Raw genomic sequence first — 115,343 nt, 5'->3', positions numbered from 1 at the left:
GCTGAACACGATCCACGGCCTGATCCTGGTCTACATCGCCTACTCGCTGCCGTTCACGGTCTTCTTCCTCACGGCGTTCTTCCGCACCCTGCCCACCTCGGTGGCGGAAGCGGCCTTCGTCGACGGAGCCTCGCACGCGCGGACGTTCTTCCAGATCATGCTGCCCATGGCGAAGCCGGGTCTGATCAGCGTCGGCATCTTCAACTTCCTGGGCCAGTGGAACCAGTACATGCTGCCCACGGTGCTCAACACCGACCCCGACAAGAAGGTCCTCACCCAGGGACTGGTCCAGCTGGCGGCCAGCCAGGGCTACAAGGGTGACTGGTCGGGGCTCTTCGCGGGCCTGGTCATGGCGATGCTGCCGGTGCTCGCGGCGTACATCGTCTTCCAGCGCCAGGTGGTGCAGGGACTGACCGCAGGGGCGCTCAAATAGGGGCTCCGGCCCGGCGGGGCAGTCCCGCTGCCGTCCCGAGACGCACACCGTCCCGTCGCCGGGAGGGTGTGCGTCATCGTGTCCATGTACCCGGAAACGGTTCAACCTCTTGACGGGAGTCACCCTGAACGGCTCAGCTTAGAGTTCACTAGTTGGACATACACGGGGCCTCGCCGAAGCGGCCCCGCGCTCAGGAGGTCGTCGTGGAGACTCCAGGGTCGCAGTCGTCACTGCACCGGGCCAACCTGGAGCGGGTGGTCCGGGCCGTACGCCTGGCCGGGTCCCTCACGCAGGCGGAGATCGCGCGGACGACCGGGCTGTCCGCCGCGACCGTCTCGAACATCGTGCGGGAGCTGAAGGACGGCGGAACCGTCGAGGTCACGCCCACGTCGGCAGGCGGGCGGCGGGCCCGCAGCGTCAGCCTGAGCGGAGACGCCGGCATCGTGATCGGCGTCGACTTCGGGCACACCCACCTCCGGGTGGCGGTCGGGAACCTCGCCCATCAGGTGCTGGCCGAGGAGGCCGAGCCGCTGGACGTCGACGCCTCCGCCGACCAGGGGTTCGACCGGGCGGAACAGCTGGTCAACCGGCTGATCGCGGCCACGGGCGTGGACCGGGCCAAGGTGGCCGGCGTGGGGCTCGGCGTGCCGGGTCCGATCGACGTCGAGTCGGGCACGCTCGGCTCGACCGCGATCCTGCCCGGCTGGGGCGGCACCAAGCCCGCCGAGGAGCTGCGCGAACGCCTCGGCGTGCCGGTGCACGTGGACAACGACGCCAACCTCGGCGCCCTGGGCGAGCTGGTCTGGGGCAGCGGCAAGGGCGTCCGGGACCTGGCGTACATCAAGGTCGCGAGCGGTGTCGGCGCCGGTCTGGTGATCGACGGGAAGATCTACCGCGGCCCGGGCGGCACGGCGGGAGAAATCGGGCACATCACACTCGACGAATCCGGCCCGGTCTGCCGCTGCGGAAACCGCGGCTGCCTGGAGACGTTCGCGGCGGCCCGCTACGTGCTCCCGCTGCTCCAGCCCAGTCACGGCTCCAGCCTCACGATGGAAGGCGTCGTACGCCTGGCCAGGGACGGTGACCCGGGCTGCCGTCGGGTGATCGCCGACGTCGGCCGTCACATCGGAAGCGGGGTGGCCAATCTCTGCAATCTGCTGAACCCGAGCCGGGTGGTGCTCGGCGGTGATCTCGCCGAGGCCGGCGAGCTGGTGCTCGGGCCGATCAGGGAGTCCGTCGGCCGCTACGCCATTCCCAGCGCGGCGCGCCAACTGTCCGTTCTCCCCGGGGCACTTGGTGGCCGTGCGGAGGTGCTCGGGGCGCTCGCCCTCGCTCTCAGCGAGATGGGCGATTCGACCCTTTTGGAAGGCGCACTGCCCGTGGCCGCCCCTGCATTCACTTAGAGAACGGATGGCACCGTTGCCATCTCGTTAAGGATTTACTTCTTGACGTCGCACGTGCGGCCGAGTTGACTTCCAGCCACCTCGGCCGCAACGACGCGGCCTCGTCAGGGAGGTTTGAAGAGTGAACAAGCGCATGCGTCGTGCTGCCTTTGCTTTCTGTGCCACCGCAATGACCGTCTCGCTCGCCGCCTGCGGCAGCGCGAAGGAGTCCGGCGGCAACGGCGACAGCGGGAAGACGACCACCCACAAGGGTGACGACATCACCGTCGGTCTGCTCCTGCCGGAGAACCAGACCGCCCGCTACGAGAAGTTCGACAAGCCCATCATCGAGAAGCAGATCAAGGATCTGACGAACGGCAAGGGCAAGGTCGACTACCTCAACGCCAAGCAGGACGCGACCCTGCAGTCGCAGCAGATCGACACGATGATCACCAAGAAGGTCGACGTGCTGATCCTCGACGCGGTCGACTACAAGGCGGTCGCCCAGGGCGTGAAGAAGGCCAAGGACGCGGGCATCCCGGTCGTCGCCTACGACCGCCTCGCCGAGGGCCCCATCTCCGCCTACACCTCGTTCGACAACGTCGAGGTCGGCAAGACGCAGGGTGAGGCCCTGCTGAAGGCCCTGGGCAGCAAGGCCAAGTCCGGCAAGATCGTCATGATGAACGGCTCCGTGACCGACCCGAACGCCGCGCAGTTCAAGAAGGGCGCCCACGAGGTGCTCGACGGCAAGGTGAACGTCGGCAAGGAGTACGACACCAAGGAGTGGAAGCCGGAGAACGCCAACGCCAACATGGAGGGCGCCATCTCCGCCCTCGGCAAGGACAAGATCGTCGGCGTCTACTCCGCCAACGACGGCATGGCGGGCGGCATCATCACCGCGCTCAAGGGCGCGGGCCTCAAGACGCTTCCCCCGGTCACCGGCCAGGACGCCGAGCTCGCGGGCGTGCAGCGCATCGTGGCGAACGAGCAGTACATGAGCGTCTTCAAGTCCTACCCGCAGGAGGCCGAGACCGTCGCCAAGATGGCCGTCTCGATCGCCAAGACCGGCAAGGTCGACAGCTCGCTCGGCGCCAGCACCGTCGACAGCGGCACCGAGAAGGGCATCCCGTCCGTCATCGTCCCGGTGGTCTCGCTGACGAAGGACAACATCAAGGACACGGTCATCAAGCAGGGTTACTACACGGTCGACCAGATCTGCACGGCCAAGTACAAGGCCGCCTGCGACAAGATCGGCCTGAAGTAACACCCCAGGGGGCCGCCCAGGCGGCGGTCCCACCGGCCTGCACGGCAGGCGCGCGCCCACTGTCCGCGCGCCCCGTGCCGGCACGTCCGGCGCCCCGCCGCCGACAGCCCCGCAGCACAACGGCGGGGCGCCGGACGGAACGCCCCTCACTCTTCATGTTCAACCTCCCGCCGGGGTAAGGCTCGGGCGGCGAAGGAGATGGTTCACGTGTCCGCTACGCCCGTGCTGGCGTTGCGCGGGGTCTCCAAGCGATTCGGTGCCGTTCAGGCGCTCACCGACGTAGAGCTTGAGGTCCACGCCGGAGAGGTGGTTGCCCTCGTCGGCGACAACGGCGCCGGCAAGTCCACCCTTGTCAAGACGATCGCGGGTGTGCACCCCATCGATGACGGTGTCATCGAGTGGGAGGGCCGCCCCGTCACGGTCAGCCGCCCGCACGACGCCCAGAACCTGGGCATCGCGACGGTCTACCAGGACCTCGCCCTGTGCGACAACATCGACGTCGTCGGCAACCTGTTCCTCGGCCGTGAGATCAAGCGCCGCGGTGTCCTGGACGAGGTCGAGATGGAGCGCCGCTCGCGCGAGCTGCTCCAGACGCTCTCCATCCGCATCCCCAGCGTGCGCATCCCGATCGCCTCGCTCTCCGGCGGTCAGCGCCAGGTCGTGGCCATCGCCCGCTCCATGCTCGGCGAGCCCAAGCTGGTGATCCTCGACGAGCCGACCGCCGCCCTCGGCGTCGAGCAGACCGCCCAGGTCCTCGACCTCGTCGAGCGGCTGCGCGAGCGCGGCCTCGCGGTCATCCTGATCAGCCACAACATGGCCGACGTGAAGGCCGTCGCCGACAAGGTCGCCGTCCTGCGGCTCGGTCGCAACAACGGCGTGTTCGAGGTCAAGACCACCTCGCAGGAAGAGATCATCTCCGCCATCACCGGCGCCACGGACAACGCCGTGACCCGTCGTGCGGCGCGCACCACCGCGGAGGCTCAGAAGTGAGCATCGACAAGACCCAGGCCGAGCCCGTCGACGCGCCCGCCGTCGCGGCCGACGCCGCCCCCGCCGTCGACCCCCGCCTGCTCGTGCGCGAGCAGGGCTTCGCCGGCTACGTCACCGAGTTCAAGCGGAAGATGCGCGCCGGCGACCTCGGCGCCCTGCCCGTCGTGGTCGGCCTCATCGCCATCTGCGCGATCTTCCAGAGCCTGAACTCCGCCTTCCTCGGCGCGGAGAACCTCAACAACATCTTCGTCGCCATGGTGGCCACCGGCATGATGTCGGTCGGCATCATCTTCGTGCTGCTGCTCGGCGAGATCGACCTCTCCGTCGGCTCCGTCTCCGGCGTCTCCTCGGCGATCACCGCCGTGATGAGCGTCACGCACGGCGTCAACGAGTGGCTCGCCGTCCTCGCCGCCCTCGCGGCCGGCGCGGTCATCGGCGCCCTGCACGGCTTCTTCTTCGCCCGGATCGGCGCGCCCGCGTTCGCGGTGACCCTGGCCGGCCTGCTGTTCTGGAACGGCTTCATGCTCCAGATCCTGGGCTCGAACGGCACGATCAACATCGACGGCGACGGCGTGGTCGGCAAGCTCACCACGTACTACTTCTCGGACGTGGCCGCCGCCTACCTGCTGGCCCTCGTCGCGGTCGCCGGATACTTCCTGTCGGCCTTCCTCGGCAACCGCCGCCGCGCGCTCGCGGGCATCCCCTCCCGCCCGCTCAGCGACATCGTGCTGCGCACCGTGCTGCTCGCGGTCGCCGCGTTCGGCGTCGCGGTCATGTTCAACCAGTACAAGGGCCTGCCGCTCGCGGTGCTGCTCTTCGCGATCGTCCTGGTCGGCACCGACTTCCTGCTGCGCCGCACCGCGTACGGCCGCAAGGTCTTCGCCCTCGGCGGCAGCGTGGAGGCGTCCCGCCGCGCCGGCATCAACGTCACCCTGGTGCGCGTCTCGGTCTTCGCCATCGCGGGCCTCTTCGCCTCGGTCGGCGGTCTGTTCTGGGCCTCGAAGATCGCTGCCGCCAACCAGAGCGCCGGCTCCGGCGACCTGCTGATGAACGTCATCGCCGCGGCCGTCATCGGCGGCACCAGCCTCTTCGGCGGCCGGGGCCGCACCTGGAACGCGCTGCTCGGTGTCCTCGTGATCACGTCGATCCAGTACGGCCTCGCCCTCCAGGGCATCGCCACCCCGATCCAGTACATGATCACCGGTGGCGTGCTCCTCGCCACGGTCGTCATCGACTCGATCACCCGCAAGACCCAGAAGTCGGCCGGCCGCGCCTGAGCGCGCCCGACGCACCACGCCCTTGCCCGGCACCGTCCCACGGTGCCGGGCAAGGGCGTGTCGGGGCCGCCCGCACGGGTACAGCCGTTCGCGTGAGTCATGACCCCCCGCCCGGCCATCGGGCGTGAGATCGGAACATTAGACTCGTCCCAGCCCGGCAACAGCTCGATCAGCTCTACTGCAAGGAGGCACGGGTGCCGCTGCTGACCCGCATCAGGGGACCGCGCGATCTGGACCGGCTCAGCCTGGAGGAGCTGGACCAGCTGGCGGAGGAGATCCGGACCTTCCTCGTCCAGGAGGTCTCCAAGACCGGCGGGCACCTGGGCCCCAACCTCGGTGTCGTGGAGCTGACCATCGCCCTGCACCGGGTGTTCGAGTCCCCGAAGGACAAGGTGCTGTGGGACACCGGCCACCAGTCCTACGTGCACAAGCTGCTCACCGGCCGGCAGGACTTCTCCCGGCTGAAGATGAAGGGCGGCCTCTCGGGCTACCCCTCGCAGGCCGAGTCCGAGCACGACGTCATCGAGAACAGCCACGCCTCCACCGTGCTCGGCTGGGCCGACGGCATCGCCAAGGCCAACCAGCTGCGCCGGAGCGACAGCCACGTCGTCGCCGTCATCGGTGACGGGGCCCTGACAGGCGGCATGGCCTGGGAGGCGCTCAACAACATCGCCGAGGCCAAGGACCGGCCGCTGGTCATCGTCGTCAACGACAACGAGCGGTCGTACGCCCCCACCATCGGCGGACTCGCCAACCACCTGGCGACGCTGCGCACCACCGACGGCTACGAGCGCTTCCTGGCGCGGACGAAGGACATCCTCGACCGCACCCCGGTCGTCGGCAAACCGCTGTACGAGACGCTGCACGGCGCCAAGAAGGGGCTGAAGGACTTCATCGCCCCGCAGGGCATGTTCGAGGACCTCGGCCTGAAGTACGTCGGTCCGATCGACGGCCACGACATCGAGGCCCTGGAGTCGGCGCTGGCCCGGGCCAAGCGCTTCGGCGGGCCGGTGATCGTGCACTGCCTGACCGAGAAGGGCCGCGGCTACCAGCCCGCCCTCCAGGACGAGGCCGACCGGTTCCACGCCGTCGGCAAGATCCACCCCGACACCGGACTGCCGATCGCCACCTCCGGCGCCGACTGGACCTCCGTCTTCGGCGAGGAGATGGTCAGGCTCGGCGAGGAGCGCGAGGACGTCGTCGCCATCACGGCGGCCATGCTCCAGCCCGTGGGCCTCGACAAGTTCGCCAAGCGCTTCCCCGAGCGGGTGTACGACGTCGGGATCGCCGAGCAGCACGGCGCCGTCTCCGCCGCCGGCCTCGCGTACGCCGGCCTCCACCCGGTCTTCGCCGTGTACGCCACCTTCCTCAACCGCGCCTTCGACCAGGTCCTCATGGACGTGGCCCTGCACAAGTGCGGGGTCACCTTCGTGCTCGACCGGGCCGGCGTCACCGGCACCGACGGCGCCTCGCACAACGGCATGTGGGACATGTCGATCCTCCAGGTGGTGCCGGGGCTGCGGCTCGCCGCGCCGCGCGACGCCGACCAGGTGCGCGCCCAGCTGCGCGAGGCCGTCGCCGTCGAGGACGCGCCGACCGTGGTGCGCTTCTCCAAGGGCGCCGTCGGCCCGGCCGTCCCCGCCGTGGGCCGGATCGGGGGCATGGACGTGCTCCGGGAGCCGGGCACCGACCGGCCCGACGTGCTGCTGGTCTCCGTCGGCGCGCTCGCCCCGATGTGCCTGGAGATCGCGGAGCTGCTGAACAAGCAGGGCATCTCCACCACCGTGGTCGACCCCCGCTGGGTCAAGCCCGTCGACGAGGCCATGGCCCCGCTGGCCGAACGGCACCGGGTCGTCGTCACCGTCGAGGACAACAGCCGTGTCGGCGGTGTCGGCTCCGCCGTCGCCCAGGCCCTCAGGGACGCGGGCGTGGACGTGCCGCTGCGCGACTTCGGCATCCCGCCGCGCTTCCTCGACCACGCCTCCCGCGCCGAGGTCATGGCCGAGATCGGGCTGACCGCGCCCGACATCGCCCGCCAGGTCACCGGGCTCGTCTCCAAGCTGGACGGGCGGTTCGACCGTACGGCGGGTGCCGTGGACTCCGTGGAGCCCGCGCGCGACTAGGAGACGCCCGCCACAGGCCGGTTCCGCCCCTTCTCCCGGTGGCGGAACCGGCCCGTTTGCGTGAACCTGCCTGTGCCGGGGAATACGCTCCCCGGCCCTCTCGATCATGTTGAGCCATATCGAGGTCTCACAAGCGTGGGAGGTAGGTACGTGAGCAACGCGCTGTTCCGGACGAAGAACGTCGAGCAGTCCATCCAGGACACCGAGGAACCCGAACACTCGCTCAGGAAGTCGCTGACCGCCCTCGACCTGACCGTGTTCGGCGTCGGTGTCATCATCGGCACCGGAATCTTCGTCCTCACCGGCACAGCGGCGAGGAACACCGCCGGCCCCGCCGTGTCGCTGTCCTTCGTCGTGGCCGGTGTCGTCTGCGCGCTCGCCGCCCTCTGCTACGCCGAGTTCGCCTCCACCGTCCCCGTGGCGGGCTCCGCCTACACCTTCTCCTACGCCTCGCTCGGCGAACTCCCCGCCTGGATCATCGGCTGGGACCTCGTCCTCGAACTGGCGCTCGGCACGGCCGTGGTCGCGGTCGGCTGGTCAGGGTACATAGCCTCGCTGCTCGACAACGCGGGCTGGCACCTGCCCGAGGCCCTGTCCGGCCGGGACGGTGCCACCGGCTTCGGCTTCGACATCCTCGCCGCGGCCCTGGTCCTGGTGCTCACCGCCATCCTCGTCATCGGGATGAAGCTGTCCGCGCGGGTCACCTCCGTGGTCGTCGCCGTCAAGGTGGCCGTCGTCCTCGTCGTGATCATCGCGGGCGCCTTCTTCGTGAAGGCCGGCAACTACGACCCCTTCATCCCGAAGGCGCAGTCGGCCGAGGCGGGCGGGAACCTCAAGGCCCCCCTGATCCAGCTGATGATCGGCTGGGCACCCTCGCACTTCGGCGTGATGGGCATCTTCACCGCGGCCTCCGTGGTCTTCTTCGCGTTCATCGGCTTCGACGTCGTCGCCACCGCCGCCGAGGAGACCCGCAACCCGCAGCGCGACGTCCCGCGCGGCATCCTGGGCTCCCTGATCATCTGCACCGCCCTGTACGTCGCCGTGTCGATCGTCGTCACCGGCATGCAGAAGTACAGCGCGCTGTCGATCAAGGCGCCCCTCGCCGACGCGTTCAAGGCCACCGGGCACCCCTGGTACGCGGGCCTGATCAGCTTCGGCGCCGCCGTCGGCCTGACCACGGTGTGCATGATCCTGCTGCTCGGCCAGTCCCGGGTCTTCTTCGCCATGAGCCGCGACGGGCTGCTGCCCCGCTTCTTCGCGCACACCCACCCGCGGTTCCGCACCCCGTACCGGTCCACCATCCTGCTCGGCGGCGTCATCGCGATCGTCGCGGGCTTCACCAGCCTCAGCGAACTCGCCGAACTGGTGAACATCGGCACGCTGTTCGCGTTCATCGTCGTCGCCCTGAGCGTCATCATCCTGCGCAGGTCCCGCCCGGACCTGGACCGCGCCTTCCGCACCCCGTGGGTCCCGGTCGTGCCGGTCCTGTCCGTGTGCGCCTCGCTGTGGCTGATGCTCAACCTGCCCGCCGAGACCTGGATCCGGTTCGCCATCTGGATGGTCATCGGCTTCTTCGTCTACTTCTTCTACGGCCGTACGCACAGCCGCCTCGCGCGGCGCGAGCAGGCCACGGCCGGTGAGACCGCGCGCCCGCCGAAGGCGACGGGGTGACCCGCACACTCAAGGCCCGGCCCCGTATGTCCCGCTTCGGCTGGGACGGCGGGGCCGGATAGCGTGCGACCATGCTCGTCGCCCCGCTCGCCCCCGCACGGACCACGGTCAGCCGGACGGCGTACTGGGCGCGGCTGCTGCCCCTCCTCGCGACCCTGGCCTGCGTCACCCGGATCCCCTCCTTCCGCCGGCCGCTGTGGAACCCGGACGAGGGCTTCCTCGCCGTACAGGCACGGCTGCTCGCCCAGGGCGGGGAGCTGTACGACACCGTCGTCGACCGCAAACCGCCGCTGCTGCCCTGGCTCTACCAGGCCGCGTTCGCGCTCTGCGGCTCCGGCTCCCTGACCTCGCTGCGGGTGCTCGCCGTCCTCGCCCAGCTGCTCACCGCCGCCCTGCTGGCCTCCCTGGCCCGGCGTCGCTGGGGCGAGCGCTCCGGCCGCACCGCCGGGGTGCTGTACCTGCTGGTCTCCGTCGGGCTCAACCCGGAGGACGCGCAGGCCGCCACCTTCGAGGTGTTCATACTGCCCTGGACGGCCGCCGCCCTGTGGTGCGCCGACCGGGGGCGCTGGGGCGCCGCCGGGGCCGCCGTCGCCGCCGCGTTCCTCACCAAGCAGACCGGCGGCGCGGTGCTGCTGCCGGTGGTCTGGCTGCTGCAGCAGCGGGGCGGCACCCGCGCGGGCCTGCCACGGCTGGTGGCCGGCTGCGCCGCACCCGTGCTCGGCGCGGCCCTGGCGACGGACCCGGCCGGCTTCCTGTTCTGGACGGTGACCGGCTCCACCGCCTACGCCTCCGTCACCGGCTCCGAACTCCACGTCCTGGCCCGCGCGCTGACCAACACCGCGATCCTCGCGGTGGCGTCGGCGGGGCTGCTCCCACCGGTCGTACGGGCCCTGCGCGGCGCCCGCGCCGGTACGGCCGAGGCGTGGCTGTGGCTGTGGCTGGCCTCCTCGGCGCTCGCCGTCGCCCTCGGCTGCCACTTCTTCGGCCACTACTACCTGCAACTCACCCCGCCCCTCGCCCTGCTGGCCACCGCCGCGCTGCGCGTCCTGCCCCGGGACGGGCACCCGGCCGCCGTGCTCACCTCGGCCTGCTGCTGCGCCCTCTTCGTCGGCTGGGGCCTGCTCGCCCCCCGGCCCGAACTCGCGCACGCCGAACGGCTGGCCGCGGCCCTCGCACAGCGCACGGCGCCCGCCGACCGGGTCCTCGTCTGGGGGATACACCCGGAGACGTACTGGCTGGCCGGCCGCACCCCCGCCACCCGTTACCTCACCGCGGGCCTGCTCACCAACTACAGCGGCGGCCGGGACGGCCCCCAGGTCGGCGAGAAGTACGCCGTCGCCGGTGCCTGGCCGGTCTTCCGGCGCGAGATGACCGCGCACGCCCCCGCGCTGGTCGTCGACGACTCCCGCGGCAAGCCGTACGCCCCCGCCCGCCTGCCCACCCTGCACCGCCTGCTGACGGCGGGTTACACGGAGGTGGCCCGGGTGGACGGCGCGGTCCTGTACGCCCGGGTGCCGCAGGGCTGACGCCGAGGCCGGGCCTCCGGGGCGTCGGCGGGCGTACGCCGGAGCCCTACCGGACGCAGAGCCCGGCGGGGCAGGGGGAGGGGGTGGTTCGGGGTGGGTGCGGCGGCGCCGGACGGGTCGGGGCGGCCTCACGAGCGCCGGGAGCGGCTGCCGGCCGGCCTGGCCGGTGCTCCGGGGCCCGGTGACGTCGGACAGCGGTGGCCGCTCAGGCGCCGACGTCGGGTGCCGACGGGGGCCCCAGCTCCCGTGAACGGGTGGTGCCGCTCAGTCCAGGATCGTGCGGGGGCCCGCCACCTCCGCGCCCAGGGCCGTCACGCGGCGGCGCAGTTCGCGGTCGGCGGTCACCACCAGGCGGGGCCGGCCGGCGTGCTCGGCGGTCAGCTCCACGATCCGGTCGTCCCCGCTGCCCGGCGCCGACTCCACCCGCACGCCCGGTACGGACGCCACGCCCCGGGCCGCGCCCTCGACCACGAGCACGATCTCCACGGGACCCGGGTGCCCGGGCAGGCCCCCGCCCGCCAGCCGGTCCCGCAGCCGCTCGGCCGCCCCCTTGCGGTCCCGCCACCAGCCGTCGGGCCGCGACCCGACGACGTTCGCGCCGTCCACCACGACGAGCAGAGGGGCGGGGGGAGGGGCGGCGGGGTCCTGCGGGCCGGTCATGGACCCCAGGGTGCCATGACCACGGCTGACGGCCGGGGCCGGGCCCCGGGGCCGGTACCGGGCGGCTTAAAGTGAACCGGTGAACGGCGACTGGCTCCTCCGCGGCCGAGACGGCCGGCTCAGTGTCTACCAGCTGTCGGGCGACGCCGTCCTGTGCCGGGCGGAGCGCGGCCCCCGCGGCCCCTGGTCCGCCCCGCGCAAGGTCGGTGGCGAGCAGCGGCTGCACACCGTCCTGGCGGTCGGCCAGGGCGCCGACGGCTACGCCCACCTGGTCTCCTGGCGGCCCACCACCAAGGGCGAGTCCGGGCTCGTGCACTCCACGCACTTCCGCCCGCACCTGGCGGCCCTGGACTGGCACCCGATCGGCCACCCGGACAAGAAGGGCGACCGCACCGGCACGCCCGCCGTCGCGGTGGACGCCCAGGGCCGCGCCCATGTCTTCGTCCGCAACAAGGGCGGCGGAGTCAGCATGCTCGCCCAGAAGGAGAAGGGCGGCTGGGACCCCTGGCGGGACCTGAAGGGCGCGGAGGTCCACGACGGACTCGCGGCGGTCACGGGGGAGTCCGGCCGGGTCGAGCTGTACGCGGCCGTCCCCGAGGGCCTGCTGTACTGGCGTCAGGAGGAGCCGGGCGCCCAGCCCGAGCTCCAGGAGGCGCTGAAGGCACCGGTCCGCCCGGGCACCCTGCGCGCCCTGGCCACCTCCCCGGAGCGCACGACCGTCTTCTACACCGGTACCTCCGGCGACCTGTGCGCCTGGCGTCCGGGCGGCGAGCCGGTCACCCTGCTGCCCGCGGCCGGCCCCGGCCCGGTGTCGGCGGTCCGCTGCGACCTCGACGGGCACGACTGCACCCTGCTGGTCCAGCGGACCGAGAGCCGCCGCGTCGCCTTCGCCGCGTACCCGACCGAACTGGAGTCGGCGGGTGCCTGGTGGACCGAGTCGGGTCCCGAACTCCCGCTGGACGCGCTGGTGTCCCTCACGACGGACGAGGAGGACCGGGTGGTGGCGGCGACGCTGTCCCCGTCGGCCGGACGGCTCCTGCTGACCCGGCGCAAGGACGAGCAGGGGCTGGCGCTGGAGGCGTGGCGTGAGGTCTGAGCGCGCCATGATGTGATGGCCGTCGTGGACACCGAGACACTCATCGACGCCTGGCGGCGTCTGCTCGCCGGATCCGGGAAACCGTGGGTGCTGTTCGAGCACGGCACGTGCGTGGTGCTGGAGGAGCCGGGGGGAGGGCTCGCCGACCGGGCCACCGGGATCCTGCGCGAGTACGGCCCCGTGAGCGTGGGCGGTCCGGCGGGCGACTTCCGGGTGCTCGAACTGGACAACGGCGAGGGCTGGCTGGTGACGGGCCACCACCCGGACGTCGTCACCTTCGTCGCCCTGGAGGATTCCGAGGACCCCTCGCACCTGGCCGTGGGCATCCTCGGGCGCTCCCGCCGCGACCGGGACGGCAGGGAGCTGCACGTCGTCCACGTCGACGACGGCCGTCCCGCCGGGGCCTGAGCCCGGCCGGCACCCGGAAACGCCGGGTGCCCGCACCCCGGGCGGAGTGCGGGCACCCGGTGTTCACCGGTGGAGCGTCACGCCGGGACGCTCGCCACGCCCGGCGCCAGGAACCGCTTGCCGTTGACGCGCTCGCTGACGCCCTCACGGTCCAGGTACGGCGTGATGCCGCCCAGGTGGAAGGGCCAGCCGGCACCCGTGATCAGGCACAGGTCGATGTCCTGGGCCTCGGCGACGACGCCCTCGTCGAGCATGAGCCCGATCTCCTGCGCCACCGCGTCCAGCACCCGCGCCCGCACCTGCTCCTCGGTCAGCACGACGTCGCCCTGCTTGAGCAGCGCCGCGACCTCCGGGTCCAGCTCCGGCTTGCCGCTGTCGTAGACGTAGAAGCCGCGCTTGCCCGCCTCCACGACCGCCTTGAGGTTCGGGGAGACCGTGAAGCGGTCCGGGAACGCGCCGTGCAGGGTCTCCGAGACGTGCAGACCGATGGCGGGGCCGACCAGCTCCAGCAGCACCAGCGGGGACATCGGCAGACCGAGCGGCTCGACGGCCTTCTCGGCGACCTCGACCGGGGTGCCCTCGTCGATGACGTTCTGGATCTCGCCCATGAAGCGGGTCAGGATGCGGTTCACGACGAACGCCGGGGCGTCCTTGACCAGCACCGCGGTCTTCTTCAGCTTCTTGGCGACGGCGAACGCGGTCGCGAGGGACGCGTCGTCGGTCTGCTCGCCGCGGACGATCTCCAGCAGCGGCAGGACGGCCACCGGGTTGAAGAAGTGGAAGCCCACGACCCGCTCGGGGTGCTTGAGCTTCGACGCCATCTCCGTCACCGACAGGGACGAGGTGTTGGTGGCGAGGATCGCGTGCGCCGGGGCGACCGCCTCGACCTCGGCGAACACCTGCTGCTTGACACCGATCTCCTCGAACACGGCCTCGATGACGAAGTCCGCGTCGGAGAAGCCCTCCGCCTTGTCCAGGACACCGGTCACCAGGGCCTTGAGGCGGTTGGCCTTGTCCTGGTTGATCCGGCCCTTGCCGAGCAGCTTGTCGATCTCGGCGTGGACGTAGCCCACACCCTTGTCGACCCGCTCCTGGTCGATGTCGGTCAGCACGACCGGCACCTCCAGGCGGCGCAGGAACAGCAGCGCCAGCTGGGAGGCCATGAGGCCCGCGCCGACCACGCCCACCTTGGTGACCGGGCGCGCCAGGTTCTTGTCCGGGGCGCCGGCGGGGCGCTTGCCGCGCTTCTGCACCAGGTTGAACGCGTAGATGCCGGCGCGCAGTTCACCGCCCATGATCAGGTCGGCGAGGGCCTGGTCCTCGGCGTCGAAGCCCTGCTGGAGGTCCTCGTTCTTCGCGGCGGCGATGATGTCGAGGGCGCGGTAGGCGGCCGGGGCCGCGCCGTGCACCTTGGAGTCCGCGATGAAGCGGCCCTTGGCGACGGCCTGGTCCCAGGCCTCGCCGCGGTCGATCACCGGGCGCTCGACCTTGACGTCGCCCTTGAGCACCTGGGCGGTCCAGATCAGCGACTGCTCCAGGAAGTCGGCGCCCTCGAAGAGCGCGTCGGCGATCCCGAGGTCGAAGACCTGCCGACCCTTGAGCTGCTTGTTCTGGTTGAGCGAGTTCTCGATGATGACCGAGACGGCCTTCTCGGGGCCGATCAGGTTCGGCAGCAGCGTGCAGCCGCCCCAGCCGGGCACCAGGCCGAGGAAGACCTCGGGCAGCGAGAACGCCGGGATCGCCTTGGAGACGGTGCGGTAGGTGCAGTGCAGGCCGACCTCGACGCCGCCGCCCATCGCCGCGCCGTTGTAGTAGGCGAAGGTCGGGACGGCCAGCTTCGCCAGGCGCTTGAAGACCTCGTGGCCGCCCTTGCCGATGGCGAGCGCGTGCTCGTGCTCCTTCAGCAGCTCGACGCCCTTGAGGTCGGCGCCGACCGCGAAGATGAACGGCTTGCCGGTGATGCCGGCACCGACGATCTCGCCGTCCGCGGCCTCCTTCTCGACCTGGTCGATCGCGGTGTTCAGGTTCGCGAGCGAGGCGGGGCCGAAGGTGGTCGGCTTGGTGTGGTCCAGGCCGTTGTCCAGCGTGATCAGCGCGAAGCGGCCGGCCCCGAAGGGCAGGTCGAAGTGGCGTACGTGCGCACTGGTGACGACCTCGTCGGGGAACAGGTCCGAGGCCTGCTTCAGAAGCTCGGCGGTGGTGCTCACTTGTCCCCCTCGAAGTGCGGGTTCTCCCAGACGACCGTCGCGCCCATGCCGAAGCCGACGCACATGGTGGTCAGGCCGTAGCGGACGTGCGGCTGCTCCTCGAACTGGCGGGCCAGCTGCGTCATCAGGCGGACGCCGGAGGAGGCCAGCGGGTGGCCGAAGGCGATGGCGCCGCCGTACTGGTTGACGCGCTCGTCGTCGTCGGCGATGCCGTAGTGGTCGAGGAAGGCCAGCACCTGCACGGCGAAGGCCTCGTTGATCTCGAACAGGCCGATGTCGGAGATGGACAGGCCCGCCTTGGCGAGGGCCTTCTCCGTGGCCGGGATCGGGCCGTAGCCCATGACCTCCGGCTCGACGCCCGCGAAGGCGTACGACACCAGGCGCATCTTGACGGGCAGGCCGTTCTCGCGGGCGAAGTCCTCGCTCGCGATGATCGACGCGGTGGCGCCGTCGTTCAGGCCGGCCGCGTTGCCGGCGGTGACCCGGCCGTGCACACGGAACGGCGTCTTGAGGTTCGCCAGGTTCTCCAGGGTGGTCCCCGGGCGCATCGGCTCGTCGGCGGTGACCAGGCCCCAGCCGGTCTCCCCGCCCTCCGGGCTGGTCCGGCGCACCGAGATCGGCACCAGGTCGGCCTGGATCTTGCCGTTGGCGTACGCCTTGGCGGCCTTCTCCTGCGAGCGCACCGCGTACTCGTCGGCGCGCAGCTTGGTGATGTGCGGGTAGCGGTCGTGCAGGTTCTCCGCGGTCATGCCCATGAAGAGGGCCGACTCGTCGACGAGCTTCTCGCTCACGAACCGCGGGTTCGGGTCGACGCCCTCGCCCATCGGGTGGCGGCCCATGTGCTCGACACCACCGGCGATGACGGCGTCGTAGGCGCCGAAGGCGATCGAACCGGCGGTGGTCGTCACGGCGGTCAGCGCGCCGGCGCACATGCGGTCGATGGAGTAACCGGGCACGGACTGCGGCAGACCCGCGAGGATGCCGGCGGTACGGCCGAGGGTCAGACCCTGGTCACCGATCTGCGTGGTCGCCGCGATGGCGACCTCGTCGATCTTCTTGGGGTCCAGACCGGGGTTGCGGCGCAGCAGCTCCCGGATCGCCTTCACGACGAGGTCGTCCGCGCGGGTCTCGTGGTAGATGCCCTTCGGGCCCGCCTTGCCGAACGGGGTACGGACGCCGTCGACGAAGACGACGTCCCTGACGGTACGAGGCACGATGGCTCTCCTCCTGTGCGGGATGGCACTGCTGCGTTGCGCTGAGCGCGCGCTCAGGACCCATGCTACTTATGAGTAACGTAGCTGCACAGTCCGGGAGACGGGAGCGGCGAAGGTCACATCTTCCGCGTCCGGCCGGCGGTGCGGTTCCACGGCCCGCGAGCCGGTCCGGCGCGCCACGCTCCAGCGCCCTCTCTCCCAGGATCTTGGCGCGATCTCGCCGTCCCTCCTCCGCTTGCGCGGCCCCCGCGGCGCCCGCGTGCGAGGAGCGGGCGGGTGACGGTCCGCCGGCCCGGTGCTTCTCAGTCCCGGGCCGACAGGGCGTCGACCAGCACCGGCGTGACCAGCCCGATCTGCCAGGGCCGCGCTCCGTACCCGGCCAGCGCGGCACCCACGGACCCCTCGTCGACGGGCGCCGGCGGCTCCCAGCAGATCCGCCGCACCGTGTCCGGAGAGATCACGTTCTCCTGGGGCATGGCGAGCCGTTCGGCCAGTGCGGTCACCCCCGCCCGGGCGGCGGACAGGCGAGCGGCCGCGGCCGGGTCCTTGTCGGCCCAGGCACGCGGCGGCGGGGGCCCCGTCACCGGCTGCCCCGGCTGCGGCAGCGCGCTGTCGGGAAGGGCCTTGGCGCGGTCCACCGCGGCCTGCCACTGCTCCAGCTGCCGCCGCCCCATCCGGTGCCCGAACCCGTTCAGCCCGGCGAGGACGTGCACACTGCCCGGCAGGGCCAGCGCCGCCTCCACGATGGCCGTGTCGCTCAGCACCTTCCCCGGCGACACGTCCCGCCGCTGCGCGATCCGGTCCCGGGTCTGCCACAGCTCGCGCACGACCGCGAGCTGCCGGCGCCGGCGCACCTTGTGCATCCCGGACGTGCGGCGCCAGGGGTCCTTGCGCGGCTCGGACGGGGGCGCGGACGCGATCGCGTCGAACTCCTGCAGGGCCCACTCCAGCTTGCCCTGCCGGTCCAGCTCCTTCTCCAGGGCGTCCCGCAGGTCGACGAGGAGCTCGACGTCGAGCGCCGCGTACCGCAGCCAGGGCTCGGGGAGCGGGCGGGTCGACCAGTCGACGGCCGAGTGGCCCTTCTCCAGGACGAAGCCGAGGACGCCCTCCACCATGGCGCCGAGACCGACCCGCGGGAAGCCCGCGAGCCGGCCGGCCAGCTCGGTGTCGAACAGGCGGCTCGGGACCATGCCTATCTCGCGCAGACAGGGCAGGTCCTGGGTGGCCGCGTGCAGCACCCACTCCACGCCGGACAGGGCTGCGCCGAGGCCGGACAGGTCGGGGCAGGCGACGGGGTCGATCAGCGCGGTCCCGGCGCCCTCGCGGCGCAGCTGCACCAGGTAGGCGCGCTGTCCGTAGCGGTAGCCGGAGGCGCGTTCGGCGTCCACGGCGACCGGGCCGGTGCCGGCGGCGAAGGCGGCGACCACCCGGTCGAGGGCCGCCTCGTCGGCGATCACGGGCGGGATGCCCTCGCGCGGTTCCAGCAAAGGAGTCGGCGCCCCCGTCACAGAAGAACCTGCGTCGTCCGGAGGGGTGCCCCCGGCGGTGCGCAGGGAACTGTCTGCTGCGGTGTCTTGGGCGTCGGTCACCTGTCAAGGGTATCCGTGTGTGGACCGCGCCCGTCGACGGAACGTTCCGTCGACGGGCGCGAGAGGGGCGTAAACCAGTCAGCTCGGGGAAAGGGCTGGTTCACACGAGTGAAGGCCGGATGCGCCGAAGGGGGCGTCCGGTGGGCTCAGTGGATGATTCCGGTGCGCAGGGCCACGGCCACCATGCCGGCCCGGTCCCCCGTCCCCAGCTTGCGGGCGATGCGGGCGAGGTGGCTCTTCACGGTCAGGGCGGACAGGCCCATGGAGACGCCGATCGCCTTGTTCGACTGGCCCTCCGCGACCAGCCGCAGCACCTCGACCTCGCGTCCGGACAGCTCCCGGTAGCCGCCCGGGTGGCTCGGGGCACCCGGGGGGCGGCGGTGCATACGGGCGGCGGCGCCGAGGGGAGCGGCACCGGGCCGGGCGGGCAGCCCGATGTTGGTGCGGGTGCCGGTGACGACGTAGCCCTTGACGCCGCCGGCCAGCGCGTTGCGGACGGCGCCGATGTCGTCGGCGGCGGAGAGGGCGAGTCCGTTGGGCCAGCCCGCGGCGCGGGTCTCGGACAGCAGGGTGAGGCCGGAGCCGTCGGGCAGGTGGACGTCGGCGACGCAGATGTCGCGGGGGTTGCCGATGCGGGGACGAGCCTCCGCGATGGACGAGGCCTCGATGACATCGCGCACGCCGAGCGCCCACAGGTGGCGGGTGACGGTGGAGCGGACGCGGGGGTCGGCCACGACCACCATGGCGGTCGGCTTGTTCGGGCGGTAGGCGACCAGGCTTGCGGGTTGCTCGAGGAGAACGGACACCAGGCCTCCTGGGTGGGGGGACGGGGCCGGCTTGTGGGGATGAAGCCGGGACGAACCGTGCTTTCAAGGTCACAGTCGTCTTCGGCAGCAAACTCGTCCGCCTTTAGAGAATGATCACGATCTAGTGAGTAACAATCTGTGCAATTCGGACACGCGATCGATCATCCGAAGATCAAGTCGGTTCGAGCGGGTGCGATTCGAGTACGGAAAATGGCCGTATCGACAAAGAGACGGTCAACGAAGGGTGTGGCGCCGACGGTCACCGGGACTGCGGGCCCCTGCGCTGCGGCAGGGACACCACCGACGCGTCCCCGGGCCCGGCCGGCGGCAGGCCCGCGACCTGTGCCAGCAGATCGCACCAGGAGGACAGGTGGGCGGCCGTGTCCGGCACCCCGCCCAGGCCCTCGCGGGGCGTCCAGGAGGCCCGGATCTCGATCTGCGACGCGGCCGGCCGCTCGGCCAGCCCGCCGAAGTAGTGCGAACTGGCACGTGTGATCGTGCCGCTCGGTTCCCCGTAGCCCAGCCCGCGCGCCGCCAGCGCCCCGGTCAGCCAGGACCAGCACACCTCCGGCAGCAGCGGATCGGCCGCCATCTCCGGCTCCAGCTCCGCGCGCACCAGCGTCACCAGCCGGAACGTGCCCCGCCAGGCGTCGTGCCCGGCCGGGTCGTGCAGCAGCACCAGCCGCCCGTCGGCCAGCTCCTGCTCGCCGTCCACCACCACCGCCTCCACCGCGTACGCGTAGGGGGCGAGCCGCTGCGGGGCCGGCGTCGGCTCCACCTCCACCTGCGGCCGCAGCCGGCTGGCGCGCAGGGCCTCGACCGCGGTGCGGAAAGCCGGCGGACCCGAGGCACCGGAGTGCCCGTCCGCCCCCTCGGTGTCCTTCACGTCGCCCGTTCCGTCAGCGCTGTCCGACATTCGTCCGTGAGCCGCAGCCATGCGGGGAAGAGTAAGGGGAACCGGGGCGTCGTGCAGGGCAAGACACCCGCTGCGACCTACCCGGCTGCCCCCGGCCACCGGGGACACCGGCCCGGTCCCCGCCCGGCGGCGTGCGAAACTTGCCTCGTGACCGCCAATGACACCCCGCAGCCGACAGCGACGTACGACAGCGCCTTCCTCAAGGCGTGCAGGCGCGAACCCGTGCCGCACACCCCGGTGTGGTTCATGCGCCAGGCCGGCCGCTCCCTGCCGGAGTACCGCAAGGTGCGCGAGGGCGTTCCCATGCTGGAGTCGTGCATGCGGCCCGAGCTGGTCACCGAGATCACGCTCCAGCCGGTGCGCCGGCACGACGTGGACGCGGCGATCTTCTTCAGCGACATCGTCGTCCCGCTGAAGGCCATCGGCCTCGACCTCGACATCAAGCCCGGCGTCGGCCCGGTCGTCGAGCAGCCGGTCCGCACCCGCGCCGACCTGGCCCGGCTGCGCGACCTCACCCCCGAGGACGTCCCCTACGTCACCGAGGCCATCGGCATGCTCACCCGCGAGCTGGGCGCCACCCCGCTGATCGGCTTCGCGGGCGCGCCCTTCACCCTCGCGAGCTACCTGGTCGAGGGCGGCCCCTCGCGCACGTACGAGAACGCCAAGGCGATGATGTACGGCGACCCCGAGCTGTGGGCCGACCTGCTGGACCGCCTCGCCGACATCACGTCGGCCTTCCTGAAGGTCCAGATCGAGGCCGGCGCGAGCGCCGTCCAGCTCTTCGACTCCTGGGCCGGCGCCCTGGCCCCCGCCGACTACCGCGCGTCGGTCATGCCGGCCTCCGCGAAGGTCTTCGACGCGGTCGCCGGGTACGGCGTCCCGCGCATCCACTTCGGCGTCGGCACCGGTGAGCTGCTGAAGCTCATGGGCGAGGCCGGCGCGGACGTCGTCGGCGCCGACTGGCGCGTTCCGCTCGACGAGGCCGCCCGCCGCGTCGGCCCCGGCAAGGCGCTCCAGGGCAACCTGGACCCGACCGTGCTGTTCACCGACAAGGACACCGTCGCCGCCAAGGCCCGCGAGGTGCTCGACGCCGCCGCCGGCCTGGAGGGCCACGTCTTCAACCTCGGCCACGGCGTCATGCCGAACACCGACCCGGACGCGCTGACCCGGCTCGTGGAGTACGTCCACACCGCCACCGCGCGCTGAGCCGCCGGCCGGCTCACCAGGAGTAGTGGGGCCGCGCGCGCCTGCCGAACAGCAGGCCGGGCGGCTCCGGCGGGGGCGGTGTGCCGGGCTTGAGCGGCCAGGCCAGCAGCATGCCGGCCACGAAGCCGACCACGTGCGCCGCGTACGCCACCGTGCCGGCGCCGGACACCCCGTGCCCGGACGAGTACACCGCCTGGAGCCCGAACCAGAAGCCCAGCACCAGCCAGGCGGGCAGCCTCAGCGGCAGGAAGACCAGGAACGGCACCAGGACCCACACCCTGGCCCTCGGGTAGAGGACCAGATAGGCGCCGAGGACGCCGGCGATGGCGCCGGACGCGCCGATCAGGGGGTCCGAGGAGGTGTCGTTGAGCAGCGCGAAGCCGTAGCCGGCCGCGTAGCCGCAGACGACGTAGAAGAGGAAGTAGCGGATGTGGCCCATCCGGTCCTCGACGTTGTTGCCGAAGATCAGCAGGAAGAGCATGTTGCCCAGCAGGTGCAGCCAGCCGCCGTGCAGGAACATCGCCGTGAAGACGGACAGCGGCGGGGACTTGTCGTAGCCGGGCGGCCCGACGACGCAGCCGGGGCCGCCGGGGCCCACGCCGACGTCCCCGGTCGGGACGACCCGGGGCAGCTGATGGTGGATCAGTTCCCGGGGGACCGCCGCGTAGTGGTCCATGAAGGCCTGCAGGTGGCACAGCTGCGCCAGCCGGCTGCTGCCCGCCACGGAACCGGCTATGCCGGGCGTGGTGATGAACACCAGCACATTGGCGGCGATGAGGGCGTACGTCACCCAGGGGGTGCGGCGCACCGGGTTCACGTCATGAACGGGGATGACCACACAGGAGTAGTGCCCGCGATCGGGCGTACGAATCGGTGAACGCCGTCGGGCGCGTGTGCGTATCCCTTCACAACCGACGTGAGGAACAGGCGATGACGAACGCTCCGCAGGTTTCGGCGATGCACGCTCTGCCCGACGGTGAGGCGGAGATCTCTCTGGTCGTACGGCTCCCCTGGGAGGACGTCGCGCGGCTCGGCCAGGAGGCGGGCCGGCTCGCCACGCAGATGCAGCGGCCCGTGACCCTGGACGAGGCGGTCAGCTACCGGCTGCGGTCCAGCCGGCCGCCGGCGTCCCACGCGAAGCCCTCCGGGGAGCAGCCGGCTGCGGTCTCCGCCCTGCCGCGGATCACCGGCACGGCGTAGGCGCGCCGCGGGGTGCGGCGCCCTCGCGGCCGGTCGTTGCCCTTGCCCCTCCCGCCGGTCAGCTCGCCCGCACCTTCGCGGCGGCCTTCCGCGCCGCCACCAGGACCGGGTCCCACACCGGTGAGAACGGCGGGGCGTAGCCCAGGTCCAGGGCCGTCATCTGTTCCACCGTCATCTGCGCGGTCAGCGCCACCGCCGCGATGTCGACCCGCTTCGCCGCCCCCTCCCTGCCGACGATCTGCACGCCCAGCAACCGGCCCGTGCGCGACTCGGCGAGCATCTTGACCGTCATGGGGGCGGCACCGGGGTAGTAGCCGGCGCGGCTGGTCGACTCGATGGTGACCGTCTCGAAGCGCAGGCCCACCCGGCGGGCGTCCTTCTCCCGCAGCCCGGTGCGGGCGATCTCCAGGTCGCAGACCTTGCTGACCGCCGTGCCGACGACACCGGGGAAGGTGGCGTAGCCGCCGCCGGCGTTGGTGCCGATGACCTGGCCGTGCTTGTTGGCGTGGGTGCCGAGCGGGACGTACTGCTCCTGCCCGGAGACCAGGTTCAGCACCTCCACGCAGTCCCCGCCCGCCCAGATGTCCTCGTGCCCGCGCACCCGCATCGCGAGGTCGGTGAGCAGCCCGCCGTGGGCGCCGAGCGGGAGGCCGGCCGCGCGGGCGAGGGAGGTCTCCGGGCGGACGCCGATGCCCAGGACCACCAGATCCGCCGGGTACTCGGCGTGCTCCGTGGCCACCGCGCGCACCCGGCCGTCGTCCCCGGTGAGGACCTTGGTGACCTCCGCGTTGTTGACCATGGTGATGCCGAGGCCCTGCATGGCCCGGTGCACCATCCGGCCCATGTCCGGGTCGAGCGTCGACATGGGCTCCTTGCCGCGGTTGACGACCGTCACCTCGAAGCCCCGGTTGATCAGCGCCTCGGCCATCTCGACGCCGATGTAGCCGGCCCCGACGACCACCGCCCTGCGGCCGCGCGTGCCGGCCAGCGTGTCCAGCAGGGCCTGCCCGTCGTCCAGGGTCTGCACGCCGTGCACACCGGGGGCGTCCACGCCGGGCAGGTCCGGACGGACCGGGCGGGCGCCGGTGGCGATGACGAGCCGGTCGTACGGCGTCCAGGACTCCGCGCCGGAATCGACGTCACGCGCGCGTACCCGCTGTCCCGGCACGTCGATCTCCGTGACCTCGGTGCGCAGCCGCAGATCGATCCCGCGCTCCCGGTGCTCCTCGGGCGTCCGGGCGATGAGACGGTCCCGCTCGGGGACCTCGCCGCCCACCCAGTACGGGATGCCGCACGCCGAGAAGGAGGTGAAGTGGCCGCGCTCGAAGGCCACGATCTCCAGCTCCCCGGGGCCCTTCAGCCGCCGCGCCTGCGACGCCGCGGACATGCCCGCGGCGTCGCCGCCGATCACAACGAGCCGTTCCCTGCCGTCGCTGCCCCGCCCACCGCTCATGGTCATGGGACCACGCTACGGGGCGCGGCCCCTCCCCGTCCCGGCCGCCCTCCCGGGCTCCGTCCGGCTCAGTCCGCCGCGTCCCGCGCGGCCGGCTCGGCGGACTCGGGTGCCGGGCGGGCCGACGGCAGCGGGCCGGGCGCGGCCGTCGCCTTGGCGGGCTCCGTACGGTGCGGCAGCCGGGGCCGTACGACCCGCAGCCACAGCAGCACCAGCAGCGCGGCGAGGGCCGCGAACGGCAGGGCGGCTCCGAGCGCCAGCGCGATCCAGCGCAGCACGTCGGCGAACGCGTGCCAGCCGCCCGCCAGCGCGTCCGTGAAGCCCGGCGAGCCGTCCGCCCGCCGCACCGGTGCCTCGGACAGCGACAGGGTGATGGTGGCCAGGCCGGTGCGGTCCTTCAGGGACGCCTGCCGGGCCAGCAGCGCCTCCAGATCGGCCTGGCGGCTGCTCAGCTCCCCCTCCAGGGCGACGACGTCGCTCAGCTTGGCCGCCCTGTCCATCAGCGCGCGGATCCTGGCCACGCTGGCCCGCTGCGACGCCACCCGGCTGTCCACGTCCACGACCTGGTCGGTGACGTCGACCGCCTTGGCCGTGCGGTCGGCCACCCGGCCCGCTCCCTGGAGGCCGGTGAGGACCTCGTCGTACTTCCCGGCCGGCACGCGCAGGACGACCCGGGTCCGCTCGTGCCCGTCGGCGTCCCGGCTCGTCGTCTCGTCGCCGACGTAGCCGCCCGCGTCCTCGGCGGTCGTCCGGGCCGCCTCCAGGGCCTTGGACACGTCCTCGACCTCGACGGTGAGGGACGCGGTGCGGACGATCGCGTCCGGGGTGAGCTTCGGCGTCCCGCGCACGGGCCTGCCGCCCTCCGCCCCGCCGGCACCGGCCGGGCCGCCGCGGGCGCCGGCCGCCCCGGCCCTGCCGTCCGAGGCGGACTTCGAGGAGCCGCCCAGGTCGCCGGCGCCGCCGCACCCGGCGAGCGCGAGACAGGCGGCGAGCAGGACCCCGGCCAGGGTCCGGCGGCGTGCGGTGTGTGGTGTGCGCATGGGCGGTACCCCCCGGGGCTTGCGGGCTGGGACGGTCCTTCGACGGCGGACCGCGCGGGAACGATCGGCGGCGCCGGTTCCGATGCGGTCACGGTCCGGACTCGTCCCGGACACCGCCTCACGGCGGGGGCGCCGGTGGGGTCTGAGAGAGTGGGGGCATGAGCGCAACGGGTAGCAGCGCGCCGGGCGGGAGCCCGGGGCACGTCGTCGTCATCGGGGCCGGCATCGCCGGACTGGCCGCCGCGCACCGGCTGCTGGGACGCGGAGCGCGGGTGACCGTGCTGGAGGCCGGCGACCGGGTCGGCGGCAAGCTGCTGCCCGGCGAGATCGCCGGCGTGCGGGTCGACCTGGGTGCCGAGTCCCTGCTCGCCCGCCGCCCCGAGGCCGTGGCCCTCGCCCGCGAGACCGGACTGGGCGAGCTGCTCCAGCCGCCCGCCACCGCCACCGCCTCGATCTGGACCCGCGGTGCCCTGCGGCCCATGCCCAAGGGCCATGTGATGGGCGTGCCCGGCACCGCCGCCGCGCTGACCGGCGTCCTCTCGGACGAGGGCCTGGCCCGCATCGAGCGCGACGCCGACCTGCCCCGCACCGAGACCGGCGACGACGTAGCCGTGGGGGAGTACGTGGCGGCCCGGCTCGGCCGCGAGGTCGTCGACCGGCTCGTCGAACCCCTGCTCGGCGGGGTGTACGCGGGCGACGCCTACCGCATCTCCATGCGCTCCGCCGTCCCGCAGCTCTTCCAGGCCGCCCGCACCCACGTCTCCCTCACGCAGGGCGTCCGGGAGATCCAGGCGAAGGCCGCCGCCCAGCAGCAGACCGGGCCGGTCTTCATGGGCATCGCCGGCGGGGTCGGGCGGCTGCCGTCGGCGGTCGCCGACTCGGTGCGCGCGCGGGGCGGCGAGATCCTGACCGGCACGCCCGCGCGTGAACTGCGCCGGGAGGCGGCCGGCGGCTGGCGGATCGAGGCCGGGGAACGCCTGCTGCACGCCGACGCCGTGATCGTCGCCGTACCCGCCCCGGCCGCCGCCGCCCTGCTGCGCGCCGAGTCCCCGGGCGCCGCCGCCGAGCTGGCCGCCGTCGAGTACGCCTCGATGGCCCTGATCACCCTCGCCTACCGGCGCGCCGACCTGCGCCTGCCCGAGGGCAGCGGCTTCCTGGTGCCGCCCGTCGACGGCCGGACCATCAAGGCCGCCACCTTCGCCTCCCAGAAGTGGGGCTGGATCGCCGAGGAGGACCCGGACGTGGTCGTCCTGCGCACGTCCGTGGGCCGCTACGGCGAGACGGAGGTCCTCGGCCGGGACGACGCCGGCCTGGTGGAGGTCTCCCGGCACGACCTGCGGCAGGCCACGGGCCTGGACGCGGCACCGCTGCGGACCCGGGTCACCCGCTGGACCGACGGCCTGCCGCAGTACCCCGTCGGGCACCACGCGCGCGTGGCCCGCGTCCGGGAGCAGATCGCCAAGCTCCCGGGGCTCGCGGTGTGCGGCGCCCCGTACGACGGCGTCGGCGTCCCGGCCTGCATCGCGAGCGCGTACGCGGCGGTGGACCAGCTCGGCGGCGACCTCGCCGGGGTGCGGGAGCTGACGGCCAACCCGGTGCAGAGCCTGCACGGCGGAGCGGGAGAATAGGGACCATGAGTGACGACGCCCCCACCACCGAGTCCGGCAGGGTCCCGAACAAGGGCAAGCTGGCCAAGGACCTCAACGAGGTCATCCGCTACACCCTCTGGTCCGTCTTCAAGCTGAAGGACGTCCTCCCGGAGGACCGCGCGGGATACGCCGACGAGGTCCAGGAGCTGTTCGACCAGCTCGCCGCCAAGGACGTGACGATCCGCGGCACCTACGACGTCTCCGGCCTGCGCGCCGACGCCGACCTCATGATCTGGTGGCACGCCGAGACCAGCGACCAGCTCCAGGAGGCGTACAACCTCTTCCGCCGCACGAGGCTCGGCCGCGCGCTGGAGCCGGTGTGGTCGAACATGGCGCTGCACCGCCCCGCCGAGTTCAACCGCTCGCACATCCCGGCGTTCCTCGCCGACGAGACGCCCCGCAATTACGTGAGCGTCTACCCCTTCGTCCGCTCCTACGACTGGTACCTGCTGCCCGACGAGGACCGGCGCCGGATGCTCGCCGACCACGGCAAGATGGCCCGCGGCTACCCGGACGTGCGCGCCAACACGGTCGCCTCGTTCTCCCTCGGCGACTACGAGTGGATCCTGGCCTTCGAGGCCGACGAGCTGTACCGCATCGTCGACCTCATGCGCCACCTGCGCGCCTCCGAGGCCCGCAGGCACGTCCGCGAGGAGGTCCCGTTCTTCACGGGCCGCCGCAAGGACATCGGCGAACTGGTGGCGGACCTCGCCTGAAGCGCCCCGCAGGGGCACGGGGGCGGCGCGGTCAGGCCGTACGGACCAGCGGCCGGCCGACGGCCCGACCGCGCACCCCGGTGGCCGCGCCTACCGCCGGCCGGCTTTCCCCTTGAGCGCGTCCCGCCGAACCGCGTCGTCGGCCGGACCGCCGGAGGCGACCGGTTCGGGGCGCGGCGCGCACGACGCGTGCCGCGCCGGGACGCGGCCCTCCAGCAGGTACGCCTCCAGGTACCCGTTGACGCACCTGTTGGGCCCGCCGCCGACGCCGTGCGTGCCCGCGTCCCGCTCGGTCACCAGCACCGAGCCCGCCAGCCGCCGGTTCATCTCCAGCGCGCCCTGGTACGGCGCGGCGGCGTCCCGCTCGGCCGCCAGGACCAGCACCGGCGGCAGCTCGCCGACCCCGGTCCGCACGTCCAGCGGCCGTTGCCGGGGCGCCGGCCAGTAGGCGCACGGCAGGTTCATCCACGCGTTGTCCCAGGTCTCGAAGGGCGCCATCCGGGCGAGCCGCGTGTTGTCCCGGTCCCACACCGCCCAGTCCGTCGGCCAGGGCGCGTCGTTGCACTCCACGGCCGTGTACACCGCGCTGCTGTTCTCCGCCTCGGCGGCGCTCTCCGGGCTCGGCGTGGCCAGCCGGACCAGCGGCTTGGGGTCGCCGTGCAGGTACGCCGAGAGCGCCGCCGCGCGGCTCGGCCAGAAGTCGTCGTAGTACGCGGCCGCCAGGAAGACGTTCTGCAACTGGCCGGGACCGACCGTCCCGCCCGCCGCCTTCCCGGCCAGCCGTTCGCGCGCGGTGTCGTAGCCGCGCTGCACGCGCGCGGGTGTGGCACCGAGGTGGTACACGTCGTCGTGCCGGGCGATCCACTCACGGAAGTCCGCCCAGCGCTCCTCGAACGCCGCCGACTGGTCCAGGTTGCTGCGGTACCAGATCTTCTGCGGGTCCGGGTTCACCGCCGAGTCCAGCACCATGCGCCGCACGTGGGAGGGGAACATCGCCGCGTACAGCGCCCCGAAGTAGGTGCCGTACGACGCCCCCATGAAGGTCAGCCGGTCCTCGCCCAGCGCGGCCCGCAGGACGTCGAGGTCACGGGCGTTGTTGAGCGAGTTGTAGAACCGCAGCCCGCTCCCGGACCGCTGGGCACAGCCGCGCGCGTACGCCTTCGCCTGGGCGACGCGCTGCCGCTTGTACGCCTCCGAGGGGTGCGTCGGCGCCGCGGTGGGCGCCTTGAAGAAGCGCTTCGGGTCCTCGCAGGACAGCGGCGCCGACCGGCCGACGCCGCGCGGGGCGTAGCCGACGAGGTCGTAGGCGGCGGCGACCCGCTGCCACTCCGGGATCGTGCCGATGAGCGGGAAGTACATGCCGGAGGCGCCGGGGCCGCCCGGGTTGAAGACCAGGGCGCCCTGCCGGGGGACCTTCCGCTTGCTGTTGCGCGGGTCCTTGTGGGTGGCCTCGGCGCGGCTGACGGTCAGCCGGATCAGCTTGCCGTCCGGGTGGGCGTAGTCCAGCGGGACGCTCACCGTGCCGCACCGCACGCCGGCCGGTGCCTCCGGGACGTCGGCGGCGGAGCACGGACCGAAGTCGATCCCGGCCGCCCGGGCGCGGGCCACGGCCACCGCGGTGCCGCGCAGCTCGGCCGCGCCGGGGGCGCCCGCCGTGCCGGGGGTGCCGGGTGTGCCGCCCGCCGGGGCCGCGGCCAGGGTGGTCAGGAGCAAGGAACCGGCGGCCGAGTAGAGGGCGGCAGCTTTCATCGCGTATCCCTTCGATGCGCGGCGGCGATGGCACGGCTGCCACGGCCCGCGACGACAGAAGGGATGTTTCGGCCGGCCGTGGGGGAAGGCAAGCACCGTCGGGCCGGTGTCGGCCGCAATGCCCCCTGTGCGCCCCCGGAAGCCGCCCCCGACGCCGCGCCCGCCCCCGCCGGATCGCCCGCCCGGTCGTCACTCCCGCCAGGGCTGGTCGTGGTGGGTGAAGGCCGCGCGCAGCTCCGGTTCGCCTATCGCGCGGATGCCGCGCACGGCCACGGAGGTGAGGAACGACCGCTCGTCCCCGGCCGGCCTGCCGGCCAGCGCGCTCAGCAGCCGCTGTCCGGCCGGGGAGGCCCAGCGCGAGTACGGATGCGCCTCGAACCGGGCGATGGCCAGGCAGCTCAGCGCCAGGGTGAGGGGCAGGGCGAACCACAGGCCGACCAGCAGCCGGGGCGTCCCGGTCTGGATGGGCAGCAGCAGCGCGGTCACGCCCAGCGCGGCCACGACGAGCACGGAGGCCCGCACCTGGCGGACGGCGGCCCCCACGGTCGTCCCCGTGCCCTCGGGCACCGCGAGACCCGCGCGGACCAGCCCGTCGGCCAGCCGGCGCACCGCCTCGGCGCCCGCCGCCCGGGCCCGTACGGGGGCGATCCGCGACTGGCCCTCCGGCCCTATGGCCCCTATGACGGACTGCTCCATCTCGTCCCGCCCCCGCGGGTCCACGACCGTCGCCCAGCCGGTGTGCGCGAGCAGCAGCCGGCGCTGGCGGGCCATGGAGACCAGGGTCACGTCGGCGACCCGCGCGGGACCGCCGGAGAGGAAGGCCGCCTCGTACAGCGTCAGATCACGCTCCCCGTCCACCGGCGCGCCACGCACGTCCGCGGCTGCCGAGCGGACGGCCGCGAGGCACAGCCGGGTGCAGGCCGTTCCGGCGAAAGACCAGGCCAGGAGCAGGAGAAGGACCCAGAACATGACGTGTTTCTATGCCAGGTGACTGGGCGGACGCCATGCCCTTTCCACGATCCGGACGCAGTGTTGCCGGTCTGTGACGTTCCGCTTTCCGGGCTGGTCAGGGGCTGCTCGTCGCCGGCGGCGGGCTGCTGCCGGCGGGCGGCAGCGGGACGGTCTCGCCGGGCGACGCCTGTCCCCGCGACGCCTGGCCCGCTGACGGCTCGACCGGTTCGGCCGCGCCGGGATCGACCTCCGACGGGGTCGGCACCGGGGCGGCGGAGGCCGCGAGATCCCTGGCCAGCGCGGCGAAGTCGACGTACCCGGTGGCCTCCAGGACCCTGATGTGGTCCAGGACGGTCGCGTTGGCGTCGTCGGCGAGATCACGGACCAGGGAGTTCTGGGTGCCGGCCCGGATCTGCGCGACCAGCGAGAACACCCGTCCGTGCGCGAGCCGCAGGAGGCCGGCGAACTGGCGGTCGAAGTCCTGGCCCTGGGCCGTGTCCAGGGTGGCGAGCCACTGCTTCTGCTGCTCGTTCGGCTCGTTGGGCAGGGCGATGCCGAGCTGGGTGGCGACCGTACGGACGTGTGCGTCGAGGGAGGTGTGGCCGTCGACGAGGTGCCGGCCGGCGGTGCGGACGGCGGGCGTGGTCCCCTTCCGCTGCGCCAGCTCCCCGGCGGGCAGCTCCCACAGCCCGGCCAGCCGCACCCTGGTGACGAAGTCCCGGTCCTGCGCGGACAGCGGCCCATACGGGGTCGTCACCGTCTGCGCGCTGAGCACGTTCGCGCTCGCCGGGTCGTCCTGCCGGTCGGCGTACGACCACAGCGGGACGAGCAGCGCGACGACCGTCGCCGCCAGGCCGGTGACGATGAGCCCGGTGCCGCTGAATATGCCTCGGCCGTTGACCGGGGGTCGCGGTCGCGGTCGCATGATGCCTCCTGCGCCGCACGCCGGGGTGTGCTGGGGGTGGGTGCGGGGTTGGCATATTACTTGGGGGCCGGGGTGGCGTTTGGCGATGCGGCCGGGGCCGGTGCGGGTCGCGAGTGGCTGTGGGTGCGTTGTGGCTGGTCGCGTGGTTGCCTGCGTGTCTGCGGAACCGCGGTGCCGTCGGCGGTAGGGGCGCCGTTTCCGTCGGGCGTGGCGGCAGCCGGCCGGTGGAGACCGGCCGGGCGGCGCGGGGTCGCGCGTCAGGTCCGGCGTCGCCGTACCCGCTCCACCAGCCCCCTCTTGCGCGGTGCCGGGCCCGAGCGGTCCAGCCACCAGTCCCGCAGTGCGCGCCGCGCCCCCGCGCCGCCCGGCCGCCCCAGCTTCAGCAGGTGGCCGGCGAAGTCCAGCGCGTCCAGCCGGTACCCCCCGCGCATCGGCCGCTGCCGGGCGTACTTTAGGAACGCCTCCCGGTACCCCGCCCCCAGGATCACCGGCAGCTCGGGCGCCACCTTCGCCACGACCCCCGCCCGCTTCGCCGCGAGCGCCCGCGCCTGCACCCCCATCCGCACCCGGTCGAACCCCTCCGGCACCGGTGTCCCCGCCACCAGGGACGACAGCACGGCGGCCTGCGCGACCCCGACCCGCTCCCGCACGCCCGCCAGCGGCCCCGCCACCGGCCGCGCCAGGACACCGACGCCCCCGGTCCGCGCACCCCCGAGGGCCGGCGCCCCCGTCGCACCCCCCGCCGTGCTCCCCGTCGCGCGCCCGGCCGCCACCGCTTCCCGGATCGCGTCCAGCTCCCGCTCCAGCTCCGCCGGTTCCGGGAAGTTCTCGTCCCGCTCCAGGAGCACCCCCGGCGGCTCGACCCCGGCGGCGAGAGCGGTCAGGATGTCGAGGACCGGACGCGGCACGGGGTGCGCGTGGCTGTCGTGCCAGACGCCGTCCCGCTCGACGCCGCCCGCGACATGGACGTAGGCGATCGCCTCAAGGGGCAGCGCGGCCAGCGCCCCGGCGGGGTCCTCGCCCCGGTTGACGTGGTTGGTGTGCAGGTTGGCCACGTCGATCAGCAGCCGCACGCCGGTCCGCTCGACCAGCTCGGACAGGAACTGGCCCTCGGTCAGCTCCTCGCCCGGCCAGGAGAACAGCGCGGCGATGTTCTCCAGGGCCAGCGGCACCGGCAGCGCGTCCTGCGCGATGCGGACGTTCTCGCACAGCACGTCCAGCGCGTCCCGGGTGCGCGGCACCGGCAGCAGATGGCCGGCCTCCAGCCGCGGGGAGGCGGTGAGCGCGCCGCCCGCCCGGACGAAGGCGATGTGCTCGGTGACCAGCGGTGAGCCGAGCGCCTCCGCCCGCTCGGCGAGCGCCGTCAGCCTTCCCTCGTCGGGCCGGTCCGCGCCGCCGAGACCGAGGGAGACGCCGTGCGGGACGACCGTCACCCCGCGCTCGCGCAGCCGCAGCAGCGACCGGGGCAGGTGGCCGGGGCAGACGTTCTCCGCCACGACCTCCACCCAGTCGATGCCGGGCATGCGCTCCACGGCCTCCGCGATCTCCGGCCGCCACCCGATCCCGGTCCCCAGTCGCCGCATGGTGCTTCCCCCTCCTCGGCCCCCGCCGCTGCGTCGAGTGACGGGGATATGGCCCCGGCGACCGCCGTCGAACCCCGCTGCTGTCGCGTTCAGAGCAACATTTGAGCTTGCGGGACGGCGGGGCGCTCCCCGGTCAGCGCAGGCCCGGGTGTTCCGCCACCACCGTGCAGGAGCCCGGGGCGATCTCCGTGAAGCCGGCGTCGCGGACCACGGGCAGGCCGCTGGTGGTCAGGCGGAGCCAGTCGGCCGGGGCGGCCGTGCGGACGGCGAGGGGGAAGCCGGCGGCGCGCCAGGCGGCGCGGGCGGTGTCGGGCAGGGCCCACCAGGCCAGCTGGGCGCCGTGGCCGGCCTGCGCCATCGCCTTGCCGGCCGACATCTCCAGGTCCGGGTTCAGCCAGAGCACGGGCCGGCCCGCCGGGTCGGCGGGGGCCGGCGGTTCCGGGTCGTCCAGCTCGGTGCCCGACACCTGGAGCTTCGCCAGGTCCTTCGGCCAGCCGTCCAGCGGGACGGGCGGGAAGACCCGGACCTCCGCGGAGGCGCCCGTCACCGTGATCCCGGGCAGCGCCTCGGCGCGCCGCCACTCCGCGCCCCGGGCCCGCCGGACCACCTTCCGGATCCGCGCGTCCTCCCAGTCGCGTACCGCCTCGGCCCACTCGCCGTCGCCGTGCGCCCGCTCGTCGCCGAGCAGGGTCAGGACGGCCCGGGCGGCGGTCTCCAGGGCGTCGGTTCGGGCCGGTGGGGTGCCCCGCTCGATCCGTACCACGAGCGGCAGGACGAACTGGGGCGCCTCGTCGCGCGGATCGCGCGCGGGCTGGGCGGGGCTGTCGGCGGCGGGGGCGGGGGCGGGGGCGGGAACGTGGCTCACGGGAGCCCAGCCTACGAAGCCCCGGCCGGACCGATCAACGCGCGGTGCGCTCGCGGGACATTCCGGGACACCGGTGAACCGGGTGGCTTCGCTCGCCCCTCTCGGCCGATCGAGCCTGCTCACCGCGCTGCTCGCGGCCGTGCTGCTGGGGCTGGCTGCCACCGCGGTGGTGACGCTGATCAGCGACCCGGCGAGCAACGGTCACCGGGTCCACGTGCCCCGGCTCCGCGCCGCCGCCGCGGGAGCGCCGGCCGCCCTCGTCCGCGCCCTGCGCGGCACGGCCAGGGGCGTGCGGTTACGGCGCTGCTGGGCGCGCTGCCGGCGGTGGTGGCGGCCGGTTCCCCGGCGCGGGCAGCGGTCAGCGGTCTGGTCACCGGGTCGCGGACCGGGCGGGCGCCGGGGCCGCTGCTGCCGCCGGCGAGCGCCGTGCTGCTCACGACGGCCGCCTTCGCCGCGACCGGCCGGCTCGTCGCGCGCCGCTCACCCTGAGCAGGCGGTGCGCTGCGCCTCCTGCCACTCGCAGACGGGGCACAGCGTGACGCCCTTGTACGACTCCGGGTACTCCGTCGGCTCCCGGCACAGCACGCACTCCGCGTACGGCGGCCCGTCGGCCTTCGCCGGCTTCACCGTCTCGACGATCGTGCAGTAGTCCTCGTCGCTCATGCCTCCAGCGTAGGACGTCAGTGGCCGTTGCCCGCCTGGGCGATCAGCTCGGAGACCTTCACGAACCGGTAGCCGCGCCGGCGCAGCTCCGGTACGACCGTGCGGACGACCCGCTCGGTCGTCGGGGCCGCGCTGCGGGTGCAGTGCATGACGACCACCGAGCCCGGCTTCACCCCGTCGAGCACCTGCTTGACCACCGCGTCGGCGTCCGTGGCGAACGCGTCGCCGCTGATCACGTCCCACTGCACCGCGGTCACCCCGAGCCCGCTCAGCGCGCGCAGCGCCCGCTGGTCGTAACAGCCGCCGGGGAAGCGGAAGTACGGCATCGCGTGGGGAACGCCGGCCGCGCGGAGGGACTCGTACGCGCGCTGCACGTCCGCCCGCATGCCGTCGGCGTCGACGGTCGGCAGGCCGTAGCAGTCGGCGGTGAAGGCGTAGTGGCTCCAGGAGTGGTTGGCCACCTCGAACTGCGGGTCGTGGCCCAGGGCACTGGCCTCGGCCGGGTACTCGTCGGCCCACCGGCCGGTCATGAAGACGGTCGCCGGCACCTTCAGCGTGCGCAGGGCGTCGATCAGGCCCGGATTGTCGAAGTGCTCGCCGGAGGCCGCGCGGGGTCCCTCGTCGGCGGTCATGTCGGCGTCGAAGGTGAGCGCCACGGTCTTGCCCCGGGTGCGCGAACCGTGTTCGAAGACCGGGGTCAGCCCGCCGGGGCCGGGTGTGAGCACGGGCGGACGGGTGGAGGAGGGGGACGCGGAGACGCGGGAGGCGGCCGGGGCGGGCCGCTCCCCGCCCGCGGTGCCGCAGGCGGTGAGCGCCGCGCCCAGGAGGCAGACGGCGATGAGATGACGTGCTCGTCGGGTCACCGTACGAACGTAGGACTGAATCTGCGTTTGTATGGTGATATGTTCCGCGGCGCGACGGTAGGGTCACCCGCGCGGCGGCGACTGCTCGCCGCCGTGGCCGGTCGGTGGCTGGTCCAGCTCCCGTCGTTCCAGCGGTTCGACCGCGGGGCCCTGGAGCACCGTGCCGTCGACGGCGAAGCGCGAGCCGTGGCAGGGGCACTCCCAGGCGCGCTCGGCGCGGTTGAACGCGACCAGGCAGCCGAGGTGGGTGCAGCGGGCCGACACGGCGTGCAGGGCACCCTCCTCGTCGCGGTGGACCGCCAGCCGTTCGGCGCCGGACCGCACCAGCGCGCCGTCGCCCGGCTCCAGGTCGTCCACCGCGACCGGCGGTTTGAGCCGGTCGCCGACGAAGTGCCGGGCCACCTCGGCCTGGGTCTTCAGCAGCGACGGCGCCTCGCGCACCACCGACTTCAGCCGGCGCGGGTCGTACAGCCCCCGCCAGGCGCTGTCCCGGCCGGTGATCAGCGCGCTCAGCAGCAGCCCGGCCATGATGCCGCCGCTCAGGCCCCAGCCGCCGAAGCCGGTGGCGACGAAGGTGTGCCGGGCGCCGGGGTGCAGGGGGCCGACCAGCGGGACGGTGTCGGTGGACTCGTTGTCCTGCGTGGCCCAGGCGTGGTCCAGCTTCACCCCGGGGAAGTGCACCTCGGCCCAGCCGGCGAGCCGTTCGAAGCCCGCCTGCGGATCGCCGGTGCCGGGCGTGAAGTGCTCACCCGTGACGACCAGCAGCCGCTGCCCGTCCGGGCCGTACGGCGCCGTGCGCACCGAGCGGGTGTTCTCGTCCGGCGTGATGTACATGCCGTGGGGGTCCGGTCCGTCGCCCAGCGGCCCGGCGACGACCAGTTCCCGGCGCGGGGAGAGCCGGGTGAACAGCAGGGCGCGGTCGAACACCGGGTAGTGCGTGGCGACCACGACGTCCCGTGCCGTCACCGTGGCGCCCGCCTCCGTCGTCAGCCGGCACGGCTTGCCCTCCGCCAGACCGGTGACCCGTGTCCGCTCGTACACCTCGCCGCCGCGTGCGAGCAGATCGGCGGTGACCGCCCGCAGGTACTTGACCGGGTGGAACTGTGCCTGCCCGGTCACCCGGACCGCGCCCGCCACCGGGAAGGGCAGCCCGGTCTCCGTGGTGAACACGGCCGGCAGCCCCGCCTCCCGGGCGGCCTCCGCCTCCGCGCGCACCTCGGCCACCCTGGACCGCTCCCGGACGTAGGTGTAGGCGTCCCGGGTCTCCCACTCGCAGTCGACGCCCAGCTCGGCCGCCAGCGCCGCCGCGTGCTCGATCGCCTCCGACTGCGAACGGGCGTACAGCCGCGCGCCCTCCACTCCCCGGGTGCGCCGGAGCCGGTCGTAGACCAGGGTGTGCTGGGCGGTCAGCTTGGCGGTGGTGAAGCCGGTGACACCGGCCGCGACCCGCCCGGCCTCCAGCACCGCCACCCGCCGTCCGGCCCTGGCCAGCTCATAGGCGGTGCTCAGCCCGGCGATGCCCGCGCCAACGACGGCGACGTCCACGTCGAGATCCCCGTCCAGGGCGGGGTGGGACGGCCCCGGGGCGGTCCGCAGCCAGTACGAATCGGTGACCTTCCGCAGCTCGCGCATGCCCGCCGGGTACCCCGCCCACCCCGACACACGTCAGCCTCCGCCCTCCACTCGCCTACGCGGACCCCGGCCGTGCCGTGCGCCTGCGCTGGTCTGGGGCCCGGCGGGCTTGCGCGTGTGCCCGGACTGGGTCTGGCGGACATCTGCCGGGGGCGGGGCCCCGTCCCGGCTCGCGTCCGTTTCCGCCGCCCCACCCGCTCGCGCTGCCGTGCGCCCGCGCCGGACCCCGGCCCGGCTGACATCCGCCCTCGCTGGAACCCCGCCCCCACCGGCATCGGCCCCGGCTGGAGCCCCCCCGACCGGCGGTCGTCCGTGCCGCCATCCCGCCCGGCCGGGCATCCGTCCGTGTCGCGATTCCGCCCGGCCGGGCATCCGTTCGTGCCGGTGCGGCCTCCGTTCACGTCTGTTTCAGTAGTCGTTCCCGGCAGTCCGTCACGTCGAAGTCCGCCTCCGGGTAGCGCGGGTCCAGCTCCCGTAGCCGTTCCAGCAGGAGCCGGCTGATGGCCCAGTTGCGGTACCACTTGCGGTCCGCCGGGACCAGGTACCACGGCGCGTACGGCGCCGCGCAGCGCTCCAGGGCCAGCTCGTACGCCTTCTGGTAGTCGGGCCACAGGGCGCGTTCGTCGATGTCGCCGGGGGTGAACTTCCACCGCTTCTCGGGGCGGTCCAGCCGGCGCAGCAAGCGGCGCCGCTGCTCGTCGCGGGAGAGGTGCAGGAAGCACTTGACGAGGGTGACGCCGTCCTCGGCGAGGGCGCGCTCGAAGTCGTTGATCAGGCCGTAGCGGCTGCCGATCTCGGCCGGCCGGGCGAGGTGCCGTACCCGGGCGATGAGCACGTCCTCGTAGTGCGAGCGGTCGAAGATGCCGATCTCGCCCGGCTCCGGCAGCGCCCGCCGCACCCGCCACAGGAAGTCGTGCCCCCGTTCCTCCTCGGTGGGCGCCTTGAACGCCGTGATCCGGCACCCCGACGGGTTCAGCTGGCCGATCACGTGCTTGACCGTGCCGCCCTTGCCGCTGGTGTCCATGCCCTGGAGGACCAGCAGCACCCGGCGGTGGTCGCCCGCGGTGGCCGCCGCCCACAGCCGCTCCTGGAACCGGGCCAGCTGCCTGCCCATGCGGTCCGCTTCCGCCTGCGCCGCCCGCTTGCCGTCCGGGGCGCCGGGGGTGGCCCGGGCGTCGTACCGGGACAGGTCGACCCGCTCGCCCGGTGGCAGCCGCAGCAGTTCCTGGAGCTTCCTGGCCGGCCTGTTCCGCACGCGTGCTCCTTCCGTCCGGCTCGCGGTGTCCCAGGTGCCCGTCAGCCGGCCGGCGGTCCGCCGTCGGTGTGCGCCGCGGGCTCCCGGTCCTGGCCCTCCTGCTCCGGGGGCGAGGGCTGCGCGCCCCGCTCCAGGAAGTGCAGCAGCTCCACCGGGATGGGCAGGACCAGCGTCGAGTTCTTCTCGGCCGCAACCGCCATCACCGTCTGCAGCAGCCGCAGCTGGAGCGCGGCCGGTGTCCCCGACATCTGCTGGGCGGCCTCGGCGAGCTTCCTGGAGGCCTGGAGCTCCGCGTCCGCGTTGATGATCCGGGCCCGGCGCTCCCGGTCCGCCTCGGCCTGGCGGGCCATCGACCGCTTCATCGTGTCCGGCAGGGACACGTCCTTGATCTCGACCCGGTCGACCTGGATGCCCCAGCCCACCGCCGGACTGTCGATCATCAGCTCCAGGCCCTGGTTGAGCTTCTCGCGGTTGGACAGCAGGTCGTCCAGATCGCTCTTGCCGATGATCGACCGCAGGGACGTCTGCGCCATCTGCGAGACCGCGAACTTGTAGTCCTCGACCTTGATCAGGGCGCTCGTCGCGTCGACCACCCGGAAGTAGACCACCGCGTCCACCCGGACGGTGACGTTGTCGCGGGTGATGCCCTCCTGGGCCGGGATCGGCAGGGTCACGATCTGCATGTTGACCTTCTGCAACCGGTCCACGAAGGGGATGATCAGGGCCAGGCCCGGCGGCCGCACGTCCCCCGCCACCCGGCCGAGCCGGAACAGCACACCGCGCTCGTACTGCTTGACCACCCGCGCCGCGGTCGCCAGGTACACCACACCGGCGGAACCCACCGCCGCCACCAGGGGCACCACAAGGTCCTCGACCATGGTGACCTCCTCGTCCAGAGGCCGGTTTGTCTGCTGTTGCCACGATAGGCCCGTGGGGCCGGGATGCCGAGAGGTCCCGGCTCCCCGGCCCCACGGGCGGGCCGTCAGGCGGCCGTGAGCAGCTGCACCGGCTCCGTGCCCGCCGCGCTGTGCCGCGCGGCCCAGTTCTCCAGGGCCGTACGGCAGGCGTGGTCCAGGTGGTGCAGCCCGGACAGGTCGAGCCGGACCGGGCGGTCCTGGGGGAGTGCCTCCAGGCTGTCGAGGATCTTCGGCAGCCGCAGGAAGGTCGCGTTCCCGGACAGGTGCGCCTCGATCGGCCCCGCGCCCTTGTCCACGATCTCCAGCCTGACGTGCGAGGCCTCCCAGGCGGTCTTCACCACCGCCAGCGCCAGGCCGATGAGCACGCCCTCGAACATGCTGACCGCCACGATGGAGACGGCCGTGGCGGCGAGGACCAGCGCCTCCCCGCGGTGCTCGCGCCACAGCACGGTCAGGGACCGCAGCGGGACCAGCTTGGCGCCCGCGTGGATCAGGATGCCCGCGAGGGCCGGGACCGGGATGTAGGCCAGCACGCCGGGCAGCAGCGCCGCGAACAGCAGCAGCCAGACGCCGTGCATGACCCGGGAAGCCTTCGTGCGGGCACCGGCCTGCACGTTGGCCGCGCTGCGCACGATCACCGCGGTCATCGGCAGCGCGCCGAGCACCCCGCACACCATGTTGCCGGCGCCCTGGGCGACGAGCTCCTTGTTGTACTGGGTGCGCGGACCGGAGTGCAGCCGGTCCACGGCCGCCGCGCTGAACAGCGACTCGGCGGAGGCGATCAGGGTGAAGGCGACGACCGTGCCCAGCAGCCCCACGCCGGCCAGCTCGCCGAAGGCGCTCAGCGGCGGGGGCTGGATCGAGCCGAGCAGGCCCCGCACCTCCACGGTGGCCACCGGCAGGTCCAGCGCGAACGCGGCCAGTGTGGCGAGCCCGACCGCGGCGAGCGGGCCGGGCACCGCCCGCACCCTGGCCGGGGTGTGCTTCCACAGCAGCAGCACCGCGATGGTGCCCGCGGCCACCGCGAGCGAGGCCAGGGCGCCGGTGTCACCGAGGGCGTCCAAGAACGCGCCGGGCACCCCGGTGATCTTGCCCAGGCCGGAGTCGGGGGCCTTCGCCGCCAGCGCCGAGTACAGCTGCCCGGCGATGATCACCAGGCCGATTCCGGCCAGCATCCCCTCGACGACGGAGACGGAGATGGCGCGGAAGTAGCGGCCCAGCCGCAGCAGGCCCATGGCCACCTGGAGGACACCGGCCACGAGCACGATCACGCCGAGGGCCGGCAGCCCGAACTCCTTGACCGCCTCGAAGACGAGCACGGTCATGCCGGCCGCCGGTCCCGACACCTGGAGGCTGCTGCCGCGCATCAGCCCGGTGACGATGCCGCCCACGATGCCGGTGACCAGGCCGAGTTCGGCCGGCACCCCGGAGGCGACGGCCACGCCCACGCACAGCGGCAGCGCGACCAGGAAGACCACCAGGGAGGCGGCGAAGTCCTGCCTGAGGTGGGGGAAACGGGATATGAGGGTGCGGTTGTCGGTCATCGGCGCGCTCACAGGGCCTCGAAGGTGTCGGTCTGCGGGCGGTGCGTCCGTACGGCGCCGGTGTGCACCTCGTAGTACCAGGCGTGCAGGGCCAGCTGATCCTCCTTCAGCCTGCGCTCGACGCAGGGGTAGGCGCGCAGTCGCAGCAGCTGGGTCAGGACGTGGCTCTGCACGCCCTCGGCGACCTCCGGGTCCTCGGCCGTACCGGCCGGGCGCGGGGTGGCGGAGGCCAGCCAGTCGCGCACGGCCGGTACGGCGGTCAGGTCGTCACCGCGCACCAGCGCGCCGACGGCGCCGCAGTGCGAGTGCCCGCAGACCACGATGTCGCGGACGCCGAGCACCTCCACGGCGTACTCGATGGTGGCCGCCTCGCTGGTGGGGTGCTCGGAGGCGTGCGGCGGGACGATGTTGCCCGCGGTGCGCAGCTCGAACAGCTCGCCGGGGCGGGCGCCCGTGATCAGGGCCGGGACGACCCGGGAGTCGGAGCAGGTGATGAACAGCACCTGCGGGGACTGGCCTTCGGCGAGTCTGGCGAACTCCTCAGGGCGCTGTCCGAAGGTACGGGCGTTGTCGATGAGGGGCTGCATGTGTGTGGGTTCCTCCTGGCGCGCCTGCCCGGCGCGTCGGACGTGCACGACGGTTGTGTGGGGGGAGAGAGCGCCCGTCCGTCAGCAGCGGAAGACCTGGAGCGCCGCCGGGGTGTGGGCTCTGGAGGCTCTCGGAGCGGGGTGGTGCGGCCGGCCGGAGGGGTCCGACGGGCCCGTTTCGGCCATTCGGCCGGATATGCGGGCGCGTTCCTGCGCGCAGCCGGAGGCCGGGCCGCGCTGCCGGTCGCGGACGTGCGGGAGGCCCACGGGGTCACCTGGGCAGCCGGGGGCGCGGACCTTGTCCGCGGACCCTTCGCGCGCCGGCAGTGCGGAGGGGGTGGTTCCGGTCTCGGCCTTGGCCAGTGCCTGACCGAACGTGTGCGCGGGTGCGAAGGATCCCGCGGGAGTGAAGAGCTGGAAGGCGAGCAGCGTCACGCCGAGGAGGGTGAGCAGCGTCCGAACGGTCGTACCTCGGAACATGAGCCCCCCTCCGCCGCGTTCATGGTTCTCGTCCAGACCAAAGGTTGGTCAATGGATGGTCAAGAAACACGTTAACCCTGCGAAGTCCTTTGCAGGGTTAACTGCGCGTTAAGCGCGCAAGAGAGCGTGAAAAATGCGGGTCGGGTGGCCTGAACCCGCCCTTGACCCGCACTGTTTGATTGACTATTGAACGACCGGACCGGCCGGAGTGGGCCCTAGGCGCCGACCAGGCCCTTCGCGTCCCGTGCCAGCGCGGTGAGCCGGGATATCGCGCGGAAGTACTTCTTGCGGTAGCCGCCGTTCAGCATCTCCTCGCTGAACAGCCGGTCGAACGGCAGCCCCGAGGCCAGCACCGGGACCTCGCGGTCGTAGAGCCGGTCCGCGAGCACCACCAGGCGCAGCGCCGTCGACTGGTCCGGCACCGGCTTCACACCGGTCAGGCACACCGCCCGCACCCCGTCGGTCAGCGCGCCGTACCGGCTCGGGTGCACCTTCGCCAGGTGCTCCAGCAGACGCCCGAAGTCGTCCAGAGAGGCGCCCTCGGTGGCGAACGCCGTCTTCATGACCTCCTCGTCCGAGAAGGGTGCCGGGGCCTCGGGCAGGCCGCGGTGCCGGTAGTCCTCGCCGTCGATGCGCAGGGTGCGGAAGTGGGCCGACAGGCCCTGGATCTCCCGCAGGAAGTCGGCGGCGGCGAACCGGCCCTCGCCCAGCTTGCCGGGCAGCGTGTTGGAGGTGGCGGCCAGTGCCACGCCCGCCTCGACCAGCTTGCCGAGCAGCGTCGACACCAGGACCGTGTCGCCGGGGTCGTCCAGCTCGAACTCGTCGATGCACAGCAGCCGGTGCTCGGAGAGCGTCCGCACCGTCTGCTGGAAGCCGAGCGCGCCGACCAGGTTGGTCAGCTCCACGAAGGTGCCGAATGCCTTGCGGGACGGCTCGGCCGGGGTGGCGTGCCACAGGGAGGCGAGCAGGTGGGTCTTGCCGACGCCGTAACCGCCGTCCAGGTACACCCCGCGCGGGCCGGCCGGGGCCTTGGGCGCCTTGGCCCGGCCGAAGCCGAACAGGCCGCGCCGGCCGGCGCCGGAGCCCCGCTCCCCGTCGAGCCCGGCCGCGAAGCCCTCCAGGACCTGGACGGCCTCGGTCTGGCTGGGCTGGTTCGGGTCCGGGATGTACGTGGCGAAGCGGACCGAGTCGAAGCGCGGCGGCGGCACCATCTCGGCGACCAGCCGCTCCGCGGGCACGTGCGGCTCACGGGCGCACAGGGACAGGGGGCCGGCTTCCGGCAGCGGGCTTGAACCGGGGGCGGCGGTGGAGGACGACACAGTTCCCCATGCTAAGCGCCGTGTCACACTGCACGGCATGCGACGCCTGTTCCCTGTGACCGAAGAAACAGCAGCCCAGGCCCCCGCAGGGGGTGCCCGGACCGCCGGGCGCGGTCCGGAGGGGGAGGTGAGCCCGGCGGGCCGGGACGGCTCGGCCGGCGGGGTCCGCCCGCCCGTCGGGGGGCCCGTCGGGGCCGGCGCGGTCGTGGACCGGGAGTGGAGTCTCGCCGAGCTGGCCGCCGCGTACGCCTACCCGGAGCCCGCGCAGGGCGCCCCGCGGCCGTGGCTGCGGGCCAACATGGTCTCCTCGCTCGACGGCGCCGCCCAGCACGAGGGCCGCTCGCAGCCCATCTCCAGCGCCACCGACATGCGGATCTTCGGCACGCTGCGGGCGCTCGCGGACGTCGTCGTGGTCGGTGCGGAGACGGTGCGGCAGGAGGGGTACCGGCCCGCCCGCGTCCGGGACGAGTTCGCCGGGGCCCGCGCGGCCGCCGGGCAGACCCCGGTCCCGGCGATCGCGATCGTCACCGCGAGCCTGGAGCTGGACCTCACGCTGCCGCTGTTCACCTCGCCCCTGGTGCCCACGCTGGTGCTCACCGGCGCCGCGGCCGCCCCCGACCGGATCGCCGCCGCCGAGCGGGCCGGCGCCCAGGTGGTGATCGCCGGCGAGGGCATGGGGGTGGAGCCCGCCCGCGCGGTCCAGGCCCTGGCCGGCCTCGGCCACACCCGGCTGCTCACCGAGGGCGGGCCCCGGCTGCTCGGCCAGCTGATCGCCGCGGACGTGCTGGACGAGCTGTGTCTGACCCTCTCGCCGACGCTCACCGCGGGGAACGCGCAGCGGATCGCCGGGGGACCGTCGGTGGCCGTTCCGCACCGGTTCGAACTCGCGTCCCTGCTGGAGCAGGACGGATTTCTGTTCGGTCGTTACTGTCGGACCTGACGTCACCGTTGGTGCTGGCGTCACTGTCAGTCCTGATGCCGGCGGAAACCGACCGTCGCGGTCGGCTTCCGGCGAGCAGCATGGTCCGGCAGTACCCGTGCGATCACGGGGAAGGATGGTTTCCGCACGGGCCCTGCCGGGCCCTCCGAGGAGAGAGGCGCCTGGTGTTCACAAGCGTTCTGATGATCGAGAAGGCCCTGACGGCCGCCGACGTGGAGTTCGTCACCACCCTGCACGGGGAGGAGCCCGTCTCCTTCCACGTGCTGCTCCAGCCGCGCGGTGAGCAGGCGGACCGGCTGCTGCGGGCCATCGACGACATCGCGCTCGGCGAACTCGACGAGGCGGTGCGGGAAGGGGAGACGCCGGAGGGGCAGGAGGCCCGGAGCGTGGGGCAGCAGGCCCTCGACGTGTCGCTCCAGGCGCTGCGCGCCGCGGGCAGCCGGGCGGAGGGGCGGCTGGTCGAGGAGCACCCGCTGGACGCGCTGAAGTCCCTGGTCGCCGAGGTCGGCGCCGACGAGGTGATCGTGCTGACGGACCCGCACTACGTGGAGGAGTTCTTCCACCGGGACTGGGCCTCCCGGGCCCGGCACAGGGTGGGGGTGCCGGTGCTGAAGCTGTTCTCGCACAGCAAGGCATAGGGCGGGCCCCCGGTCGCCGTCCGGGTCGCGGCGCGGCCGCCGGGCGCGGGTGCGTGCGAGGCGCCCGGTGCCCGAGCGCATAGGCTAGGCGCGCTCTAGCTCGCACCGTCTCTGGGGAGAAACGCATGGCACCCGGCCTTCCTGACGCCATGGACCGACCGCACTTCATCGGCATCGGCGGCGCCGGGATGTCGGGGATCGCCAAGATCCTCGCCCAGCGCGGGGCCCGGGTCGCCGGCAGCGACGCCAAGGAGTCGGCGACCGCCGAGGCGCTGCGGGCGCTGGGCGCGACCGTGCACATCGGGCACGCCGCCGAGCACCTGGCCGACGACGCCAGCTGCGTCGTCGTGTCGTCGGCGATCCGGAAGGACAACCCCGAGCTGGCCCGCGCCGCCGAGCTGGGCATCCCGGTGGTGCACCGCTCCGACGCGCTGGCCGCGCTGATGGAGGGGCTGCGGCCGATCGCCGTGGCCGGTACGCACGGCAAGACCACCACCACCTCCATGCTCGCCGTCTCGCTCACCGAGCTGGGCCTGGAGCCGTCGTACGCCATCGGCGGCGACCTGGACGCGCCGGGCTCCAACGCGCTGCACGGCGACGGCGACATCTTCGTCGCCGAGGCCGACGAGTCGGACCGCAGCTTCCACAAGTACGCGCCCGAGGTCGCCATCGTCCTCAACGTCGAGCTGGACCACCACGCCAACTACGCCTCGATCGACGAGATCCACGAGTCCTTCGAGACGTTCGTGGACCGGATCACCGAGGGCGGCACCCTGGTCGTCTCCGCCGACCACGAGGGCGCGCGCGAGCTGACCCGGCGCGTGCGGGACCGCGGCGTGCGGATCGTGACCTACGGCGAGGCCGCCGACGCGGACGTACGCGTGCTGTCGGTCGTCCCGCAGGGGCTCAAGAGCCAGGTCACCGTGGTGCTCGACGGGCAGGAGCTGACCTTCGGGGTGTCCGTGCCGGGCCGGCACTACGCCCTCAACGCGGTCGCCGCGCTCGCCGCCGGCGCCGCCCTCGGCATCCCGGCCGAGCGGCTCGCGCCCGCGCTCGCCGCCTACACCGGCGTCAAGCGCCGCCTCCAGCTCAAGGGCGAGGCGGCCGGCGTCCAGGTGATCGACTCCTACGCCCACCACCCGACCGAGATGACCGCCGACCTGGAGGCCATGCGCGCCGCCGCCGGTGACGCCCGCATCCTCGTCGTCTTCCAGCCGCACCTGTTCTCCCGCACCCAGGAGCTGGGCAAGGAGATGGGGCAGGCGCTGGCCCTCGCCGACGCCTCGCTGGTCCTCGACATCTACCCGGCCCGCGAGGACCCGATCCCCGGCGTCACCAGCGAGCTGATCACCGAGGCCGCGCGCGTGGCCGGCGCCGACGTCACCGCCGTGTCCGCCAAGGCGGAGATCCCCGCGGCGGTCGCGGGAATGGCGAAGCCCGGTGATCTCGTTCTCACCATGGGCGCGGGAGACGTGACAGACCTGGGCCCGCTGATCCTGGACCGCCTGTCGCAGTAAAGGGGCTGAGAACTGATGTCGTACGACGTCGAGAAGCCGGACGAGCAGTGGCGCGCGGAGCTGACCCCCGCCGAATACGCCGTACTGCGCCAGGCCGCCACCGAGCCGGCCTTCACCGGTGAGTACACGGACACCAAGACCAGGGGCGTCTACTCCTGTCGGGCCTGTGGCGCGGAGCTGTTCACCTCCGGCACCAAGTTCGAGTCGCACTGCGGCTGGCCGTCCTTCTACGACCCGAAGGACACCGACGCCGTGGAGCTGATCGAGGACCGCTCGCACGGCATGGTCCGCACCGAGGTGCGGTGCGCCCGCTGCGGCTCCCACCTCGGGCACGTCTTCGAGGGCGAGGGGTACCCGACCCCGACCGACCAGCGGTACTGCATCAACTCCATCTCGCTGCGGCTGGAGCCCCAGGAGGGCTGAGGCCCCCGAGCGGAACCGCCGGGGCGGCCGGGGCCAGTGCCCCGGCCGCCCCGGCGTGGGGTCCCGCGCGGGTGCCGGGTGCGGCGCGGTGGATCCGTTCGCGCCAAGAGGGCCCGCCGTTGCCCGGTGGCCCGGGGTGAACGCTCTCCCGCCAAAATGCCGAAACACTGGCGGTCTAGACTCTCCCCGCATCAGCCCAGGATCGGTCGCCCGAAGGGTACGCGGCGTTTTGATACGGATAGATTCAGTCACGAAGCGGTATCCCGACGGCACGGTCGCAGTCGACCGGTTGTCGCTGGACATACCGGACCGCGCCATCACCGTCCTCGTCGGGCCCTCCGGCTGCGGCAAGACGACGACCCTGCGCATGATCAACCGGATGGTGGAGCCCAGCGAGGGCAGCATCCTCCTCGACGGCCAGGACATCCGGCAGCAGCCGGTCAACACCCTGCGCCGGTCGATGGGTTACGTCATCCAGAACGCCGGGCTCTTCCAGCACCGCACCATCATCGACAACATCGCCACCGTGCCCCGGTTGCTCGGCTGGACCAAGCAGCGGGCCCGGGCCCGGGCCGCCGAGCTGATGGAGCGGGTGGGGCTCGACTCCGCGCTGGCCAAGCGGTACCCGTACCAGCTCTCCGGCGGCCAGCAGCAGCGCGTCGGCGTGGCCCGCGCCCTCGCCGCCGACCCGCCGGTGCTGCTGATGGACGAGCCGTTCTCCGCCGTCGACCCCGTCGTCCGCAAGGGGCTCCAGGACGAACTCCTGCGCATCCAGGACGAGCTGGGCAAGACCATCGTCTTCGTCACGCACGACATCGACGAGGCGATCAAGCTGGGCACGAAGGTCGCCGTGCTGCGCACCGGCGGCCGGCTCGCCCAGTTCGCCCCGCCCGCCGAACTGCTCAGCGCGCCCGCCGACCCCTTCGTGGAGGACTTCCTCGGCGCCGACCGCGGCATCCGCCGGCTCTCCTTCTTCCCGTCCAGCGACCTGGAGTTGCAGACCGGGCCCGTCGTCCCGATCGACGCCGACGCCGGCAAGCTCGCCGCCCGGGCGGCCGCGTCACCGTACCTCCTCGTCACCGACCTCGACGGCAGGCCGCTCGGCTGGAGCGAACCGGACCGGCTCACCGCCGGCGCCATCGACCGGGAGCGACTCCTCGACCACGGACGGCCGTTCGTGCCCGGCACCGACTCGCTGCGCACCGCGCTCGACGGGGCCGTGCTCTCGCCGACCGGCTGGGCCGTCGCGGTGGACGGCGAGGGACGCGCGGTCGGTGTCGTCTCCCAGCAGGTCATCGGCGAGGCGATCCGCGCCGCCCACAGCCGGGTGGCGGAGCACGCCGACGCTAAGGCCGGGCGATGAGCGGCTTCTTCGACCTCCCGAGCGACCTCCAGCACAGCTACGCCGGTCTCATCGGGCTGCATCTTCGCGAGGCCCTCCTGCCGGTGCTCGCCGGGCTGCTCGTCTCGCTGCCGATCGCCCAGCTGTGCGTGCGGTTCCGCTGGATCTACCCGCCCGTCCTCGGCATCACCACCGTCCTGTACGCCATCCCCTCGCTCGCCTTCTTCGTCGTCCTCATCGACTACTTCGGGCAGAGCGAGACGACGGTGATGATCCCGCTCGCGCTCTACAGCCTGGTGGTGCTCGTCCCGGCCATCGTGGACGGCGTCCGCTCGGTGCCGCCGGAGACCCTGGCCGCCGCCCAGGCCATGGGCCTCGGACCCGTACGCCGGTACTTCCAGGTCCAGTTGCCCATCGCCGTACCCGCGATCATCGCCGGGCTGCGGGTGGCCACCGTCTCCAGCATCTCCCTGGTCAGCGTCGGCATGCTCATCGGTAACCAGGGCGCCCTCGGCAACATGCTCTACGACGCCCAGACCTACCACCGGCCCGCGCTGGCCGTGAACTCCGTCCTGACCATCGCGGTGCTGGGCATCCTCGCCGATGCCGTGCTGGTCCTCGTCCGCCTCCTCCTCACCCCCTGGATGCCGCGGAAGGGTGCCACCCGGTGAACGTCCTGAACTTCGCGCACGCCTTCTTCAGCGACGGCGCCCACTGGCACGGCTACGACGGCATCCCCACCCGGTTCGCCGAGCACCTGAAGTACTCCCTGGAAGCCCTGCTGATCGCCACCGCGATCGGGCTGCCCGTCGGCCTGCTCACCGGCCACACCGGGCGCGGCGGCAACGCCCTCGCGCTCATCGCCACCGCCGGCCGCGCGCTGCCCAGCTTCGGCCTGCTGGTGCTGATGTTCATCTGGATCGGCTTCGGGCTGCTGCCGGTGATGATCCCGCTGGTCGTGCTCGCCGTACCGCCGATCCTGGTCACCACCTACGAGGCGGTCCGCTCCGTCGACCCCTCCCCGGTGGACGCGGCCCGGGGCATGGGCATGCCCGAGGCCCGCGTGCTGTTCCAGGTGGAGGTGCCGGTCGCGCTGCCGCTGATCCTCAGCGGCCTGCGGACGGCGGCCATCCAGATCGTCTCCACCGCCACCATCGCCGCCTACGTCAGCCTCGGCGGCCTCGGCCGCTACATCATCGACGGCCTGTACCAGAAGAACTACGAGAAGGTCGTCGGCGGCGCCACGCTCGTCGCCGGCCTCGCCCTCGCGACCCTCGCCGTGTTCTGGGCGGCGTCCCGGCTCACGGTGTCGCCGGGAGTACGCCGCAGCGCCTGACGGTCACCGCTCGGTGCGGGCCAGCGCGAGTTCGAGTACGACGAGCAGCGCGTCCCGCACCGAGCCCCGCTCCCGGGCGTCGAACACCACGACCGGCACGCCGTCGGAGACGTCCAGCGCCCAGCGGACGTCCTCCAGCGCGTGCTCCACCCGGCCGTCGAAGGCGTTCACCGCGACGGCGAACGGGATGCCCTTGTGCTCGAAGTAGTCCACCGCCGCGTAGCAGTCGTCCAGCCGGCGGGTGTCGACGATGACGAGCCCGCCGACCGCGCCCTCCACGATGTCGTCCCACATGAACCCGAAGCGCTCCTGCCCGGGCGTGCCGAACAGGTACAGCTTCAGCGTCGGGTCGATGGTGATGCAGCCGAAGTCCATCGCGACGGTCGTCGTGGTCTTGCGCGGGGTGTGCGTCAGGTCGTCCACACCGGCCGCGACCTCGGTGATCGACGCCTCCGTGGTCAGCGGCTCGATCTCCGAGATCGCGCCGACGGCCGTGGTCTTGCCCACGCCGAAGCCGCCCGCGATCACCATTTTCACCGGCAGCGGCGGCCGCACCGCGGCAGGCGCGGCCGGGCCCCGGGCCAGGAGCGGTTCAGTCGGTGTCACTCGGTACCCCTCGGGAGTCGGGGATGGCCCGCAGGCCATCGATAACCCTGCGCAGGACGGACGCGTCGTGGGTGGCCTCGGCGTCCGGCACGTACACCGCCAGCTGGCCCCCCTCGCGCAGGTCTTCGGCCAGGACGCGCACCACGTTGAGGTGCAGCCGCAGCCGGGCCGCGAGCTCGGCGAGGGACTGCGGCAGCCGGCAGGCGGCGACGATGTCGTGCTGCTCGAAGGAGAGCCGGCCGAGCGCGTCGAGACCGCCGGCGGTGGACACCACCTGAGTCTCCACCGGCAGCGCCCGGCCGGAGGCGGCGTCCGCGACCCGGCCGGCGGTGACCAGGTACGGCCGTACGGCGGGGACGGGGCCGGCCGGGTCCGGGCCCGGGGGCGCGATGCCGTCCGCCATGCCGTCCGCCATGGAAACCTTCTCCTCCTCAGCGGGCCGCCGCCGTGCCCACGCTGTTCTTCAGCTCCAGCACGAGCTGCGGGCTCAGCGCGGCACCGGCGCGGTTGGCGAACAGCGTCATCTCGTAGGCGATGTTGCCGAGTTTCGCCTCCTTGTCGGTGACGACGCCGAGCACGGCGCCGCTGCCGATCGCGGAGACGATGACGTGACCGCCCTCCAGATCGATGATGACCTTGTTCAGTCCGCCGAGGCCGTAGTTGCCGGAGGCACCCGCGGCCAGGCTGGTGATGCCGGACACGATCGCCGCCAGCCGCTCGGAGTCGGCGTGCTCGCGCAGCTGTGACACCGCGATCAGCAGGCCGTCGGAGGACACGGCGATGGCGTCGACGACGCCGGCGGTCTCGGTCGCGAAGCGGCTCAGCAGCCAGGTGAAGTCGGCCGCGGCTGCCTTCAGGTCGGTGGGCGTGGTGCCGCCCGTCGGGCTGTCACCTGTCGACGTGCTCACTGCTCGGCTCCTTCCGGAAGGTGGTTCGGGTCGTGCGGCGGGGGGCCGGCGGCTGGGGTGCCGTCGGTCCGGGGCGGGGTGCCGTCCGGGCGCGGGGGCCGGGCGGCGGTCGGGGTGGCGTCCGGGCGGGACGGGGGCGTGGCTCCGGCGGCACCGGCCGGGCGGGGCCGGTGCGGTGCCGCCGTCGCGCCGTCCTGGTCCGTGGCCGTGCCGCTCTGCCGAGGGGCCCCGCCGGTGGTCACCGGGCGGGCGAAGCTGACCGTGTCGCTGTCCAGCCGGGCGCGTTCCACGGCGTCCTCGAACTCCTCCAGCGCGTCGCGGACGGCCTCGGCGTCCAGCGGTCGCACGGTCTCCGGCACCGTCGGCGCGGCGCCGGCGGTGGTGTGCAGCGTGGCACCGCGCACCCGGCGGCGCAGCGGGCGCGCGCCGTGTTCGGCCGTGCCGGGCCTCTGCTCCTCCGAAGGGGCCGGCGCGTCGGTGCCGCGCGGTGAGTGGCGGGGGGTGCGGCGGGGGAGCGGGCCGCCGTGTTCGGCGCGGGCGTGCTCGTCCGGGGCGGTGCCGCCGGCCGGTGCCTTCTCGCGGGCGGTGTCCGGCGGCAGCGTGCCCCGCGCGGGTACCGGGCCGGACACCGCGGCCACCGGTGCGGGCGCCGCGGCCGGCGCACCCTCCGCCCCCGCGCCCGGGGCGAGCAGCAGCGAGGCCGGCAGCGTCACCTCGGCGGTCACACCGCCGCCCGGCGTGCGGGTCAGTTCGACCCCGATCTCCCAGCGGCGGGCCAGCGCGCCCACCACGAACAGGCCCAGCACCTTGGTCGGGACCAGGTCCAGCCGTTCGCGGCGGATCAGCCGGGCGTTCTCCTCGGCGAGCCGCTCGGCGCTCATGCCGAGGCCGTGGTCGGTGATCACGACGTGCGTGCCCTCGGTGCCGGAGCGGACGGTGACCTCGACGGGGCTGCCCTCGGGCGAGAACGACACCGCGTTCTCCAGGAGCTCGGCCACCATCAGCGTGAGGTCACCGATGACGTCCGGCTCGACCAGGGCGTCCGACGCGGCGTACAGCCGTACCCGCTGGTAGCCCTCGATCTGCCCGAGCGCGGCCCGTACGACGGTGGACAGCGCGGTGGGGCCCGCGTCCAGCACCGTCTCGCGGATGCCGGCCAGCAGCATCAGGCTGTCGGCGTTGCGGCGCAGCCGTACGGCGATGTGGTCGATGGAGTACAGCCGTTCCAGCAGCGCCGGGTCGGTCTCCCCCCGCTCCACCGCGTCGATCAGGGCGAGTTGCCGGGTGGTGAGGTTGCTGACCCGGCGGCCCACGTTGCCGAACATCTCCGCGGTGTTGCGCCGGCTGAGCACCTGGCGCTCCAGCAGCGCGGCGGCGGTGGTCTGCACCCGGTTGAACGCCTCCGCCAGGTCGCCGATCTCGTCGCGGGCCGTGACCGGCATGTCCCGCAGCCGCGGCGGTCCGTCGTCCTCGGCGTCGTCGTCGGCCACCCGGGCCAGTTCCCGCCCGGCGACCTCGGCGACCTCCCGCGCGGCCCCGGTGAGCGCCTGCACGGGCCGGACCACCGAGCGGCGCACCAGGACCGCGAAGGCGATCCACAGCGCGAAGGCGACCAGCGCACCGCTCAGCAGCAGGCCGGCCCGCCACCGGGCGCCTTCGGCGGCGCCGTCGGCCCGGTCGGCGATCTGGCCGATCAGCGCGGTGGTGATCTTCAGCCGGGCGGCGGCCTGCTCGGGGTAGGCGGGGTAGTCGGCCAGCGCGTCCTGCACCGCCCGCCGCAGCAGCCCCTTGTCGGTCGTCTCCAGCCGGCCGGCACCGACCTGGAGTTCGGCGTACGCCTCGGTGATCTCGCTCTCCGCCCGCGTGTGTTCGATGCCGGAGAACCGCGCGGCCTGCGCGTCGGTGGCGAACCGGGCGAAGCGCTGGGCCTGGTGGGTGTACAGCTCGTAGGCGCCGACCGCGCTGGTGAACTCGATCTGCGCGTTGGTGTCACCCGTGGTGGCGGCGAACACGTTGGTCTCGAAGGCGCCGTGGGCGGCGTCCGCGCGCAGCAGGGAGTCCAGCAGGCTGCCGGTGAAGGTCTCGGCGAGGTCGGCGTCGCGGTCGAGGCCGAGGCCGTCGATCAGGCTCTGGGCGGCGCCCGCGTAGGCCGGGTCGATGTTGTCGGCGGGCAGGTACGACTGCTCCACCGAGGTGCGCAGGCTGGTGAGGCCCTCGACCCCGCGCAGCGCCTGCGCCTCGCCCTCCGGCAGCCGGTCCCCGAACGCCTCGCGCACCTTCGCCACCTGGGAGTCGACCGCGTGCTGCGCGGCACGGTAGGCGGACGTCGACGGCTTCGCGTCCCCGGCTTCGTAGCGCGTGGAGAGCAGGATGGCCTGCTGGTGCTCGGCCTCGACCCGGTCCACCAGCCGCGCCACCTGGGCGCTGGAGCGCACCAGCCGGGCCGCCGAGGCGGCGCTGGACGACTGCCGCACCAGGTCGGTGAAGAGGTACGCCAGCAGGACCGCGATGACCGCGAGGGGAATGCCGACGAGCAGATTGAGTTTGCGCCGGAAGGGCCAGCGGTCGGCGAATCCCCGCGCTCCGCCCCGCGTGGGGGCGTGCCGGTCGGGCGCGTCCACCTGGTTCGTGGACACCGGGCCTCCTTCATGGGTGTCTTGTCCGGGGGAGCCGTCACTCCCGGACCTGAGGGCTGTCGCCCCCCGAACGCCTGCGTCACGACACCGGAGCGGGCCCCGCGCACCGCTGTGGTCGAAACCAACTCGGGTGAGACTACAGGTCTCTTGAGGTGTCGATCAGCTCACCTTTCATCAAGAATCCGTTACAAAGAGAATGCTCTGTGTGCATGAGTGACCGCAGATCGAGGCCAATCGGTGATCTGATGCCCTTGACTGACCGAGAACTGGCTGGATTGGATCAGCGCGTGACTTTTACGACCCACATCAGCAGGTCCATCCGGAGGAACCGAGGCGCGGCGGCGGTCGCCCTCGCGGCGGCTACGGCTCTGCTGGCGGGCTGTTCCTCCAACGACGGCACGTCCGACAACCCCCTGTCGGACAACAGCAAGGCCAGCGGCGACACCGTCGTCGTCGGATCCAACAACTTCCCCGAGAGCACCCTGCTCGCCGACATCTACGGCGAAGCACTCAAGGCCAAGGGGATCAAGGTCACGTACAAGCCGAACATCGGTAGCCGCGAGACGACCTACGGCCTGATCAAGAACGGCTCCATTTCGGTCCTGCCCGAGTACAACGGCGCACTGCTGGCCTACCTCGATCCGAAGGCCGCCCCGAAGACCCTCGCCGAGACCACGGACGCCATCAGCGCCAAGCTGGACTCCAAGCTCACGCTGCTCGACCCGGCGCCGGCGCAGGACAAGGACTCGATCACGGTCAACGCGGCCACCGCGAAGAAGTACCAGCTCACCGAGAAGTCCTCCATCGCCGACCTGAAGGACGTCGCCAAGGACCTGGTCATCGGCGCCTCGCCGGAGTTCCAGACCCGGCAGCAGGGCCTGGTGGGCCTGAAGTCCGTCTACGGCCTGGAGTTCAAGTCCTTCAAGGCGCTGGACGCGGGCGGCCCGCTCACGCTGGCGGCGCTGAAGAAGGACGCCGTGCAGGCGGCGGACATGTTCACCACGGACCCGAACATCTCCAAGGAGAAGTTCGTCGTCCTCCAGGACCCGAAGAACCTGTTCGGCTTCGAGAACGTCCAGCCGCTCGCCTACAAGGGCGCGCTGTCCAAGGAGGGCGTCGCCGCGCTCAACGCCGTCTCCGCCAAGCTCGACACCGCGACCCTGCTGAACCTGGACACCCAGGTGCAGGCCCAGAACAAGGACCCGCTGGACGTCGCCAAGGCGTGGCTGAAGTCGGCGGGACTGGGCTGAGTCCGGCGGGACTGGGCCGAGTCCGGCGGGGCTCGGCTGACCAGAACAGCAAGAACAACCGGAACGACCAGGAACTGTCAGGAACCACCGTGGACGTGACCACGCGGGTGCCCCCGCAGCCAGGGGACACCCGCGTCCCGCTCGACGGCGGCGGCCTCACCCTCCCCGCCCTGATCCGGCTCGCGGAGGGTGCGGCCGTACCCGTCGTCGACCCCGGCGCCCTGGAGCGGGTCCGCCGCGCCCACGGGACGGCCGACCGGCTCGCCGCCACGGGCCGCTGGTACGGCCGGGGCACCGGCGTCGGCGCGCACCGCTCGGTCGCCGTCGACCCGGCCGAGGAGACCGCCCACGGCCTGCGTCTGCTGCGCAGTCACGCCGGCGGGGCCGGTCCGCTGCTGCCGGCCCGCACGGTGCGCGCGATGCTCGCCATCCGCGCCAACCAGCTCCTGGCCGGCGGTTCCGGCATCCACCCGTCCTTCGTCACCGCCCTCACCGACGCCCTGCGCCTCGGCGTGCACCCGGCGGTCAACGAGTACGGAGGCGTGGGCACCGGCGACCTGACGGCGCTGGCCCAGACGGGCCTGACCCTCCTCGGCGAACGCCCGTGGCTGACGCCCGAGGACGCGCCGGGCTCACCGGCGGCGGTACCGGGCGGGGGCGTACTCAGCGAGGAACGGCCGCCTGCCGGTGCCGGTGCTCTCGGTGCCGTCGGTGCCCTGGGTGTGGGTGCCGTCGGTGCCGGTGCGGAGCAGGCGACCCTGGCAGCGGCGGACCTGACCGGGACGGTCGACGGTGCGCACGTCGGCGAGGCGCGTCCCCGGGGCGTGGGTGCGGGCGTCGGTGCGGGCACCGGCGACGGGGACCTGGCCGCCGGTGGACTGCCCGCTCCGGTCACGCTGCGGGCCGGGGACGCCCTGGCACTGCTCAGCAGCAACGCGCTGGCCCTCGCGCAGGCCGCCCTCGCCGGACACGGCACCGAGCTGCTGCTGCGGGCCACGCACGTGGTCGCGGCGCTGTCCCTCGCCGCCGTGTCGGGCTCGCCGGAGGCGTACGCGGCGCCGGTGCACGCCCTGCGGCCCTACCCCGGCCCGGCCCGTGCCGCCGCCGAGGTACGGCGTCTGCTCGGACTGCCCGACGACCCGGCGACGGGCGTGGGGAACGGACCTCCCGCAGCGGACCGGCGGATCCAGGACCCGTACGGATTCCGTGCGTTCCCGCAGGTGCACGGCGCCGCCCTCGACGCCTCGGCCGCGCTGCGCCGGATCGTCGAGACCGAGATCAACTGCCCCTCGGAGAACCCCGTCCTCACCCCCGAGGGCCACCTCTACCACCACGGCGGTTTCTTCGCCGCCCCCCTCGCGCTGGCGCTCGACGGCCTGAACCTCGCCCTGCTGAAGACCGCGCAGCTCTCCGCCGCACGACTCTCCGCGCTGAGCCGCCCCGACCTCACCGGCCTGCCCGCCTTCCTCGCCACCGGCCCGGCCGGCAGCTCCGGCACGATGATCCTGGAGTACACCGCCAACTCGGCGCTCGCCGAGCTGCGTGCCGGCGCCGCCGCGCCGGCCTCGGCCGGGCACGCCGTCCTCTCCCACGGCCTGGAGGAGGCCGCCGGCTTCGCCGGGCAGGCGGCCCGCCAGACGGAGCGGGCCCGCGCCGCCTACGCCACCGTCCTCGCCTGCGAACTGGTGTCCGCCGTCAGGGCCCTGCGTCTCCATCCGGAACCGCCGGCCCTCCCCGCTCTCACGCTCGCCGCCGCCGTGCTGCCCACCGGCCTGGAGGACCGCCCGCTGACCGGGGACATCGAGACGGCGACCGAACTGCTGCCGCGCCTCGCGGAGTTGTGAGCCCGGGGGCCGGAGCGGCAGGCGCCGGACTGGTCCGTGCTGGAGTAGCCGGTGCGGGAGTGGCCGGCACCGGAGTGGTGACCTCCGTTCGGCATGGGTGGGGACGAGGGCCCGTCCGAGGTCGTCGCACGTGCCCTCATCCCCGCGCCCTGCCCAGGGCTCAGAGGTCGAACTCGTGCGGCGGCAGGTCCAGCGCGTAGCACGCCTCGCGCACCACGGCCTGCTCGTCCTTGTCGAAGTCGCCGTCCGCGCCACCGATGACGATGCCGATCTGGATGACGGCCCGCGCCTCGGCGGGCTTCTTCTTCGCCTTGGCGATCTCCTGCAGCACGCTCACCTTGCCGAAGGCGAAGTCCGTCGTCAGCTTGTTCAGGTTCTCCTCGAAGCGCCGGCGGAGGTCGTCCGCCGGGAAGTTCTGCAACACCTCGTTGGTGGCGATGAGCTGAGCGACCCGCTGCCGCTCCGACGGATCCACCGTGCCGTCGGCGGCGGCCACCAACGCGCACATCGCCATGCTCGCATCGCGGAACGCGCCGCTCTTGAGGTCGTTCTTCTTCGCCACCAACTGCGTCTGCATCTGCGACGCCGAGTCCTTGATGCGGTCCCACAGGGCCATGCGTACTCCTCATATCGTCAGCCGGGTGCTTCCGGCAGCCCGACAGCAATTTCTACAGCAACGTAGAAACTAATGGAGCGACCGGGAAGTTCCACAGATCTACACTGTGTCCGCGAACACGGCGGACACAGCGGGCACACAGCGGGCGCACAGCGACGAGCCCGCGACGAACCCGCGACGAGCCCATGACGATCCCGGCGGAGGAAGGCGACAGTGGCGACAGCGCCCGGCACCGGCCACCAGGACCCCTCCGCCGAGGTGTTCGCCGAGGCGGCCGCCGCCTTCGGACTGCTCGCCTCGCCCGCCCGGCTGCACATCGTGTGGGCGCTGACCCAGGGCGAGAGTGACGTGACCGGCCTCGCCGAGCGGGTCGGCGGCGCCCTGCCCGCCGTGAGCCAGCACCTGACCAAGCTCAAACTCGCCGGCCTCGTCCGCTCCCGCCGCGAGGGCCGCCGCCAGGTGTACTTCGTCGACACAGCGGAACAGGCCGCCGTGGTCGACGTCGTCCACCGTGTCGTCGGCCGGCTCGTCGAGCGGGAGGCGCCCGCGCCCGCCACCGTCCCGGCCCGCCGGCTCCGCGGCCTCTGACCCCCGGGACGGCGCCGTCCTCCAGCCGTCGTCCAGCCGTCGCGCAGTCGTCCTCCAGGAGCCGCGACGCCCCGGACACCGGCCCACGCGGACCCACCGACGCCGAGCCCGCCGCCCGGCCCGCGCCACCGCCCGGACCCCGGGGTGGGTGCGCGTCTTCCCGTCCGGACCGGGTTGTACAGTTGCGCAACATGGCAAGCTTCGCCGCAAGGTGAGACAAGCGAGACAAAGAAGGGGGCTGTCATGCTCCGCAACGGACTTGAGCCCTGGCATTTGCTGATCGTCGCGGTCGTGTTCCTCCTGCTGTTCGGGTCCCGGAAGCTCCCCGACACCGCCCGTGCGCTGGGCAAGTCGATGCGCATCCTCAAGAGCGAGGCCAAGGCGATGAAGGAGGAGGACGGCACGCAGGGCTCCGCCGGCTGAGCGCCCCTTCCTGCTGTCCCTAGCCTTCGTCGCCTTCGTCGCCTTCTTCCTCCTCTCCCTCGAAGAAGTCCCCGATCTCGTCGACGGCCTCCGCGGCCACCATGCCGCCCACGACACCCACGGCGAGGCCGGCCGCGCCTGCGGCCACGGCCGTGCCCAGGCCCGGGCCGGAGCGGTGGCCGTCGGAGGAGTGGTGACCGGGCAGGTGCGCGCCGCCGTGGCCGTACGCCGCGTGGCTGTCGTAGGCGTCACGGTGCTCGGTCACCTGGCGGATCCACCCGTCCACCTCTCTCTGCCAGTCGAGGGACGGCGCGTCCTCGTGGCGCACGGTGAAACGGGTCAGGGCGTCGTGCCCCGACGACCACAGTCCGCCGCGCTTGTCCGCCTCCAGGACCACCTCCACGCCCAGCGGGGAGGCGAGGAAGGTCAGCTCGATCTCGTTCACCGCGTGCGCGTACTGCGGGGCGGGAGTCAGCTCGATCTCCTGGTAGAACGGCAACTGCTGGCCCGTGCCGCCGATGCGGCCGTACTCCAGGTCGGCCGAGCGGAAGCCGAAGCCCAGGGCGCCGAGGGCCTCCAGGACGGCTTCCTGCACGGGCAGGGGGCGGACGGCGAGCGGGTCCAGGTCGCCCTTGTCCCGGGCGCCGGCCACCGCGACCTCGGTGCGCACGCCCAGCACGATGCCGAGCGGCTGCCCGTGCAGTTCGGTCACCGGGGTCTCCCAGGGGAGCGGGACACTGAACGGAAGCTCGCGCTCCTCCTCTTCGCCGAGCCGGAAACCACCGCCGACGGTGAACCGCTCGAAGGCGACCGTGCCCTCGCTCTCGCCCTCCGCGTGCTCGGCCTCCACACAGGCGATCAGCTCCAGGCCGATGTGTTCGACCTCCACGGCCGTCGCGCCGCCCCGCAGCAGCACCCGGCCCGTCAGGGTGCCGCCGGGCAGCGCCGCGCCGCCGTCCAGCACCGTGTCCACGGAGGGGCCGCCGACCCCGATCGCGCCCAGCAGCCTCTTGAACACCATGCCGTAGCTCCTTCGTTCATCGCGTTACGGACGGCACTCCACCGCCGTCCGACTGCCCGATGAACTCCCGGCACGGGCAAAGTAGTTCCCAAGTCACCTGTTCGGGTGATCCCGGCGGATGATCCGCCCGGTCCGGTCGCGTCCGCTCCGGGCAGGGCCTGTTCCCGCCCCCTGGGTTACCGACTTCCGGAGCGTGCCAGGGCCCCTGGGCCACCGACGCCCGGAGCGCGCCAGGGCCCCGGCGTCACCGGCTCCCGGCGCGCCAGGATCCCTGCGGCACGGAGGCGTCGGCGACGACAGGACGGGGGCATGCCCAGGCCCCGGTTCAGGCCGTGCCCGCACTCTCCGACGTCAGGGCGTGGGCCTCGGCCCGCTCCTGCTTGCGCCGTTTGCGGCGGCTGACGGGTGGCTCCTGGTCCGGGAGCCAGCCGAAGGCGAGGCAGCTGCCGACGGCGCCGAGGAGCAGGCCGATGAAGAAACCGCCCAGGTTGGAGGTGAGCCAGCTGCCCAGGGAGAGCAGGATGCCGGTGATGGAGTAGAAGAGCCGCTGGGAGGGGTTGAAGAGGATCAGCAGGCCCAGCAGCACCATGAGGGTCGGCAGCAGGTACCCCGCCAGGCCCTGCATGCCGATGTGCAGCACGACCTTCAGCGAGGCTTTCTCGGTGAGCAGGATCTCGCCGCCGCCGAGGGCGAGCAGCAGCCCGCCCCAGAACGGCCGGCGGGCCCGCCATCCGCGGAAGGCGATCCTGGGTCCCAGCCGTGGACGGTCCGGCACGGCGATCAGCAACCCGAGTCGCTGAAGCGCAGCTTGAGACCCGGCAGTTTGAACACGCCGGCGGTCGTGGCGTAGTTGGTCTGCCGCAGATGGGCGATCCGCACGGTGTCGGCCTGCTGGCTGAAGACGCCGATCGGGCCCTTCACGCCCGCCTTGGTCAGCGTGCTGGCGTCGTTGCCGATCTCGATGTTGTTGAACGCCGCGTCACCCGACAGCTCGGTGGAGTCGGTGGTCAGGTCGGTGGCGCTGACCTTCTCGGCCCCGCCGCCCGCGGTGATCAGCAGGTTGGTGCCGCCCAGGTCGACGCTCTGGCACAGCTTGGTGAGGGTGGCGTGCTTGATCGCGGAGGTGATGACGAGCACCTGGCCGCCGGTGTCCCCGGCGTTGGGGCTGCCGTCCGCCATGTTGTCGAGCCCGCCGAACTGCTCGAACCCGGTGCCGTTGAGTTCCGTGGCGGTGACCGTGAACGGCATGCCGGAGATGGCGAACTGCACACCCAGCGCTCCCTGCGCGGTGAGGACCGCGAGGCCGGCGGCGACCAGGGTCGCGGGCACCGCCATCACGGCGGCCCGGCGGGCGCGGACACGGCCGCGCCTCTCGCCGGCGGTGGCCCCGGCGGCGTTCCGGGTTTCGGGCGGAGTGTCGCTTCCCGGGGTGTCGCTTCCCGGGATGTCGGGGGTGTTGCCGGCGGACGGGACGTCCGGGGACGAGGCCATGTCTGCTCCCATGGGCGCGGATCAGTGCGGGTTGGGCTTCAGTGGCGCGGTGTCCTGGCGCGGACAGCGGATGCCGCGCACGCCTCCTCGCAACTCCCGGCGGGCGCAAGGGCTTTCTCGTTACGCGGCAGTAGCCTCCGAGGAAGTTACCGCCGGTTACATTCAAGGGTCAAGGGAGTTGTGAAAAAAGGGTGTCGGATGTGCACGGACGGCAACCGGCCTGGGTCAACTGGCTTTCAACCACTTGACCCTGACGGTTAATCAGGTCTACAACTTCCCCTGTTTCCACGGATCCGTGGCGCCGGATCCCGCAAGCGGCACCCGTCGCGTCAGGCGTGGTACCCACCGCGTCCCTCATGCGGCACCGGCCGCGTTCCCGGCCCTGTCACGGCAACCGCTCCACCTCGCAGCGCGGCTCCGGCACGGTCCTTTCCTCCTTCTCTCCGTGCCGTGCCGCCCCTGTGCCCGGCCCGGCCGGAGGTCTTCCCCCGAGGCCTCCGACCGGTGCCCGGTGTGCCGCCGTCGCGGGTCCGCCGCGTACGGAGAAGGCGTGACGGCCCCGCGCCGGCGGCATCCGCACCGATCTCCACCCCCCACCTCACCTCATCTGTCCCCCCACCTCTGGAAGAGAGGCACCCGCATGCGTACGCGCTCCCTCCTCGCCCTTACCGGCACCGCCACGGCGCTCGCCCTCGCGTGGGCCACCCCGGCCTCCGCGGCCGGCACGGTCCTCACCACCGGCAGCACCGGCGGCACCGCGGTCGCCGTCGGCGACACGCTCACCGCGCCGCTGGCCTCCGGCACCTCCGCCACCTTCTACTCCAGTGCGACCGGCACCAGCGGGATCAAGTGCACCGGCTCGCAGTTCACCGCCAAGGTCACCGGCAACCCGACCGCACCGGGCACGGCCACCGAGTCCGTCACCGCGCACACCTTCGACAGCAGCACCTGCACCAGCAACGTCACCGGTGTCCTCGGCGTCAACGGCGTCACCATCAACAACCTGCCGTACTCGGCGACGATCACCTCGAGCGGCGCCCTCACCGTCTCGCCCGCGAGCGGCTCCGTCATCCAGGCCACCGTCCAGCTGCGCACCCTGCTGGGCAGCGTGACCTGCGTGTACCAGGCGCCCGGCCTGTCCGGCAAGGCCGACAACGCCGACAGCAGCATCACCTTCACCAACCAGCAGTTCACCAAGACGTCCGGCTCGTCGCTGTGCTTCGCCAACGGCTACTTCACGGCGAAGTACGCACCCGTCACCGACGCGGGAGCCCGGGTCTACGTCAACTGACCGACCGGATCGCCTGCTTCAGCGCCGTCGTGGACGGCGCAGCCGCAGAGCGAGGGCGGCGCCCCCGGTGAGCAGCAGCACCGCGGTGGCGCCGCCCGCCAGCAGGGGCGCCGAGGGGCCCGGGCCGCCGCTCCTGGTCCCCGCGACCGGGGCCCCGTCGCCGACGGCGGTCTCGGCCTTCTCCTCACCGTGGGCGGATCCCGCGGCCGAACCGGCCGCCGGTGAACCCGGCTCCGGGGAAGTCGGCGCGGCGGAAGAAGCCGACGCGGCCGAGGAAGCCGGCGCGGCCCCTGAACCAGCCGTCGGTGCGGGCCGGGTGGACCCCGCCGCCCCGGCGGCTTTCCCGCGCCGCGGGAAGACCACGTCGGAGCACGCGTAGTACGTGTCCGGCGTACTGCTGTTCTGCCAGATCGTGTAGAGCACCTGACGCCCCGTCCGGTCCGCCGGGAGTGTCGCGTTCACGCGGTACGCCCCGCCCCGCAGCGGCGGGTCCGTGACCTCGGCGAAGGGGCGCGCGGGCAGGTCGGACCAGGTCAGCGGCCGTGAGGGGTCGTAGCCCTGCTTGGTCAGGTACAACGTGAACGTGCCCGTGTGCGCGATGGTCGACGCGTAGGTCAGCGTCAGGCGGCCGCCGGGCGCCAGCCGCGTCGCCGGCCAGTCCCGCCGGGCCAGGTCCAGCCCCCGGTACGCCGGCAGGTTTCCGCTGCACAGTCTGCCGTCCGGGATCACCTGCCGGTCGCGGCCCGCCACCCCCGCCACCCGCAGGTTGTCCCAGGCGGTGAACGGACCGCCGTTCGCCGCGATCGCCGCGCGGCAGGCCGGCGTCCGGGTGGCGCCCCCCTCGGGGGAGCAGGCGTAGACCCGGCTGACCGGGTCCGTGGGGGCTCCGTGCGCCTGGGCGGGTCCTGCCACCCACGGCAGGAGCAGGAGCGGCGCCGTCGCGGCGGCCGTCCTGACGCTCAGGCGGGCGGTCGTCCGGGTCGTCCGATGCATCCGGGCGTCTCCTCGGCGGGCGCGGGAACGGGTTCGCGCAGTCCAGTACGGCCCCGCCGGCCGCCGCGTTCAGCCGGTCCGGCGCACCCGCGTGCGGGGGGCGCGAAAGCACCGACCGGTTCGGCTGTTTTGCGCCTGCTTCCACACCCCATTGAGGAGTCGGGCGTCCGCCTCGTATCGTGGCGATCATGGGGCGGCACCCGTCACCCCGGGGCTGCCGGACACCGGCCGGCGACGAAGGGGAAACCATGACGTCTCGCCCGTTGAAGAGGTGCGGAGCAGCCGGCCGGCGTCGAGCGGGGCGATGACGCGTGGCCTGCCGCGCGCGTGGTCCGCCGGACTCCCGTTGCCGCACGGTGAGTTATCGTATGCAACGAGTCATAAACAAACCGCATGTCCTGTTCTTTTATGCGCGAGGAGGGGGTCCAGGATGCCAAGGCAGTTACGTGCCGAACAGACCCGGGCGACGATCATCACGGCCGCCGCCGACCTGATCGACCGGCACGGGTACGAGTCCACCAGCCTGAGCGACATCGTCGCACACGCGAAGGTCACCAAGGGCGCCCTGTACTTCCACTTCGCCGCCAAGGAGGACCTCGCCCACGCCATCCTGGAACTCCAGGCCAAGGCCGCGCGGCAGCTCGTCGCCGACGTCGAGAACCGCGGCTGCTCCTCGCTGGAGGCCCTGATGCGCACCACGTTCGGGATCGCCCGGCTCGCCGTGGAGGACCCGGTGCCGCGCGCCGGGCTCCGCCTGGCCACCGCGGACATCGCCGTACGGCCGCCGCTGCGGCACCCGTTCACCGAGTGGCTCGAATTCGCCACCCGCAAGGTCACCGGAGCCGTCCGGGAAGCCGACGTGCACGGTGACCTCGACGTCGGCGTCGTCGCCCACTCCCTCGTCTGCTTCTTCATCGGCACCCGGGTCGCGGGCCGCTCGCTGGAACCGGTCGGACGGCTGCCGCGCAGGGTCGCCGAGATGTGGCACCTCATGATCCGCGGACTCGTCCCGGTGCACCGCCGCCCCCGCTACGTCACCCTCGCCACGCAGCTCGAGCGGGAGATCCGCACCGCCTGACGCCCGCGATACGGTGACGGACATGCCCGACATCCCCTTCGCACCCGTGATCCTCGGCGACGAACCCGGTTCGTTCCCGCACAGCGTGCTGGCCGAACGGCACCCCGCGATCATCCGGCAGGTACGGGACGCCTTCCCGTACGGCCCCGGGCAGCACACCGCGCTGGACGAGCTGCTGAAGAGCTGCACCGAGGGGACCGTCGAACCGCTTCCCGCCGACGCCCCGGACCGGGACCGGTGGCACGACTGGGGCCTCGCCGAGCACGTCGGGCGGTCCTGGTACGACGTGCCCTGGCTGTGGGCCGAGAGCTACTTCTACCGCCGGCTGCTGGACGCCGTCGGCTGGTTCGGGCCGGGCGCCTGGCAGGGCATCGACCCCTTCCGCCCCTTCAAACGCGCCGAGCTCGACGCCCCGGAGACCGACGAGGAACTGGCCGCCCTGGACGGCCTGTGGGACCTGCCGCGGGAGGAGCGGGCCCGCGCCCTGCTGCACGGCTCGCTGTGGGGCAACCGCGCCGACCTCGGCTTCCGGCTCTCCGCCGCGGCCGCACACGCCGGGGAACCCGCCCCCGCGCTGGTCGCCGACGACAGCGAGACCCTGTGGTCGCTGCTGCCGCCCGCCGGGACCGGCACGCTCGTGCTCGTCGCGGACAACGCGGGCCGCGAACTGGTCCCCGACCTCCTGCTGATCGCCCACCTCCTCGCCGAGGGCCGGACCGCGCGGGCGGTGTTGCACGTCAAGCCGTACCCGTACTACGTCTCCGACGCCACCACCGCCGACGTCGTCGACGCGCTGCACCGGCTGCGCGCGGCCCACGGAACGGCCGCCGAGTACGGGCGCCTGCTCTGGTCGGCCATGGCCGACGGGCGGCTCACCGTGCGCGCCCACCCGTTCTCCTGCGCCCCGCTGCCGTACGCGGCGATGCCGGACGACCTGCGCGCCGAGTTCGCCGCGGCCACGCTGACCATCGTCAAGGGCGACCTCAACTACCGCCGTCTGGTGGGCGACCGGCTCTGGCCGCCCACCACGCCCTTCCGGGAGGCGACCGCGTACTTCCCCGGCCCGGTCGCCGCCCTGCGCACCCTCAAGTCCGACGTGATCACCGGCCTGTCCGCGACGACCGAGGCCGGCCTGGTGGCGGCCGAGGGGCAGAGCTGGCGGACCAGTGGCACGCACGCGCTGATCCAGACCGACCCCAAGGACGGCGGGAAGGACACCTCAGGTGACACGCAGCGGCAGTGACTTGATGCCGTTGATGAAGTTCGACACCAGCCGTCCGGGCGGCCCGGCCGGACGCGGCGGCCGGGGCAGGACGCGCAGCACCTCCTCGTGCAGCAGCCGCAGTTGCAGCCGGGCGAAGTGAGCGCCCAGGCACACGTGCGGGCCGTCCCCGAAGGAGACGTGCGGATTGGGGGAGCGGGTGAGATCGAGCCGGTCGGGAGCGGTGAACACGCGCTCGTCGCGGTTGGCCGAGGCGTGGAACACCACGACCTTGTCGCCCGCCCGGATCGCGCGCCCCGCCAGCTCGGTGTCCCGCACGGCCGTCCGGCGGAAGGTCAGCACGGGCGGATGCCAGCGCAGCAGCTCGTCGACGGCGGACGCCACGGCCACCTGCCCGGCGCGCAGCGGCTCGTACGCCTCCGGGTGCTCCGCCAGCGCCAGCAGCCCGCCCGGGGCCGCGGCGCGCACGGTGTCGTTGCCCGCCACGGTGAGCAGGAAGAAGAACATCTCCAGTTCGGCACCGGCGAGTTCGGCGTCGTGGGCGAGCGTCGTCATGACGTCGTCCGCGGGATACCGCCTCTTGTACGCGGCCAGCTGTCCGGCGTAGGCGAACATGTCCGCCAGCACCGCCGGTGACCGCGGGTTCACCGGTCTGCCGTCCCCGTCCAGCACCGGCGGACCGGCCTCGTCCGGGTCCTGGTAGCCGATGACCCGCCGCGTCCAGCGCAGCAGCAGCCGCCGGTCGCCCGCCGGGACGCCCAGCAGGTCCGCCAGGTTCAGCAGGGCGTACTCGTCGGTGACGGCGGACACCAGGTCCACCGTGCCGTCCCCCGCCCGCGCCGCCTCCACGGCGCCCGCGAGCAGCGTGCGCGCCCGCTCCCGGGCGACCGCCGCGAACCGGTCCACGCGTCCCGGCGTGAAGGCGCGGCTCACCAGCCGCCGCAGCCGCCCGTGCCCCGGCGGGTCCTGGTTGAGCATCATCCGCCGGATGAACGGCAGGTCCTCCGGGTCCGGGTCACGGATCTGGGTCGCGCCGACGTACGACGAGTACGTCCCCGCGTCCTTCAGCACGCGCACGACGTCCGCGTGCCGGGTCACCGCCCAGAACCCGGGCCCGGCCGGCCAGCCCAGCACCTCCGGTTCCTCCTGCCAGGCCACCGGATGGTGGTCGCGCAGCACGCGGTAGTCGCCGTAGGGCACCCCGGCGGCGTACCGGCGCGGATCGAAGACGTCCGGGACCGGCGGCGCCTCCCGCGCGCTCACGCCACCCCGCCCGCCCCGGTGCCGCCCGGGCCGTCGGCCCGCAGGAAGTCCTCGACGGCACGGACCAGGTCCAGCGGTGTCTCGTCCATCGCGTAGTGACCGGCGCCCGGCAGCAGGGCCAGCTCCGCGCGCGGGTACCAGGCCAGCCAGGTCTGCCGCATGACCTCCGGGGACAGCGCCGGGTCCAGCGCGCCGGCCACGGCCAGCGCCGGCACCTCGCTGTCCACGACGTCGGCGGTGAAGTCCTCGCCCGCCCACGAGTCCAGCCAGGCCCGGAACGCCTTCGGGTCGCTGCGCTCCAGCGAGCGGGCGACCATCCGGTCCAGCCAGGCGGCGGGCCGCCGGCCACCGGTGGTGAGGTCGATGATCGCGCGCCGGTTCTCCGCCCGGTGCGCCGCGTCCCTGAACAGCGCCGCCTGCTCCCCGGCCAGCGGCATTCCGGACGCGGGCACGGGGGACACCCCGGCGATCCGGCGCAGCCGGTGCGGGGCGACGGCGAGCAGCCGCTGCGCCACCGCGCCGCCCATCGAGTGCCCGACCACCGAGAACCGCTCCCAGCCGAGCCGGTCCGCCAGCTCCACGAGGTCCACGGCCGCCTCGGCCGTCGTGTACGAGCCCGTCGCGTCCCGGGCCTCGCCGTAACCCCGCAGGTCCACCAGCGCGTAGCTGAAGGAGGTGCGGTCCAGGTCCGGCAGGACGGCCGCGTAGGCGGACCGGTCGGCGAACCAGCCGTGCACGGCGAACACCTTGTGGGCGCCGTCGCCGTGCACCTCATGGGGCAGCACGAAGGAGGTCATGCGCCTACCGTGGCCCGCGCGCGCGGACACGGCAAGGGACCCAACGCCACAACCGCCCACCGGAGTTCCAGGTTTTCCGAGCGGTTCACGCGATGGTGTGATCATGTGCCGCCGGGCGGATGGGCGTCCGGGGCCACGGGTAGGGCCCGGCCATGACGCAGCCGTTCGAACTCCCGCACTTCTACATGCCGTATCCCGCGCGGCTCAACCCGCACCTGGACGAGGCCCGGGCCCACTCCACCCGCTGGGCACGCGACATGGGCATGCTGGAAGGCTCCGGGATCTGGGAACAGGCCGACCTGGAGGCGCACGACTACGGCCTCCTGTGCGCCTACACCCATCCCGACTGCGACGGACCCGCCCTCTCACTGATCACCGACTGGTACGTGTGGGTGTTCTTCTTCGACGACCACTTCCTGGACATGTACAAGCGCACCCAGGACCGGGCCGCCGGCAAGGCCCACCTGGACCGCCTGCCGCTGTTCATGCCGCTTGACCCCGGCGCCCCCGTGCCGGAGCCGGAGAACCCGGTGGAGGCCGGCCTGAAGGACCTGTGGGCGCGGACGGTGCCGTCGATGTCCGTGGACTGGCGCCGCCGCTTCTCCGTCGCCACCGAGCACCTGCTCAACGAGTCGATGTGGGAACTGTCCAACATCAACGAGGGGCGCGTCGCCAACCCCGTCGAGTACATCGAGATGCGCCGCAAGGTCGGCGGCGCCCCCTGGTCGGCGGGGCTCGTGGAGTACGCGACCGCGGAGGTGCCCGCCGCCGTCGCCGGCACCCGGCCGCTGCGGGTCCTCATGGAGACCTTCTCCGACGCCGTCCACCTGCGCAACGACCTGTTCTCCTACCAGCGCGAGGTCGAGGACGAGGGCGAGAACAGCAACGGCGTGCTGGTCCTGGAGAAGTTCTTCGGCTGCACCACCCAGGAGGCCGCCGACACCGTCAACGACGTCCTCACCTCACGGCTGCACCAGTTTGAGCACACCGCGCTCACCGAGGTCCCCGCCGTCGCCCTGGAGAAGGGCCTCACGCCCGCCGAGGCCGCCGCGGTCGCCGCCTACACCAAGGGACTCCAGGACTGGCAGTCCGGCGGCCACGAATGGCACATGCGCTCCAGCCGCTACATGAACAAGGGCGCGCGCCCCAGCTCGCCCTGGCAGGCGCCGAACGGCCCCGGCACCTCCGCCGCCGACGTCGGCGCACTGCTCGCCTCGGCCGCGCAGGACCGGCTGCGCGCCTACTCCCACGTGCCCCACCAGAAGGTCGGCCCGTCCCGCATCCCCGACCTCTACATGCCCTTCGAGCTCCAGCTCAGCCCCCACCTGGACCAGGCCCGCGGCAACCTCGTCGACTGGTGCCACGGGATGGGCATCCTCCAGGAGGGCGTCTGGGACGAGGACAAGCTCGCCGCCTACGACCTCGCGCTGTGCTCCGCCGGGCTGGACCCGGACGCCACCCCCGAGGCCCTCGACCTCAGCGCGCAGTGGCTCGCCTGGGGCACCTACGGCGACGACTACTACCCCCTGGTGTACGGCCACCGCCGGGACCTCGCCGCCGCCCGGCTGACCACGGCCCGCCTCTCGCAGTGCATGCCGGTGGAGGGCGCGCCGACGGTCGTTCCCGCCGACGCCATGGAACGCGCGCTGATCGACCTGTGGACCCGCACCACGGCCGGGATGACCGCCGACCAGCGGCGCACCCTCAAGACGTCCGTGGACAAGATGACCGAGAGCTGGGTCTGGGAACTCTCCAACCAGCTGCAGAACCGCATCCCCGACCCGGTCGACTACCTGGAGATGCGGCGCTCCACCTTCGGCTCGGACCTCACCCTGAGCATGTGCCGGATGGGCCACGGCCCGGCGATCCCCGCCGAGGTCTACGCCAGCGGTCCGGTGCGCTCCCTGGAGAACGCCGCCATCGACTACGCCTGTCTCCTCAACGACGTCTTCTCGTACCAGAAGGAGATCGAGTACGAGGGCGAGATCCACAACTCGATCCTGGTCGTGCAGAACTTCTTCGGCGTGGACTATCCGGCCGCGCTCGGCGTCGTCCACGACCTGATGACCCAGCGCATGCAGCAGTTCGAGCACGTGACCGCCCACGAACTCCCGGTGCTGTACGACGACTTCGAGCTGTCGGCCGAGGCCCGGACGCTCATGGACGCCTATGTGCAGGACCTGCGGAACTGGCTGTCCGGGATTCTCAACTGGCACCGGGAGGTCGACCGGTACAAGGCCGCATGGCTCGGCCGCCGAGCCCACGGCTTCCTGCCCGGCCGCGCACCCGTCCTGTCACTCGGCTGACGGTCGCTGGGCCGACGTCGCCGAATCTCCGCGTACGGAATAGGGCATTCAGGGAACTTCGGTCAGTCCTCGGGAGTCTTGGGGAGTAAGGGGAACAACAGAGCCAGAACACACGGGGGTGTTCGACCTTGACCGAGACCATCGAGAGGCTCACCGTACGGGCCACGGGCGAGCAGGCACCGGCGGGCCGCCAACTGACGCCGTACATGGCGCCGTTGACCGTCCCGCCGGTCCTGCGGCCCGCAGCGGACGACGTCCTGCGCGAGACCGAGATCGCCCTGCGCCCGACCTGGGTGCGCCTGCACCCGCAACTGCCGCCGACCCTGATGTGGGGCTACGACGGACACGTGCCGGGCCCGACCATCGAGGTGCGCCGGGGACAGCGCGTCCGCATCGCCTGGACCAACCGCATCCCCAAGGACGGCGAGCACCCGGTCACCTCGGTGGAGGTGCCGCTGCGCACGGACGGCCGCCCGCAGGCCACCACCGAGCCCGGCCGCGAGGGCGCCGAGCCGAACAAGGACGTCGCCGCCCTGCCCGCCTGGTCGGTGACCCATCTGCACGGCGCGCAGACCGGCGGCGGCAACGACGGCTGGGCGGACAACGCCGTCGGCCACGGCGACGCCCAGCTGTCGGAGTACCCGAACGACCACCAGGCGGTGCAGTGGTGGTACCACGACCACGCCATGAACATCACCCGGTGGAACGTGATGGCGGGCCTGTACGGCACCTACCTCGTCCGCGACGACGAGGAGGACGCCCTGCGCCTGCCGTCCGGCGAGCGGGAGATCCCGCTCCTCGTCGCCGACCGCAACCTCGACACCGACGAGGACGGCCGCCTCAACGGCCGGCTCCTGCACAAGACGGTGATCGTCCAGCAGCGCAACCCGGAGACGGGCAAGCCGGTCTCCCTCCCCTTCACCGGCCCGTACACCACGGTCAACGGCCGCATCTGGCCGTACGCCGACGTGGACCCGGCGTGGCACCGGTTCCGGCTGGTCAACGCCTCCAACGCGCGCATCTTCGAACTGGTCCTCATCGACGAGGACGACCAGCCGGTGCCGGGGATCGTCCACCAGATCGGCAGCGACGGCGGACTGCTGCCGCGCCCGGTGCCGGTCGACTTCGACGCGGAGCTGCCGGCCCTGACCGCCGCGCCGGCCGAGCGGTTCGACCTGCTGGTGGACTTCCGCGGACTCGAGGGCCGCACCCTGCGCCTGGTGAACAAGGGCCCGAACCAGCCGGCGGGGGTGCCCGACCCGGCCGGGGACGTGCCCTGTCCCGCCGTGCTGGAGTTCCGGGTCCGGGAGGGCTGCGCCGAGGACACCTTCGAACTGCCCGAGGTGCTCTCCGGCTCCTTCCGCCGCCTCACCCACGACACCCCGCACGGCCACCGGCTCGTGCTGCTCACCCCGCCCGCCACCAAGGGGGCCGGCGGCCACCCCGAGATCTGGGAGATGACCGAGGCCGAGGACCCGGGCGGCCTGACGTTCCCGGCCGAGGGCATCGTCCAGGTCACCGGACCCGACGGCACCACCAGGACGTACCGGCGCACCGCGCGGACGTTCAACGACGGGCTCGGCTTCACGATCGGCGAGGGCAGCCACGAGCAGTGGAGCTTCCTCAACCTCGCGCCCATCGTGCACCCCATGCACATCCACCTGGCCGACTTCCAGCTGCTGGGCCGGGACGCGTACGACGTCTCCGGCTTCGACCCGGCGGTGGGCGGCACCCGCACGCCGATCCGGTACGACGCCGGCCGGGAGATACCGCTCGCGCCCAACGAACGGGGCCTCAAGGACGTCTTCCGGGTGCCGGGCGACCAGATGCTGCGGGTCATGGGCCGCTTCGACGGCGCGTACGGCCGGTTCATGTACCACTGCCACCTGCTGGAGCACGAGGACATGGGCATGATGCGGCCCTTCGTCGTCATGCCGCCCGAGGCCCTGAAGTTCGACCACGGCGGGGCGCACGGCGGCCACGGCGAGGGCCACACGGGCTGAGCGGACGGGCCGGAAGGGTGCGCCGCACACGAGGCCCTAGTACTACCCGCCGTCACCCTCCGCGCAGTCTCACCCTTTCGTGTCTCGTCACGGCCCGCCGCCCCGGGTAGAGCACCAGCCGGAGGCGAGCGAACCATGGAACAGACTGTGTTGCGTCCCAAGCCCATGCCCGGTCAGGACCGGCGGGAGGCCGACACCCCGGACCCCGCCCGTCACCCGCACGCCGCGCCCCGGCGCGGACGGCGGCTGCGGACCCTGCTGTGCGGCCTGTGCGCCGCAATCGTGCTGGTGCTCTGCGGCGTCGGCGTCGGCACGGTCGGCGCCACGGTGATCGGCGTGAGCAGACTCGCCGAGCTGCGGCACCAGGCCCCGCCGCCCGCACCGGCGCCCCCGGCCAGGGCCACGCCCACGCCCGCCGCCGCCGCGCCCGGGGTCGCCCTGGGCGTGGAGGCCGTCGACGCGCAGGAGGTGGGCGCCCTGGTCGTGGGCGTGCACGTGCCCGGCCCCGGCTACGCGGCGGGCCTGGTCCGCGGGGACGTCGTGCTCCAGTGGGGCGAGGCCCGGGTGGACTCCGCCGCCGACCTGGCCCGGGCCGTGCGGCGGGCCCGCCCCGGCAAGGCGGTGCTCCTCACCGTGCGCCACGCGAGCGGGGCCTACCAGCAGTTGGCGGTGACCCCAGGGGTGGTGGTCTGACCCGGTCCCGCCCCACCACCGCCGCGGAACGGCGGTCACCCCGGGAAACCCCCTGGTCACCATCCGTCCCCCAGGTCATCATGGACCCATGCCGAGTGCCCTCTCGACGTACTGCCGGACGCCGGTCCGCGGGACCGGCTCGCGTGGGTCCGTGCGGGCGGGCAGGATGCTGCCCGAGACGCCAACGCCCCGTTTCCCCACCCGCGCCGGAGGCCCGGATGACCGGTAGTACGCCCGCGCCCTTCACCGCCGCCGATCACAGGGCCCGCATGGAGCGTGCCGTGCGCTCCGCCGGGGACGCCGGCCTCGCGGGGCTGCTCGTGGCGCCGGGACCGGACATGGTGTGGCTGACCGGCTACACGCCCACAGCGGTCACGGAGCGGCTGACCGTGCTGGTCCTCGTGCCCGGCCGGGACCCCGTGCTCGTCGTGCCCACCCTGGAGGCCCCGGACGCCGAGCGGGCCGCCGGTGCCGCCGCGCTGACCCTGCGCGACTGGACCGACGGCAAGGACCCCTACGCCGTCACCGCCGGTCTCCTCGACGGCCGCGGCCGGTTCGGCATCAGCGACAACACCTGGGCGATGCACCTGCTGGGCCTCCAGCGGGCCCTGCCCGGCACCTCCTACGCCTCCCTCACCGACGCCCTGCCCATGCTGCGCGCCGTGAAGGACGCGGCCGAACTGGAACTCCTGGCGGCCGCGGGCGCCGCCGCCGACCTGGCGTTCGAGGAGATCCGGAAGGTCCCCTTCGCCGGCCGCCGCGAGTCCGACGTCGGCCGGGACCTCGCCGGCCTGCTGCGCCGCTTCGGCCACTGCCAGGTCGACTTCACGATCGTCGGCTCCGGCCCGAACGGCGCCAACCCCCACCACGAGGTCGGCGACCGCGTCATCCGGCCCGGCGACATGGTCGTCCTCGACTTCGGCGGCCTGAAGGACGGCTACGGCTCCGACACCACCCGCACCGTCCACGTCGGCGAGCCGACCGAGGAGGAGCGCCGGGTCCACGACGTGGTGCGCGCCGCCCAGGAGGCCGGTTTCCAGGCCGTACGCCCGGGCGCGGCCTGTCAGGAGGTCGACCGCGCCGCCCGCGCGGTGATCACGGACGCCGGCTACGGCGAGTACTTCATCCACCGCACCGGCCACGGCATCGGCGTCACCACGCACGAACCGCCGTACATGATCGAGGGCGAGGAACAGCCGCTCGTGCCCGGCATGTGCTTCTCCGTGGAGCCCGGCGTCTACCTGCCCGGCCGCTTCGGGGTGCGCATCGAGGACATCGTCACCGTCACCGGCGACGGCGGGCGCCGCCTCAACAACACCACCCGTGAGATGGTCATAGTGGACTGAGAGACCCGAGGAGAGAACGTCCGACGACACCCGGAACGGCGACGCGCGACCCATGATCCAGGCACCGACACCCACCGCGGACACCGTCCGCAGACTGGTCCGCTCGCTGCTCGAGGAGGGCGGCGACGGCACGGGGGGACCCGCTGTGCGGCCCGTGACGGAGGACCGCGAGCACACCTGGTGGGTCGGCAGCCGCCATGTGCTGCGCCTCGCGCCCGACCGCGAGGCCTCCGTCCGCCGCCGCCGTGAACTGCGCCTGCGCGAGCTGGTCCGCCCGCAGCTGCCCGTCGCCGTCCCGGCCAGCGTCGCGCACGGCGACTGGGCGCCCGGCCTCGCCTACACCCTCGACACCCGGGTGCCCGGCGGCACGGCCGACGAGTACGACGTCTCCGCCGTCGGGGAGGCCGACCTCGCCGGGCTGCTCGGCGGACTGCGCACGGTGCCGGCCCGCCAGGCCGAGGCGCTCGGCGTGCCGCGCACCGCGCCGCGCTCGCTGGAGGCGCTGCGCCGGATGGCCGTCCACGCGGCCGGACGGCTCGCCGCGGCCGACGAGTTCGACCCGGCCCGGCTGCACCAGCTGACCCCGCCCGGCGCGGCCCAGCTCACCGCGCAGCCCGGTTCCGCCGTCCTCACCCACCACGGGCTGACCGGCGCGCACGTGCTGGTCAGCGCCGACGGACGGGTGCGCGGCATCCTGGACTGGACCGCGGCGGTCCTCGGCGACCCCGCCGAGGACATCGCCGGGCTCGCCCTCGCCGTCGGCTCCCCGCCGGCCGTGCGCGCCGCCACCCTCGCCGGCTACGGCGCCCGCCCCTGTCTGCGCGGCCTGTGGCTGGCCCGTTGCGACACCGTCATCCGCCTCACCGACCGCCTGGAGGGCCGTACGACCGGTTCCCTGCCCCTGCTGCGGACCCAGCTGCGGCGTGCCTGGGAGCCGATCCTGCTGGAGCGGGTGACCGACCTCCAGGAGGACGAGCCGGAGCCCTGACGGGGCCGCGAGGGCCCCTCAGGGCTGTGCCGGCACCGGTTCTCAGGGCTGGGTGAGCACCACGCACGACTCCCCGGGCACCTGGAGCAGCCCGTCCGGGCCCGGCGTCCCGACCGGGTCCCAGGCCGCGAGGACCTCCACCCGGCCGGTGCCCAGCGGGATCGCCACCGGCTCCTTGCCCAGGTTCACCGCCACCCGTACGTCGCCGCGCCGGAAGGCCAGCCAGCGGGCGTCCCCGTCGTACGCGACCTTCGTGTCGGCGAGGTCCGGGTCGGTGAGGTCGGGCTGGGCGTGGCGCAGCGCGATCAGCTGCCGGTACCAGGCCAGCACGCGCGCGTGCGGCTCGCGTTCCGGCTCCGACCAGTCCAGGCAGGACCGCTCGCGCGTCGCCGGGTCCTGCGGGTCGGGCACGTCCTCCTCGGCCCACCCGTGCGCGGCGAACTCCCGCCGCCTGCCCCGCCGTACCGCCTCGGCCAGCTCCGGGTCGGTGTGGTCGGTGAAGAACTGCCAGGGCGTGCCGGCCGCCCACTCCTCGCCCATGAACAGCATCGGCGTGAACGGGGCGGTCAGGGTCAGCGCGGCGGCACAGGCCAGCAGACCGGGGGAGAGGTGCGCGGAGAGCCGGTCGCCCTGGGCGCGGTTGCCGACCTGGTCGTGGGTCTGGCTGTAGCCGAGCAGCCGGTGCCCGGCCACGCGCGCGCGGTCCAGCGGCCGGCCGTGACGGCGGCCCCGGAAGCTGGAGTACGTGCCGTCGTGGAACCAGCCGCCCGTGAGCGTCTTGGCGAGCGCCGCGAACGGATCGCGCGCGAAGTCGGCGTAGTAGCCATGCGACTCGCCGGTCAGCGCGGTGTGCAGGGCGTGGTGGAAGTCGTCGTTCCACTGCGCGTGCAGTCCGAGGCCGTTCTCCGCGCGCGGAGTGATGAAGCGCGGGTTGTTCATGTCCGACTCGGCGATCAGGAACAGCGGCCTGCCCACCTCCTCGGCGAGGCCGTCGACCGCCGCCGACAGCTCCTCCAGGAAGTGGCACGCGCGCGTGTCGTACAGCGCGTGCACCGCGTCCAGCCGCAGACCGTCGATCCGGTAGTCCCGCAGCCACGCCAGCGCGCTGCCCAGCAGGAAGGCGCGCACCTCGTCCGAGCCGGGCGCGTCCAGGTTCACCGCCGAACCCCACGGCGTGGTGTGCGTGTCCGTGAAGTACGGCCCGAACCGCGGCAGATGGTTCCCCGCAGGCCCCAAGTGGTTGTGCACGACGTCCAGGACGACGCCCAGACCCAGCTCGTGCGCCCGGTCCACGAAGCGCTTCAGGGCCTCCGGGCCGCCGTACGGCTCGTGCACCGCCCACAGCGACACGCCCTCGTAGCCCCAGCCGTGCCGCCCCGGGAACGGACACAGCGGCATCAACTCCACATGCGTCACGCCCAGTTCCACCAGGTGGTCCAGGCGGGCGGCGGCGGCGTCCAGGGTGCCCTCCCGGGTGTACGTGCCCACGTGCAGCTCGTACAGCACCGCACCCGGCAGCCCGCGCCCCGCCCACCGCGCCCGCCACGCGTACCGCTCGTGGTCCACGACCGCGCTCAACCCGTCCGGGCCGTCCGGCTGGCGGCGCGAGCGCGGGTCGGGCAGCACGGGGCCGTCGTCCAGCGCGAACCCGTACCGGGCGCCGTCCCCGGCCTCCGCCTCGCCCGTCCACCACCCCCCGCGCGCGGGATCGCGCGCCAACGCGCGCGTGGTGCCCTCGCAATGGAGCGTCACTCGGTCTGCCTGCGGTGCCCACACCTCGAACTGCACGGACGGTTCCCCTTCGTCTGTTCACCGTGATGTCCCGCGTCTCCATCGTGCCGCCCCGGACGATCAATCCGCTCTCGAATCGGCCCTTTGCCGCGAGGTGTCGCGGAAGTACCCACGGACCGGCACCGATTACCCGGATTCTGGACACCCGGGGTTCACTGCCCGACAATCACCAGCGTGACGTCGTCCTTCGAGTTCTCCACCTATCCCGCGCGCCTGTCCGACGCGGAGCGCGACCAGGCGCTGCGGGTGCTGCGCGACGGCGTCGCCATGGGCCGGCTCTCGCACGACACGTTCGTGCGCCGCATGGAACTCGCGCTCGCCGCGCGCCGCTCCGACGAACTCGCCGCCCTCGTCGCCGACCTGCCCCGGGACAACCGCTTCTCCCGCGCCCTCCTCGGCACCGTGGAGGCCGTCTCCGGGTTCACGGTGCGGCTGCGGCGGGCCTGGCAGGCCGAGCGGCTGCCCAAGCTGCAACTGCCGCACCCGGCACACACCCATCCGCTGCGCATCGGCCGCGACCCGGCGAACGGACTGCGCCTGAACCACGAGACCGTCTCCCGCGTGCACGCCGAACTGCGCCACCAGGGCGGCCTGTGGGTCCTCAGGGACCTGGGCTCGACCAACGGCACCACCGTCAACGGCCGCCGGGTGATCGGGGCGGTCGCCGTCCGCGAGGGCGACCAGGTCGCCTTCGGCAGGATGGTGTTCCGGCTCGCGGCGAGCTGAGCCCCGCCCGGCCGGTCCCGTTCGAACGGACGCGCAGCCACGCGCGCGTGCGGTGCCGATCGGGTGAGCCGCACTGCGGAAGGCGGGCCGCCGTGCCGATGCAACGGGCATGACGTACATCACCAGAGCGGCAGCGGCGGCCGGCGCCCTGCTGACCGCGGCCGGCCTCCTCGCCGCGGGTCAGGCCCGGGCGGCCTCCCGTGACGACCTCCCGGGCAACTGGCTCTACCTCACGGTCACCAAGGGCGACGCCCGGTCCAGCGACACCCGCGGCACGCTGCTGCTGTGCGAGCCGCCCCAGGGACACGCGCGCGCGTCCGAGGCCTGCGCGGAACTGACCGCCGCCGGCGGGGCCGTCGAGCGCATCCCGGCCAGGCATGTCTTCTGCCCGATGATCTTCGCCCCGGTGACGGTCCACGCGCGCGGGCGGTGGGACGGGCGGCCGGTCGACTTCCAGGACACGTACACCAGCGCGTGTGTGATGCGGGCGCGGACGGGATCGGTGTTCGCCCTGGACGGCTGACGGGCGGGGCGACGAGCAGGGGGCGGCGCGCCGGGGGCCTGAGCCGACGCGTGGGTGGCGCGGGTGTGTTCGGCGCGCCGGCTGGGCGTGTCCTCCCCAAGCGCCGGCTCCGTGCGTCCTCCCCGAGCGCCGGCTCCGCGCACCCGCGCCGCCCTCGGCTCACGCCGCCCGGTCGCGGGCCTGCTGCGCCGCCACCAGTACCGTCCGGGACTGGTGCTCCACCTGGTGCTCCAACGGCACCCAGCGGGCCCGGAACCGTTCGGCGAAGGCGTCGCACCAGGTGGCCACGAGCTGTTCCAGGCGCGGCGCCGCCCGGTCGTCCGCCTCCCGCAGCACCCGCAGCAGCATCGCCGCGGCCCGCAGCGGCAGCCGCCGGCCGAACGCGTCGACACTGCCGACGTACGCCATCGTCGTGCCCGCCGGGGACGTGTGGGTCCAGTCCTCCGCGAGGCCCGGGATCAGCTCCAGCGCCCACCGCGCCGCCCGCAGCAGCGGCCCGTCCGCGCTGTCCAGCCGGGGCAGCGCCTCGGCGAGGATCCGCTCGACCTCTTGGGAGTCCCGCAGCAGCCGCGTGGCCAGGCGCCGCATGGCCGCCGCCGGTGCCGGGTGCGGCGCCGGGTCGTCCACCAGGTCGCTGGCCCACATCGGCACCTCCACCACGGCCGTCAGACCGCCGTACCGGTGCGCGTGGTACCAGGTGCTGTGCCGGGCGTCGTCCGGCAGGCTCGGGTAGGCCACGCCCGTCTCCGGGCCGGGCATCACATGCACCCCGGGACCGGAGGCCGGCCAGCCCGCCGCGTCCGAGGCCCCCGTCTCCACCGGGATGTGCAGCTCCGCCGCGGACTTGGCGAACGGCTCGGCCAGGCCCGGCACGTCCTTGGTCAACTGCACCCAGCTGCCGCCCAGATCGGTGCCGTGCAAGGTCACCTGGAGGTACGGGCGCAGTTCGTCGATGACCCCGGTCAGCGTCCGTGTCTCGGGCGGCAGCCGGTCCGGCGGCAGCACCGACGGCGACCACTCCGGCTGCTCCGCGCCGGTGGGCCGGTAGAAGCCGAGGTGGTACTCGAGCAGGCTGCGCGGTGCCGGGGTGACGTGCAGACTCGCGCCGTCCGGGTCCGCGCACAGCAGGAAGTGCCAGGAGGTGTCCGTGCGCAACTCGCGTTCCGCCAGCACCCTTTCGGCGAGGGCCCGCAGGGTGGAGCCGCCCGTCGGCTCGTTGGCGTGCGCGCCCGCCACCACGAGCACCGCACGGCGGGCGTGCCCCACCGACAGCAGGTGCAAGGGTCTTCCCGCGCGTGAGAGGCCCACCTGGCGCAGCGCGCACAGCCCGGGTTCCTGAGCCGCCAGCGCCTGAGCGGCGGCGACCAGTTCGGGAACGCTGGGATAGCGCAGCTCCGGCAGAGGACTCACCCCCGACTTGTCCGCCCGGCTTCGCACCTCCCAGTCCCGCACGCGAAGGGTGAACTGTCAAGCATCCGGCGGAGCAGGCCCCCGGCAGCGCCCGGACGCGGTGGCCCGCCCGGCCCGCGCCCCCGCGTTCCGTGGGTTCACTGCTGGTGCAGGCCGCGTCCCGCGAGCGTCAGGAACACCTCGCCCACCGCCTCCGACAGGGTGGGGTGCGCGTGCACGTGCCGGGCCACGTCGGAGGGTTCGGCGTCCCAGCCGACGATCAGCTGGCCCTCGGCGATCATCTCCGACACGTTCGGGCCGACCAGGTGGACGCCGAGCACCTGTCCGCCGCCGGCCTCCGCGACGACCTTCACCATGCCGCCCTGGCCGTGCACCATCCCCTTGGCGACGGCGGTCAGCGGCGTCGTGTTGACGTCGACCTCGTGCCCACGCGCGCGTGCCTCGGCCTCGCCCAGCCCCACCGAGGCGGTCTGCGGCGAGGAGTACGTCACCCGGGGCACGGTCGCGTAGTCGACCGGAGGCGGCTCAAGACCGGCCACGGTCTCCGCCACCAGCAGCCCTTCCGCGAAGGAGGCGTGGGCGAGGCCGGGCGAGGGCGGCGGCAGCAGGTCGCCGACGACGTGGACGCCCGGCACGGCCGTCTCCAGCCGGCGCCAGTCCTGCGGTACGACGAATCCCCGCTCGTCCGTCGTCAGCCCGGCCGCGTCCAGGCCCAGGCCCTCGGTGACGAGGGCCCGGCCGACGGCCACCAGCAGCCGCTCCGCCGTCAGCGTCCGGATCTCTCCCCGCGCGGTCCGCACGCGCGCGCGTACGCCGTCCTCCAGCAGCTCCGCGTCCAGCAGCCGCGCACCGGCCTGCACGTCGATGCCGCGCTTCTTCAGGCCGCGCGTGAGGTGCCGGGCGACGTCGGCGTCCTCCAGCGGCACGATCCGGTCGGCGGCCTCCACCAGGGTGACCTCGGCGCCCATGGACCGGTGGAAGGAGGCGTACTCCACCCCGATCGCGCCCCCGCCGAGCACCAGGACCGACGCCGGGAGCCCCGGCCCGAACAGGGCGTCGTCGCTCGTCACCACGCGCCGTCCGTCCGGATCGAGCCCAGGGAGCGTGCGCGGGCGGGAGCCGGTCGCGAGGACCAGTGCGCGGGGCGCGGTGAGATCCCGCGCGCCCGGCGCACCCTCGGTATGCGCGCCCGGCGTACGGTCCGTACCCGTGCTCTCCACCCGCACCGTGCGCGCTCCGGTCAGCCGCGCGCTGCCGCGCACCACCCGCACGCCCGCGTGCGCGAGGTGCGCCTCGACCCCTTTGTGGTTGCGCGCCACGATGTCGTCCCGGGTGGCCACCAGCGCGCCCCAGTCGACGGAGTCCACGGTCGCCTTCACGCCCCAGCGCTCGCGGGCCTCGGCGATCCCGTCGACCAGTTCGGCGGCGTGCAGCATCGCCTTGCTGGGGACGCACCCGCGGTGCAGGCACGTTCCGCCGACCTTGTCGCGTTCGATGAGGAGGACGTCCAGGCCCAGGCCGGCGGCGCGCAGGGCGGTGCTGTAACCGCCGGTGCCGCCGCCGATGACGATCACGTCGGATGTATTGATGCCCGTGTCGATGGTCATGGCATCCACCCTCCGCCCACCCCTTGTCATGAGTCCAAGGCAATGTTCTTGTGGACTCCATGCATGATCTTCATGGCAGGACGGGGAGGAGTCCGGGGACGTGAGCCTGCGCCAGATGGAGTACTTCGTGACGGTCGTCCAGGAGGCGTCCTTCACGCGCGCGGCGGACGCCCTGCACGTCACCCAGCCCGCGCTCTCGCACCAGATCAAGGCACTGGAGCAGTCGGTCGGCGGCGCCCTGCTGGAGCGCCTGCCCCGGGGGGTGCGCCTCACCCCGATGGGCCGCGCCTTCCTGCCGCACGCCGAACTCGCCGTCCGCAGCGCCGCCCAGGCCCGCCGCGCGGCCCGCGCCACCGCCGGCGCCGAGGGCGGCGAGCTGCACGTCGCGGCCCTGCACTCCATCGCGGTCGGCACCCTGCCCGACGTCTTCGCCCGCTGGCGCGCGGCCCACCCCCACGTCCTGCTGCGCCTGCACGAGTACGCCACCGCCGGGGCCCTGGAGGAGGCGGTGCAGCGCGGCACCGCCGACCTCGCCGTCGGCCCCGAGCCGTCCGGGCGGCCCGGCACCGTCGTGCCCGTCGGCGAGGAGGAGGTCGTCCTCGTCGTGCCCTTCGACGACCGGCTCGCGGGGCGTACGACGATCACGCTCCCGGAACTCGCCGACCACGCCTGGATCCGCTGCGCCATGGAACCCGTCGTGCACGGCGAACGCTTCCTCGACCGGGCCTGCGCGAACGCCGGGTTCCGGCCCCGGACCGCGGTGTGGACCGAGCACACCTCGACGGCCGTCCGCATGGCCGCCGCCGGCGTCGGGGCGTGCGCCGCGCCCGCCCACATCGTGCGGGGGGCCGTCGGCGAGGACTGCGTGGTCCTCACGCCCGACCCGCCCTGGAGACGCCCCCTGACCGTCTACGCGCGCGTGCCGCCCACGGGCGCCGCCGCGGCCTTCGTGGACCTCCTGCGCGCGGCCTGGCCGCCCCTGGGCCCCCACGGCCCGGACGAGGTCCGCGAGCCGCCCGAGGCCTGACGGCGCGCGGGAAGCAGCACGCCGGACAGCGGTGTGCCGGGTGACCGGTCCGGGCGGTGGTGCGCCGGGCCGGCTGGTCCACGCGGCTGTGGTTCGGCCGGCCGAGAGGCCGTGCGCCCTGCCGCCCGCGGTCCCGCACCACCGTCCGCCGGTCGCGTCCCGGCCTCCTCAGCCCTCCGCCACCCGCTCCAGCAGGGCCACCGGCAGGCGGTCCAGGAGTTCCTCCAGGGGTGCCTCGCCGGTGAACTCCCGGCCCGGGGTGAGGACATCCGCCCAGCGGCCCGGCGGGAGCGGGAGACGGGTGTCCCGCCAGCCGCCCGCCTCCGCGAGCCGCAGGGACAGCCGGGTCACCGCCGTGACCACCGATCCGGAGCGGGCGAACGCCACGCAGTGGTCCGCTGCCGGGCCCTCGGCCGTCAGCGGCTCGTACGACGCGTCCGCGCCGAAGGCGTCCGGGCGCCGGGCGCGCAGCCGCAGCGCCGCCGCCGTCAGCGCGTCCTTCTCGCCGGGCGCCTCCGGCGGGAACGCCACCGGCCGCCGGTTGTCCGGGTCCACCAGTGCCCGGTACTCGCCCTCCGTGCCCTGGTACACGTCCGGCACCCCCGGCATCGTCAAGTGGACCAGCGCGGTGCCGAGGACGTTGGCCCGCACGTACGGCTCCAACGCCTTCCGGAACGCCGCCACACGCTCGCCGGGCGGCCCGCACGGCCCGGCGGCGACGAAGGACGCCACCGCCTCCTCGTACGGCGGTTCCTGTTCCGTCCAGCTGGTGTACATGCCCGCCTCGCGCACGTGCTTGAGCAGCGCCTGCTGGACCCGTTCCTCCTCGGCCGGCCCCAGCCCGAAGACCGTCTGCCAGGCCGCCCAGGCGAGCTGTCCGTCCGGCACGCCCTCCTCGGGCAGGGTCACCTCGGCGAGCAGTTCCGCCCAGCGGGCCGGGCACTCGGTGAGCACGGCCAGCGCGGCGCGCACGTCCGCGCTGCGCTTGGTGTCGTGCGTGGAGACGACCGTGCCGGTGAGCGGCCAGTCGCGCTGCACGCGCGCGCAGTACGCGTGGAAGTCCTCCGGGTACACCCCCGGACTGCCCGGATCGCCGCCCACCTCGGTCGCCGACAGCAGCGGCACGTAGCGGTAGAACGCCGTGTCCTCCACCGACTTGGCGCGCAGCGCCGACGCGGTCTGCGCGAACCGGGTGCGGAACTCCACCCGGTCGGCGTGGTCCGGCGCCGACGGGTCACCGGGCGGCTCGACCAGCAGCCGGCGCACGACGCCGACGGCCTCCGCCTCCTCGGGCACCACGAAGGCCAGCCGGGCCTCCTCGGCGGCCCCCTCGGTGATCACGGCGGACGCGTCACCGGAGGCGTACGGCCGGTAGACGCGCATCCGGACCAGCAGCTCCTCCACGGCCGTCCGCAGCGCCCAGGGCGCGCGGTCGCGCAGCGAGAGATCGGGCGAGGCGGCGCACAGCCGGGCCGCCACCCGGGTGAGCCGGTCGGTCTCGGTGGCCAGCTCGTGCGTGAGCACCTTGTACGCGGCCCGCCGCACCGTCGCCTCCCAGTTGCCGCCCCGGTCCGTCTGCGGCGCCGCGAACGCCCGGTAGCGGCCGAGCAGTTCGTACGCCCCGGTGCGGTCCGTGAACAGGCCGTCGACGTGCCGCAGGGCGTCGTAGCCCGTGGTCCCCGCGACGGGCCAGGAGCCCGGCAGGTGCTCGTCGTCGGCCAGGATCTTCTCCACGACCGTCCAGCGCCCGCCGGTCGCCTCGTGCAGCCGCGCGAGGTAGCCGTCGGGGTCGGCGAGCCCGTCGGGATGGTCGATGCGCAGCCCGTCGAACACGCCCTCCGACAGCAGCCGCAGGATCGTGCCGTGGGTGGCGTCGAACACCTCCGGGTCCTCCACCCGCACCCCGATCAGCTCCGAGATGCTGAAGAACCGCCGGTAGTTCAGCTCCGTGCGGGCCAGCCGCCACCACACCGGGCGGTACCACTGGGCGTCCAGCAGCCGGGGCAGCGGCAGGTGCTCGGTGCCGGGGCGGAGCGGGAAGACGTGGTCGTGGTAGCGCAGCACGTCGCCGTCGGCCACCAGGTGCGCCAGTTCCGAGCCGACCGGGCCGCCGAGCACCGGCAGCAGCACCCGGCCGCCCTGCGCCTCCCAGTCGATGTCGAACCAGCGCGCGTACGGCGATCCGGGCCCCTCGCGCAGCACCTCCCAGAGGGCGGGGTTGTACCGGGGGGCCATCGCCATGTGGTTCGGCACGATGTCCACCACCAGGCCGAGACCGTGCTCGTGCGCCGTGCGCGCCAGCGCGCGCAGCCCCTCCTCGCCGCCCAGCTCCGCGCGCACGCGCGTGTGGTCGACGACGTCGTAACCGTGCACGGAGCCCGGGACGGCCTCCAGGACGGGGGACAGGTGCAGGTGCGAGACGCCGAGCGACGCCAGGTACGGTACGGCCGCTTCGGCGGCGGCGAACGGGAACGCGGGCTGGAGCTGCAGCCGGTAGGTGGCCGTGGGCACCGCCGGTCCGGGTCGCGCAGAAGTCATGGGAACCTACGTACCCCGCTCGCCGTGTTTCGTGTCATCGACCTCTGCCCGGATCACGCGCGCGTGTCCGGTTCCGGGCGCCGGGCGGCCGGGGAAGCGGGGGCGGCGGAGGGCGGTACCCGCGTCCCCCGTCCGCCGCAGCGCCCGTCGTGGCCCGCGTGGTAGGCCGGATGGCCGAGCGCCCCCGCCGGACGGACGGCCGACCGACGACTGGCGGGCCGGCGGCTGGCGGGCCGGGGAGCGCGGGCCGAGCGATGCGCGCGCCGCCCGGCACCGCACGCGCGGGCCGCCGGGACGACCCCCACGCGCGCGTAGGCAACGGCGACACCCCTACGCGCGCGTCGGAACGGCTCCCCGCGGTGCGCGACCCTCGCGGCCCCCTAGGCCGGCCGTTGCAGCACCGTCAGGCTGCGGTCCGGCAAGGTGATGCGGTCGCCGGCCGCCACCTTCGCGCCCGCTCCCGGCGGCACCCCTTCCGGGCGGGCCGTGTCCACGACCACCTGCCACTGACGGCCGTGGTCGACCGGCACCAGGAAGTCCAGCGGCTCGGCGGAGGCGTTGAACATCAGCAGGAAGGAGTCGTCGGTGATGCGCTCCCCGCGGGCGTCGGGCTCGGAAATGGCGTTGCCGTTCAGGAACACGGTCAGCGCGGACGCCTGCGCCGAGTCCCAGTCCTGCTGGGTCATCTCGCCGCCCTCAGGGGTGAACCAGGCGATGTCGGACAGCTCGTCGTGGGTGCCCTCGACCGGACGGCCGTGGAAGAAGCGGCGCCGGCGCAGGACGGGATGGTCGCGGCGCAGCCACACCATCGCCCGCGTGAACTCCAGCAGATCGCTCTCCAGGGACTCCGGCCAGTCCAGCCAGGACAGCTCGTTGTCCTGGCAGTAGGCGTTGTTGTTGCCGCGCTGGGTGCGCGCGAACTCGTCGCCGTGGCTGATCATCGGCACGCCCTGGGACAGCATCAGCGTGGCGATGAAGTTCCGCATCTGCCGTGCGCGCAGCCCCAGTACCTCCAGGTCGCCGGTCTCGCCCTCCGCGCCGCAGTTCCACGACCGGTTGTGGCTCTCGCCGTCCCGGTTGTCCTCGCCGTTGGCGTCGTTGTGCTTCTCGTTGTACGAGACCAGGTCGTGCAGCGTGAAGCCGTCGTGGCAGGTGACGAAGTTGATCGAGGCCAGCGGACGGCGGCCGTCGTCCTGGTAGAGGTCGGAGGAGCCGGTCAGCCGGGAGGCGAACTCCGCGAGCGTGCGCGGCTCCCCCCGCCACAGGTCCCGGACCGTGTCCCGGTACTTGCCGTTCCACTCGGTCCACAGCGGCGGGAAGTTGCCCACCTGGTAGCCGCCCTCGCCCACGTCCCACGGCTCGGCGATCAGCTTCACCTGGGAGACCACGGGGTCCTGCTGCACCAGGTCGAAGAACGACGACAGCCGGTCCACCTCGTGGAACTGCCGGGCGAGGGTCGCCGCGAGGTCGAAGCGGAAGCCGTCGACGTGCATGTCGGTGACCCAGTACCGCAGCGAGTCCATGATCAGCTGGAGCACGTGCGGGGACCGCATGAGCAGCGAGTTCCCGGTGCCCGTGGTGTCCATGTAGTAGCGCGGGTCCTCCGTCAGCCGGTAGTACGACGGATTGTCGATGCCCTTGAAGGACAGCGTCGGACCCAGGTGGTTGCCCTCGGCGGTGTGGTTGTAGACCACGTCCAGGATGACCTCGATCCCGGCCTCGTGCAGCGCCCGGACCGCCGACTTGAACTCCAGCACCTGCTGGCCGCGGTCGCCCCAGGAGGCGTACGCGTTGTGCGGGGCGAAGAAGCCGATGGTGTTGTAACCCCAGTAGTTGTTCAGGCCCATGTCGACCAGCCGGTGGTCGTTCACGAACTGGTGCACGGGCATCAGCTCGATCGCCGTCACCCCGAGCTTGGTCAGGTGCTCGATGATCGCCGGGTGGGCGAGGCCCGCGTAGGTGCCGCGCAGCTCCTCCGGCAGCCCGGGGTGACGCATGGTCAGGCCCTTGACGTGGGCCTCGTAGATCACCGTGTGGTGGTACTCGGTGCGCGGCGGGCGGTCGTCACCCCAGTCGAAGTAGGGGTTGATCACCACCGAGGTCATGGTGTGCGGCGCCGAGTCCAGGTCGTTGCGCCTCTCGGGCTCGCCGAAGTGGTAGCCGTACACCTCCTCGCCCCACCGGACCGACCCGCTGATCGCCTTCGCGTACGGGTCGAGCAGCAGTTTCGCGGAGTTGCAGCGCAGTCCCCGTCCGGGGTCGTACGGTCCGTGCACCCGGAACCCGTACCGCTGTCCGGGCATCACGCCCGGCACGTACGCGTGCCGCACGAACGCGTCGCTTTCGCGCAGTTCCACCGCCGTCTCCGAGCCGTCGTCGTGCAGCAGACACAGCTCTACTCGGTCAGCGGCCTCCGTGAAGACCGCGAAGTTGGTTCCGGCGCCGTCATAGGTGGCGCCGAGCGGATACGCCTCGCCAGGCCAGACCTGCATGGATACGACTCTCCCAGGTGTGCCGTCCGCCGGGGGCCGCGTCGGCCCCGAGTCTCGTCCGAAAGTGAGGCAACCTCCCGTGGCTCGCGTGCCCTCTTATCAAGTGACCAGTGCGCTCGGCGGTTCTGGTACCCGCCGTGCGCCGAACCAGCGGGGCAGATACGTACTCCCGGGGACCAGGGGGGAGTAGGGGGAGAATGTGCGTGAGACAGTCCACCGCCATCTGGGCAAAGTGCTGACCGGTGCGGCCCTCGCGGCGGCGGGGACCGCCGCGATGGTGGCGGTCACCCTGCCGGGCACGGCGGGCGCGGACGACTCCGCAGGGGCGGGCGGAGGCACGCGGGCCGCACGGCAGGCCGGGCAGGACCCGGACGCCGCACCGCCCGGTGTCGTGGAGCCGGCGCCGGCGGAGGAGAAGCAGGGCACGGGCCGTGACCCGCTCACCGACGACGAGCTGCGACGGGTCGGGCAGATCGCCGCGGCGGGCCGGCTTTCGGCCACCGCCCGGGACGTCGACGGCGACCGCGGACCGCAGCGGCTGAGCGTCGACCTCGCCGAGCCGGAGGCCGCCGAGGCGGACGACCCGGACGCGCCACGGCGCGCCGACGTCACCTTCTACGACTACCGGAACGACACACTCGTCACCAGGACCGTCAACCTGAGGACCGGGAAGGTCGAACAGAGCGGCACCCAGCAGGGCGTCCAGCCGCCGCCGAGCCGCGCCGAGAACGCCGAGGCGGCCCGGATCCTGATCGCGAGCCCGCTGGGCGCGGGCCTCAAGGCGGACTACAAGGACGCCACCGGCAAGGACCTCACCTCGCCGGACCAGCTGGAGCTGAGCGGCGGGATCTACGAGGCCTCGCCGGGCGCCCAGCCCGCGGTGCTCGACACGTGCGGCGTCCACCGGTGCGTGCGGCTGTTCTCCAAGGTCCGCAACGGGCCGTGGATCGACACCAGGGACCTCGTGATCGACCTGAGCGCCCGCAAGACCGCCGCGCTCGACCGCGGCTGACCGGCCGTCCGCCCGACCCACAGACCCGTACCTCCGGTAAGGGAGTCACCTCTTCATGCCCGAGAAGCACCTGTCCGGCGCGGTCCGGCCGCGAGTCACCGGCCGCGCCGCCCGCACGGCCGCGGCCGTCGGCGTGTCCCTGGCCGCGCTGGCCGCCGGCGCGACGACGCTCGCCGGCCCGGCCGCGGCCCGGCCGCAGGCCGCGCCCGCCGCGGCGGTCCCCGGCTGCAGCGCCGCCTACACGATCGAACAGAAGCTGGCCACGGGCACGGCCTGGCGGATGTGCTGGCGCTACGACAGCAAGGCCGGCCTCGTCCTGGAGAACATCTCCTACCAGCCCAAGGGCGAGGCCAAGCCGATCAAGGTCCTCAACAGCGCCAGACTCGGCCAGATCCACGTCCCGTACGACGACGGGAAGCACGAGTACTACGACCTCACGGGCCAGGACTTCGCCCAGGAACTGATGGATCTGTCGCCCGGCGAATGCCCCGGCGGCACCATAAAGACCGTCAAGGTCCCGGACGGCGACCCGAGCCACCCGAACGTCAAGGGCCTGTGCACGACCACCCGTTCGCGTGGCCACGCCTACCGCATGCACGACCTCTTCCAGTCCGGCAAGACCTACCAGCAGCAGGGCAAGGACCTGCTGGTCTACACGGTCAACCAGGTCGGCTGGTACGAGTACATCACCGAGTGGCGCTTCCAGGACGACGGCACGATCAACATGAACGTCGGCGCGACCGGCAGCCTCTCCTTCGAGGACTACAACGCCCAGGACGGGCGCGGCTGGCCCATCGGCAAGGGCGCCCGGGACTACGCGACCAGCCACAGCCACAACGTCTTCTGGCGGCTCGACTTCGGCCTCGACGGCTCGTCGAAGACGAAGGTCGAGCAGTACGACTCCACCGTCAGCGCCCCCGCCGGGCGGGAGGGCCCGACCGCCAGGACCACCCGCACCAAGGTCGGCAAGGAACTCGCGGGCGACTACAAGACCTACCGCTGGTGGCGGGTGGTCAGCGCCACCGGCAAGAACAAGGACGGCCACGCCCGCTCGTACGAGCTGGTGCCTGGGCCGACCACCAGGTATCCGGGGCGCAGCTTCACCAAGCACGACATGTACGTCACCGAGTACGACAAGTGCGAGCTGTTCGCCAGCAACAACCCGACGTGCGCGAGCGGCCACCCGAAGTCCGTGGACAAGTGGGTGGGCGGCCAGACCCTCACACACCCCGTGGTCTGGGTGAACGTCGGTTTCCACCACATCGCCCGGGACGAGGACCAGCAGCCCATGCCGGTGCACTGGCAGGGCTTCTCCATCGCCCCGCGGGACGTCACGGCTATGAATCCGCTCACTCCCAAGGACCTGGCATGGCAGAACGGACACTGGGAATGGCGTAGTTGAGCACGGCGGACGGGAAACCGACCTGTCCATCCGGCTGCACCGCCGACCGCTCGCGGAGTACCCTTCCTTGATCGTTGAGACGGGAAAGGCCCGGGGGAGCGGAAGGCGGTGCACGGGTGGGCTCGGGAGGGCTGGAGCTGCCTCCTGGTGACGAGGGTCACGAGGGAAACTCCACAGACGTCCCGCCCGGCGCGGTGTCCCTGGCCCGGCCGATGGACGCGGGTTCCATCGGTCCGGAGCTGGACTGGGACGCCGACGCCTGGCGCGAGGTGCGCACCCGCGCCCAGCGGGCCGGCCGGGCCTACATCTGGCTGAACCTCGTCGAACAGCGGCTGCGTGCGGTCGTGGCGGCCGTGCTGCGGCCGATCTACGAACCGGTCCACGGCGACGAGTGGGTGGTGGCCGCGGCCGGCCCGGCCGGGCAGGAGTGGGTGCAGCGCGCGGTCGCCGTCCGCGAAGTCAGCCGCCGCAAGGGCTACTTGCTCGACCCGGCCGACGACAACGTGCTCAGCTTCCTCACCCTGCCCCAGCTGCGCGAGCTGGTGGTCCAGCACTGGCCGTGCTTCGAACCGTACTTCGACGAGCGGCGGGACCTCGAACTCGCCCTGGACGAGCTGGAGGTGACCCGCAACGTCGTCTCCCGCAACCGGGCCCTGTCCGAAGCGGTCCTCAGCCAGGCCGAGCGGGCCTCCGCGCGGCTGCTGGAGATGCTCGGCGCGGGCGGTGACGTCCCCTCGGCGCGCCGGCTGCCCGTCGACGCGGTCGAGGACCTGGTCGGCGACCGGTACGCCGACGTCGTCGCCGTCCACGCCGACCGGGTGCGGCTGCTGCGCCGGTTCCCGGCCGAGGACATCTTCGGCGGCGCCCGCAGGCTCGACGCCATCGGCATCGGCCTCAACCTGCTGGTGCAGAACTTCTCCGGGCGGCGCCTGGTCCGGCTCGCCGAGAGCGGCTGCCGGGTGCGGCTGCTCTTCCTCAACCCGGCCTCCAGCTCGGTCAAGCGCCGCGAACGCGAACTCGGGATGAAACGGGGCGAACTGAGCCGCTCGGTCGAGATGAACATCCTGCACATGCGCCGGGTGCGGTCCCGGCTGCGCGACCCGGGCGCGTTCGAGATCCAGGTGTACGACGAGACGCCCCGCTTCACCGCCTACCTGGTGGACGGCGACGGCGCCGACGGCATGGCCGTGGTGCAGTCCTATCTGCGCGGGGCGCGGGGGATGGAGTCGCCGGTGCTGGTGCTGCGCAACGGCAGCCGGCTGGTCAAGTCGGACGATGTGGGCGAAGTCGGCCTCTTCCCGACGTATCGCGAGGAATTCGAGCTGACTTGGGCGGATTCGCGTCCCGTGTCCTGAATGACCGGGACCGGGTGCGGGCCCGGTGCGGGCCGGGCGCGGGCTCGTTCGGGGCCGAGAAGCGGAACGCCGGCGTCTGATTGTCAGTGCCGCGTGCGATGGTGGAGGCCACTGGGGGAAAGCACCACCAAGAAGGGGGGCCGCCCATGGGCTGGCACCAGGAGCTGCTGATCGGCTTCGACCTGGAGACGACGGGCACCGATCCGCGCGAGGCGCGCATCGTCACGGGCACCGTGATCGAGGTCAAGGCCGGTGAGCCGATGGGGCGCCGGGAATGGCTGGCCGATCCGGGCGTGGAGATCCCGGCCGACGCGGTCGCCGTGCACGGCGTCAGCAACGAACGCGCGACGGCCGAGGGCCGCCCGGCCGACCAGGTGGCCGACGCCATCGCCGACGTCCTGGTGTCGTACTGGAAGACGGGTGTTCCGGTCGTCGCCTACAACGCGGCCTTCGACCTCACGCTGCTCGCGGCGGAACTGCGGCGGTACGGTCTGCCGTCCCTGACCGACCGGCTGGGCGGCACCCACCCCGCCCCGGTCATCGACCCCTACACCATCGACCGCTGGGTCGACCGCTACCGCCGCGGCAAGCGGAATCTGGAGGCGGTCTGCGCCGAGTACGGCATAGTCCTCGGAGCGGCCCACAACGCCACCGCCGACGCCCTCGCCGCCGCGCGGCTCGCGTCCGCGATAGCCGACCGCCACCCGAAGATAGCGTCCCTCGCCCCGGTGGAACTGCACCGCAGCCAGATCGAGTGGTACGCGCGGTGGGCGGCGGACTTCCAGGCGTTCCTGCGACGCAAGGGCGAGGCGGACGCGGTGGTCGACGGCAGCTGGCCCCTGCGTGAGCTGACCGGGGGCCGGCCCGCGTAGCCGTTCCGGCCCGCGGGCGCGTCGCGGCGGACAGCAGCCGCGTCCGGAAGCACCCTCAGAACGGATACCACCGCACCGTCACGTCCCCGTCCCGCAGCGACGCCACCCGGCGCCGGAACTCGGCCAGCGCCCTGGGGTTGGACGGCGCGTGCTGGGCCACCCACGCGCAGCTCGCCGTCTCCCGGGCGCCGCGCAGGACCGCGCAGCCCTCCCACTCCCGCACATCCCATCCGTACGCCTCGGTGAAGGAGTCGTACGCCTCGGCGGGCAGCCCGTACCGGTCACGGGAGAGAGCCATGACGACCAGGTCGTGCTCGCGCAGATCGGCGGAGAAGGTCTCCAGGTCGACCAGGACCGGTCCGTCAGGGCCGACGTGCACATTGCGCGGCAGCGCGTCCCCGTGGATCGGCCCCGGCGTCAGACGCGGCGTCAGCGCCGCTGCCTGGGCGGCGAAGCCGTCCCGGCGCGCACGGAGGAAGGCCGCGTCCTCGGGGTCGATCGCGTCGCCCGCCAGCCGCAGCCAGCGTTCCACACCGCCCAGCAGATCGCGGGGCGGCAGTCCGAAGGGAGGAGAGGGCAGTGCGTGCACCCCGCGCAGCAGGACGGCCAGGTCCCGCGGCTCGGCCGGCCGTACGGGATCCGGCAGCCGGTGCCACACGGTCACCGGGTGGCCGTCCACCAGGAGCGGCTTCGGCTCGGCCGCCCGGACCGCCGGTACACCCGCCCCGGCCAGCCAGCCGGCGACGGCCAGCTCGCGCTCGGCCCGCCCCAGCAGCTCCGCGTCCCGGCCCACCTTCACCACCAGGCCGCCGGCCGCGAACACCGCGTTCTCACCGAGGGCCAGGAGCCGTGCGTCCCGGGCCGGGTCCGGCAGCACTCCCGCCGCGGCCAGTACGTCCCGCGCGCGTGCCTCGTCCATCGTCCTGCCTCCGTGCCGTCTTCCCGTGCCGTGTTCCGTCCGGTTCCCGGCCAGTCTCGCACCGACCGGCCCGGCCACCGGGCGCGGCCCCGGCCGTCGTGCGCGGTCCCTTGACGGGGTACCGGGCCTTCACGAACATGAACACGCCAATCGGAGCGGGCAAAGGGGCTGATTCCGTGACAGCAGCGGTCGAGGCGCGGACACCACCGGCCGGAGCGCGGCGGCCGGCCGGTCGCCGCGTCACCGATCACGGCGCCTGGTTCCTGGTCCTGCCCGCCCTCATCCCGGTCCTCCTGCTGAGCGTCGGCCCGCTGCTCTACGGCATCGGGCTGGCCTTCACCGACGCCCAGTCCGGCCGCACGTCCGCCACCCGGTGGACCGGCGCCCTGAACTTCCGGGACCTGCTGCACGACACCCTGTTCTGGGAGTCGTTCCGGATCGGGCTGGTCTGGGCGGCCGGCGTGACCGTGCCGCAGTTCCTGCTGGCGCTCGGCCTGGCCCTCCTCCTCAGCGGGGACTTACGCCTGCGCGGCCTGGCCCGCGCCCTCGCGATCGTGCCCTGGGCGATGCCCGAGGTCGTCGTCGGCATCATGTGGCGCCTCGTCTACAACCCGGACGCCGGCGTCCTCAACGAAACCCTGCGCGACCTCGGCCTCGGCACCGGCCGGGACTGGCTGAGCGGCCTGGCCACCGCGCTGCCCGCGGTGATCGTCGTCGGCGTCTGGGCGGGCCTGCCGCAGACCACGGTCGCCCTGCTCGCCGGACTGCAGAACGTCCCGCGCGAACTGCACGAGGCCGCGGCGGTCGACGGCGCGGGCGCCTGGCGCCGCTTCCGCACCGTCACCTGGCCCGCGCTCAGACCGGTGGCCCTCGCCATCACCTCGCTCAACCTCATCTGGAACCTCAACTCCTTCGCCCTGGTGTACGTGCTCACGAACGGCGGACCCGGCGGGAAGACCCGGCTGCCGATGCTCTTCGCCTACGAAGAGGCGTTCCGCTACGGTCAGTTCGGTTACGCGGCGGCGATGGGCTGCGTGCTCGTCGCGGTGGTCGCGGTGCTGCTCGCGGTGTTCCTGGCCGGCCGGCTGCGCGGCGGTGAGGACGCGTGAGGCCCCGCCGCGCGGCCCGCGCCGGACAGTACGCCGCCCTCCTCGGCTACCTGCTCTTCCTGGCCTTCCCCCTGCTGTGGCTGCTGTCCACCGCGCTCAAGTCCCCCCGCGAGCTGGGCAGCCCGCACCCGGCCTGGATCCCGCGCCACCCCACCTGGGCCAATGTCCGGCAGGCGTTCGCGGAGCAGCCGCTGGCACACGCCGCGCTGAACTCCCTGCTGGTGGCGCTCAGCACGGCCGTCGTCGCGGTCCTGCTCGCGACCCCGACGGCCTACGTCATGGCCCGGCACCGCTCCCGGCTGACCCGGGCCGCCACGGGGTGGGTGGTGGTCAGCCAGGCGTTCCCCTTCGTGCTGGTGATCATCCCGCTGTTCCTGGTGCTGAAGAACCTGCGGCTGGTCGATTCCCTGACCGGACTGGTGCTGGTGTACGTGGTGTGGGCGCTGCCGTTCGCGCTGTGGATGCTCACCGGGCACGTCCGGGCGGTGCCCGCCGAACTGGAGGAGGCGGCGGCCGTGGACGGCGCCGGGCGGCTGAGGACACTCGTGTCGGTGACCGCGCCGCTGCTGGCACCCGGCATCGCGGCGACGGCCCTGTTCGCGTTCGTCACCGCGTGGAACGAGTTCTTCTTCGCGCTGGTGCTGCTCAAGAGCCCGCAGAGGCAGACCCTGCCGGTGATCCTCACCCACTTCATCGGCGCGGAGGGCGTGGCCGACCTCGGCCCGCTCGCCGCCGCCGCGTTCCTCGCGACCCTGCCCTCCGTGGCCGTCTTCGCGCTCGTCCAGCGGCGGATCACGGGCGGCCTGCTCGCCGGGGCGGTGAAGAGCTGATGGGCGCCCAAGAGCTGTCGCGGACCAGAGGCGCCCTGGTCCTGGCCGTGCTCCTGCTGCTCCTCGCGGGCTGCTCCCCGGGCGGCCGGGCGGACGGCGGCCCGATCACCCTGCGCTTCCAGTCCCTGGCCTGGCAGCAGGAGTCCGTCACCGCCAACAAGGAGCTGGTGAAGGAGTGGAACGCGTCCCACCCGGACGTCAGGGTCGAGTACGTCCAGGGCAGCTGGGACGGCGTGCACGACCAGCTGCTCACCTCCTTCGAGGGCGGTGAGGCCCCCGATGTCATCCACGACGCCTCCGACGACCTCGCCGACTTCGCCCACGGCGGCTACCTCGCCGACCTGACCGGCCTGCTGCCCGCCCGGCTCAGGTCCGGCATACCGGAGAGCAGCTGGGAGGCGGCCGCCTTCGGGAACGGCGTCTACGGCGTGCCGTTCCTCCAGGAACCCCGTGTCCTGATCGCGAACACGGACCGGCTGCGCGCGGCCGGGGTGCGCATACCGACACCGGAACACCCGTGGAGCTGGGCGGAGTTCCGGCAGGTGGCCAAGCGGCTCAGCGGGCCCGGGCGGTACGGCGTGGCCTGGCCGCTGAGGGAGCCCGTCTCCGCCACGCTCAACCTGTCCCTGTCGGCGGGCGGGCGGCTGTTCCACCGGGGCGCGGACGGGAAGGTCACCGTGCGGTTCACGGCCGGGGACGCCGTCGTACCGCGCACCGTGCACGACCAGGTCGCCGTCGACCACAGCGCGCCCGCCTCCACGCTGGGCAGCGGCGGCTCGGACACGCTGCCGGGGTTCTTCGGCGGCCGGTACGCGATGGTCCCGCTGGGCTTCTCCTACCGTCAGCAGATCGCGCAGCAGGCTCCCGAGGGCTTCCGCTGGGAGGTGCTGCCCGCACCGGCGGGCGCCGACGGGCTCACCCAGGGCGTCAGCCCGCAGACGCTGTCCGTCTCCGCCGACTGCCCGCACAAGAAGGAGGCGGTCGCGTTCATCGACTTCCTGCTGCGGCCCCGGAACATGGTCCGCCTCGCCCTCGGCGACTGGATGCTGCCCACCGGCACCGAGGCCCTGAAGGACCCGGCCCTGCACACCACGGAGAACGGCTGGGCCACCGGCACCGCCCTGGCGTCCCGGCTGCGCCCGGCGCCCGCCCAGTCCGTGCGCGGCTACCCAGAGTGGAAGGACAAGGTCGCCACCCCGGCCTACCAGGAGTACTACAGCGGCGCCATCGGCCTCGCCGAACTGCGCCGCCGCCTGGAGAGGGACGGCAACCTGGTGCTGGCCCGCTACCAACGCTGAGCACGGCCGCCGGCCCGTGAGGGGCCCGGTCCGGCCGCGCACACGCCCTCGTACCGGACGGGAAATCGATTGAACGAGACGTCTCGTCTCGCCTAGCCTTCCCGGCATGACCGCACCCGCCCACATCGCCATGTTCTCCGTCGCCGCCCACGGCCACGTGAACCCCAGCCTGGAGGTGATCCGTGAACTCGTCGCCCGGGGGCACCACGTCACCTACGCCATCCCGCCCGTCTTCGCCGAGAAGGTGGCCGCCACCGGCGCCCGGCCCGTGCCCTACACCTCCACCCTGCCGGGTCCGGACGCCGACCCGGAGGCCTGGGGCACCACCCTGCTGGACAACGTGGAACCGTTCCTGGACAACGCCGTCCAGGCGCTCCCGCAGCTCGTCGAGGCCTACGCCGACGACACCCCCGACCTCGTCCTGTACGACATCACCTCCTACTCGGCCCGTGTCCTCGCCCACCGCTGGGGCGTCCCCGCGATCTCGCTCTCGCCGAACCTCGTCGCCTGGCAGGGCTACGAGGAGGAGGTCGCCGAGCCGATGTGGGCCGAGCCGAGGAAGACCGAGCGCGGACGGGCGTACTACGCCCGGTTCGCGGCGTGGCTGGCCGAGAACGGGATCAGCCAGGACCCGGACTCCTTCGCCGGGCACCCCGCGCGCTCCCTCGTGCTCATCCCGAAGGCGCTCCAGCCGCACGCCGACGGGGTGGACGAGCGCGTCCACTCCTTCGTCGGCGCCTGCCAGGGCGACCGCACCGACCAGGGCGACTGGCAGCGGCCCGCCGGTGCGGAGAAGGTCGTCCTGGTCTCGCTCGGCTCGGCCTTCACCAAGCAGCCCGCCTTCTACCGGGAGTGCGTGCGCGCCTTCGGCGACCTGCCCGGCTGGCATGTCGTCCTCCAGGTCGGCCGGCACGTGACCCGCGCCGAGCTGGGCGACGTGCCGGCCCGGGTCGAGGTGCGCGACTGGGTGCCGCAGCTGGCGATCCTGCGGCAGGCCGACCTGTTCGTCACGCACGCGGGCGCCGGCGGCAGCCAGGAGGGGCTGGCGACCGGGACGCCGATGATCGCCGTACCGCAGGCCGTCGACCAGTTCGGCAACGCCGACATGCTCCAGGGGCTCGGGGTCGCCCGGCACCTGCCCGCCGAGGAGGCCACCGCCGACCGCCTCCGCGAGGCCGGGCTTGCCCTGGTGGACGACCCCGAGGTCGCGCGCCGGCTCAAGGAGGTGCAGGCGGAGATGGCCCAGGAGGGCGGCACCCGGCGGGCGGCCGACCTCATCGAGGCCGAACTGCCGGGCCGCCGCCCGAGCTAGGGCCTGTCTGGCAATTCGCGTCTGCCGTGCGACGCCGTGCACGCTCCCCCACTGCCTCAACGGCGTGGGAGGTGCCCCCACTCGCCGCACCGGCCCCAGACCCAAGTACGTCCAGTACGAGGGCCTGGGGCCGGCGCCCCGAGAGCACGCACCTGACGCCGCACGGCCGCCCTCCGGGCGACGACGCGAATTGTCAGACAGGCCCTGGGCCCCGGCCACGGCAGGCCCTGGCCGGCCGTCAGAGGTACGCCGTGGTGTCGAGCCGGGCCTTGTAGATGATCGCTCCCGGCCGGGCCCGGTCGACCCCGCTGACGTTGAAGTGGACGTACTTCGTCCCGAAGGCGTTGCCGCCCGCCACCGCGCCCGTCCACATCTGCTCGCCGGAGGCATGGCGCACGTACGACTTCACCAGCTTGCGTGTGTGCAGGGTCGTCCGCCGCATCGCCGAGGTGTCGACCGCGTAGACGCCGTTGGTGTCGGTGACCAGGAGCCGGCCGGGGTGCTGGTGGTCCGGCTGGAGGTCGTGCGGGTGGTGGAAGCCGGTGAGCCGGCGGGCGGTGTCCTCCACCAGCCGTGCCGAACTCGCCGTCGTCACGATCCGGTACGCCTTCAGCACGGAGCCGCCCGCCGCCCACATCCGCTCCAGCCGCGGGTCCCACAGCAGGCCGTGCGCCTGGTGGAAGGGGATCGGCGCACCCGCGCGGACCAGCGAGCCGCTGTGGGCGCCGGTGGGCCGGAAGACGTGCAGGCTGCCGCCCTTGGCGTCGCCGCCGCCCGGACCGCTGCTGCGGCCGGCGACCACGACCACGCCGATGCCGGGGGCCCGCTCGATGGCGTGGGGGTAGTTGGGGACGTTCGCGTGCCACAGCAGCTTCTTGTCCCGGCGCCGGTAGATGCTCGCCGTCCCGCTGTCCGGGGTGCCGGTCACGGCGAGCAGGACCTGGCCGTCACCGCTCGTGTCGCGGAAGCGGTGCTCCATGGGATGGCCGGAACCCGCCGGGTTCAGCCGCCACTTGACGTGCGCGTCGGTGAACGGCTTGTTGCGGTCGAAGAGAAGGATTTTGCCGGAGTTCACGTCGCCGATGAGCACGTCGAACGCCGGTGGTGCCGCGGCGCCCGACGCGTGCGCGGGTGCGGCGGCCGGCAGCACGGCCGCGGGCACGGCCAGCGCGCCCTTGAGCAGACTCCGCCTGTCCATGTGGTTCCTCCCCCGTGAGACGGCGTACCTGTCGGACAACGAGAGCACGGACAGGGCCCGCCGGTTCCCAGCGGGAGCCGGCGGGCCCTGCGGCACCGGGCGGAATCAGACAGTCAGCCGCTCGCCCCGGTCGGGCACCGCCGCCACCGGCTCCGGGGTCTCGTCGTGGGTGAGGTCCGGCAGGCGGTGCAGCCACCTGGGCAGGTACCAGTTGCGCTCGCCGAGCAGCGCCATCACCGCCGGCAGCAGGACCCCCCGGATGACCGTGGCGTCGATCAGCACCGCCGCGGCCAGGCCCACGCCCATCTGCTTCATGGACTGCATGGAGAGCGTGCCGAAGATCGCGAACACGGCGACCATGATGACCGCGGCGCTGGTGACGACCCCGGCCGTGGTGACCACGCCGTGCCGGATCGCGTCCTTGGTGGTGCGGCCGCGCATCCGGGCCTCGCGGATGCGGGAGACCACGAACACGTGGTAGTCCATCGACAGCCCGAACAGGATCACGAAGAGGAACAGCGGCAGCCAGGTGACGATCGCGCCGACGCCCTCCGCGCCCACCAGCGAGGCGCCCCAGCCGTGCTGGAAGACGGCGACGAGGATGCCGTAGGCGGCGGCCACCGACAGCAGGTTGAGCACGATCGACGTGACCGCGACGGTCAGCGAGCGGAACGACAGCAGCATCAGCAGGAAGGCGAAGACGACCACGAACACGAAGACCGGGACGACGGAACCCATGAGCTGGTCGTTGAAGTCGTTGTTGCCCGCGACCTGCCCGGTCACCGGCGCCTCGACGCCGTCGACCTTGCCGAGCGTGGCGGGCCGCACCTCGTCGCGCAGTGTCTCGAGGCTCCGTGTCGCCCGGTCCCTGTCGGAGCCGCCGACCAGCGGCACGGACACCAGGGCCACGTTCCGGGCGCCGTACAGCTTGACGTCGACCGGGCCGCGCGAGGCGCCCGAGGTGACCGCCTGCCGCTGGAAGTCGGCCAGGGCCCGGCGGACTTCGGGGGCGTTGACGTCCTTGGCCCTGACGACGACCTGGGCGGGTTCGCTGCCGCCCGGGAAGGCGTCGTTGAGACGGTTGTACGTCTGCACGATCGGCAGCGAGTCGCCGAACTCCTGGTCCAGGGTGAGCTGCTGGGTCTTCATGCCGAGCGCGGGCGCGGCGACCGCCAGCAGCGCGCCGGCCGCGACGACGACCGAGACCAGCGGCCGGGCCAGCACACCCCGCAGCACGGCCGTCCAGAACCGGCTGTCCCCGTTCCCCGCACGCTTGCGGCGGCCCAGGAACGGAAGCCGTCCCTTCTCGACCCGCTCGCCGAGCAGCGACAGCAGCGCGGGCAGCACCGTGACCGAGCCGACCATGGCGACCGCCACCACCATCAGCGAGGCCAGGCCCATCGCCTCGAACTCGGCCAGTCCGGTGAACAGCATGCCCGCCATCGCCACGCACACCGTGACACCGGAGACGATGATCGCCCGGCCGCTGGTCGCGGCGGCGATCCGCAGGGCGGTGCCGGCGTCGCGGCCGGCCATCCGCTCCTCGCGCTCCCGGCGCAGGTAGAACAGGCAGTAGTCGACGCCGACGGCCATACCGACCAGCAGCATCACGGAGTTGGCGGTGTCGCTCATCGGCTGGAGGTGGCTGACCAGGCCCATCAGGCCCATCGTCGCCATGATCGCGGTGATCGCCAGGGCCACCGGCAGCAGCGCGGCCACCAGCGCGCCGAACGCGATCAGCAGGATGCCGAGGGCCACCGGCACCGCCGAGTACTCGGCCTGCTGGAAGTCGTCCCCGAAGGCGTCCTTGTACTGCTTCTGCATGCTGGCGCCGCCGATCTCCTCGATCCGCAGCGTGCCGTGGTCCTTCTGCACCCTGGCGACGGCCTCGAGCACCGGCTCGATCCGGTCGGCGGCCGTCTCCGCGTCACCGCGCACGTCGAACTGGACCAGCGCGCTGCGGCCGTCCCGGGAGACGGTGTGCGTGTCGTACGGCGAGGTCACGCCCGTCACCTTGCCGGTGCCCCGGACGGCCTCGACCACGTCGGCGACGGCCGCGCGGAACGGCGGGCTGGTGGCCTTGACGGCGGCGTCCTTCGACTGGATGAGGACCGTCTCCCCGGCCGGCTCCTTGATCCCGGCGTCGTCGATGATCGTCGCGGCGGTGTGCGTCTCGCCCTTGAGCTGGTCGCTCTCGTTCACGTCGACCCGGCCCGCGGCCGAGCCGAGGCCCATCGCCAGGACGACGAACAACACCCATATGCCGACGGCCGCCCAGCGGTGCCGGGCGCTCCAGCCGCCGGCGCGGGCGGCCAGCCCCCGCACCCGCACCTCTGTGTTCCCCATGTCTGCCCCCTCGTGTGCGGTGACGGCCCCCTGCCGCCACGTTCCCTTGCTCCTGTTCGACGGTAGGGGCGGGATAAAGCCATCTCGTCGTACTGCCCGGTGAACCGCGCGGGGCCCGGATCACCGCTGGGGAGGACGGCGGCCCCTTACATCTATCGCCGGCTCTCGGGGGCGGCTCTCAGGGACGCGGTGCCCGGCCGGCCCGGCCGGCGCGCGACCGGGCACGCGCTGGGCGCCGCCGGGCCGGACGTGTGTGCGAGGCTCTGCCCATGCGCTACATCATCATCGGGGCCGGCGCGGTCGGCGGTGCCGTCGGCGGGCGGCTGGCCCAGGCCGGCCGGGAGGTCGTCCTCGTCGCCCGTGGCCCGCACCTGGCGGCCCTGCGCGACCACGGACTGCGACTGCGGGTTCCCCAGGGGGAGTCGGCGTACCGGCTGCCCGCCGTCGACGGGCCGGGACCGCTCGGCGAACTGCGCGCCGACGACGTCCTCGTCCTCGCCGTGAAGACCCAGGACACCGTGGCCGCCCTGGACGCCTGGGGGGACGCGCCCGTCGCCGGCGGCGGCACCGCGGCCGAAGCGCTGCCGCTGGTCTGCCTGCAGAACGGCGTGGGAAGCGGCCGGCTGGCGCTGCGCCGCTTCCGGCACGTGTACGGCGTGTGCGTCTGGCTGCCGTCGACCTTCGTGGAGCCCGGCGTGGTCTCCGCCGCGGGCAGCCCGCTCACCGGCGTCCTGCACCTCGGCCGCGTCCCGCACGGCACCGACGACACCGCGCGCCGGATCGCCACCGACCTCGCGGACGCCCGCTTCGAGGCGCCGGTGGTCGCCGACGTGGCGCGCTGGCAGTACGCCAAGCTCCTGGGAAACCTCGGCAACGCGCTGGAAGCGGTCAGCGGGCCGGTGGCCGGCGAGGAGGCGCGGGCCCTGTTCGCGCGCGTGCGGGCCGAGGGGGAGGCAGTGCTGGACGCCGCCGGCATCCCGTACGCCGGCGTGGCGGAGCAGCGCGTGGCGCGCGGCGACAAGGTCACCCTGGTCCCGCTGGACGGCGCTCCGCGCGGCGGCGGCTCCTCCTGGCAGTCCCTGGTCCGGGGCACCGGCACCATCGAGGCGGACTACCTCAACGGCGAGATCGTCCTGCTCGGCCGGCTGCACGGCGTCCCCACCCCGCTGAACGAACTGCTGCAGGTCCTCGCCAACCGGTTCGCCCGGGAGCACCGGGCGGCGGGCTCGCTGCCCGTCGCCGATCTGGTCCGACTGGCCGACGAGGCGGTGCGGCGCGTGACCGCCAGCGCTGAAATGGACCAAAGAATGCGCAGTGGATTGGGTCGGGATTCCGGACCACCGGCGCATTAGCGTCGGTGTCATGACGCACAGCACCACGGACACGGACGCGGACACCGCCGCCACGGTCACCGCCACCGCCCCGGCCCGGGTCGACTTCTTCTTCGACCCCGCCTGCCCCTTCGCCTGGATCACCTCCCGCTGGCTGCTGGAGGTGGAGCGGCTGCGCCCGCTCGACCTCCGGTTCCGGGTGATGAGCCTGTACCTGCACAACACCGGCAACGACCTGCCCGACTGGTACCGCGACCTGGTGGACCGCTCGATCGGGCCCGTGCGGGTCGCCGTGGCCGCCGCCGAACGGTACGGCGACAAGGTGCTGCGCGACCTGTACACCGCGTTCGGCACCCGCATCCACGAACAGGGCGTCGAGGACTTCGACACGGTGATCACCGAGTCACTGGCCGGTCTCGGGCTCCCCGCCGGCCTGTCGGCCGCCGCCCACGACCCCTCGTACGACGACGCGGTCCGCCGCGGCCACGAGGCCGGCGCCGAGCCGGAGACCGGCGGCTACGTCGGCACGCCCACCCTCCACGTCGACGGCACCGTGTGGTTCGGCCCCGTGCTGCGCGCCGTCCCGCGCGGCGCCGAGGCGGCCGAACTCTTCGACAGCTTCCGGGTGTTGGCCCGGCACCCGGACTTCTTCGAACTGAAGCGCACCCGCACCGGCGCGCTCCGGTTCGACTGACCCGGAGCAGGTTGGCCGATAAACGCCCCTCCGGCGCTCCGGCCGCACCGGACGTGTGACACGGCGGCGCCGTCCGGCGCAGAACCAAGAGCCGCCGCGGTCCGACGTCACAGGGGAGCGCCGGACCGCGGCGGCCGATACCACAAGACCGTCCCCCCGCACCGCCCCTCGCCGAACCGGGCGACAAACCCGCCGGGTTGTCCCTAGGGTGAACCGCGCGGAAGGTTTGAGGGGGACGGACGGATGAGTGTGACGGGCAGGGCGTTGCCGTCATTGCCGCAGTACCGCAAGGACGGGGTGACCCGGCGCCTGTGCGCCTCGGTGCACCTCGACGACGACTTCGCCCTGTACGCCGACCGGATGCTCACCGGGGACCGCCTCAACGCCCTCGGGCTCAGCCTCAACATCAACTTCGTCGCCCTCGCCCGGCACGCGCGCGTGGCCACCCGCCGCCGCGCCGCCCTCGACCGCCGGCTCGCCTGCCTCCAGACGGCCGTACCCCTCGCGCTCCTCGTCGGACTGTGGGGGCTGGTCAACGGACACCGGTCACTCGGATGGGTGGCGATTTTCGGCCCTCTCGGCGCCTACGCGGTCGCCTGGACACTGGTCCGCCACACCCAGGCACGCAGCCGCGACACGGCACGGGACGTGTTCCTCGCCACCGACCGACCCGAGCAGACCGCACCCCCGGTGGAACCCGAGGCCGAGGCGGCGCTGCACGACTTGAAGCGCGCCAACGTCCTGCCCTACGCCGACGAGGCCGCCTACACCAAGCCGTTCGTCGGCAGCGGCGACAAGATCAAGGAAACCGTCTGGCAGCCCATCGACGTCAGCAGACCCGCCGACGCCCCGGGCGGCGGAAAACTCCCGCTGCGCCCGTTCGACGTCATCGACCTGCACACCTACGTGGCGCGGCACATGGAGAACATCTCCGGGCTCCAGGGACTGCGGGCCAGGAACCGGCTCTACGTCCTCGGCAGCAACGCCCACCTCATACCCGAGCTGGTGCCCGACCCCACCCGCCGGCCCCGCGCCCAGATCCCCAGGCAACTCGTGCAGGCCGGCCTGCAGACGCCGGGGGCGGGCATGCGCACCCACCTGTGCCTGGAACGCGTCGGCGAGGGCGGCCGGCTCATCGTCTCCATGTACCTGCGGGCGATCCTCCAGCACCCCAGCCTGACCTGGGAGGTGGCCGCCTACGCGATACCGCCGCTGGACGGCCGCTTCTACCGCGTGGACCGGCTCCCGGTCGACCCCTGGGAACGCTGGTGGGACCTGTTCCGCTACGCCACCCGCCGCACCGGCCCCGAACTGCGCGGCGCCCTCGGCCGCATCCTGCGGCGCCACCGCTGGCGCAGCGACCACGACCGGGCGCTGGCCAGGGCCCGCCGCGCCATCACCCGGCAGCACGTCCGCCACGACTACGGCGCCACGGGCAGCCTGCGCGAGGACCTCGGCGCCTGGGACGAGGCCGGCTACACCGAACGCACCGACGCGCAGGACTTCCTGTTCCGGCTCCAGCAGGGCGTGCTGACCGCCACGGAACGGTTCCTGCGGGACCACGACATCGACACCGGTTCCTTCGACAAGGCCGTACAGGTCATCAACGCGCAGACCTACAACATCGGTAACGTCAGCGGCCCCAGCAACTTCGGCGCCCAGGGGACGATCCTCCTGGGCGGGCAGCAAGGGCCCGGCCCCCAGGGCGGCCCGGGAGCCCAGGGCGGCCCCGGTCCCGCGGGATCAGGCCCGCCCGCGCCGAAGCCGTAACCGCACACCCCACCCATCCGACGGCTCCTCCGGTCCGGGGCGCGCCGCCGGACCGCGAGCGAGGACAGGACATGAGCACCTACAACTTCGGCAACGTCAACGGCCCCGCCAACTTCGGCGACCACGGGCAGATCCAGGTCAACCACGCCCACCCCGACCTGCCCACCATGATGGACCTCGCGCAGCGGCTCACCGACACGCTGCGCGCCGAGTACCCGGAACTGGTGCCCCAGGGCGAGATCATCCAGGCCCAGTTCCAGGAGTCCGCCGAGGACGGCCTGCCGCCGAACCGCGGCCGGATCCGCTCCGCGCTGGAGACGATCGCCATCGCGGCCTCGGCCGGCACCGGCAGCCTCGCCTTCACCCAGCAGCTCATCAATGCCCTGGGACTGTGACCGGCCGGAGCCCCGCCGCCCCGGGGCTTCGGCCCTGCCACGTCACCGGGCCCGCACCACCGCCCGGACCCCGCCGCCGAGGTCGAGGTCGAGCCCCGACCGCAGCGGCACCGTCTGACCGGGCTCGATCTTCTGCACGGTGCCGTCCGAGCGGGTGCCCGTCCAGGTCTCCCGCGAGCGGTTGGCGAGCCCGAACCGCCCCGGCTTCTTCGGGTGTTCGACCAGCTCCGCGACGAGCGCCGCGTCCGAGCAGTCGTGCCGCGCCGGCTCCGGCAGCAGATGGTGGGCCTGCACCCGGGCGGCGCGGCGCAGCCGGATGTGGTGCTCGGTGCGGGGCGGGGGAGTGGTCACCGTCAGCCGCGGCGGCAGCACCAGCCGGGCCCCGCACCCCCAGCAGTCCCGCGGCGGCGGGTTCTCGCCCGGCTCCGTCATGTTCTGCCGCCCGCACGAGGCGCACTCGACCACCGCGTCCAGCACCGCCCGCAGCGCGTCCCGCCACTCCGACTCCCGCACCCGGGCCGCGGGATCACGCAGCCCCGTCGTGAACGACCGCCGGAACAGCTCCCGCAGCCGCTCCGCCGCCGCGTCCCAGGTGGCCAGCACGGTCGCGTGCTCCAGCGGGTCCGGCGCGTTGGCGTCGTCCGCCGGGTCGAACACGAACAGCGGGCTCCTGCCGTACAGCTTGCGCTCCGCGGCCTCGTCCAGGCAGTGGATGCCCAGCTCGCGCCGGCCCTTGAGCGGGTGGTGGTTCATCAGCAGCATGAACAGCAGCACCGCGAGCGAATGCAGGTCGGACTGGGTGCCCGGACGCGCGCCCGGGTCCGCGCGCACCAGCTCCGGCGCCATGAACTCCATGGTCCCCGAGATGCCGCTGGCGTCGCCCTCCACCACCGCGTTGTCGTTGTCGCAGACCAGCACGTCACCGGTGTCCGGGTCGAAGAAGATGTTCCCCCAGGAGATGTCCCGGTAGGCGATGCCCCGCGAGTGCAGCGCCTGATAGGCCTCCACCGTGTACAGGCAGGCCGTCAGCAGCGCGCGCGGGCTGGTGCGCAACTGCCGCCGGAACAGCGCCGGAAGCCCCTTGTAGCGGTCCGGGCGCAGCCCCATCAGATAGCCGAACGAGCCGCGGTGCTCCGGCACGAAGGCCTCCGGCCACAGGAAGCGGCCGTCGGCGAAGTCCCGGGTCACCAGCTCCCGTACGATCGCCTCCTGGCCGGCGGTCGCACAGGTCGGGTAGTACCACTTCAGGGCCCGTTCCCCGTCCGGTGTCCGGACCCGGTACACCTCGCCCTGGCCGCCCGCGCCGAGGAAGCCGAGGACCTCGACGTCGTCACCGTTCTCCGCCGCGAGGCGCGTCCCGCCATCGAGCATGCCGCTCATCTACGTCTCCGTTGTCCGTTCCATGTCCACCTCGCCGCCGTCCGGTCCGGGTGGTGTCCGCGCGTCCGCCGTACCGTGCTCCACGGGCTCCTCCGGGCCGCCGGGGTCACCGGGGGCCGCCGGGGCGTCCGCGAGGGCCCGTACCGGGCGCACCGCCGCTGCCAGGGTCGTGTCGTCCCCGGAGTAGCGGGACGCCTGGGCGAGCCAGTCCGGCAGGGCCTCGCGGACACCCGCGCCGCCCTCCTGGGCGAGCCGCCCGGCCAGCCCGCTGACGAACTCGCGGTAGCCGTCGGCCGACGCGAAGCTCTTCGACAGGCCGTCCGTGGAGAGCACGACCAGCCGCGGCACCCGCGCCTCCTCGAACACCGGCGCCCAGTGCATCCGCATCGCCCGCCACGCCTCCCGCCCGCACAACGACTCGGTCTCGTCGCCCAGGTCCTCCTCGGCCGGTGCGAGCGGCCGGACCAGCGTGCCGTCGTGCTCCACCACCGCGAGGTCACCGTCGCCGATCTGCCAGGCCACGAACAGCCACGGCGTGAGCACCGCGCCGATCAGCGTGGTGCCGTACAGCACCAGCTTCTCCTCGGTCCCCGGCTCCCGGGAGGCCTCCTCCACCACCGGGCGGTTGCGGACCCAGTGGCCGAGGGCCTCCTGCCGCCACTCGTGCACCAGCGCCCGCGGGAAGTCGTCCCGGGCGTACGTCATCAGCCGGGCGAGCCGCCCCGGCTCGTGGCAGTCGTGCGCCGCCCGCCCGAAGGCACCGGCCAGCACCAGGAACCGGTCCACGGCGAACCGCGCGCCGAGCGCGCTGCGCGCGTGCACCGCCGAGCCGTGTCCGTCGGCCACCGCCAGGACCAGCGGGTCCGGGCCGGACCCGGTGCCCTGGCAGGCGTACCAGTCCTGGTTGCGCCGCTTGCCGACGCCCTGGACGCTGCCGGCCAGCGTCTCCCACCGCCGCACCCCGAGCGTCACCACACGTCGTCGTCATCGTCGTCGTCCAGCACCGGCGGCGCGTACGGCTGTTTCGCCGTGCTCACCCCGGACCCGTCACCGGCGACCGGCTGGGAGGCCGCCTTCACGGCCGCCGTCGACGCCCAGCGGATCGCCGCCGCCAGCTGCTTGGGGTTGTTGGCGTCCAGCGGCTGGAGCTCCGGGTTGCCGAGGAACTCCTGGAGCACCCCGCGGTCCGCGTCCGCGCCGATCGCGATGGCCACCCGGACCGCCTTGCGGCCCCACGGGGTGGCGTCCACGGCCTTCAGGCCCGCCTTCCAGTCGTCGGTGGGCACCCCGTCCGACACCAGCGCCAGCACCGGCTTCAGTGCCCGCTGCGGCATCGGCGGCGTCTGGAGTTCGCGCGCCACCAGGTGCAGCGCCTCACCGAGGTTGGTCATGCCGTCGACCTGCACGTCCTGCCAGGTGAAGTCGTCCACCGGGACCGGGGTCTGGTGGTGCCACTGCGCGGCCGTGGAGAAGGTGAGGGTGCGCAGCAGCAGCTGGGCCGCGGGATTGTCGTGGGCCACCGACCGCATCTCCGGGACGGCCTCCCTGATCGCGTAGTTGAGCTTGGCGATCTTCTCGCCCTGCATCGAGTACGAGCAGTCGAGCAGCCAGATGAAGTGGACCGGCCGGTTGGCCATCGGCCCGCCGGGAATGTCACTCACGCCGTCAGTTCCTTTCAGGTGAGCGGGGATCATGTGGAAGCAGGTCGTCAGGTCGGGCGTCAGGGCCGGGGCAGCACCAGCCAGACCCCGAGGACGAGCGCGGCGGCCGCGAGGACCAGGGCGGCGACGAACAGGCCCGCCATCACCCGCCGGGCCCGGCCGGCGGACGGAGTCACATGGTTCATGCCGGGGTGTACCCGCCTTCCCTGTCGCCGTCCGGCCGCCGCCGGGGCCACGGCACCCGGCCCGCCCCGCCGCCCGCCCGCCCGGCCAGCGGGCCGGTGCGCAGCCCGGAGGCGGCGAGGAGCCACAGCACCGGTTCGGCGGCGCGCCGCTGCTCGCTCTCCAGCGGGCCGGTGCCGGTGGCCGCGTGGGAGCTGACCGCCCAGTAGCGGGCCGCCCCGAAGTCGTGGCCGAGGGCCCGCACCAGCGCGCCCAGGCCGATGTCACCGAGCCAGTGGTCGATCCGGCCGTCGCCGGGCACCGGCAGCGAGGTCAGCCGGTCCAGCACGTCCCGCTTGGTGACGACCGCGGCCACCGGCAGCCGGCGCCGCCGCCCGGTCAGCGCGGCCAGCTCGCCGGTCAGCCGCTCGTACGTCGTCCGCGGGCCCTGCGCCGAGGGCCGCGCCCGCTGTGCCCGCTCGGCGTCCGCCGGACCGAGCCGGCCGCGCACCGTGGGATCGGCGAGGACGTCGGCGACCAGGACGACTCCGTCCGCGTGCGCCAGGTACCCCTGCGCACGCACCCGTTCGGCGTCGCTCACGGACTCGCCCATCGGGTCGTACAGGTACAGCAGCCGGCGCCGCCGGCCCCGGGCCACGGTGAGCATGAGGGCGCGCGGCGGCCCACCGGTCGTGGCGTGCGCCCAGCCGGACTGGTTCAGCTGCCGGCTGACGCCCGCGTGGGCGCCGCGGTCGGCGGAGGTGGCCCACTCGACGCGCAGCCGGCCCTCCCGGGCCCAGGAGTGCAGCCCCTCCACCATGGCCGCCATCAGCATCGTCTTGCCGGAGGAGGTGCCGCCGACCAGCGGTGTGTGCACCACCCGGGTGGTGGCCACCGCCTGCGGCAGGACCTGCTCGCAGCGCGGGCACAGCGCCGACAGCCTGCCCCGCCCGGTCAGCCGGGTGGCGGGCAGCCTGCGCCCGCAGCCGCACACGTGCCACAGGGCGCCGTACCGGCCCGGCCGCAGCTCGGCGTGGCGGGCCGGGCAGCCGGGGCAGCGGTGCACGGCCAGCGGCACCGGCGCGTAACAGCCGGGGTGGGGGCAGGTCGTGCGCAGGCCCCGCAGCAGCGCCCAGCCGCGCTCCAGCCCGCGCAGCAGGGGCACCGCCGCCGCCCAGCCGAGCCAGACCACGCCGAGCAGCAGCGCGAGGACCAGCAGGGCCCAGCCGAGCAGCACGGTCGCGAGGACCGCGCCGATCAGCGCGCCCGCCGCCGTACCGGGGGCGATCAGGGTGACCATCAGGAACCGGCCGAGCGACGCCCGGACCCGGCGCCCCCGGGGACGCCGGCCGCGGAACAGGTTCCGTACGGTCCGGTCCATCCAGGGGTCGGTGAAGGCCCGCCACAGCATCCGCATGCCGTCCCGGGCGGCACTCGCCGCGTCCGCCCACGACTGCCGCCACCAGTAGGCGAGTTCGGCGGGCTCGGCGGCCCCGACACCGGGCAGCCGCGGGTCCAGGCGGCCCGCCTGCCACGGCCCGAGCCCCCGCCACACCGCGCGCACACCCCGCCCGAGGAACTCCCACAGCGTCCGGAACAGGCACACCGCGACGGCGACCAGCCCCGACCAGACGAACAGGGCCAGCAGCACCTGCGCCGCGAGGTGCAGGTCCGCGTCACCGCCTCCGGCGTTCACCGGGCACCTCCGCCGGCGGGCGGCTGGACGTCCCCGTGCCAGGTCGCCCCGGCGTCCTCGCGGCGCCCGCGCCCGGTCAGCCGGCCCGCGAGCCGGCCCAGGGCACCCGGCCGGTTCCACGCGCGGTACGCGTCCAGCCGCCCCCGGCCGGTGCGCCGCAGCGCCTCCTCGACCGCCGCCCGGTCCTCGGCGGGCAGCGCCCGCACCACCGGCCGCAGCACCTTGGCCAGCAGCGCCGTACGGGTCGCCTCCCAGCCCGGATGGGTGTCCTGGTACGCGGTCCAGTCGCAGAAGCGGGCGGCGGCGTACGACGGCACGGTCCGCAGCCGCTCGGCCACCGCGGCACCGCGCGCCGCCCGCTCGTAGGCCGCCAGCAGCGCCGGGTCGCCCGAGCGGGCCAGCGCGTACAGCTCGCTCTCCGGCACCGGCACGGTCAGCAGCCGCCGGGCGAGGGCGTCGTGCACCCGCCGGGTCACCTGGTCCGGTACGGGCTCGACCGCGCCGTCCCGCAGCGCCCGGACCCGTTCCACCCAGTTCTCGCCCTCGCCGTCGGTGCCGAGCAGCGCGGTGAACTCCAGCAGGAGCAGCGGCACCCGGTGCGCCGGGGCCAGTTCCGTGGTGAAGCTGCGCAGCAGGTCGGCGGCGAGCAGCGGGACGGCGGCGTCCTCGGCCGGGGCGGCCAGCGCGGCGGCGACCAGCACGTCCCGGGTGCCGGCCAGCCGGTGCGCGTCCGAGCCCAGCTCGTTCAGCAGCAGGCTCGCCTCCTCGCCGGTGGGCGGCTCGTCGGGCCACACCAGACGGAACGCCGTGTGCAGGACGGCGGGATCGGCGTGCGGCGAGACCCCGGCGGTGTGCAGCACCGCGCGCAGCCGGCCGCGCCGGTCACCGCCGGCCGGACCGGCCGCGCTCCCGAGGACGCACATCCGCAGATGCGGGAAGCGCGGGTCCGGGGCGAGGGGCAGCCCGGACCCCGCGAGCCGTCCGGCGACCGCGACGGGATGAGCCGCCGCGAGCGCGTTCAGTGCCCCGAACAGGGCGGTGCGCAGGGCGGGGTGGGCGTGTACGGCGTCGAGGAGGGCGGCGTCGGACCGGACGCCCACCGGCCTGGCGCCCACAGGCTCCGCGCCCACCGGCACCTGGTCGCCGGCCGGCTCCGCGACCACCCGCGCCTGGTCGCCCGTCGGCTCTGCGGTCGCCCGCGTCCGGTCATCCGGGTCCGCGCTCACCAGCTCCCGGGCGGCCCGGCCCGCGAACTCAGGGAGCAGGTCGGTGCAGTCGACGTCGAGCAGGTCGGCGACGCGCAGCAGTTCCAGGGGCCGGCCGATCGCCGGTCCGGTGGCGTCCGCGATGCCGTGCCGCAGGTCCGGCGCGAGGTCCCGGGCCAGCGCGGTCCTGACCTCCGGAGTCAGCGAGCCCGCCCCCAGCACGGGCACCGGGCCCCGGCCGCGGACCGCCAGGGTCAGCACCCGCGCGGCGAGCGGCGCCGACACGGCCGTGGGTACCTGCCCGTCCAGCCGGGCCAGCAGCGCGGCCAGGGCGACCGGTTCACCGTCCCCGAAGTCCCCGGAAACCGTGGCGCCCCCGGAGTCTCCGGAGTCCCCGGCATCGCCGGGGTCCTTTCCGGTCTCCCGTGCCAGCTCCCCGATCAGGGCCGTCAGCGTCGGCTCCGGCAGTGCGGCGGCGTGGTCCGTGGCCCAGCGGGCCGCCGCGGCCCGGGCGGCGGCGGGCAGGCCGATGCGCTCGGCGAGCGCGGTGACGGCGAGGGGACCGGGCTCACCGGCGGTGTCCCCGGCGCCGCGGACCGTGTCGCGGAACAGCTCCGGCCGCCCGGCCGTCCAGATCCGCGCGCAGACCTCGGCCCAGACGTCCGCCACGGGCTCCGCTGCGGCCCGGCCGGTGCCGTCGTGCACCCGGAACCGGTGGTCGTGCCCGACCGGCTCCGACGAGGGCAGCGCCCCGACGATCTGCTGGCGGGCCTGCTGCGGGCGCCGCGTGTACGTGGTGAACGTCAGCCGGTGTGCCAGCTCGCGCGGCAGGACCGTACAGGCCAGCGCGATCCACTGGGCCACGTCCGCGCTGTCCCGCTCCACCAGCACGATCTGCCGGGCGTCGCTGCCGTCGGCCAGTGTGCGCAGGTCGGCGAAGAACGCGGCGAGCCGGTCCGCGCGGGACCGGGCGAACGCCACGAGCCCGTCCCGGCGCAGCAGCCCCGACGGCGCGAACCGGTCGATCGGCTCCGGCCGGCCGCCCGGCGGGGTGGCCTCCGCCCAGCGCGGCGACTCCCACGCGGTGATCGGCAGCGCGCCGTCCGGCAGCCGGACGCCGGGAGGCAGGTGCACGGCGTGCGCGTGGAAGTTGCCCCACCGCCCGCTGTAGTCCGCACCGGTGTACACCGACCGGCACAACAGCCGTCCACCGTCGGACAGTTCGGTGCAGCTCAGGGAGCGCGGGAAGGACTTCAGCTGCTCGCCGTCCGGCCGGTCCGGCAGGTCGCGCGGCGGCTCGTACCCGATGAGCTGTTCGGCCTCCCGCAGCAGCGTGGCCGGTACGCCGGGGCTGACGGCGGTGAAGCGGAAGCCGGACCCGTCCGGGCCGGGCGGTGCCGAGGTGTAGTGCAGCTGGGCGAGGTTCACCGCACACGCTCCTTGCCGGCCGTGGCCCTGTCCTTGCCGGCCGTGCGGACGGGCAGCAGCCCGCGCAGGGACAGCAGCCACAGCAGCGGGTCCTCCACCCGCACCGCCTGCGGCCCCGACTTCGGCACGTCCGCCGGGGCGTTCGCGGGCGGTGGCGCGCCCAGCGCCGACAGTCCGAACAGCGACAACCGGTCGAAGTCGTGCTCCAGTTGGCGCAGCAGCGCGCCCGAGTCCCAGTCGGTGAGCAGGGCGCGGAGTTCCTCGTGGACGGCGAGCCGGTCCTCCGCGTCGTAGGCGCCGCCGGGGTGCGGGGCGTTGCGCAGCAGCGGGGAGTGCGGTTCGAGCAGGGGCCTGAGCATGTCCGTCTTGGTGACGGCCACGGCGATCGGGGTGGTCACCCGGCCGCCGGCCTTGCCCTTGCCGTGGGTGCGCAGCTGGGCGGCGAGGTCGGCGGCGATCTGCCGGGGCGAGGTCTCCACCACGGGCAGCGGCGGGCCGTCGTGCACCGGCAACCGGTCGCGCACGGAGCCGAGTTGCAGCGGGTCGACCAGCAGGATGATGCCGTCGGCGGCGCTCAGGTAGCGGGTGTAGCGGTCCATCGCCTCGGCGTCCGCGAGGTCCTCGCCGGCCGCGTCGAAGAAGACCAGTGTGGTGTGCCGGGTGCCGGAGCCGCACAGCAGCCCGCGCCGGGGCAGGCTGAGCCGGTACAGCAGCGGGTCGTTGAAACCGAGCGCGGCCGGCCGGGTGGCGTCGGGCAGCCGCAGCCGCTCGTACAGGTCCTCGGCCATCTCCCTGTCCCGGGCCTGCGTGTGCTGCCCCATCGCCGCCAGCGACGCGTGGTAGGCCTGGCCCACCCGGTGGTCCAGCTCGTTGCGCAGGACGGCGACATAGGTGCTCTTGCCGGACGCCTTGGCGCCGACCAGGGCGATGATCCTGCTGTCCTGGTCGCAGTAGTCGCTCGGCAGGTCGCTGTGGCAGGACCCGCACACCCGCACCGGCGTCGGCACCCCGCAGTCGGGGCAGGGCACGCTGCTGCCGGAGCCGCCGGGCCCGGCGAGTCCGGCGAGCCTGCGCGCCGGGGCGAACACCGGGCCGCGCATCCGGGCCGCCGGGGGCACGCCCGGCCCCATGAACGCGGCCCAGGTCTCGTCCGGCCGCGGCCCGCAGGGCGCGCCGCCGCGCACGCCGTTCGGCGTCATCAGGCAGCGGTACGGCAGTCGGGACGCCGACGCGCGGGTGAAGCAGTAGGGGCAGATCACGGTCGTCATGGCTCAGCGCACCACCAGGCTGGTGAGAGAGGGTTCCTCGAGTCGGACCGAGGCGGCGTGCTCCCCGAGCAGGAAGCCGCGCAGGGTGTAGGGGGGCGGGCAGGGGGCGGCCGGCAGCTCCCGTTCGAGGCTGCCGTGCCGCGCCAGTTCGGGCCCGGGGATCCGCAGCACGGTGGTGCCGTCGGCGGCGTCGCGCGGGCGGAGGGTGCCGCCGCGGGCGACGCACACGAACTCCGGGACCTCCGCGAGGCCGTGGGGCGCGCTGAGCGTGACCCGCAGCAGCGTACGACGGTTACGGCCGAGCAACCTCCGTGGGGGCCGGACCAGTTGGTAGGAGACGGCGGCGTCCGCCGGGACCAGCGCCTCGGCCGCGTCGGGCACCACGACCACCGCGCCGGGCACCCGGGGCACCGGGGCGGCCCGCACCCGGACGGCCCCCGGGCCGACGGGCAGGTGCAGTCCGCCGCGGCGGTAGGCGTGCGCGGTGACCGTGCGCTCCCCGCCGCCCGTCGATCCCACCGGCGTCCAGCCGACCACCAGGTGCGGGACGTCCTCGGGCCAGTCCAGGACGATCCGCGCCCGCCCGTCCGGGAGCCGGTGGGCGCTGATCCCGGGCACGGGCCGTACGGCCTCCACGCCGACCACCGGCCCCGCGAGCGCCCGCGCCCCGCGTACGGCGACGGCGGCGACCTCGGTGTACGTGCCGGGCGGCGGACACGGGGCGCCCGCCGGTCCGGGCCAGTCCAGCGGGGGCGGCAGCGCGTCGGTGCGCAGCTCGGTGCCCGGCTCCGGCGCCCCGCCGGGCCAGGTCACCAGCCGGACCTCGGCGCCCTGCGCCCCGGTCCAGGCGAACCGTACGGCGCCCCCTTCCACGGGCCGTGCGGTCAGCGTGCGCACGGGCTCGGGCCAGGGGTGCACGGTGGCGGTCGTGCGCAGGCCGGGGGAGGGGACCGTGCGGCCGTCGGACGTCCGGTAGTGGCACACGATGCGGAAGACGTGGTCGCCGGGCGGCAGGCCGGTCGCGGTGAACCCGTCGGCGCGGGCGGTGAGGTGCGCGGTGCCTCCGTCCGGCCCGGTGTGTTCGACCGTGACCTCGGCGGCGGCGTCGGGCCGCCGCCAGGAGCCGTCGATCCGCGCGGGGCCGTCCGTCAGCACCGGGTGCTCCACCTCGGGGGCGACGAGCAGCCGCCGGGACACCAGCGGCGGCCCGTCCACCACGCCGTCGCGCAGCGGCAGGGCGGCGTACCGGACCGTGCCGCCCGGTTCGGCACCGGTGTCCCGCACCGGGCCGGCGGCGGTGGCGGAGCCGGGGACACCGCGCACGGCGGGCTTGCCCCGGCCGTCCCGGTACAGCCGCAGCAGCCGCCACTCGCCGGGCGTCTCCCGGTCGTCCTTCCAGGTCAACTCGATGTGGTCGGCGCGGAGTTCGGCGCCGAGCGCGGGCCGGCGGCCGTGCAGGCGGACCAGTCCGCCCAGGGCCCGCCGGTCGTCGCAGGCCGTCCGCAGCGCCCGCAGGTACGCGGCGCCCGCCGCCTCCCGGTCGCCCCGCTCCTCGGCCCGCCGTCCCTCCCGCAGGGCGTCCCGCACGGCGCGCAGCCGCTCGGCCGTCCCGTCCCGCACGGCCGCGAGCGCCGGGTCGGCGCCGCTCGCGGGCAGCCGGTCCAGCAGGGTGCGCAGCCGGTGCAGCCGGGCCTGTGCCAGTGCGTCGGCCAGGGACTCGGCGGCGTCCCGCTGCGGCCGGTCGAGCCGGGGGCGCAGCCGGGCCGCCGCGAGCAGACCGGCCGCCTCGTCGGGGTGGACGCCGGCCTCGCGCACGGCGGAGCCGCGGTCGCCCTCGGGGCGCTCCTGGAGCAGGTTGATCAGCTGGTAGAGGACGATCCGGCGGGGCGCCTGCGGGTCGGCGCGGTGCAGTTCGGCCAGCCGCGCGGCGAGCGGGGCGACGGCGGCATCCGCGGACCGGGCCAGCCCCTCCAGCAGCGGCGCGTCCACCCGGCGCCGGCCGTGCGTCCCGGCGGGCACGAACAGCCCGTCCAGGACCCGTAACCCGCCGGTGCCCGCCCCCAGCACCTCCCCGAGGTGACGCAGGCCCGCCGCGTGCTGGGCGGCGGCGAGGGCGCCGTACCCGGGCACGAGCGGGCTGAGCGGCAGACCCGACAGGGCCCTGGGCAGCCCCAGGTGACACCCGAACTCCCGACCGGCCACGCGAACCGTTCTCCCCCGATAGTGCTCAGGGGTCCATCCCAGCAGATCCACAAGTGCCCGGGAGGGATTTTCGAGGAAACCGAGCAGGTGGGAGCGTGCCGTGACGAGCGGGGGCACCGGGGTGCCCCCGGCGGCCACAAGGGAGCCGCGGCGAATCCGCACGCCGGCGGCGCGACACGGCCGCGCGGCGGTTACGCGCCGAGTGCGGTCAGGGCCGGCCGGCGCGTGCTGTCGTACCGTTTCCGCACGACCTGCGCCACCTCCGGTGCGGGGCCGAGCAACTTCGGCGAGGACGTCCGGTGCGGCAGGAAGCCGGGGGCCGGCGCGTACGGGGCGACGGCGATCCGCCGCTCCGCGCGGCGGTTACGCGCCGAGTGCCGCCAGGGCCGGCCGGCGCGTGCTGTCGTACCGTTTCCGCACGACCTGCGCCACCTCCGGTGCTGGGCCGAGCACTTCGGCGAGGACGTCCGGTGCGGCAGGAAGCCGGGGGCCGGCGCGTACGGGGCGACGGCGATCCGCCGCTCTGCGTGGCGGTTACGCGCCGAGTGCGGTCAGGGCCGGCCGGCGCGCGCTGTCGTACCGTTTCCGCACGACCTGCGCCACCTCCGGTGCTGGGCCGAGCACTTCGGCGAGGACGTCCGGTGCGGCAGGAAGCCGGGGGCCGGC

At 73.6% G+C, this 115,343-nt stretch carries 96 protein-coding genes and 4 pseudogenes (1 of these 100 running past the window's edge); 48 read left to right on the top strand and 52 right to left on the bottom strand.

Features of this window, described 5'->3' with window-relative positions; translation table 11 throughout:
• From AB0947_RS01190 to AB0947_RS01155, 8 genes are all read left to right on the top strand, one after another.
• Nucleotides 1-433: the 3' portion of a carbohydrate ABC transporter permease gene (locus AB0947_RS01190; protein ID WP_366748192.1), read on the top strand. 494 nt of this gene lie to the left of the window's left edge; 433 of the gene's 927 nt are visible here — the last part of the coding sequence; the start codon falls outside the window, past its left edge; the stop codon is at nt 431-433.
• A 203-nt stretch (nt 434-636) separates the two neighbouring features.
• Nucleotides 637-1,836: an ROK family transcriptional regulator gene (locus AB0947_RS01185; RefSeq protein WP_132783216.1), complete on the top strand. Its 1,200-nt coding sequence runs from the start codon at nt 637-639 to the stop codon at nt 1,834-1,836.
• A 169-nt stretch (nt 1,837-2,005) separates the two neighbouring features.
• The gene (locus tag AB0947_RS01180) at nt 2,006-3,079 is read left to right on the top strand and encodes a sugar ABC transporter substrate-binding protein (RefSeq protein WP_366748191.1); all 1,074 of its coding nucleotides are present in this window, start codon (nt 2,006-2,008) and stop codon (nt 3,077-3,079) included.
• Between the two features lie 198 nt (nt 3,080-3,277).
• Nucleotides 3,278-4,069, top strand: coding sequence for an ATP-binding cassette domain-containing protein (locus AB0947_RS01175; RefSeq protein WP_366748190.1), 792 nt, complete (start codon nt 3,278-3,280; stop codon nt 4,067-4,069).
• Nucleotides 4,066-5,346, top strand: a complete 1,281-nt coding sequence (locus AB0947_RS01170; protein WP_366748189.1) for a sugar ABC transporter permease — start codon at nt 4,066-4,068, stop codon at nt 5,344-5,346. Before AB0947_RS01175 ends, AB0947_RS01170 begins: the two co-directional genes overlap by 4 nt.
• A 194-nt stretch (nt 5,347-5,540) precedes the next feature.
• Nucleotides 5,541-7,469: a 1-deoxy-D-xylulose-5-phosphate synthase gene (gene dxs / locus AB0947_RS01165; protein ID WP_366748188.1), complete on the top strand. Its 1,929-nt coding sequence runs from the start codon at nt 5,541-5,543 to the stop codon at nt 7,467-7,469.
• A 150-nt stretch (nt 7,470-7,619) separates the two neighbouring features.
• Nucleotides 7,620-9,140 carry an amino acid permease gene (locus tag AB0947_RS01160; protein ID WP_366748187.1) on the top strand — a complete coding sequence of 507 codons (1,521 nt, stop codon included), beginning with the start codon at nt 7,620-7,622 and terminating at the stop codon, nt 9,138-9,140.
• A 71-nt stretch (nt 9,141-9,211) separates the two neighbouring features.
• A complete protein-coding gene (locus AB0947_RS01155; protein ID WP_366748186.1) occupies nt 9,212-10,666 on the top strand; it encodes a glycosyltransferase family 39 protein in 1,455 nt (484 codons plus the stop codon).
• Between the two features lie 264 nt (nt 10,667-10,930).
• Here the strand turns inward: AB0947_RS01155 and AB0947_RS01150 are convergent, their stop codons facing one another.
• Complete coding sequence (locus tag AB0947_RS01150) at nt 10,931-11,326, bottom strand: NTP pyrophosphohydrolase (RefSeq protein ID WP_366748185.1); 396 nt, start codon at nt 11,324-11,326, stop codon at nt 10,931-10,933.
• A 79-nt stretch (nt 11,327-11,405) separates the two neighbouring features.
• Between AB0947_RS01150 and AB0947_RS01145 the strand changes: the two genes are divergently transcribed.
• Nucleotides 11,406-12,422: a hypothetical protein gene (locus tag AB0947_RS01145; protein WP_366748184.1), complete on the top strand. Its 1,017-nt coding sequence runs from the start codon at nt 11,406-11,408 to the stop codon at nt 12,420-12,422.
• Nucleotides 12,423-12,437: 15 nt separating this feature from the next.
• Entirely contained in the window at nt 12,438-12,830 is a 393-nt protein-coding gene (locus AB0947_RS01140) for a hypothetical protein (protein ID WP_366748183.1), read from the top strand.
• Nucleotides 12,831-12,907: 77 nt separating this feature from the next.
• Here the strand turns inward: AB0947_RS01140 and AB0947_RS01135 are convergent, their stop codons facing one another.
• The 5 genes from AB0947_RS01135 to AB0947_RS01115 all read right to left on the bottom strand — a co-directional run bounded on the left by AB0947_RS01135 (nt 12,908) and on the right by AB0947_RS01115 (nt 19,583).
• The gene (locus tag AB0947_RS01135) at nt 12,908-15,037 is read right to left on the bottom strand and encodes a 3-hydroxyacyl-CoA dehydrogenase NAD-binding domain-containing protein (RefSeq protein WP_366748182.1); all 2,130 of its coding nucleotides are present in this window, start codon (nt 15,035-15,037) and stop codon (nt 12,908-12,910) included.
• Nucleotides 15,034-16,251, bottom strand: coding sequence for an acetyl-CoA C-acyltransferase (locus tag AB0947_RS01130; protein ID WP_171151863.1), 1,218 nt, complete (start codon nt 16,249-16,251; stop codon nt 15,034-15,036). Before AB0947_RS01130 ends, AB0947_RS01135 begins: the two co-directional genes overlap by 4 nt.
• Before the next feature lie 302 nt (nt 16,252-16,553).
• Nucleotides 16,554-17,840: a ribonuclease D gene (locus tag AB0947_RS01125; protein WP_366748181.1), complete on the bottom strand. Its 1,287-nt coding sequence runs from the start codon at nt 17,838-17,840 to the stop codon at nt 16,554-16,556.
• A 146-nt stretch (nt 17,841-17,986) separates the two neighbouring features.
• Nucleotides 17,987-18,646 carry a response regulator transcription factor gene (locus AB0947_RS01120; protein WP_014675646.1) on the bottom strand — a complete coding sequence of 220 codons (660 nt, stop codon included), beginning with the start codon at nt 18,644-18,646 and terminating at the stop codon, nt 17,987-17,989.
• Between the two features lie 259 nt (nt 18,647-18,905).
• Nucleotides 18,906-19,583: a DUF3000 domain-containing protein gene (locus AB0947_RS01115; RefSeq protein ID WP_366748180.1), complete on the bottom strand. Its 678-nt coding sequence runs from the start codon at nt 19,581-19,583 to the stop codon at nt 18,906-18,908.
• A 126-nt stretch (nt 19,584-19,709) separates the two neighbouring features.
• On the opposite strand from AB0947_RS01115, the gene hemE reads away from it, so the two are divergent.
• Nucleotides 19,710-20,768, top strand: a complete 1,059-nt coding sequence (gene hemE / locus AB0947_RS01110) for a uroporphyrinogen decarboxylase (RefSeq protein WP_366748179.1) — start codon at nt 19,710-19,712, stop codon at nt 20,766-20,768.
• 13 nt (nt 20,769-20,781) lie between these two features.
• On the opposite strand, the gene AB0947_RS01105 is transcribed toward hemE, so the two are convergent.
• Nucleotides 20,782-21,606: a rhomboid family intramembrane serine protease gene (locus tag AB0947_RS01105; protein ID WP_366748178.1), complete on the bottom strand. Its 825-nt coding sequence runs from the start codon at nt 21,604-21,606 to the stop codon at nt 20,782-20,784.
• 92 nt (nt 21,607-21,698) lie between these two features.
• Between AB0947_RS01105 and AB0947_RS01100 the strand changes: the two genes are divergently transcribed.
• Nucleotides 21,699-21,968, top strand: coding sequence for a hypothetical protein (locus tag AB0947_RS01100; protein WP_225808262.1), 270 nt, complete (start codon nt 21,699-21,701; stop codon nt 21,966-21,968).
• Between the two features lie 58 nt (nt 21,969-22,026).
• On the opposite strand, the gene AB0947_RS01095 is transcribed toward AB0947_RS01100, so the two are convergent.
• Both AB0947_RS01095 and AB0947_RS01090 read right to left on the bottom strand, forming a co-directional pair.
• Nucleotides 22,027-23,427 carry an FAD-dependent oxidoreductase gene (locus AB0947_RS01095; protein WP_366748177.1) on the bottom strand — a complete coding sequence of 467 codons (1,401 nt, stop codon included), beginning with the start codon at nt 23,425-23,427 and terminating at the stop codon, nt 22,027-22,029.
• A gap of 62 nt (nt 23,428-23,489) precedes the next feature.
• Nucleotides 23,490-24,461, bottom strand: coding sequence for a DUF4349 domain-containing protein (locus AB0947_RS01090; protein ID WP_366748176.1), 972 nt, complete (start codon nt 24,459-24,461; stop codon nt 23,490-23,492).
• Between the two features lie 158 nt (nt 24,462-24,619).
• Here AB0947_RS01090 and hemG point away from each other — a divergent pair, with 158 nt between their 5' ends.
• Together hemG and hemQ are read left to right on the top strand one after the other, a co-directional pair.
• The gene (gene hemG, locus AB0947_RS01085) at nt 24,620-26,089 is read left to right on the top strand and encodes a protoporphyrinogen oxidase (protein ID WP_366748175.1); all 1,470 of its coding nucleotides are present in this window, start codon (nt 24,620-24,622) and stop codon (nt 26,087-26,089) included.
• Between the two features lie 5 nt (nt 26,090-26,094).
• The gene (hemQ, locus tag AB0947_RS01080; protein WP_366748174.1) at nt 26,095-26,826 is read left to right on the top strand and encodes a hydrogen peroxide-dependent heme synthase; all 732 of its coding nucleotides are present in this window, start codon (nt 26,095-26,097) and stop codon (nt 26,824-26,826) included.
• Between the two features lie 90 nt (nt 26,827-26,916).
• Here hemQ and AB0947_RS01075 read toward each other — a convergent pair whose 3' ends face one another.
• From AB0947_RS01075 to zapE, 14 genes are all read right to left on the bottom strand, one after another.
• Nucleotides 26,917-28,575, bottom strand: a complete 1,659-nt coding sequence (locus AB0947_RS01075) for an alpha/beta hydrolase (RefSeq protein ID WP_366748173.1) — start codon at nt 28,573-28,575, stop codon at nt 26,917-26,919.
• Nucleotides 28,576-28,764: 189 nt separating this feature from the next.
• Entirely contained in the window at nt 28,765-29,544 is a 780-nt protein-coding gene (locus tag AB0947_RS01070) for a TIGR04222 domain-containing membrane protein (protein ID WP_366748172.1), read from the bottom strand.
• Between the two features lie 97 nt (nt 29,545-29,641).
• The gene (locus AB0947_RS01065) at nt 29,642-30,451 is read right to left on the bottom strand and encodes a DUF4142 domain-containing protein (protein WP_366748171.1); all 810 of its coding nucleotides are present in this window, start codon (nt 30,449-30,451) and stop codon (nt 29,642-29,644) included.
• 257 nt (nt 30,452-30,708) lie between these two features.
• Complete coding sequence (locus AB0947_RS01060) at nt 30,709-32,034, bottom strand: DUF692 domain-containing protein (protein WP_366748170.1); 1,326 nt, start codon at nt 32,032-32,034, stop codon at nt 30,709-30,711.
• Nucleotides 32,035-32,167: 133 nt separating this feature from the next.
• Nucleotides 32,168-32,899, bottom strand: a complete 732-nt coding sequence (locus AB0947_RS01055) for a peptidyl-tRNA hydrolase (protein WP_366748169.1) — start codon at nt 32,897-32,899, stop codon at nt 32,168-32,170.
• Nucleotides 32,900-33,379: 480 nt separating this feature from the next.
• On the bottom strand, nt 33,380-33,562 hold the full coding sequence (locus AB0947_RS01050; protein ID WP_366748168.1) for a hypothetical protein: 183 nt from the start codon (nt 33,560-33,562) through the stop codon (nt 33,380-33,382).
• 17 nt (nt 33,563-33,579) lie between these two features.
• Entirely contained in the window at nt 33,580-34,425 is an 846-nt protein-coding gene (locus AB0947_RS01045) for a polysaccharide deacetylase family protein (RefSeq protein ID WP_366748167.1), read from the bottom strand.
• A gap of 63 nt (nt 34,426-34,488) precedes the next feature.
• Nucleotides 34,489-36,057, bottom strand: a complete 1,569-nt coding sequence (locus AB0947_RS01040; RefSeq protein ID WP_366748166.1) for an FAD-dependent oxidoreductase — start codon at nt 36,055-36,057, stop codon at nt 34,489-34,491.
• 397 nt (nt 36,058-36,454) lie between these two features.
• Nucleotides 36,455-37,312, bottom strand: coding sequence for a PPK2 family polyphosphate kinase (locus AB0947_RS01035; protein WP_366748165.1), 858 nt, complete (start codon nt 37,310-37,312; stop codon nt 36,455-36,457).
• Between the two features lie 41 nt (nt 37,313-37,353).
• The gene (locus AB0947_RS01030) at nt 37,354-38,190 is read right to left on the bottom strand and encodes a slipin family protein (RefSeq protein ID WP_366748164.1); all 837 of its coding nucleotides are present in this window, start codon (nt 38,188-38,190) and stop codon (nt 37,354-37,356) included.
• A 104-nt stretch (nt 38,191-38,294) separates the two neighbouring features.
• Nucleotides 38,295-39,773: a SulP family inorganic anion transporter gene (locus tag AB0947_RS01025; protein ID WP_366748163.1), complete on the bottom strand. Its 1,479-nt coding sequence runs from the start codon at nt 39,771-39,773 to the stop codon at nt 38,295-38,297.
• 8 nt (nt 39,774-39,781) lie between these two features.
• A complete protein-coding gene (locus tag AB0947_RS01020; protein WP_366748162.1) occupies nt 39,782-40,360 on the bottom strand; it encodes a carbonic anhydrase in 579 nt (192 codons plus the stop codon).
• Nucleotides 40,361-40,441: 81 nt separating this feature from the next.
• A complete protein-coding gene (locus AB0947_RS01015; protein ID WP_366748161.1) occupies nt 40,442-40,840 on the bottom strand; it encodes a hypothetical protein in 399 nt (132 codons plus the stop codon).
• 215 nt (nt 40,841-41,055) lie between these two features.
• Nucleotides 41,056-42,159 carry a cell division protein ZapE gene (gene zapE / locus AB0947_RS01010; RefSeq protein ID WP_366748160.1) on the bottom strand — a complete coding sequence of 368 codons (1,104 nt, stop codon included), beginning with the start codon at nt 42,157-42,159 and terminating at the stop codon, nt 41,056-41,058.
• 37 nt (nt 42,160-42,196) lie between these two features.
• On the opposite strand from zapE, the gene AB0947_RS01005 reads away from it, so the two are divergent.
• From AB0947_RS01005 to AB0947_RS00975, 7 genes are all read left to right on the top strand, one after another.
• A complete protein-coding gene (locus AB0947_RS01005; RefSeq protein WP_366748159.1) occupies nt 42,197-43,099 on the top strand; it encodes a pyrimidine reductase family protein in 903 nt (300 codons plus the stop codon).
• Nucleotides 43,100-43,263: 164 nt separating this feature from the next.
• Complete coding sequence (locus AB0947_RS01000; RefSeq protein WP_366748158.1) at nt 43,264-43,737, top strand: indole-3-glycerol phosphate synthase; 474 nt, start codon at nt 43,264-43,266, stop codon at nt 43,735-43,737.
• A 125-nt stretch (nt 43,738-43,862) separates the two neighbouring features.
• Nucleotides 43,863-45,254: a UDP-N-acetylmuramate--L-alanine ligase gene (murC, locus tag AB0947_RS00995; RefSeq protein WP_366748157.1), complete on the top strand. Its 1,392-nt coding sequence runs from the start codon at nt 43,863-43,865 to the stop codon at nt 45,252-45,254.
• A gap of 15 nt (nt 45,255-45,269) precedes the next feature.
• Nucleotides 45,270-45,677 carry a peptide-methionine (R)-S-oxide reductase MsrB gene (gene msrB, locus AB0947_RS00990; protein ID WP_366748156.1) on the top strand — a complete coding sequence of 136 codons (408 nt, stop codon included), beginning with the start codon at nt 45,270-45,272 and terminating at the stop codon, nt 45,675-45,677.
• Nucleotides 45,678-45,906: 229 nt separating this feature from the next.
• A complete protein-coding gene (locus tag AB0947_RS00985; RefSeq protein WP_366748155.1) occupies nt 45,907-47,040 on the top strand; it encodes an ABC transporter ATP-binding protein in 1,134 nt (377 codons plus the stop codon).
• A complete protein-coding gene (locus tag AB0947_RS00980; RefSeq protein WP_366748154.1) occupies nt 47,037-47,690 on the top strand; it encodes an ABC transporter permease subunit in 654 nt (217 codons plus the stop codon). The genes AB0947_RS00985 and AB0947_RS00980 overlap by 4 nt, the downstream gene beginning before the upstream one ends.
• Nucleotides 47,687-48,355: an ABC transporter permease gene (locus AB0947_RS00975; RefSeq protein WP_366748153.1), complete on the top strand. Its 669-nt coding sequence runs from the start codon at nt 47,687-47,689 to the stop codon at nt 48,353-48,355. Before AB0947_RS00980 ends, AB0947_RS00975 begins: the two co-directional genes overlap by 4 nt.
• 3 nt (nt 48,356-48,358) lie before the next feature.
• On the opposite strand, the gene AB0947_RS00970 is transcribed toward AB0947_RS00975, so the two are convergent.
• Genes AB0947_RS00970 through AB0947_RS00955 form a run of 4 tightly spaced genes read right to left on the bottom strand, consistent with a single transcriptional unit; the run spans nt 48,359 to nt 52,505 of the window.
• The gene (locus AB0947_RS00970) at nt 48,359-48,961 is read right to left on the bottom strand and encodes an ATP/GTP-binding protein (RefSeq protein WP_132783182.1); all 603 of its coding nucleotides are present in this window, start codon (nt 48,959-48,961) and stop codon (nt 48,359-48,361) included.
• Nucleotides 48,948-49,364 carry a DUF742 domain-containing protein gene (locus AB0947_RS00965; RefSeq protein ID WP_366748431.1) on the bottom strand — a complete coding sequence of 139 codons (417 nt, stop codon included), beginning with the start codon at nt 49,362-49,364 and terminating at the stop codon, nt 48,948-48,950. Before AB0947_RS00965 ends, AB0947_RS00970 begins: the two co-directional genes overlap by 14 nt.
• Before the next feature lie 28 nt (nt 49,365-49,392).
• Complete coding sequence (locus AB0947_RS00960; protein WP_366748152.1) at nt 49,393-49,869, bottom strand: roadblock/LC7 domain-containing protein; 477 nt, start codon at nt 49,867-49,869, stop codon at nt 49,393-49,395.
• On the bottom strand, nt 49,866-52,505 hold the full coding sequence (locus AB0947_RS00955; RefSeq protein WP_366748151.1) for an ATP-binding protein: 2,640 nt from the start codon (nt 52,503-52,505) through the stop codon (nt 49,866-49,868). Before AB0947_RS00955 ends, AB0947_RS00960 begins: the two co-directional genes overlap by 4 nt.
• A 287-nt stretch (nt 52,506-52,792) precedes the next feature.
• On the opposite strand from AB0947_RS00955, the gene AB0947_RS00950 reads away from it, so the two are divergent.
• Together AB0947_RS00950 and AB0947_RS00945 are read left to right on the top strand one after the other, a co-directional pair.
• Nucleotides 52,793-53,755: an ABC transporter substrate-binding protein gene (locus tag AB0947_RS00950; RefSeq protein WP_366748150.1), complete on the top strand. Its 963-nt coding sequence runs from the start codon at nt 52,793-52,795 to the stop codon at nt 53,753-53,755.
• 89 nt (nt 53,756-53,844) lie between these two features.
• Nucleotides 53,845-55,599, top strand: a complete 1,755-nt coding sequence (locus AB0947_RS00945; protein WP_366748149.1) for an aromatic amino acid lyase — start codon at nt 53,845-53,847, stop codon at nt 55,597-55,599.
• A 160-nt stretch (nt 55,600-55,759) separates the two neighbouring features.
• Here AB0947_RS00945 and AB0947_RS00940 read toward each other — a convergent pair whose 3' ends face one another.
• Complete coding sequence (locus AB0947_RS00940; protein ID WP_030984917.1) at nt 55,760-56,215, bottom strand: tellurite resistance TerB family protein; 456 nt, start codon at nt 56,213-56,215, stop codon at nt 55,760-55,762.
• A 213-nt stretch (nt 56,216-56,428) separates the two neighbouring features.
• Here AB0947_RS00940 and AB0947_RS00935 point away from each other — a divergent pair, with 213 nt between their 5' ends.
• Nucleotides 56,429-56,803 carry a metalloregulator ArsR/SmtB family transcription factor gene (locus AB0947_RS00935; RefSeq protein ID WP_366748148.1) on the top strand — a complete coding sequence of 125 codons (375 nt, stop codon included), beginning with the start codon at nt 56,429-56,431 and terminating at the stop codon, nt 56,801-56,803.
• 243 nt (nt 56,804-57,046) lie between these two features.
• A pseudogene (tatA, locus tag AB0947_RS00930) lies at nt 57,047-57,202 on the top strand (Sec-independent protein translocase subunit TatA); the annotation flags it as partial.
• A gap of 43 nt (nt 57,203-57,245) precedes the next feature.
• On the opposite strand, the gene AB0947_RS00925 reads toward tatA, so the two are convergent.
• The 3 genes from AB0947_RS00925 to AB0947_RS00915 all read right to left on the bottom strand — a co-directional run bounded on the left by AB0947_RS00925 (nt 57,246) and on the right by AB0947_RS00915 (nt 59,738).
• The gene (locus AB0947_RS00925; RefSeq protein WP_366748147.1) at nt 57,246-58,247 is read right to left on the bottom strand and encodes a sporulation protein; all 1,002 of its coding nucleotides are present in this window, start codon (nt 58,245-58,247) and stop codon (nt 57,246-57,248) included.
• Nucleotides 58,248-58,572: 325 nt separating this feature from the next.
• A complete protein-coding gene (locus AB0947_RS00920) occupies nt 58,573-59,022 on the bottom strand; it encodes a DUF6114 domain-containing protein (protein ID WP_366748146.1) in 450 nt (149 codons plus the stop codon).
• A gap of 5 nt (nt 59,023-59,027) precedes the next feature.
• Entirely contained in the window at nt 59,028-59,738 is a 711-nt protein-coding gene (locus tag AB0947_RS00915; RefSeq protein ID WP_366748145.1) for a DUF6230 family protein, read from the bottom strand.
• A 640-nt stretch (nt 59,739-60,378) separates the two neighbouring features.
• Here AB0947_RS00915 and AB0947_RS00910 point away from each other — a divergent pair.
• Nucleotides 60,379-61,029 carry a Tat pathway signal sequence domain protein gene (locus tag AB0947_RS00910; protein WP_366748144.1) on the top strand — a complete coding sequence of 217 codons (651 nt, stop codon included), beginning with the start codon at nt 60,379-60,381 and terminating at the stop codon, nt 61,027-61,029.
• A gap of 18 nt (nt 61,030-61,047) precedes the next feature.
• Here AB0947_RS00910 and AB0947_RS00905 read toward each other — a convergent pair whose 3' ends face one another.
• Entirely contained in the window at nt 61,048-62,022 is a 975-nt protein-coding gene (locus AB0947_RS00905) for a lytic polysaccharide monooxygenase (RefSeq protein ID WP_366748143.1), read from the bottom strand.
• 430 nt (nt 62,023-62,452) lie between these two features.
• On the opposite strand from AB0947_RS00905, the gene AB0947_RS00900 reads away from it, so the two are divergent.
• Together AB0947_RS00900 and AB0947_RS00895 are read left to right on the top strand one after the other, a co-directional pair.
• The gene (locus AB0947_RS00900) at nt 62,453-63,100 is read left to right on the top strand and encodes a ScbR family autoregulator-binding transcription factor (protein ID WP_366748142.1); all 648 of its coding nucleotides are present in this window, start codon (nt 62,453-62,455) and stop codon (nt 63,098-63,100) included.
• 22 nt (nt 63,101-63,122) lie between these two features.
• A complete protein-coding gene (locus AB0947_RS00895; protein WP_366748141.1) occupies nt 63,123-64,343 on the top strand; it encodes a damage-control phosphatase ARMT1 family protein in 1,221 nt (406 codons plus the stop codon).
• On the opposite strand, the gene AB0947_RS00890 is transcribed toward AB0947_RS00895, so the two are convergent.
• Together AB0947_RS00890 and AB0947_RS00885 are read right to left on the bottom strand one after the other, a co-directional pair.
• Nucleotides 64,320-65,585 (bottom strand): cytochrome P450, encoded by a 1,266-nt coding sequence (locus tag AB0947_RS00890; protein WP_366748140.1) that lies wholly within the window; start codon nt 65,583-65,585, stop codon nt 64,320-64,322. The genes AB0947_RS00895 and AB0947_RS00890 overlap by 24 nt on opposite strands.
• Entirely contained in the window at nt 65,582-66,382 is an 801-nt protein-coding gene (locus AB0947_RS00885; protein WP_366748139.1) for an alpha/beta hydrolase, read from the bottom strand. The genes AB0947_RS00890 and AB0947_RS00885 overlap by 4 nt, the downstream gene beginning before the upstream one ends.
• Nucleotides 66,383-66,534: 152 nt before the next feature.
• Between AB0947_RS00885 and cyc2 the strand changes: the two genes are divergently transcribed.
• From cyc2 to AB0947_RS00860, 5 genes are all read left to right on the top strand, one after another.
• Nucleotides 66,535-68,688 carry a germacradienol/geosmin synthase Cyc2 gene (gene cyc2, locus AB0947_RS00880; protein WP_366748138.1) on the top strand — a complete coding sequence of 718 codons (2,154 nt, stop codon included), beginning with the start codon at nt 66,535-66,537 and terminating at the stop codon, nt 68,686-68,688.
• A gap of 128 nt (nt 68,689-68,816) precedes the next feature.
• Nucleotides 68,817-70,691 carry an O-aminophenol oxidase PhsA gene (gene phsA, locus AB0947_RS00875; protein ID WP_366748137.1) on the top strand — a complete coding sequence of 625 codons (1,875 nt, stop codon included), beginning with the start codon at nt 68,817-68,819 and terminating at the stop codon, nt 70,689-70,691.
• 135 nt (nt 70,692-70,826) lie between these two features.
• Nucleotides 70,827-71,384 carry a PDZ domain-containing protein gene (locus tag AB0947_RS00870; protein WP_366748136.1) on the top strand — a complete coding sequence of 186 codons (558 nt, stop codon included), beginning with the start codon at nt 70,827-70,829 and terminating at the stop codon, nt 71,382-71,384.
• A gap of 218 nt (nt 71,385-71,602) precedes the next feature.
• The gene (locus AB0947_RS00865; protein ID WP_366748135.1) at nt 71,603-72,730 is read left to right on the top strand and encodes an aminopeptidase P family protein; all 1,128 of its coding nucleotides are present in this window, start codon (nt 71,603-71,605) and stop codon (nt 72,728-72,730) included.
• Nucleotides 72,731-72,782: 52 nt separating this feature from the next.
• Entirely contained in the window at nt 72,783-73,718 is a 936-nt protein-coding gene (locus AB0947_RS00860; protein WP_366748134.1) for an aminoglycoside phosphotransferase family protein, read from the top strand.
• Nucleotides 73,719-73,760: 42 nt separating this feature from the next.
• Here AB0947_RS00860 and treZ read toward each other — a convergent pair whose 3' ends face one another.
• Nucleotides 73,761-75,506, bottom strand: coding sequence for a malto-oligosyltrehalose trehalohydrolase (gene treZ, locus AB0947_RS00855; RefSeq protein WP_366748133.1), 1,746 nt, complete (start codon nt 75,504-75,506; stop codon nt 73,761-73,763).
• Nucleotides 75,507-75,683: 177 nt separating this feature from the next.
• Here treZ and AB0947_RS00850 point away from each other — a divergent pair, with 177 nt between their 5' ends.
• Both AB0947_RS00850 and AB0947_RS00845 read left to right on the top strand, forming a co-directional pair.
• Complete coding sequence (locus AB0947_RS00850; RefSeq protein WP_366748132.1) at nt 75,684-76,235, top strand: DUF1707 and FHA domain-containing protein; 552 nt, start codon at nt 75,684-75,686, stop codon at nt 76,233-76,235.
• Nucleotides 76,236-76,344: 109 nt separating this feature from the next.
• A complete protein-coding gene (locus AB0947_RS00845; RefSeq protein ID WP_366748131.1) occupies nt 76,345-76,758 on the top strand; it encodes an SSI family serine proteinase inhibitor in 414 nt (137 codons plus the stop codon).
• Nucleotides 76,759-76,917: 159 nt separating this feature from the next.
• Here AB0947_RS00845 and AB0947_RS00840 read toward each other — a convergent pair whose 3' ends face one another.
• The gene (locus AB0947_RS00840; RefSeq protein ID WP_366748130.1) at nt 76,918-78,168 is read right to left on the bottom strand and encodes a M14 family zinc carboxypeptidase; all 1,251 of its coding nucleotides are present in this window, start codon (nt 78,166-78,168) and stop codon (nt 76,918-76,920) included.
• Nucleotides 78,169-78,305: 137 nt separating this feature from the next.
• Nucleotides 78,306-79,775 carry a dihydrolipoyl dehydrogenase gene (gene lpdA / locus AB0947_RS00835; RefSeq protein WP_366748129.1) on the bottom strand — a complete coding sequence of 490 codons (1,470 nt, stop codon included), beginning with the start codon at nt 79,773-79,775 and terminating at the stop codon, nt 78,306-78,308.
• A gap of 100 nt (nt 79,776-79,875) precedes the next feature.
• Between lpdA and AB0947_RS00830 the strand changes: the two genes are divergently transcribed.
• Complete coding sequence (locus tag AB0947_RS00830) at nt 79,876-80,802, top strand: LysR family transcriptional regulator (RefSeq protein WP_366748128.1); 927 nt, start codon at nt 79,876-79,878, stop codon at nt 80,800-80,802.
• A 168-nt stretch (nt 80,803-80,970) separates the two neighbouring features.
• On the opposite strand, the gene treY is transcribed toward AB0947_RS00830, so the two are convergent.
• Together treY and glgX are read right to left on the bottom strand one after the other, a co-directional pair.
• On the bottom strand, nt 80,971-83,340 hold the full coding sequence (gene treY / locus AB0947_RS00825; RefSeq protein ID WP_366748127.1) for a malto-oligosyltrehalose synthase: 2,370 nt from the start codon (nt 83,338-83,340) through the stop codon (nt 80,971-80,973).
• A 380-nt stretch (nt 83,341-83,720) separates the two neighbouring features.
• Nucleotides 83,721-85,832, bottom strand: coding sequence for a glycogen debranching protein GlgX (gene glgX / locus AB0947_RS00820; RefSeq protein ID WP_366748126.1), 2,112 nt, complete (start codon nt 85,830-85,832; stop codon nt 83,721-83,723).
• Between the two features lie 199 nt (nt 85,833-86,031).
• Here glgX and AB0947_RS00815 point away from each other — a divergent pair, with 199 nt between their 5' ends.
• From AB0947_RS00815 to AB0947_RS00800, 4 genes are all read left to right on the top strand, one after another.
• On the top strand, nt 86,032-86,844 hold the full coding sequence (locus tag AB0947_RS00815) for a Tat pathway signal sequence domain protein (protein WP_366748125.1): 813 nt from the start codon (nt 86,032-86,034) through the stop codon (nt 86,842-86,844).
• 55 nt (nt 86,845-86,899) lie between these two features.
• The gene (locus tag AB0947_RS00810) at nt 86,900-88,246 is read left to right on the top strand and encodes a copper amine oxidase (RefSeq protein ID WP_366748124.1); all 1,347 of its coding nucleotides are present in this window, start codon (nt 86,900-86,902) and stop codon (nt 88,244-88,246) included.
• A gap of 116 nt (nt 88,247-88,362) precedes the next feature.
• Entirely contained in the window at nt 88,363-89,601 is a 1,239-nt protein-coding gene (locus AB0947_RS00805) for an SAV2148 family HEPN domain-containing protein (RefSeq protein ID WP_366748123.1), read from the top strand.
• Between the two features lie 146 nt (nt 89,602-89,747).
• A complete protein-coding gene (locus tag AB0947_RS00800) occupies nt 89,748-90,473 on the top strand; it encodes a 3'-5' exonuclease (RefSeq protein ID WP_366748122.1) in 726 nt (241 codons plus the stop codon).
• Between the two features lie 55 nt (nt 90,474-90,528).
• Here AB0947_RS00800 and AB0947_RS00795 read toward each other — a convergent pair whose 3' ends face one another.
• Nucleotides 90,529-91,392 (bottom strand): aminoglycoside phosphotransferase family protein, encoded by an 864-nt coding sequence (locus AB0947_RS00795; RefSeq protein WP_366748121.1) that lies wholly within the window; start codon nt 91,390-91,392, stop codon nt 90,529-90,531.
• 176 nt (nt 91,393-91,568) lie between these two features.
• On the opposite strand from AB0947_RS00795, the gene AB0947_RS00790 reads away from it, so the two are divergent.
• The 4 genes and pseudogenes from AB0947_RS00790 (at nt 91,569) to mgt (ending at nt 95,941) form a co-directional block, all read left to right on the top strand.
• Nucleotides 91,569-92,501, top strand: coding sequence for a sugar ABC transporter permease (locus AB0947_RS00790; protein WP_366748120.1), 933 nt, complete (start codon nt 91,569-91,571; stop codon nt 92,499-92,501).
• Entirely contained in the window at nt 92,498-93,331 is an 834-nt protein-coding gene (locus AB0947_RS00785; protein ID WP_366748119.1) for a carbohydrate ABC transporter permease, read from the top strand. Before AB0947_RS00790 ends, AB0947_RS00785 begins: the two co-directional genes overlap by 4 nt.
• Nucleotides 93,331-94,629, top strand: a complete 1,299-nt coding sequence (locus AB0947_RS00780) for a sugar ABC transporter substrate-binding protein (RefSeq protein ID WP_366748118.1) — start codon at nt 93,331-93,333, stop codon at nt 94,627-94,629. The genes AB0947_RS00785 and AB0947_RS00780 overlap by 1 nt, the downstream gene beginning before the upstream one ends.
• Before the next feature lie 69 nt (nt 94,630-94,698).
• Nucleotides 94,699-95,941 (top strand): annotated as a pseudogene (gene mgt, locus AB0947_RS00775) (macrolide-inactivating glycosyltransferase).
• 238 nt (nt 95,942-96,179) lie between these two features.
• Here mgt and AB0947_RS00770 read toward each other — a convergent pair.
• Together AB0947_RS00770 and AB0947_RS00765 are read right to left on the bottom strand one after the other, a co-directional pair.
• Entirely contained in the window at nt 96,180-97,139 is a 960-nt protein-coding gene (locus tag AB0947_RS00770) for a hypothetical protein (RefSeq protein WP_366748117.1), read from the bottom strand.
• Between the two features lie 105 nt (nt 97,140-97,244).
• Nucleotides 97,245-99,485 (bottom strand): MMPL family transporter, encoded by a 2,241-nt coding sequence (locus AB0947_RS00765; RefSeq protein WP_366748116.1) that lies wholly within the window; start codon nt 99,483-99,485, stop codon nt 97,245-97,247.
• 269 nt (nt 99,486-99,754) lie between these two features.
• Between AB0947_RS00765 and AB0947_RS00760 the strand changes: the two genes are divergently transcribed.
• The 4 genes from AB0947_RS00760 to AB0947_RS00745 all read left to right on the top strand — a co-directional run bounded on the left by AB0947_RS00760 (nt 99,755) and on the right by AB0947_RS00745 (nt 103,675).
• Nucleotides 99,755-100,837 (top strand): 2-dehydropantoate 2-reductase N-terminal domain-containing protein, encoded by a 1,083-nt coding sequence (locus tag AB0947_RS00760; protein WP_366748115.1) that lies wholly within the window; start codon nt 99,755-99,757, stop codon nt 100,835-100,837.
• Between the two features lie 10 nt (nt 100,838-100,847).
• Nucleotides 100,848-101,510, top strand: coding sequence for a DsbA family protein (locus tag AB0947_RS00755; protein WP_366748114.1), 663 nt, complete (start codon nt 100,848-100,850; stop codon nt 101,508-101,510).
• Nucleotides 101,511-101,753: 243 nt separating this feature from the next.
• Nucleotides 101,754-103,280, top strand: coding sequence for a hypothetical protein (locus tag AB0947_RS00750; protein WP_366748113.1), 1,527 nt, complete (start codon nt 101,754-101,756; stop codon nt 103,278-103,280).
• Between the two features lie 71 nt (nt 103,281-103,351).
• Nucleotides 103,352-103,675 carry a hypothetical protein gene (locus tag AB0947_RS00745; RefSeq protein ID WP_366748112.1) on the top strand — a complete coding sequence of 108 codons (324 nt, stop codon included), beginning with the start codon at nt 103,352-103,354 and terminating at the stop codon, nt 103,673-103,675.
• A 42-nt stretch (nt 103,676-103,717) separates the two neighbouring features.
• On the opposite strand, the gene AB0947_RS00740 is transcribed toward AB0947_RS00745, so the two are convergent.
• The 10 genes and pseudogenes from AB0947_RS00740 to AB0947_RS00695 all read right to left on the bottom strand — a co-directional run.
• Entirely contained in the window at nt 103,718-105,055 is a 1,338-nt protein-coding gene (locus AB0947_RS00740) for a protein kinase (RefSeq protein ID WP_366748111.1), read from the bottom strand.
• A complete protein-coding gene (locus AB0947_RS00735; RefSeq protein ID WP_366748110.1) occupies nt 105,056-106,030 on the bottom strand; it encodes a PP2C family serine/threonine-protein phosphatase in 975 nt (324 codons plus the stop codon).
• The gene (locus tag AB0947_RS00730) at nt 106,024-106,692 is read right to left on the bottom strand and encodes a tellurium resistance protein (protein ID WP_366748430.1); all 669 of its coding nucleotides are present in this window, start codon (nt 106,690-106,692) and stop codon (nt 106,024-106,026) included. The genes AB0947_RS00735 and AB0947_RS00730 overlap by 7 nt, the downstream gene beginning before the upstream one ends.
• A gap of 83 nt (nt 106,693-106,775) precedes the next feature.
• Nucleotides 106,776-106,901 carry a hypothetical protein gene (locus AB0947_RS00725; RefSeq protein ID WP_366748109.1) on the bottom strand — a complete coding sequence of 42 codons (126 nt, stop codon included), beginning with the start codon at nt 106,899-106,901 and terminating at the stop codon, nt 106,776-106,778.
• Nucleotides 106,898-108,574: a hypothetical protein gene (locus AB0947_RS00720; protein WP_366748108.1), complete on the bottom strand. Its 1,677-nt coding sequence runs from the start codon at nt 108,572-108,574 to the stop codon at nt 106,898-106,900. Before AB0947_RS00720 ends, AB0947_RS00725 begins: the two co-directional genes overlap by 4 nt.
• A complete protein-coding gene (locus AB0947_RS00715; protein WP_366748107.1) occupies nt 108,571-111,207 on the bottom strand; it encodes a GTPase-associated protein 1-related protein in 2,637 nt (878 codons plus the stop codon). The genes AB0947_RS00720 and AB0947_RS00715 overlap by 4 nt, the downstream gene beginning before the upstream one ends.
• Nucleotides 111,204-112,475: a hypothetical protein gene (locus AB0947_RS00710; RefSeq protein WP_366748106.1), complete on the bottom strand. Its 1,272-nt coding sequence runs from the start codon at nt 112,473-112,475 to the stop codon at nt 111,204-111,206. Before AB0947_RS00710 ends, AB0947_RS00715 begins: the two co-directional genes overlap by 4 nt.
• Nucleotides 112,476-112,478: 3 nt before the next feature.
• The gene (locus AB0947_RS00705; protein ID WP_366748105.1) at nt 112,479-114,677 is read right to left on the bottom strand and encodes a hypothetical protein; all 2,199 of its coding nucleotides are present in this window, start codon (nt 114,675-114,677) and stop codon (nt 112,479-112,481) included.
• Nucleotides 114,678-114,868: 191 nt separating this feature from the next.
• Nucleotides 114,869-115,024: pseudogene (locus AB0947_RS00700) on the bottom strand (sirohydrochlorin chelatase); the annotation flags it as partial.
• Between the two features lie 16 nt (nt 115,025-115,040).
• Nucleotides 115,041-115,195: pseudogene (locus AB0947_RS00695) on the bottom strand (sirohydrochlorin chelatase); the annotation flags it as partial.
• Between the last annotated feature and the right edge of the window lie 148 nt (nt 115,196-115,343).

It is taken from the genome of Streptomyces sp. NPDC047841, assembly GCF_040704085.1.
In the GTDB taxonomy this organism is placed as follows: Bacteria; Actinomycetota; Actinomycetes; order Streptomycetales; family Streptomycetaceae; genus Streptomyces; species Streptomyces argyrophylli.
Note: the sequence above shows the minus strand (reverse complement) of the source record. Positions and strands in the feature narration are given on the sequence as shown.

Coding starts and splice junctions, on each gene's coding strand:
- AB0947_RS01070 (WP_366748172.1), bottom strand. CDS start 29,544: ATGTTCTGGGTCCTTCTCCTGCTCCTGGCCTGGTCTTTCGCCGGAACG.
- AB0947_RS01150 (WP_366748185.1), bottom strand. CDS start 11,326: ATGACCGGCCCGCAGGACCCCGCCGCCCCTCCCCCCGCCCCTCTGCTC.
- AB0947_RS01140 (WP_366748183.1), top strand. CDS start 12,438: ATGGCCGTCGTGGACACCGAGACACTCATCGACGCCTGGCGGCGTCTG.
- AB0947_RS00895 (WP_366748141.1), top strand. CDS start 63,123: ATGCCCGACATCCCCTTCGCACCCGTGATCCTCGGCGACGAACCCGGT.
- AB0947_RS01090 (WP_366748176.1), bottom strand. CDS start 24,461: ATGCGCACACCACACACCGCACGCCGCCGGACCCTGGCCGGGGTCCTG.
- hemG (WP_366748175.1), top strand. CDS start 24,620: ATGAGCGCAACGGGTAGCAGCGCGCCGGGCGGGAGCCCGGGGCACGTC.
- AB0947_RS01180 (WP_366748191.1), top strand. CDS start 2,006: ATGACCGTCTCGCTCGCCGCCTGCGGCAGCGCGAAGGAGTCCGGCGGC.
- AB0947_RS00745 (WP_366748112.1), top strand. CDS start 103,352: ATGAGCACCTACAACTTCGGCAACGTCAACGGCCCCGCCAACTTCGGC.
- AB0947_RS00900 (WP_366748142.1), top strand. CDS start 62,453: ATGCCAAGGCAGTTACGTGCCGAACAGACCCGGGCGACGATCATCACG.
- lpdA (WP_366748129.1), bottom strand. CDS start 79,775: ATGACCATCGACACGGGCATCAATACATCCGACGTGATCGTCATCGGC.
- glgX (WP_366748126.1), bottom strand. CDS start 85,832: ATGCAGGTCTGGCCTGGCGAGGCGTATCCGCTCGGCGCCACCTATGAC.
- AB0947_RS00860 (WP_366748134.1), top strand. CDS start 72,783: ATGATCCAGGCACCGACACCCACCGCGGACACCGTCCGCAGACTGGTC.
- AB0947_RS00885 (WP_366748139.1), bottom strand. CDS start 66,382: ATGACCTCCTTCGTGCTGCCCCATGAGGTGCACGGCGACGGCGCCCAC.
- AB0947_RS01115 (WP_366748180.1), bottom strand. CDS start 19,583: ATGGCTGCGGCTCACGGACGAATGTCGGACAGCGCTGACGGAACGGGC.
- cyc2 (WP_366748138.1), top strand. CDS start 66,535: ATGACGCAGCCGTTCGAACTCCCGCACTTCTACATGCCGTATCCCGCG.
- AB0947_RS00710 (WP_366748106.1), bottom strand. CDS start 112,475: ATGACGACCGTGATCTGCCCCTACTGCTTCACCCGCGCGTCGGCGTCC.
- AB0947_RS00750 (WP_366748113.1), top strand. CDS start 101,754: ATGAGTGTGACGGGCAGGGCGTTGCCGTCATTGCCGCAGTACCGCAAG.
- AB0947_RS00910 (WP_366748144.1), top strand. CDS start 60,379: ATGCGTACGCGCTCCCTCCTCGCCCTTACCGGCACCGCCACGGCGCTC.
- AB0947_RS01020 (WP_366748162.1), bottom strand. CDS start 40,360: ATGCAGCCCCTCATCGACAACGCCCGTACCTTCGGACAGCGCCCTGAG.
- AB0947_RS01060 (WP_366748170.1), bottom strand. CDS start 32,034: ATGCGGCGACTGGGGACCGGGATCGGGTGGCGGCCGGAGATCGCGGAG.
- AB0947_RS00865 (WP_366748135.1), top strand. CDS start 71,603: ATGACCGGTAGTACGCCCGCGCCCTTCACCGCCGCCGATCACAGGGCC.
- AB0947_RS01005 (WP_366748159.1), top strand. CDS start 42,197: ATGCGACGCCTGTTCCCTGTGACCGAAGAAACAGCAGCCCAGGCCCCC.
- AB0947_RS01155 (WP_366748186.1), top strand. CDS start 9,212: ATGCTCGTCGCCCCGCTCGCCCCCGCACGGACCACGGTCAGCCGGACG.
- AB0947_RS01050 (WP_366748168.1), bottom strand. CDS start 33,562: ATGAGCGACGAGGACTACTGCACGATCGTCGAGACGGTGAAGCCGGCG.
- AB0947_RS01015 (WP_366748161.1), bottom strand. CDS start 40,840: ATGTTCCGAGGTACGACCGTTCGGACGCTGCTCACCCTCCTCGGCGTG.
- AB0947_RS01175 (WP_366748190.1), top strand. CDS start 3,278: ATGGTTCACGTGTCCGCTACGCCCGTGCTGGCGTTGCGCGGGGTCTCC.
- AB0947_RS00870 (WP_366748136.1), top strand. CDS start 70,827: ATGGAACAGACTGTGTTGCGTCCCAAGCCCATGCCCGGTCAGGACCGG.
- AB0947_RS00760 (WP_366748115.1), top strand. CDS start 99,755: ATGCGCTACATCATCATCGGGGCCGGCGCGGTCGGCGGTGCCGTCGGC.
- AB0947_RS00965 (WP_366748431.1), bottom strand. CDS start 49,364: ATGGCGGACGGCATCGCGCCCCCGGGCCCGGACCCGGCCGGCCCCGTC.
- AB0947_RS01065 (WP_366748171.1), bottom strand. CDS start 30,451: ATGCGACCGCGACCGCGACCCCCGGTCAACGGCCGAGGCATATTCAGC.
- AB0947_RS00770 (WP_366748117.1), bottom strand. CDS start 97,139: ATGGACAGGCGGAGTCTGCTCAAGGGCGCGCTGGCCGTGCCCGCGGCC.
- AB0947_RS00905 (WP_366748143.1), bottom strand. CDS start 62,022: ATGCATCGGACGACCCGGACGACCGCCCGCCTGAGCGTCAGGACGGCC.
- AB0947_RS01095 (WP_366748177.1), bottom strand. CDS start 23,427: ATGACCATGAGCGGTGGGCGGGGCAGCGACGGCAGGGAACGGCTCGTT.
- AB0947_RS01025 (WP_366748163.1), bottom strand. CDS start 39,773: ATGACCGACAACCGCACCCTCATATCCCGTTTCCCCCACCTCAGGCAG.
- hemQ (WP_366748174.1), top strand. CDS start 26,095: ATGAGTGACGACGCCCCCACCACCGAGTCCGGCAGGGTCCCGAACAAG.
- AB0947_RS00915 (WP_366748145.1), bottom strand. CDS start 59,738: ATGGCCTCGTCCCCGGACGTCCCGTCCGCCGGCAACACCCCCGACATC.
- AB0947_RS01040 (WP_366748166.1), bottom strand. CDS start 36,057: ATGCGCGAGCTGCGGAAGGTCACCGATTCGTACTGGCTGCGGACCGCC.
- AB0947_RS00845 (WP_366748131.1), top strand. CDS start 76,345: ATGACGTACATCACCAGAGCGGCAGCGGCGGCCGGCGCCCTGCTGACC.
- AB0947_RS00765 (WP_366748116.1), bottom strand. CDS start 99,485: ATGGGGAACACAGAGGTGCGGGTGCGGGGGCTGGCCGCCCGCGCCGGC.
- AB0947_RS01075 (WP_366748173.1), bottom strand. CDS start 28,575: ATGAAAGCTGCCGCCCTCTACTCGGCCGCCGGTTCCTTGCTCCTGACC.
- AB0947_RS00725 (WP_366748109.1), bottom strand. CDS start 106,901: ATGAACCATGTGACTCCGTCCGCCGGCCGGGCCCGGCGGGTGATGGCG.
- AB0947_RS00925 (WP_366748147.1), bottom strand. CDS start 58,247: ATGGTGTTCAAGAGGCTGCTGGGCGCGATCGGGGTCGGCGGCCCCTCC.
- msrB (WP_366748156.1), top strand. CDS start 45,270: ATGTCGTACGACGTCGAGAAGCCGGACGAGCAGTGGCGCGCGGAGCTG.
- AB0947_RS00755 (WP_366748114.1), top strand. CDS start 100,848: ATGACGCACAGCACCACGGACACGGACGCGGACACCGCCGCCACGGTC.
- AB0947_RS00980 (WP_366748154.1), top strand. CDS start 47,037: ATGAGCGGCTTCTTCGACCTCCCGAGCGACCTCCAGCACAGCTACGCC.
- AB0947_RS00940 (WP_030984917.1), bottom strand. CDS start 56,215: ATGGCCCTGTGGGACCGCATCAAGGACTCGGCGTCGCAGATGCAGACG.
- AB0947_RS00795 (WP_366748121.1), bottom strand. CDS start 91,392: ATGGACGAGGCACGCGCGCGGGACGTACTGGCCGCGGCGGGAGTGCTG.
- murC (WP_366748157.1), top strand. CDS start 43,863: ATGGCACCCGGCCTTCCTGACGCCATGGACCGACCGCACTTCATCGGC.
- AB0947_RS00810 (WP_366748124.1), top strand. CDS start 86,900: ATGCCCGAGAAGCACCTGTCCGGCGCGGTCCGGCCGCGAGTCACCGGC.
- AB0947_RS00740 (WP_366748111.1), bottom strand. CDS start 105,055: ATGAGCGGCATGCTCGATGGCGGGACGCGCCTCGCGGCGGAGAACGGT.
- AB0947_RS01030 (WP_366748164.1), bottom strand. CDS start 38,190: ATGGTCGAGGACCTTGTGGTGCCCCTGGTGGCGGCGGTGGGTTCCGCC.
- AB0947_RS00780 (WP_366748118.1), top strand. CDS start 93,331: ATGGGCGCCCAAGAGCTGTCGCGGACCAGAGGCGCCCTGGTCCTGGCC.
- AB0947_RS00800 (WP_366748122.1), top strand. CDS start 89,748: ATGGGCTGGCACCAGGAGCTGCTGATCGGCTTCGACCTGGAGACGACG.
- treY (WP_366748127.1), bottom strand. CDS start 83,340: ATGACTTCTGCGCGACCCGGACCGGCGGTGCCCACGGCCACCTACCGG.
- AB0947_RS01100 (WP_225808262.1), top strand. CDS start 21,699: ATGACGAACGCTCCGCAGGTTTCGGCGATGCACGCTCTGCCCGACGGT.
- AB0947_RS00730 (WP_366748430.1), bottom strand. CDS start 106,692: ATGGCCAACCGGCCGGTCCACTTCATCTGGCTGCTCGACTGCTCGTAC.